This is a genomic window from Asaia krungthepensis NRIC 0535, assembly GCF_025995175.1.
Lineage (GTDB): Bacteria > Pseudomonadota > Alphaproteobacteria > Acetobacterales > Acetobacteraceae > Asaia > Asaia krungthepensis.
Map to the genome: position 1 here is coordinate 1 of NZ_BAPV01000043.1, position 115,343 is coordinate 115,343.

A 115,343-nucleotide genomic window follows, 5' to 3' on the forward strand; every position below is an offset into this window, starting at 1 on the left:
CTGCCCGTCCGTCAGCCAATACAGGTCTCTCATCTTCAGTCTCCTTGAGGGAGCCTGAATCATATCATGCCGCTTAAATCAATGGGTCCTGAGCCTAAGCCGCCCCCGGAGATTCATCAGAAACCTGCTTCTCTAGCATAGCTGACCAAGGCGATCGCAACGCCAGCCCGCGTCTCTCTCAATATTGCGATATACAGTAGGCGCGCCAAACGGCGGCATCTCGCTTTCATTCCATCAAGCCCTGAACAAAATCTGCAAATTGCCTTGCCTTTGCGGTCGTCATTCTCCCCGTAGGGAAGACAGCCCAAAGGTCGATATCAGGCAAAGACCACGCCGGAAGCAGGCGCGTTACGGCGCCGCTCTCCAGTTCAGGGGCAAACATCCAGTCCGAGGTGATGGTCAGGCCCATATCAGCGAGTATGGCTGCCCGCAGGCCTTCGGCAGCGCTGACCCTGAGACGCCCCGCAACGGACACCGAGACGGCCGAGCCATCCCTGTGAAATGACCAGACATTGGGGAGCTGACTGTAAACGATCGCGTTGTGATCAGCCAGATCGGCAGGAACCAACGGCATGCCCGCACGCGCCAGATAGGCCGGTGTGGCGAGCACCGAACGTTTTCCTGTCGCCAGCTTGCGTGCGACCGCCGAGGAGTCGGCCAAAGCCCCCATACGCAACGAGATATCGACCCCCTCGGCCACGAGATCGATCATCCGGTCATCAAGCAGAATATCCACATCGAGCTGCGGATGCGCATCGAGAAATGCCGGTAGCCGCGGTATGATGTGCAATCGTGCAAATGTCGTCGCCGCCGATACACGCAAACGCCCGGACAGACCGCTCCCCGCACCACGCGCGGCCAGCTCCGCTTCGTCGGCTTCCTGAAGCGCATTGCGTGCGCGTTCATAATATGCCTGCCCTGCTTCGGTGGGTGTAAGGCCATGAGTGGAGCGTATGAGCAGGCTGACCTGCAGCCTCGCTTCGAGCTGTGCCACGATTTTCGACACAGCGGGCTGACCAACATGAAGCTGCCGTGCCGCTGCTGAGAATGAACCCGTTTCGACCACACGTACGAACGTGGTCATCGCCTGATATCGGTCCATCCTATTCCTCCCGGGAATGATGCTTATCGCATTGAGCCATCTGCCATGCCCAGTGAAACAGAGGCAAACCAGACCTGCAACCCGGTCAGCGTCGGGGAAAGATGGAGCAGGCTTCAGGATGATCGTTCATTTCACCAACGCCGTATCAACACGACCGGTGTCGCATTTCATCTCGGCCTATCAGCTCACGGGTGACCTGCCACAAGCCATGGTCGCCGCCCTCCTCCCGGCGCTCTCCGCTCTCCTTGCAAAACCTGATGGAGGAACCGCTCATGATTGAGGTCTACGCTTTCGCGACGCCCAACAGCGTCAAGGTCACCATCGCGCTGGAAGAGCTCGATCTCGCCTATAGGCTACACGGCATCAATATCCGGCAAGGCGAACAGGGTACCACGGCCTTTACGACGCTTAATCCCAACCAGAAGGTTCCGGTACTGGTCGATCACGACGCGAGGGATGAGAAGCTCGTCCTCACAGAGTCTGCAGCCATACTCGTGTACCTGGCTGAAAAAACCGGCCGACTTCTCCCTGCAACCGGGGCCGAACGGGCGCGCGTTTTCGAGCAGCTTTTCTTTCACGCCTCTGCCCTGAGCCCCGCCTTCGGCCAATCGGGTTTCTTCCAGCGTTTCGCCAGCGAGAAACTGCCTCTCGCGATCGAGCGCTTCGACAAAGAGGCAAAACGCGTCCTGCATGTGCTCGACACCTTGCTGGCGCACCGGGATTTCGTGGCAGGCGATCATTTTACTATCGCCGATATTGCCCATTTCGGTTGGCTCTGGCGGCGCAGTTTTCCCGGCCTCACCCTCGATGACACCCCTTATATCGCCCGCTGGTACGAGCGGATTGCGGCCAGACCTGGCGTTCAGCGCGGTATCGCCCGGGTTGAGACGCTCGCCGCCCCAAACTGATCCTTTGCTGATCGCTCTGAGGTTATTCCCATGAACAAACTCTTCACGCCCTTCAATGCCGGGGCGCTGTCGCTCGGCCACAGAATCGTCATGGCACCCCTCACGCGCATGCGGTCGGACCATACTGGCAAGGCCAATGCCCTCATGGCGCTGTATTACAGCCAGCGCAGCTCACCCGGCGGTCTTATCATCTCAGAGGCAACTCCCGTTGCGCTCGAAGGATACGGCTATGCCGGCGCGCCGGGCATCTATGACGACTCCCAGATAGACGGGTGGCGCAAGGTGACCGAAGCCGTTCATGCACGCGGTGCGAAAATTATCATGCAGTTGTGGCACGTTGGGCGACAGTCGCATCCTGATCTGCAGCCAGGTGGTGCAGCCCCGGTCGCGCCCTCTGCTATCCAGGCGGAAGGCGACGCCTACACGCTCGGTGGCCCTGCCCCGTTTTCCATGCCGCGTGCCCTTTCGCTGAAGGAAATTCCTGCGGTGATCGAGCAGTTCAGGGAAGGTGCCGCAAGGGCAAAGCAGGCAGGTTTTGATGGCGTGGAAATTCATGGCGCCAATGGCTATCTGCCAGACCAATTCCTGCAGGACGGTACCAACCACCGCACCGATGAGTATGGTGGCCCGATCGAGAACCGCGCTCGCTTTCTGTTGGAAGTGACCCAGGCAGTCATATCCGTCTGGGGGGCAGACCGCGTGGGTGTTCGCCTGAGCCCAAGTGGCACCTACGGCTCGATGTCAGACAGCAACCCCCAAGAAACCTTCGGTTATGTGGCGGAGCAGCTGGACAGGCTCGGCATCGCCTATCTGCATGTGGTTGAACCCCGCATCAAGGGCACGGAACTCATCGCCGAAAGCGAGCCCGTGGCCGCGCGTAATCTGCGTGAGAGATTTCAGGGCACGCTGATCGCGGCAGGTGGGTTCGACAAAAACAGTGCCGCAGCCGTGCTCGCATCCGGTGATGCCGATGCCGTCGCCTTCGGCCGGCATTTCATCAGCAATCCCGATCTGCCTCAGCGCCTGCGCGAGGACCTTGCTTTGACAGATTACGACCGCTCGACCTTCTACGGCGGCGATGCTCGTGGCTACACCGATTATCCCTTCTTCGACGCTTCGACAGCAGAGCGATAACCACCGCGGTTATTCCACCAGGGAATGACCATTAGTCGCCCCTGCCATCATCCCCCAGGTACGGCGACCTCCTATCGTCAGATCCGTCACCAGATTTCAAGGAAACGAACCCATGACACTTCAGGCAAAGCTCGACGCCTTCAAGACCGATTTCGAAGCCGGAAAGCCCCCCTATAACGTTCCGCATAGCGTCATCGAAACCATGCACCGTGCCACCGCCGAGCTGGTTGCGTCCGGCGCTGCGGAAAAAGCCCTCAAAGCCGGAGACAAGGCACCCGTTTTTACGCTGAACGACCCCGAGGGTGACCCTGTCTCTTCTGCTGATCTTCTGGCCAAGGGGCCTTTGGTCATCAGCTTTTATCGCGGTGTGTGGTGCCCTTACTGCAACATGGAATTGCAGGCCCTCGAAGCGGCACTTCCCTCATTTCGTGAGCTTGGCGCCCATCTGATCGCGATCTCCCCGCAAACTGCGGTGAACAGCCGAAAATCAGTCCGCCAGAATGAACTGCAATTTCCGATCCTGTCTGACACACATAATGACGTTGCCGCGCAGTTTGGCCTTCGCTTCACCCTGCCTGATTATCTGATTGAGCTTTACAAGAATCTCAAGAACGATCTGCCCGGTTTCAATGGTGACGACAGCTGGACGCTGCCTATGCCTGGCCGCTTCGTCATTGGTCAGGACGGCGTCATTCTCTATGCCGAGGTCAACCCGGATTATACGCGTCGCCCGGAACCTGCCGACATGCTTCCTGCCCTGCGCCACGCGACCCAGTCGGCCGACTGATCGCTCCATCCATACCGCCCCGGCTCGCGCAGGGGCGGAGTTTTTCACTGAGGATACGGAGAGAGATATGCGCTCCAATGACATGGGCAGTAGCTTCACACGCCATTTGATGGGTTACGAACAATCCGCCAAGCTCATCGCGGCATCACAGTCAGGAACTTTCGGCGCAGCCATAGCCGGGTATGCAGTCGATCATGTTTTCGAGGACATCTGGACACGTGAAGGGCTCGATCAGGCGCGTCGAAGTCTCATCACCATGACCGTCATGGTTGCGCTGCGCCAGCCCCACGAATTCGGCCTCCATATGGGTTTTGCGCTCGATCACGGTATGAAGCTGAAGGAAATAGAGGAGGCTCTGATACAGATGCTCCCTTATGTCGGCTTCCCCGCCATTTCCGGTGTCATGCCTGTCGCTGCGAAGATCATTGCTGAGCGTGGACTCGACAAAAGCGAAGAGTATGAAGGCCATCGCGGTCTGCTCTGAGTCCTCACCCAAGTACTGTACCCTGCCGGTAGAACGGGCCTCGTCTCGCGCTCCCGATGACATCCAGCCTGCGGCGTTCACGAACCTCTCTGCGCCCCTCTCGCGCTTCGTGAGTACTTCACGGCAATCTGCCTTCGAAAAGGAACAGTTATGACGAAACTGCATCGAAAAACGGCCCTTGTGACCGGAGGAAGCAGCGGGCTCGGGCTTGCCATCGCAACGCGTTTCATCGCTGAAGGCGCATTTGTCTATATCACCGGTCGGCGACAGGCCGAGCTTGAGCGGGCTGTAGCGGCATTGGGCAGTCAGGCCGCCTCTATACAGGCAGATGTCAGTCTTTCCGGCGATATCGAACGCATGGTGGAAAGGATACGGCGTGAACGTGGGGCTATCGATATCCTGGTCGCCAATGCCGGTATCGTTCTGCCTCAAACACTCGAACAGGCAACACAAGCCAATTACGATCGGACGTTCGATATCAACGTGAAAGGCCTGTATTTCACGATCAGCAAGGCACTTGGCCTGTTGCGGTCTGGCAGCTCAGTCATCCTTGTCTCATCCATCGCTGCCAATAAGGGTGTGCCTGGCTATGGCACATACAGCGCAAGCAAGGCTGCAATACGCAGCCTGTCCAGAACCTGGACGGCCGAACTGGTCGAACGCGGCATACGGATCAATACCCTCAGCCCCGGGCCGTTCGACACACCAATCATGGACAGTCAGGCCGATACGCCGGAAGGTGCCGAAGCCGTCAAGCGTCAATGGGCTGCAGCCGTGCCCATGAAGCGATTGGGGCGGCCAGAGGAACTTGCTGCGGCCGCGCTCTTTCTGGCTTCTGATGAAAGCAGTTATGTTGCAGGCATTGACCTCATTGTCGACGGAGGAGCGGCCGCGGTCTAGGGCTCCGTGATCACCACAGGATTGCGATCACCAGTACGGTGGAGCGTCAGCAGGACCCGCCCATACTGCCAATCAGACTGACATGGTTTCGCAAGGGTGAGCTATCATGATCCGTTTTTATTTCCATCCCACGCCCAACCCGGCGAAAATCGCCCTCACGCTCGAGGAAACCGGTTTGCCCTACGAGGCCATACCGGTCGATACCCGCAAGGGTGATCAGCATGACCCGGCGTTTCTCGCGATCAACCCCAATGGCAAGGTGCCTGCCATTATCGACACCAAAGGTCCTGCGGGCCCGGCAACACGCGTGTTCGATTCCAATGCAATATTGATCTATCTTGCTGAAAAAACCGGGCAATATCTCGGAACCCCCGCGGACCGGCCTGAATTGCTGTCATGGTTGATGTTTATCGCATCCGGGCTTGGGCCTTTTTCCGGTCAGGCCGTGCATTTTCAGCATGCAGCGCCCGCCGGGCTGGACTACGCCGTCAATCGGTACAGGCGCGAGGTCGAACGACATTACACAGTTCTCGACCAGCACCTCACGGACCGCCGTTACATCGTGGGTGATACTTTCACGATTGCCGATATGTCTGCCTGGGGCTGGCTGGAGCGTGCGCCCCGTGTGCTCAAGGAAGATTATCCGCTCGAGCGCTGGCCTGCACTTGCTCGCTTCATGCACGACATCAATGCCCGCCCGGCCGTGTCGCGCGTACAGGCGCTCATGAAGAGGCACGCATTCAAGACAGATATGGACGATCAGGCACAACGAGCCCTCTTCCCATCCAATTTCCCTATCCACAATCGGGAGCAGCGCTCATGACCGCTTCGGAAAACTATACACCGCCCAGCGTCTGGACATGGGACAAACAGAATGGCGGCAAATTTGCCAGCACCAATCGCCCTGTCGCCGGGCCGACGCATGAAAAGAACCTCCCCGTAGGGCATCACCCGCTCCAGCTGTACTCACTGGGTACGCCCAATGGGGTAAAGGTGACGATCATGTTGGAGGAACTCCTGGCCCTGGGACATGAGGGGGCGGAATATGATGCCTGGCTGATCAATATAGGGGATGGCGATCAGTTCGGATCGGGCTTTACAGCCATCAACCCGAATTCCAAGATCCCGGCGCTGGTCGACCAAAGCGGGGGCACTCCCCTGCCCGTCTTCGAATCAGGATCGATCCTGCTTTATCTCGCCGAGAAATTCGCGGCATTTTTGCCTCGGGATGTTCCATCGCGTACGGCCTGTCTGAACTGGCTTTTCTGGCAGGTCGGCAGCGCACCCTATCTCGGCGGCGGCTTTGGCCATTTCTATGCCTACGCCCCTGAGAAGATCGAATATGCAATCAACCGGTTTGCCATGGAGACCAAACGCCAGCTGGACGTTCTCGACCGGCAGCTTGCCAGGCATAAATATATAGCAGGCGACACCTATACAATCGCCGATATGGCGATCTTTCCCTGGTATGGCGGCCTTGTTGAAGGCTGGCTCTATAATGATGCTGCACAGTTTCTGAGCGTTCAGGAGTATTCCCATGTGCAGGCGTGGTCAGCCCGGTTGCTCGAACGCCCTGCTGTCCAGCGGGGCCGAATGGTGAACAGGCTCTCAGGCCCGCTCTCTTTCCAGCTTCGCGAACGCCATGACAGCTCGGATTTCGAGCTTAGAACGCAGGACAAATTGCCGAAAGACAGCGCGATCTGATCGCTTCCACCCCGCCGCATCGGGCGATGCACCCCGCATCGCCCGGAACTACCAGCGTATCAGCCACGGCAATACCAGACGCGTGCTGCAGGCCACCAGCGCACAGGCCAATGAATACCAGACGACGAGATAAAGCGGGTCATCAAAGGGGCAGGCAAGAGCAAAGACGAGCGCACCAAAAGCCGCGCCGGCAATGCCAGTGACCCACGCCGTTCCGCGCACATCAACCGGTGCGCCGCGGCGCACGATAACACCCAGCGCGAGGACAGCCGGCAGAGCTAGCTCTACGATCTTGCGTGCACAGACCATGCCGTGCGCCGGATCAAGCCTGAGCCATAAAACCTCTGGCCCAGCCTGAAGCGCATCCACAAGCCAGCCAAGGGCAAAAAGAACAAGAGCGGTCACGCCCAGCCAACGCAGCCCCTGCCGGGGCGAACGCGTTGGATCGAGCGAGACCAGCGCCGAAGCGCCGCCCAGCCCGACGATCAGCAGCAGCCCGATTGCCTTCCACCAGAAGCTCATCATGTGCATGGCATGGGGCATGTCAGGGCGCATCAGGCCAAACCCGAGCACTGCACCAATCTCGACCCCGGCGAGAACCGCGAGGGTCAAGGCATCGCGCCAGGGCGAGCGCCTCCGGACGGGGCGAAGATCGGTTACAAACTGCTCGATCAGGGGATCATTCACCATCATTGCCTCCCATCACCAGAGTGCTCATACGACTCAACCCACGATGGATATTGACCTTCACCAGCGTCGCGGATTGCCCTGTGCGACGTGCTGCCTCCTCTATGCTCAAACCCTGCAACTTCACCAACCTGATCGCTTCTGCTGGCCCCGGCTTCAACTGCGCCAGAAGCTTTTCCAGTGCATGAGCCGTGGTCACCTGTTCCTCGTGATCGCCCACAGCCACCGTCTCATCAAGCAGGGTCGTTTGTGTACGTCTCGCGGCCCGGAGGCGATCAATCCATTTGTAACGCGCAATGGCCGCAATCCACGGGCCGAATTTCTGGGAAGGATCGAAGGTGTGACGCTTCTCATGCACCGCCATAAGGGTGTCCTGCACGGCGTCATCGACCATTGAGGGCGGCAGGCGTTTGAGGAAAAAACGGCGCAACCATGCCTGCGCCTCGCCCAGGACCAGGCGATAAGCCTGTGCATCTCCTGCTTGCGCGGCCTCCATCCAACGGCTCCAATCCGCTTCTGTCAAAAATCTGCTGCCTTCATGCGTGATCGGAGATCATTTCCTACCGCTATCATTTGACATACGTAAAGACCCAGGCGCCGTAGAAAGTGCGAGGACTGGCTCTGTCCGCCAGCTTGCCGGAAAGCTGGCACGCAGTGCGTCCAGCCGCGGGGCATCATAGGTCTCGATGTAGATATTATGCGGATAACGCGCGGCAAAATTCTGATGCTCTCTTTCCGCCCCGGTAAACGCCTTGTCAGGCTGAACATGCGTTGCGATGGGCTGGGCAAAGATATGGGCGGCATCAAGCTGCGCGATATAGGCCTCTGCCTCGCGCGCCTGTTGCGCTGTGCGCGTGAAGATGACGGATCGGTATTGCGGCCCCGTATCGGGGAATTGCTGGTCGATCTGCGTCGGGTCCAGTGCCACGGTGAAGAATATCCGCATCAGCGTGCCAAAGCTGACGAGGGTGGGATCATACTCAACCTCAACCGATTCCGCATGACCGGTATCGCCTTCGCTGACGCGTTCATACTGGGCCGTGTCACGCGCACCGCCGTCATATCCGGCTCGGGTGGCTGTGACGCCTCGCACATGCTGGAATATGCTCTGCACCCCCCAGAAACACCCTCCCGCAAAAACGACGCTGGATGGGGTCATCCCCGGACGGGAATCATCGGGGGGGGCCGTCATCTGCCCGATGGGTTTGTCGTTACCGGTCTTTGCCACGATAACGGGCTCAGGCAGGGTCGGATAGGCAGACGCCCTTGAGGTAGCCTCGTGCAGAATTCCATAAAGGCTGAATGTGGCGAGCGCGACGCCAAGCACGTTTTTTCTGATCATCATGCGAACTTTCAGACTGGCCTGAAGGTAAGGGCTGCGCCGTTCATGCAGTAGCGCAATCCGGTCGGTTGGGGACCGTCATCAAAGACATGGCCAAGATGACCACCGCATGTCGCGCACCGTACCTCCGTGCGCTCCATGCCAAGACTGTCATCCCCACGCTCCTGAACAGCATGGGGCAGCGCTGCCGTGAAACTTGGCCAGCCTGTCCCGCTTTCGAACTTGCTGCGTGAGTCAAATGCCGGCGTTGCGCAGCCTGCGCAGGCAAACCGCCCCTGTCGGTGTTCGTTCAGGAGCGGGCTGGACCAGGGTGCCTCTGTGCCAGCCTCGCGCAGAATCTCGAATTGCTCCGGTGTGAGCAGGCGCCGCCATTCAGCAGCACTATGCGTCACGGGATAAGGTTCTGCGCCCCAGGCGCGGCCCGACAGAGCCAGACAGACTGAAGCAAGGCAGAATTGTCGACGCGATGTCATGAACTTCGCCCTTTTGCTGAATTTCACACCATCCTTCGTGCTGCACCGCGCAGAGGTTACGGGCAGTCACACCGTTTTTTTTTCAGCCCGTGCTGTAACTTTTAGGGGCCTGCGCACGAAGGAAGCTCTGCCAGCCTCCAGAAGACTCAGGGAACGAACTGCCATGTCACGATCGCGACGCGCGCCCGCACCGATCATACGCCTCACCCATTGGGCAGGCGCGCTTGCCATGCTCGTCATGATCGGTAGTGGCTGGCAGATCTACAACGCCTCCCCTATCCTGCCTTTCGAATTCCCCGCTGCCATCACTCTTGGAGGCTGGCTTGGCGGCGGCATTGCCTGGCATTTTGCTGCCATGTGGGTGCTGATGGGGGCGGGGCTGGTTTACGTTGTGTATGGCGCCGCTAGCGGGCATTTTCGCAACGACCTGCGCCCCGCAGGACCGCGATCTGTGGTGAGGGATATTGGGCAGGCCCTGCGCCTGAAGCTCTCCCACAAGGCCGGGCACTACAACGCCGTGCAACGTGCGCTCTACACGGGCGTGCTTGTGGTGGCTGTGCTGACGGTCACGACGGGCCTTTCGATCTGGAAGCCCGTGCAACTTGGATGGCTGACCTGGTTGTTCGGAGGCTACGACATTGCCCGGTGCATCCATTTTGCCATGATGAGCCTGATTGTGGGCTTTCTTCTACTTCATGTCGCGCTTGCCCTGATGGTGCCTGCCACCTTGTGGGGCATGGTGTTCGGGCGACGCATGCCAGATAGCGACAAGGAGAGCGCATCATGAGCCCGCCGAAAATCGACCGCGCCGGTGTCGCGCCTGAGTTGCGCAAGCTCGAACGCAGGCTCTTCCTGCGGAACAGTCTTTCGCTTGGTGGGCTTTCCCTGCTGTCAGGCTGCGCACTGGACGATAATGCGTCGGTGGAACACGCCCTCAGCCTGATGTCACGTTTCACCGACCGGGTGCAGGCGCTTCTTTTCAGCCGTCAGCGCCTCGCAAGGGAATTTGACCCGTCACGCATCACACATCCCTTTCCATTCAATGCCTATTATGACGAGAGCGACGTAAGGCTCGTCGAGACTTCATCCTGGCGGCTGGAGGTGAGCGGGCTTGTTTCAGACAAGAGCCCCTGGTCGGTCGCCCGGTTTCGTACCCTGCCGCAGAAAAGGCAGATCACGCGACATATCTGCGTGGAGGGGTGGAGCGCTATCGGAGATTGGTCGGGGGTTCCGCTCTCTGTATTCCTGCAACATGTCGGGGCCGATCTGCGGGCAAAATATGTGAACTTCCGCTGTTTTGATGATTACAGCACGAGTATCGACATGGCGACGGCACTTCATCCGCAGACAATCATGGCGCTGGATTTCGGCGGGAACCCTCTCCCACCCGCCTATGGCGCCCCGATGAAGATCCGCATCCCTACAAAACTCGGCTATAAAAACCCGAAATATCTCGCCTCCATCGAGGTTACGAATCATTTCCCGGGCGGATATTGGGAAGACCAGGGATATGACTGGTTCGGCGGTTCATAAAAAAGCACACAGGCATGTAACCTGCGGCAAAGCTGAGGCGAAAGAAAAGATATCGGAAGCTGGCGCGTCCATTTTCCGATCCTTTGAACCGATCCAGGAATGTAATCATGTCTTTTCGTACACTCGCACTTGCCTGTGCCTTTTCTTCGACAATGCTGCTGGGAGCCCCTGCCTTCGCTCAGGACACCATGTCACAAGGGACGATGTCGCAGGGCGCTATGGCACATGACAGCATGTCCCACGGTGACATGTCCTCCGACAGCATGAAGAAGCATGCCATGACGAAGGACGAAATGGCGCCCCACGGGTTGTCGAAGCAGTCCATGAGCAAGCATGGCAGCATGATGAAGTCAGAGGGTATGGAAAAGAAGAACAAAATGGGCAGTGCGATGAAACACGACCCGATGGAACATGACGCGATGAGCAATGACTCGAAAGGCGCCATGGCAAAGCCGAACTGAGGGCCTTACGCCTGTGGTCAAAAGCCACAGGTCGACCCTTCCGGGGCGTAATCGGGCTCTGATCCTAGCGAAATGTCAAACAGCGTCGGGGCGACGGTAGGCTAAGATCATGTCAGATAGCGTTCGCATTCGCTGCGGATAAGCTGTGTCCCACGGGAGGATATGGGCGATTATCCTGTCATATGTGCGCGCAAAGCATCAATAAATACCCGGACCTTGGAGGAGAGGCTCCGATGCGCTGCGTAGACGGCATGTACCTCCACCGTTTCCGCTTCATAGTCGGGGAGTAGTCTCACAAGCCTCCTCTTCTCGAGTGAGGGGTTTGCCGAGAAGGCAGGCAAACGTCCTACCCCTCCCCCGCTTTCAAGAACCACCTGCAGGACGGCGGGCTCCGGGATGACGGATCGAACTGCGACGGGTATGCGATGCTCGCACCCCGCGCTATCTTTGAAACGCCAGATCGACGGTTGATCGGTCCACCCAAGCAACTCGTGATCGGCCAGGTCCTGCGGCGTTTGGGGCGTACCCCTTTCTGAGAGATGGGCCGGGCTGGCACAGGGCCATAATTCGATCCTGCCCAGTTTGCTGGCGATCAGGTCGGAGTCGGGCATGGCCCCTATCCGGATTGCCACGTCGACATCCTCCTTCGCCAGATCGACGATCCGGTTCTCGGCCTCAAGATGAACGCGCAGATCAGGGTAGTCTCGCAGAAAATGCGGCAGCATCGGCGCCACCAGCCCGATTGCGAACGTCGTTGCCGCGCTGATCTTCAGAACGCCTCGAGGTTGCCCCGTCACTCCATCGAGGGCCGCGGTAGCCTCATTCAGATCGTCCATGACGCGTCTAGCATGGATCAAGAGTATGCGCCCGGCCTCGGTCAGTCTGAGGGCATGCGCGCCGCGTTCGAACAGTTTCGCCCCGATTTCCCTCTCCAGACGGAACAGAGCCCGGCTGAGCGAAGATTTAGGCGTTCCCGTGACGCGCGAGGCCGCACTGAGGCTCATGGTCTCTGCGATGCGCAGAAAGCTCCCGAGATCATCTGAGTTCATGGGCTCGTGTTCCATATATGGAACAAGACGTCTACGATGACGCAGCTGCCCTGTCCAACGGGAACGGCTTATCGTGCCCCTTCAGTAAGGGGGCCGAGATGTCAAAACCAGTCATTCTGATTACGGGCGCGACCGGACAACAAGGCGGAGCCACGATCCGAGAGATGCAACGTCGAGGGCATTGGCACATGCGCGCGCTCGTCCGGAGCCCGCAGACGCCAAAAGCAGTCGCTCTGGCAAAGCACGGGGTTGAGCTCGCCCATGGTGATCTGGACGATGAACATTCCCTGCGATTGGCGCTTGACGGGGCAGAAGGCGTTTTATCTGTCCAGTCGCCCATGAAGATCGGTCCAGCCGGTGAGGAGCGACAGGGGAAAACGCTCGCCAGCCTCGCCAAGAAGAGTGGCGTGCGGCACTTCGTGCAGTGCTCCGCAGGCGGGGTTGAGCGACGGAGCGGCGTTCCCCATTTCGAGAGCAAATGGGCGATTGAGCAGCACATTGCGTCACTGAACTTGCCGGCTACGGTTCTGCGTCCAGCGGCCTTTATGGAAAACTTTTCGAGCCTGATCTTTCGGATCACTATGCTGTCCATGATGAAGACCTATCTGGGGCCGGATCAGGCCATGCAGCTTGTCTCGGTGCAGGATGTCGCCTGGTTCGCTGCAGAGGCGTTCGAGAAACCCGATGAGTACCTTGGTCGGGCCATGGAGCTTGCAGGCGATAGTGTGACGTGCCGCTCCGCAGCGTCGTCTCTCAGGCGGACAGGTATCCGCCCTGCCCGCGGCTTTACGATCCCCTCTGTCATGCGAGCGCGCCTGCCCAAAGACTTTCGTCTGATGTTCGAGTGGATCGCCCGAGACGGGTTCAAGGCTGATGTCTCCGTTCTGCGGCGTGAGAACCCGGCATTATTGACTGTCGAGGACTGGGCAAAGCAACGCGCAAAGGCTAGCCGTCGACGCCTCTCATAGTCTGATGATCGGGTCAGGTCGGGCGACAATGCGCAGCGAGATGAGGTTGCAGATTAGCAAGAATTGGTGGGCTTACTTGAGCTTTTTCTCTCCGTTCTTCCTTTTTACGAAGGTGGATTTGGTCGGCGCAAAATATCGAATCATGGCCTTATCGTGCAGGTAGGCTCGGAGGAATTTTAAGCACGCGATTTCGTCAGCAGAACCAGACAGTTTTGCCTATCGGTTTTTTTAAGGGTAGCCCTCTGGTTCAGGTCGCGTGCCGCAAGAATTTTCCGTCAAACAGTGGATGTCGGTCCCGAAACGATAAGCGCAGTTGCTCTCAAGACCTGCCCTCGAAATCAATGATACACGTTCGAGACAATCCTCTGCATCTGTGAGGCGGAAGGATGATCGTACATTTAATCCGACTCTCCTTGAGGGCGGCACAGAGTGGATGCGTTGAGCGAGCAGTCCTGTGAGGGATATGATCCACGCTTCTTACACCAGATTGCAGAGTTCCTGCCGCTATCATCGACCGCATCGGCAGGATTGTATGGACAGCAGTCTGATTACTTTTTAGCGCGTGTATTCAAAAACTGGATGCTTTCGCGAATTCGGCCGCGGGTCTCAGTCCTCGCGAGGCGCAGCCCGCCCGCGCTTGATCCCCGCGCGATGGGATTTGCCATCCATCCGGCGCGCGCGGGCCGCTCGCCCCGGGCGCGTGGGAACCCGGAACGCCTGACGGTGGGCGGCTTCGCGGATCATTGTGATCAGACGTTCGATTGCGTCCTCGCGATTGCGGATCTGCGTGCGGAAGCGCCTGGCAGTGATGACGACCATGCCATCTCGCGTCGCCCGGCTCCCAGCAATTTCCAGCAATCGCAGGCGCACCCGTTCAGGCAGGGACGCGGAACGCGCGGCATCGAAACGTAGCTGCGCTGCGGTCGCAACCTTGTTGACGCTCTGGCCGCCGGGCCCCGACGCCAGAATATAGCTGATCTCAAGTTCATTGTCGGCAAGAGACAGGCCGGGGAGAATGGGGATTGCCATGAACCGCCCCATAACATATCGCACCGCGAAATACCCGCCTTTGCTGCGCGCGAAACCTTCATTGCCCCCTTGGCATGGGCATAGGAAACGGCCCCGCAGCCAGCTTGTCACGGTAGCCGCAAGGGTCATGAGACGCTTCTCAAGCGCGGTGGCATGCTTGCAAGGCTATCGCTCTAAGAGAAAAGCGGGGCTTCCCCATTTCAACGCCGGATCGGAACGGCGGTCGGAGACAGCTGCTGACATCCTGCACCACCCACTGGGTACCCTACTGAGGCATCTGGACCTGCGTGCCACGCTACCCGACCCGCTGCGCCTGACTTCACCGAGCATAAGCGTTGAAGCCACGGCGCACCTGCGAGAAGACGACAGCGAGTTGCCTCAACAAATCATCTGGCCGGATAACGCTCGGCGCTTACCCAGCCACGTATACCGAGCGTGCTTCTACTCTAAGGAGCTATACCTCATGCATGAATGGTCTTTTCAGCAAGCTACCGAGCGGAGGCCTATTCCCTTGAAGTAGGCCCCGGTTCGGTACGGCCTGTACTTGAACTCGCTACCGGGTCGAACGTTTCTGGCCTTACGCAAAAGGAGCTCTCGGTATGGACCGGAATTTAAACCGCGCGATACGAAACTTGGGCAGGATGCTGGTCAGGTTCATGCACGAGCTTCTCGGCTCGCGCTTTTGAAAACGTGAGCAGTCTACCGTCAGGGTATCGTCGCGGCCCATCCAGACATTCGTATGTAATCGGGACGATGACGGTGTGGGGCTCTGGGCGATGTTTCCTCCAGACGCGCCTGTTCACACCAGTGTCGTACTGTGAAAACCCGCCGCAGGTGTGGTGGCTCAAGCTAGACCGAGATCAAAACCCTATCATCGCATGGGAACCGCATCTGCAGGCTGCGAGAAACTGTGTGATGGCCCAACGAGGTGGGTCGTAGGCGCGTTTGCGCCCTTGTCGGGCTCATTCTGAGAGCGACACGTAACCTCAGGTCCATCCTCTAGGCTTCAGCGATGGATAAACATGCATGTAATTCATGTTTAAATAAGATCAAATCATTTGTGTTCATGATGTTGGTTCTTCGATAAGGATGCCTCGCTCGCACCGCGCGGCGGCAAAAATTTCGTGGCGCGGAATACAGGATCCAGCAGGGGTACCCGCCCATCATGTCCAGAGATTTCAGTTTCACGATAAAGACGCTCCGTTTCGATGAGGATTATGCCCCAACTTCGGGCACGCGTCTGACAACGAATTTTGCCAATCTCGCCCGTGGCGAGGCCCGTCAGAGCAATTTGCGCGCCGCCCTGAGCATGATCGATCGACGATTCAACGATCTCGCGTGCTGGGATAATCCGGAGGGGCATCGATACGCGGTTGAGCTCGATATCGTCTCGATCGAGCTGGATATCGTGGGCGCGGGAGAGAGCTTCCCGGCAATCGAACTTCTCAAAACCACGATCAACGACCGCACCACAGCCAGACGCCTTGAGGGCATCGTTGGCAATAATTTCTCGTCCTATGTGCGCGACTATGATTTCAGCGTTCTCCTGCCGGAACATAACCGTGGCCGTGACGGGTTCTCCGTGCCTGACGATTTCGGCGTGCTCCATGGCCAGATTTTCCAGGCCTTCATCGCCTCCGATACCTATAGGAACCACTTCTCGAAGCGACCTGTCATCTGTCTGAGCGTGTCGGAGAACAAGATATATACGCGCACAGCCAATCAGCACCCGGTCCTGGGTGTGGAATACACACCCAATGAGACCTCTTTAACGGAAAGCTATTTCGGAAAGATGGGCATGCAGGTGCGCTATTTCATGCCGTCAGGATGCGTCGCACCCCTCGCATTCTACTTTTTCGGCGATCTGCTGAACGATTATACGCCACTCGAACTCATCAGCACCATCAGCACGATGGAGACATTCCAGCGCATCTATCGTCCGGAAATCTACAACGCGAATTCCGCTGCCGCTGGGCGCTACAAACCAAGCCTGCGCCAGAGCGACTACTCGAATACCCGCGTTGTCTATGACCGCGAGGAGCGCACGCGCCTTGCTGTCGAGCAGGGCCAATTTGCAGCTGAGCACTTCATTGCGCCGCATCAGGACCTTCTCAAGCGGTGGTCGACCCGAAACGCTGCCTGACCCTGTACCTGAAAGACCGAAAGCAAGATCACATGACCAAGCTCCTCCCCACGGCCACCGCTGGCAGCCTGCCTAAACCCTCCTGGCTCGCCGAACCCGAAAAACTATGGTCCCCCTGGAAGATGGAGGGAGAAGCTCTCGTGGAGGCAAAGCAGGATGCCTTGCGCGTCTCTCTGCTCGAGCAGCAGGTCGCCGGCGTCGATATCGTGAGCGATGGCGAGCAGACACGACAGCATTTTGTCACAACTTTCATCGAACACCTTGCCGGTGTCGATTTCGCGAAGCGCGAGACGGTCACGATCCGCAACCGGTATGAGGCGAGTGTCCCGACCGTCGTGAGTGCCGTGTCGCGCGAAAAGCCGGTTTTCGTCGAGGACGCCAAATTTCTGCGCCAGCAGACCAAGGCGCCGATCAAATGGGCCCTCCCCGGGCCAATGACCATGATCGATACGCTGTACGACGCCCATTACAAGAGTCGTGAGAAACTGGCTTGGGAGTTTGCGGCGATCCTCAATGCCGAGGCAAAGGAGCTGGAACAGGCGGGCGTGGATATCATCCAGTTCGACGAACCCGCGTTCAACGTATTTTTCGATGAAGTCAATGACTGGGGCATCGCGACGCTGGAACGCGCGATCGAAGGGCTGAAATGCCAGACGGCGGTCCATATCTGCTACGGCTATGGTATCAAGGCCAATACCGACTGGAAAAAGACGCTTGGCCGCGAATGGCGCCAGTACGAGCGTACCTTCCCAAAGCTCCAGGCTTCCAATATCGATCTCGTATCGCTGGAATGTCAGAACTCGCATGTGCCGATGGAATTGATCGAGCTCCTGCGCGGGAAGAAGGTCATGGTCGGGGCCATTGACGTTGCCAGCAACCGCATCGAAACACCCGAAGAGGTTGCCGCCACGTTGCGCAAGGCTCTGCAATACGTCGACGCAGAAAATCTCTGCCCATGTACCAATTGCGGCATGGCCCCGCTCTCGCGCAATGTGGCCAGAGGCAAGCTGCAGGCGCTCGCTGCTGGCGCAGAGATCGTCCGCAAGGAACTGGTCTGCGCCTGACGCGTCCCGATCGGGAAGGAACCTTGTGTGGCAGCCCTCATGACTGCGGGATCCGTACTGTCACACCGCGCGCCGGCCCCGTCTCCGGCAGGGCTCGTGATGCGGTCCTTTGGAGCTTCTCCTGTCCGGTTGTCAGCCCGCTCGTTCCACAGAGCCAGGTGATCTACGGAAATGTTGCGGGCGGTTCTCGATTGGGGCGCCGGTTGGGACAATCCGCCCTGTCGGCGAGGGCCAAGCAGTGGTGAGAGGGACCTTGATTGCAGTCTTCATCCGTTCCCTCACACGCCGTGGCAGCTATGAGGAGGCGAGCGTCCTGTCTTGAGAGGCCATGCTGCGCAAGAGTGGTCACGGTAAGAATGACGGCCTAAGAAACGAGCGCTCATGTCCTGTATTTCGCGGGTCATCCTGACAACACTCTGAAAAGACCGTTCCGGGAAAATGAAGGAGTACCGCTACTCGTGGGAGCAGATACCACCCTTGCCACAGAAAAGGGTGAGCCGGTCCTAGCAAAAGTTCGTTTCAACCTCACGGATCACGAGTATGCGCTGCGGCATAACCCCGGAATCCTGCCGTTCCCGCATCATGCTTAGATCTCTGGTCGCGTTGCTGCCTGACGTACGCCGTGAGTACGGTTGATAATGGCGCTCAGGGGACATGAAAACTGTGAGAAAGCGATGAAGCCACGAAACATCGGGAAACAGGCCGCACGCAACCTCCTGCACGGCTACTCGATAGAGGTCATGCCGCGCGCCATGGCGGGAAACGGAACGGCGGCACGCGGCTTCGAGGCAGTTTTGCCAGAGGGGCTCGATGCGATGATCCCCCATCTTTCGACGACCGACGATGAATCACGTCTTGCAACGGCACAAAAACTGCACAGTCTCGGCATCAATCCTGTGCCCCATTTTGCGGCACGTCGCGTTTCCTCCACTAAGGAGATCACGGTGGCTCTGCATCACCTGGTCACCCAAACACAGATCGATGCCTGTTTTGTCATAGCCGGTGATCCGGCTTTGGTCTCAGGCCCCTTCCAAAACAGCCTTTCTTTGATTGGCACCGGCGTGTTCGAGCGGGCCGGTATCCGGAAACTCGCGATCGGCGGCTATCCGGAAGGCCACAGACACATGACAGCCGCAGAGGCCTGGCAGTCGCTCGAAGCAAAATGCCGGGATATCACTGAGCGGGGCATGTCACCCGAGATCATCACACAGTTCTGCTTCGACTCTCGGGCGGTTCTGACGTGGCTTGCGGCTCTCAGAGAACGCGGCATTACTTGCCCCGTTCGCGTGGGCGTCCCCGGACCGGCCACGATAGGCTCTCTGATACGCTTCGCCGCAGCCTGCGGCGTCGAAGCTTCGACCTCTGTGCTCGCGCAGTACGGAATTGCCATGGGCAAGCTTCTCGGGACAACAGGACCGGACAGGCTGATCGATGATCTGGCAGAGGGGCTTGGCAGCGCGCACGGTGCCGTCAGCCTGCACTTTCATCCATTCGGCGGGATAGAGTGTCTGATGAAATGGCTCGGCCATTATCAATAACGCCCGAGGGTTCGCCCTGGGTGCGACCCCAAGAGGGAAAAGCTCAGCATTCAGAAGTACCCGTCAGCGGGAGCTCGACCGCCTTCTTCTCGACGCTCTGGTGGGTATAGTGCGTTGTCCGCTCTCCCTCGCGACATACATGAGGTTCAAGCGTTGCTTCGCCCTTATGCTTCGGCGCGTTTTCGAGGGTTTTTGTGCGATGCCCTTTGCCCACCACCTGCTTACCGTTTTCCATCTCCTACGCTTCGACCCTCACTAGAATACCTGCCGCGCTCTCCTCTCGCGTCATCGCCAAGTGGACATTGAGTTCTACGCGGGGGGATTCCTGCCTCTGAGCATTGTCATCAAGAGCACTTTCATGCTGTTCTGAAAACGAAATGATAAACGGATCCGACCCGTACGCGAGATACTTGGCTCCCTTGTCGGTCCGCCTGTTTGTTTCCCGGTTTGGACTTAGCGACGGCCGCGCCCTGCTCCGCACCTTCGCTATCTACGCAGCGCGGGAGTTCAAAACGTCACTATTAACGGATGGGCGGCATGCAATGCCCAATGAAAGTGCTGCTGCATGATTGATACCGCATCACGCCGGTCCAGGGCGCATCCTGCGGGCCTGTATTTCATCGCCGCTGCCCAGGGTGCCTGGTATTTCTCCCGCTACAGCACTCAGGCGATCCTGGTGCTCTATCTTGCTCACGTCGTTTATACCGCGCCCGCGGAGGCTGCCTTTCCCGGGGTCAATGTCCTGCGGCACCTGCTGTCATGGGAGGCCCAGACCAGCAATCCGCAGGCTTTGGCCTCAACCACGATCGGGTTGCTGGCACTGTGCATGATCCCCACCCAGATTCTCGGCGGCTTTTTATCCGACCGTTATCTCGGTCGGCGTCGGGGCGCGTTAACAGGCCTTGTTTTCCTGACTCTCGCGCCTGTTTTCTGGTCATTCGGCACGAGCTTCATTCTCGCCCTTCCCTGCTTCGTCCTCGGTCTCTCGCTCGCCGTGAACCTGTTTGCCCAGGTGGGAGATCTGTACAGCGACGACGATCCTCGCCGTCCCGACGCCTATCAGCTCATGTCGCTGGTGCAGGAAGCGGCAGTCATCATAGGCCCGACCTTTTGCGGTTGGCTGGCTGCGCGCTATGGCTGGCATTACGGGTTTGCTGCGGCAGGCAGCGTCATGCTGACGGGAACGGTCATCTATTTTCTGGGGTGGCGCCATTTGCCCTCGCCCACCGCGACTTCTCCTCAAGCAGGAGGGCGTGTTTCCGCAGGGACGCAAGTCAGGGCATACCTTCTCCATACCATGCTCAGGATCGGGGGGCGTATTGCTCTCCTGATCCCCATGCTCGCCATGATTTTTGTCTGTAACGAGCAAATTTATGACACCTATCTCATCTGGGGCGAGCAGCATTATGATCGCCATCTCTTCGGCTGGGTGTTCCCGGCAAGCTGGCTCATGTCGCTCGACGCGGGAGTCAGCTTCATCACCCAGATCATGGCGATTGCGTTTTGGCGCTTCTACACGAAACGTCGCGGCGCCCCGAGTGAATGGGGCCAGATTGTCAGTTTTGGCGTGCTCGGACTGCTGGCGCCGCTCGTCTTGGCTTATGCCTCTGTGCTGCATACAGGATACGGGCAAATCGGCATGCCATGGGGGCTGATCTTTCACTTCATCAACGATCTGGCCATGGCGACGATCATGCCGATCAGCCTGGCCCTTTTCATCCGGATGGCACCCGACAGCGCCAAGAGCATGGCCGCAGCCGCCTATGCGCTGGTAGGGCGTCTTGCGGACATCATGGCAGGGCAGATAGGCCAAAATCTGCCGGGGTGGGGATCGACGCGTTTCTGGCTGCTCCACACTGCGATCATGGCTGCTGGCGTTGCCCTGCTCATCATCGCCCGACCGCTCTACGCGGCAAAACGCGAAATTTCGTAGCAAGATCGTATGAATTAGGCCTGGAACCGTATGATCAGAGCACGTTACGTCAAAACGACGATACCAGTCTTGCGTGCGGTCCCAGCCCGCGGGGTCACGCCAGCACTGCCAGGCGACTTCTCGAGCACAAATTGGCTTCGAATGGTGAGGCGCTTCAACAACGGCGTCGACCATACACCGTGACCCATGCAGAATGTGTCAGGCATCAGGCGGGTATCGTCATTGCAGGACGGTCTCTGCATCGACCAGTTCGACATCGCGCATCTGACTCAGATAGGCTTCATCATAGGCTTTGTGCGACGCGCCGACGATAACCAGAAGACGCATCCCCGGTTTACGAGCCAGTACTTCGCGCATATTGGCGACCATCCGCAGGTTGCGCGTCTCCCAATAACCCACATAGTGGCGCCCATAGCCCTCGGGTGAAGGGTCCTTCAGCGCCGCGCCCCAGTCAGACTGATAGGCGATCTTCCCATAATCCGGCCGGTTATACGCACGATAGACATTGAGCAATCCGTCGGGCGTATCGAGCGCAGCGTACAACTTCTTGTCTTGGTCCATGCGCACTCTCGTTGCCGGATTATCCCAGGCATGTTGAAGCGCAGCCCCATAGGCTTTGTCATCCATAGGGATCACGAGGTCCCGCTGGTCGTCGATACTCCATAATCGCTCCAGCCCTTCTCGTGCCGCAAGACGGGCTGCGAGCAGTCCGGTCTCATTCCTGCGCGAGGCAAGGCCATTCAACTGGCTGACGAGCGCTTGGGTAAGGCCGTCCAGCGCAACCTGCTCGTTGCGAGGTAGTTGAAACCACTGCACAAGCGCCGAGCCAGGCTCCCCTGCCGCAAGAAAAAGCAGTGCAAGATGACGTCGCTGGGATGCATTAGGCTCGCGCGGCCACGAAGCCAGAACACGATCTATCGCTCGTGTCGCCGCGATCACATCGAGCCCTGCGGCCTTCCCTGCAAGGACCGGGTCAGGACAGTAATGCGCCACGGCATCGGCCTGGCGCTCCAATTCGTGACGCATCGCCTCGCAAAGAAGACCGGGACTGGTCTCGGTAGCGATCGCGTCAGGATGCCAGTGCGCGAGCCGCGTTAACAGAGGCTCCAGCATCTCCGGATGGAAGGATTGAGGCAAGGTGGAGAGATGCGGCGACCCGAGGACAAGGACCTGACCCGGCATGCCCAAGGGGCGGTCCGTCATGGCACCGGGATGAAAAGCTGGGATGTAGGGCTCGGCGTTGCAGGGCCTGTTCGAGGCGGCGAGTACCGCCAAGCTAATCAACGCAAACTTGAAACACTGCGCTGGATTACCTTTGAAAACCGCCGAGGCGTCCTTCACCGCTATCGCAGTCTGGCTGCAACGTTTGTCGCTGTCGGAGACAACCGACCGAACGACCGAGCTTGAATCCCCGCGTGCAGCCTTGAAAGCTGTCAACTTGCCGCACAGCCTCATCCCGATACGAGGGCCCAGCTTGTCAGGAGCAGCCCGGCGAGCGAAACCATGAAAACAAGCGTCCGGACCACTGGTACACCGGCGGCATAAAGCGGCAGGTAGAGGATGCGAGCGGCAAGATAGATATAGCCTCCCCACTCGGTCTTCCATCCCTGATGACCGGCTACGAGCGCGCCAAGCATGGCGGTCACGAAAAGGGGCAATGTCTCAAAGAGGTTCGACTGAGCCCGTGAGAGGCGCGCTGGAAACGGAGCGAGGGGCGGCATCTCGCCGTCGCGCGCGCCCATGTTCCACTTCGTACCGTATTGCCGCGTCTTGGCGGCTCCTGCCCAGAAGATGTTGATGAGGGCAAGAAGGATTAAACCTGCGAGAACATAGAATTCCGGGTGCATCGCTTACCTCAGGATGAGTGAAATCGGCCAGTCCGTGCCGGGTTGCTGCGATCATTCGCCATGGCGTAACGTCGCAACGGGCGGGTCGTATGGCCAGGCGTCATCGATTTTCCAACGCGACATCAATTCAGGCGCGACCGAAACTTACGGGCCATCGTCATCACCCCGGTTCGATCCGCAACCGAAAACAGGTCCTTGCATTCACCCTATGCCTCGATCAAGGCCGTACGCAAGAACTGCGTGACCGTGCCCCTCGGGTGCCCGGAGAGTCCTCTCCAACGTCAAGGATCGCGCGTCGACCCCTCATCCGCCAGTCTCGCCCCTTTTGCGCGTCACATTAGGCGCTCAGGTGAGGCTGGCCGGAAAGGCGCCTTCCCCAAAGCTCTCATGCGGAAGCCCCTTTTCCCACGAGAGCATGGCTCATATTTTTTGCATGCGGTTGTCGCGCTCATGGAGCGGCTTTGACCAGGCCCATCTCGCTCAAGAGCGTGAGATTGTCCTCCAGATGCCAGTTATCCGTGATCCTTCCCTTCACGATCTTCAGAAGGTCCGTCGCAATGAAATGGACGGGCTGGCCGTGGCCAGGATGTCCATTCATCGTGCCGGTAAAATGCCCATCGAAATGCATATGCACCGTCACATAGGGCCCAGCGACGATCATATGGGTTACCGTGACCTGCAGATCGGGAATAGCTCCGAGAAACTGACGGGCGGCAAGGGCCGGGCCTCGTGGCCCTGCGACACGTCCCGGCGGGGGCGTGTGGTCCACGAAATCATGGGCAATGGCGCGGTCCAGAATCGCCTGATCTCCGGTATTCCAGAAATCGTAGAACGCGCGGGCGGCCTCGAGCGTAGCGCTCGCAGTTATCGGATCCTGCGCAGCAGGGGTTTCAATACCGCCAATCTTTGCCGGAGTGCCGGGAGGCGCTGCCATGACGACCGGGACGGTCATGACGAGCGCAAATGCCATGAGAAAACAGCGCATGATCAGCCAATCGCCCCGCCACCATCGACCCGCACCGACGAACCGGTGGCAAAGCCATTGCTCATGAGAAAGATGATCGCCTGGGCGATATCCTGTGCAGTACCGATACGGCGCGCCGGCAATTGGGCCGATACTCTCTCAAACATGCCGTGACGCTTCGCCTCGTCCATCGCCTGCCACAGGGGCGTGTCGATAAGCCCCGGCGAGACCGTGTTGACGCGCGCAGGCGCAAGCTCGAGAGCGAGGCCGCGCGCAAGCCCCTCAAGTGCCGCATTGATCCCGCCCTGCAGAACCGATGACGCGGAGGGACGTACGCTCAGAAAACCCGATACGAATGTGAGACTGCCTTTTTCGGCCAGTTTCGCCGCTCTTGCCACGTGATAGGCGCCCCAGAACTTGCTCTCAACGGCGCTGCGCGCCTGATCGAGCGGCAAATCACGTACTGGGCCGCCGGGCGTCTGGGCTGCGGAGACCACAACGTGATCCCATTCCTCCTGACCCGTAAAAAATTTTTCCACGGCCCCAGCGTCCCTCGTGTCCAGAACGGCCGACCCGGCCTGCCCCTCAAGCGTTTCCATTGCAGATGCGAGCCGCGTCGCGCTTCGGGAGGCAATCGTGACACGAGCCCCAAGTGCCTGCGCCGAGAGGGCGGTTGCGAGACCGATCCCCGAGCTGCCGCCGACTATCAGAACGCGAGCGCCCTTCAGGGCATGAGCATCGTTCGTATTGGTGGTCATTATGTAATCTCCTGCTGATCTGCCAGGTCAGGCCAGGGGGCCTGGAAGTCCTGTTTCGAGGGGGGAGCCACGCTGAAGCACCGGGGTCTGGCCGGTGGTCGCGAGGGCATGACGGGCGATATCGTCCTTGCGGGCAAACCAGACACCCGGCTTGCTTCGCGCATAGGTGAGGAAGCGATCGAGCGCCCGCACACGGCCTGCATGACCGGAAATGCGGTCATGCAGACTGACCACCATCATGCGTCGACGTGTTGCGCCCTCTTCGTAGAGCTGGTCGAACTCATCCCTGAGAGCCTGCTCGTACGCGCTCGGGTTCCATCCCTGGAACGGGAAGGACACAATGTCATTCATATGAAACGTGTAGGGAACAGTGACGAAGTCACGTCCGCGCACGGGGATAATGAAGGGCTCGTCATGACTTGGCTCGTCGATGTGATAGACGAAGCCCAGATCCTGGAGCGTCTCCAGAATATGAACGGAATTACGCATCCAGTAGGCGTTCCAGCCTACGGGTTGTTGCCCGGTGATCCGGTGAATGGTCTCGACGCTGCTGGCGATGAAACGCTTTTCCTGATCGGGTGGCAGGAGATACGAGTTCTGCCAACTCCGGCCATGCGCTGCAGCTTCATGCCCACGCCTGACAATCTCCCGGGCGAGGTCGGGCGCGTTCTTGACGGCATCGCCGATCATGAATGCGCTGAGCTTGATCCCGTGCCGGTCCATGAGGTCCAGAAGCCGCGGAATGCCCTCGTAATGGCCATAGGCAAAAAAGGCGTTTGTCGGGAGGTCAGGCACGCCTGCGGCCACCGCCTCTGGAATGACGCCACCAGCGCCCGAAATCGGCTGCCCACCGCCCTCGTACATGAGTGACAGGCTGATCGCGAGACGCGCATCGCCCGGCCAAAACGCTTTCTCACCATCTGCGGCCCGAGCGGGGCTTGCCGATGTGCTTGACGCCGCAAAGGCTGCGCCGGCAGCTACGCCGCCTGCCATCATCAGCCCGCGGCGCGAGAGCATGGGTGTGGCAGGCATGTGCGATACTGGGTGAAACTCAGCCATGCTATCTCCTCTCTCTGGCTCTACGGTAAATTTGTATTTTCCGATCTAAGAGGAGTAGCGACCGAAGGAGAGAATGATATTCTCCATCGGGGAGATAATGATGATCGACGATCTTAATGACCTGCGTCTCTTCACCAGGATTGCCCTTCACGGCAGTATCACCGCAGCCGCACGTGATATGGGGCTCGCGATCAATGTCGCGAGCAAGAGACTGGCGGCCCTCGAGAGGCGTCTCGGGGTCTCCCTGCTCCTGCGCACCACCAGACGTTCAACGCTGACCGAGGAAGGACTGCTCCTGCTCGAACGCGCACGTGGCATCCTTGACGAGGTCGATGAAATCGAGGCCCGGTTTGCAGAACGGCATCATGAACCGAGAGGGTTACTGCGCATCGGCGCGCCCGCGGCTTTGGGCAGACGCGTCATTGCACCGCTCTGCGCCGAGTTGATGACACGTTGGCCAGGGTTGCGGCTCGACCTGTTGCTGAGCGACCGGATCAGTCTACTGGTAGATGAATCGCTCGATGTGGTGATCCGGATTGGAGCCATGGCCGATTCAAGCCTCATGATACGCAAGCTGACCGATAGCCGTCGCATCATTGCCGCCTCTCCCGCTTATCTGGAACGCTGCGGGATACCTACTACTCCCGAGGCTATTGCCGGGCATGAAGTTCTGCGTTTCGGCAATCTGAAGAGCTGGGATCTTGCGGGTCCGCATGGGCGGAAGATCAAGCTGTGTCCTGATGGTCGCCTTTACACCGACAGCGGCGATGTGGCGCATGACTGGGCACGCCTTGGCCTCGGCCTCGTCTTCAAGTCCGAAATCGATATCGCGCAGGATCTCGCAGACGGCACGCTTGTTCGGGTGCTTCCTGATTGGGAGGGCGAACCGGCTCCTGTCTCAGCAATCTATCCCGCCGGGCGTCATGTGCCCCATCGTCTGCGCGTCTTCCTCGATAGGGTCATCGAGCGGCTTCGCACCGGTAGTGCAACGAAGTGAAAGCGTAACGTCGTGCGTCGGCAAGAAAAACATGCATAGCGCCGGGCATCGGCCTGGGGGTTTCTCCGTCCAGCGGTCGATCGTCGTATCTCCGGGGCCGGTCCCCCGGTCGGAGAGGTGCCCGCTGAAGGGAACGCCCGATGATTATCGGCGTCCCTGCGGTGAAGATGAGCCGGGTCTTCGACGACCCGTGTCCCACTTGCGTTGACGGGCATCATGACTGGTGTATTTCCCCGAATTATGCCTCAAAGTTGCTGATGAGCGCTTTGACACGCTCGAGATCGTTCTCGGTGGCAGGGTTGTAGATTACGAGGCCGAGGTCCGGGCGCCCCTCGACAGAGAACCCGGAATATTCAAGTTCGATAAGCCCGAGAGTGGGATGCATGAGGCGCTTCGTCCCCTCACCATTGACCTGAACGTCGTTTTCACCCCACAGAGTGGCAAATTCGGCGCTTCGGGTACTCAATTCCCTGACGAGCTCATCGATCTCGTTCGAGGCTCCGGCGCGCACGGCATCGGCCCTGAACGCAGCGACGACGGATCTTGCAAGACTTTGCCAGTCCATCTGCATATCCCGTATGTGCGGCGTGCAGAAAACGATCTTGAGGATATTCCTCTGATCTGCCGGCAACTGGCTGTAATCGGTCAGCACGGCAGACGCAGCACGATTCCACGCAACGACGTCCCAGAGAGGGGTTTTGACGATAGCCGGACTGTGATGGAGCGCGTCGAGCACACGCTGCAACCGGGGCGTGATGCCCTGCGCGCCTTGATATCGGGTCTCGGGAGGATGACCGAGCGCCAGCATGAAAAGATGCTCGCGTTCGGGGTCCGTCAGTAGCATCCCCTTGGCCAGACGATGCAGAACATCTTGAGACGGCGCCCCACCTCGCCCCTGTTCCAGCCATGTGTACCAGGTTGGGCTGATATTGGCGCATTGAGCCACCTCCTCACGGCGCAGTCCCGGTGTGCGGCGACGCGACGCGGAAAATCCGAACGCCGCAGGATCGAGACGCGCGCGTTTATCCCGCAGATAGACGCCAAGCTTGTTCTGCTGAGGAGATGAACCTGTCATGATCTATACTACGATAAAGTCACTACTATAACACCATCAGATATCGGCGCACGGTGAGGAAACAACAAGCGCAGGATTTCCACCATGAAAGTCTTTCTCACAGGGGCCAACGGGTTCATCGGATCAAGGCTGGTCACGACCTTGCTGGCGGCTGGCCATGACGTGCTCGGGCTGACCCGAAGCGATGCGGGTGCCCTTCGCCTGAGGGCAAGCGGAGCCGAACCCTATCATGGAACAATCGAGGACACCGATGGCCTCACAGAGGCTGCTGCGCGCTGCGATGCGGTGATTCACACGGCATTCGACCATGATTTCTCCCGCTATGTCGAGAATTGCCGCAAGGACGAACGCGTGATCCGAGCCCTTTATGAGACGTATGAGGGCTCCCGCAAACCTATAATTATCACCTCCACAACCCTTTTCGGCGAGCCCGTACCTGGCGCTCTCGCAGATGAGGATGTTTTCAATCCTGAGCACGCCAATCCTCGCGTGATCTCGGAAAGTGCCATTCAGGACGGGATAGCGCGTGGTTGTAATATATCCGTGGTCCGGCTTGCCCAGATTCACGACACGCACAAGCAGGGGCTCGTCACGTTTCTGATCGATCTGGCACGCAGAACCGGGGTCTCAGCGTATGTTGGAGAAGGCGTAAACCGCTGGTGCGCAGCCCATCTGGATGACACAGCGAACCTCTATCGGTTGGCGCTCGAGGAAGCCAGCGCTGGGGCCCGTTACCACGCGAGCGCAGAAGAAGGGGTTACATTGCGCGAAATAGCGGAAGCCATCGGGCGAAAGCTGGATCTACCTGTGAAGCAACTGACGGATCAGGAGGCGCCGCCTCATTTCGGTTGGCTCGTCCCGTTCGTGTCGAAAGACATGATTGCCTCAAGCGCTAAAACCCGGTCACGTCTGCTCTGGCAACCAGAAGGCCCGACGTTACTGGAAGATCTGCGAAGGCATGATCAGGGCGGTATGGCTTCTCATTTATGCTGAGCAGCCTCAAGCGTCATGGTTGGAAAGGTCACGGGTGCGCGTTGGGTGAGGAGTTCCTATCAAGGCTTACCGAGGGGATACCCGGGTTTTTCTGGAGTTGTAGAGGTCTCGGAGGCGCTAACTGTTAAGCTCAGGACTCCTAACCAGAATACGACGATAGCGGCGAGGCAGATGGCTGAGAAGAAGACGGCCGGACATCTGTCGCAGGGTGTGGCGATACGCCTCCAGTCCTTGAGCCGGCCGAACACAATCTCGATATGATTGCGGTGCCGGTATTTGCGCCTATCGCAGCTCGCGGGCGTCGTGCGGGATTGCCGGCCCGGAATGCAGAATTTGATCCCGTTATCCTCCAACCCGTCCCTGAACCAGTCGGCATCAAAGCCGCGATCAGCCAAGAGCCACCTTGCGGCGGGCAGATCATCCACAAGAGCAGCGGCCCCGGTGTGATCGCGGAGCTGGCCTGCCGTCATGAAGATCCTGATCGGGCGGCCATTTCTGCCTGTCACCGCGTGCAGCTTCGTGTTCATGCCGCCTTTGGTCCGCCCGATCAGGCGGCCTGGGCCCCCTTTTTTTCCGCAGGCTCGAGGCCGTACTGTGTGCCTTCAGGTAGGTCGCGCCCATCATGATCGTCTGATGGTCCGCCCTGCCAGCCGCTAGGCGGTCTATCAGGCAGACAAAAATCCCCGCAGCGCTTTCATTCCCTACAGCGATTGTAGAGCGTCTTATTCGGCCCATATTCCCGCGGAGCATCCCGCCAGCGCAGCCCATTGCGGTTCCCCGCTCAAAGTAAGCCGGTCATCAACCCGCAGTCTGCCATGACTCCTTGGGAAAAATGGCTCCAGATGCGCCACCTGCTCGTCCGTCAGCCATTCTAGGTCGCTCATCTCCAGTCTCTTTGAAGAGACTGAATCAGATATATCTACCCAAATCAATGGATCCTGAGCCTGAGGGGGCTTCTGATCCAGCTTTGATGAGGCGCTGGAGGATAGTATACGGGATCGCGCGAAAAAACGGGCGGGTAGCAGGCCCTCTAAAGACCACTATATAAGCATAAATACGGTACCCTAGCGTAATGCCTTGGCGAAATGCAGCCCGCATAGGCCTCTCTATAATTTTCGCAAGAGTTGCGAGGCAGCGAGTAAGAGTGTTCCAAGAGCCTGTTTGGAAACTCACGGATGGGCATTTCTGCGTGTGAGATTGGCGCCCATGGCGAAGAGGATCATGGCCTGTGAGACGTCGATACGACGCTCATAGTCACGCACGAGACGTCGCCAGCGGGTCATCCAGCCAAAGGTCCGCTCCACGACCCATCGATGGGGCAGTATCTTGAAGCCCTTCGCTCCATCCCGGCGTCGGATGACTTCGACGACGAAGTGCAGATAAGCCGCCTTGTCCATCAGCTGGAGCCGGTCGTAAGCCCCGTCGGCGAACAGGTGCTTCACCCAGGGCCAGCGCTTGCGGATCGCGTCCAGGATCATCTGCGCGCCCGCGCTGTCGGAGATGTCGGCCGGGGTCAGATTGACCATCAGCAGACGTCCGTCTGTATCCACGGCAATATGCCGCTTGCGCCCGACGACCTTCTTGCCGGCGTCATAACCTCTTGTTTGCGCATGCGGTGCCTTGATGCTCTGGCTGTCGATCACCCCAGCGGTCGGGCTCGTCTCGCGACCTGACCTCTCCCGATCGAGCATCAGTTCGACGTCATGAATAGTCTGAAACAGAAACCGCCGGGCCAACTCTCGAAACCAGCCATAGACCGTGCGTCAGTGGCCGGGATGGATCGGCAACATCCGCCAGCCACAGCCCGAGCGGACCAGGTAGCGCACCGCGTTGATCACCTCGCGAAATTCGATCTCGCGTGGACGGCCCATGCGCCCCGGTTCGGGCATCAGCGGCGCGATCCGCTCCCATTCCTCGTCCGTCATGTCCGACGGATAGCGCTTTGTCTTGCGGGCAATCCCGGCCATTCGGGCCCTCTGCTCTGGTGTCCACATCCAGAGCTTGAATCACATCTGCTCCAACTTCCTAAACAGGCTCTATGACGCGTAGTGCAGGCCACAAGATCACTGTACGTCTATTGACGACGCCCCATACCTGGATCCTGAAACGCGCTGCACGCCCGCCTCGGACGGGGCGAAATTCGTGCCATTGGCTAGCATTCGTGCAAACGTGTCAAAAAGTACCACGTTCCCTTGATGGATCGCTTGGATACCAAACTGCTTACTGTGCATGATTGTGACCGATGAGCCCGTCACTCTTCCTCCATCAGCGACGATCCCCGTCGCGCCACTCCCATCGATGGTGCAGTGACTAACATCGACGAAACCGTATTGCGCATTGACACCGATATAATAGCCAAAGATCTTGGTGCCGCCCAGATTTACTGAGGAGAAGCCGGATATCAAGGCTCCGGGGCCTCGACCCAATGGCTTACTAATGGTCATGTTTTGGGCCCAGGCCGCTCCTCCGGAGAGCGCCAACACGCCGGCTTCAAGAGTCTTCTCTGAGGTTGATCCGTCTATATACAATGTTCCGCCGCGTTCGGCATCGAAACTTGACCCTAATATAGCAGCCTTGGGATCAGTATAATCCGAAGCCCCTGAGGCATGACACTTCAAGCATACAATCGTACCACCACCTCGCGCCATAGCGTTGACATCGCCCGCATCATGAAGAAATACCCCGTTCCCGTTCGGAACATCTATGAAACCGTTGTTATCTGCCACAATGCTATAATAAAAATTGCGAATTACGATACTTTTACCAAGTACGACGACGCCACCACCATATGCACCCACGCCCGCTCCGTAGGACTGCGGGTTCCACAGATGACGTCCTGCAAGATCTGTTGACGCCATGGCGCCCGAGCCATCTGCCGGCTGGGTAATCGTGACGCCAGTGATCAATCCGAAGATACCGCCGCTCGTCGCCAGGAACGCTGTGAGATTTTTGCCTTTTGTATTTGTAAAGTTGAGCACAACCCGTGTCGGGTCGTCCTGGTTCCCGACGATATGTACGCGGGAAGTAGCTGCGTCGCTCGTCACAAAATTATGGTTTAAATTATATGACCCATCGCCAATCTTAACCTCGACATGATTATTGCCGTACATCATATGCGCTTGTAGGACTGCAGCATTATAAGCAGAAGTAGGCTCAGTGTAGTCACATCCGACACGACAAACACTTATCACCCGGGAGTAGACTGCCTGATAACCTATTAGTGAGGGATCTTTTTTTATCGCGGCAAGCGCAGGGGGCACCGTTCGATCGATATAGGAGCGGCCGGGTGTATCATCGATACCAGATAGAATACTCCTATGACCAGCGTGCTCGTCACCACCCCACGCCGTTTTCACGAGCATTAAAGGAAGGATAAAACAGAGTTGCTTCACATAACCCATTTTCGAACACGCCTTCGGTTTACCGCGTCGCTGAATGACAGGATCTTATGACCCATGTGACGACACATGCGTCGGTTCGTCCTGACAAATGTGACAGTCCAAATTCTGGACATAGTGCCTTCGAAAACACCATGCCCTATCACTTCTATCACGACATCGCTTGACCTTACTAAGTCCCTCACTCGCCTGGTCGTTGATCTTTTCTTATTTGCACCTTTTCTGAGATGGAAATTGTGTCCTAAACCCTGTCAGAACAGGTTGAACTTGCGGGCCAAGGGAAGAGTCTCAGCGGGCTGAATGCCGATAGCCTCGCCGTCGATGCGGACCTCGTAAGTTTTGGGGTCTACCGTGACTTTTGGCGTTGCATCGTTCAGTTTCATATCGGCCTTGCCGATACCCCGGCACTTGCGCACGGCCTCGATACGCTTGCCCAGACCGTAGGACAGCACGCCCTGTTCGGTCATCGACGCCTCGCTGACGAACAGGATCGAGGTTCCCGCCGTTCCCTTGGCCTTGGCGGCGAACATCGGGCGCATAATAACGGGCTGAGGCGTCGGGATCGATGCGTTGGCATCCCCAATCTGCGCAAAGGCAATGAAGCCGCTCTTGAGAACCAGCTCAGGCCGTGTTCCGAAAAAGGCCGGGCTCCACAGGACAAGATCGGCAATCTTGCCTTTCTCAACAGAGCCGATCAGATGACCCATCCCGTGGGCGATTGCGCCGTTGATCGTATACTTCGCCACGTAACGCTTGATACGGAAATTGTCGTTGCGCGCGGAATCCTCAGGTAGCTTGCCGCGCTGGCGCTTCATTTGATCGGCAATCTGCCAGGTACGGGTGATCACCTCTCCCGCACGGCCCATCGCCTGGCTGTCAGACGTCATCATGGAGATGGCGCCGATGTCGTGCATCACACCCTCAGCCGCTATGGTGTTCGGACGGATCCGGCTTGCAGCAAAAGCGACGTCTTCGGGGATATGCTTGTCGAGGTGATGGCAGACCATGAGCATGTCGAGATGCTCTGCCACGGTATTGACCGTGTAAGGATTGGTCGGGCTGGTCGAACTTGTCAGGATATTGGGTTCGCCACAGACACGCATCAGATCGGGGGCATGGCCACCCCCCGCGCCTTCAGCGTGGTAGGTGTGGATTGTGCGTCCGGCGAATGCCTTGATCGAGTCCTCGACAGTGCAGCTTTCATTGATCGTGTCTGTGTGAATCGTGACCTGCACATCGTAGTGATCGGCCATGGACAGGCAGGTATCGATGGCGCTTGGCGTCGTGCCCCAGTCTTCGTGAAGCTTCAGCCCCCCTGCCCCGGCAAGGATCTGCTCCTTCATACCGTCGGGTTTCGATGAGTTGCCACGACCTGTAAACACCAGATTGACGGGGATATCGTCCGTCGCCTGCATCATCAGCTTGAGGTAGGCAGGGTTGGGAGTACAGGTGGTCGCAAGGGAGCCTGTGGCCGGTCCTGTTCCACCACCGACCAGGGTCGTGATCCCGCTCGAAGCCGCGGTGAAGGGCTGGTCGGGGCAGATATAGTGGAAATGCGTATCCACACCTCCGGCGGTCAGGATCTTGCCCTCGCCTGAAATGACCTCCGTGTTTACTCCGATGATCAGATCGGGATCGACCCCCGTCATGACATCCGGATTGCCAGCCTTGCCTATCCCGGCAATCCGGCCGTTCTTGATACCCACATCGGCTTTCACAATCCCGGTATAGTCGATGACGACAGTGTTGGTGATGACGCAATCCAGGGCTCGGCTTGAATCGACGCCGGTCATCTGCCCCATGCCGTCGCGGATGACCTTGCCCGCGCCGAACATGCATTCATCGCCATAGCTGATGAAGTCTTTTTCGATCTCGGCGTAGAGGCACGTGTCGCCCAGACGGATACGGTCACCCGTGGTGGGGCCGAACAGGGCAGCATAATCGGCGCGCGTGATTTGATAGGCCATTGGAGAGCTCCCTGTTTCAGGTGTTGTTTGCGAAGGCGCGGGCGTCGATCCGCTCAAGCGTCGAGCGTCGATTGGCCGCACCGACCTGCCCGTCTGCCAGGGCATTGCCTCCGCGAATGACACGATTGCCTGCAATATCGATTAGTGTGACGGTTTTGGTCTCGCCCGGCTCGAAGCGTATTGCCGCACCAGCGGGCACATCCAGGCGCTTGCCGTAGGCAGCATCGCGATCGAACTGCAGTCGTGGATTGGCCTCGACGAAATGGAAATGGCTGCCGATCTGGATGGGGCGCAAATCCGTATTGGTCACGGCGATTTCGATGGTCGGGCGGCCTTCATTGAGCGTCAGAACACCCTCCTCGGCCTCGACCATACCGGAAACATCTTCACCCCCCTCGCCGAAAAGCGCAGAATCCGGCAGCGGAAGGAAGCTGCCAAACAGGGCCAGAGCGAGATCGCCCTCTGAGCGGGTGATGGGCGACTGGACGGCAACCAGCTTCGTTCCGTCCGGGAAGGTTCCCTCGATATGCACCTGTCCGACAAGATCGGCGACGCCGGGCTGAACCTCGCGCTTGCCGAGGATAGTGCCCCCCATGGTCATGAGTTCTGCCACAGAATGCCGTCCGTCGCGGATCAACTCCAGCAGAACGGTCGAAATCAGGGCGACCGCTTCGGGGTAGTTCAGTCTGAGCCCGCGCGCCAATCGGCGCTGAGCGAGGAGCCCGGTTGTTACCAGAGTGAGTTTATCGACCTCATATGGCGCGAGATGCATGGTGCTGCCCTTTCGTCCCTGCCGGTTCGTGACCGCGTTGTTCCCTCTAGGATTAGGGAAAACCGTCACAAACCGGGCTACGCATTTCTACGTAGCGAGACAGTCGAGCGAAGCCCGTGGTGGTTCAGATAGCCACGTAGCGCCGGACCTCTTCGGCTTCGAGTGTCTCTGCGTCACCGGACACGACCACGCGCCCGCGATCGAGCACCACAATCTGCTGCGCGAGTTCGAAGGCGAAATCGAAATACTGCTCCACGAGCAGGATCGCCATATCGCCCCGCCGGCGCAGGGCGTCGATCACCCTGCCGATATCCTTGATGATGCTGGGTTGAATACCCTCGGTAGGCTCATCCAGCACCAGAAGACGGGGCTTGATGACGAGTGCGCGCGCAATTGCAAGCTGCTGTTGCTGACCGCCCGAGAGATCGCCGCCACGCCGTGTCATCATCTTTCCCAGCACTGGAAAGAGATCGAAAATCTCCTCCGGCAGGCGTCTTTCGCCGCGTGGCAGCAAGGCAAGCCCGGTTTCAAGGTTTTCACGTACTGTCATGAGCGGGAAGATCTCCCGTCCCTGTGGAACGGTCGCAATTCCCCGTCGTGCCCGCTCATAGGCAGGCAGCGCGGTGATGTCCTCGCCCTCCCAGGTGATGCAACCGGAGGAGACCGCATGCATGCCGGTCACGGCGCGCAGGGTGCTCGTCTTGCCCACGCCGTTGCGCCCCAACAGACAGGTGACCGATCCGGGCTCGGCCTTGAGCGAGACACCGCGCAGGGCGATCGCAGCACCATAATGCAATTCGATCTGATCGACATTCAGCATGACTGATCCCTCACCGTCCAAGATAGACTTCAATGACGCGCGGATCATTGCTGACCGTATCGAGCGGCCCTTCCGCCAGAACCGCGCCTTCGTGAAGCACCGTCACGGTCACATCCAGCGCCCGCACGAAATCCATGTCATGCTCCACCACCACAACGCTGCGCGTACGATTGATCTCGCGCAGCAACCCGGCGGTTTCGGCGGTCTCTGCATCGGTCATACCGGCGACAGGCTCGTCCACAAGCAGCAGATCGGGCTCCTGTGCCAGCAGCATGCCGATCTCGAGCCATTGCTTCTGGCCGTGACTGAGCCCACCCGCAGCGCGCGTACTTTCGGCACCGAGGCGGATGGTGGCGAGAAGCCCTTCGATACGCCGGATCTCATCGGGGGTTAGCCGGGCGAAAAGCAGCCTGTGCGGGCGTCGGAGGCCCTTGAGGGCGAGCAGAAGATTATCCCAGACGCTCAGGGCCTCGAACACGGTCGGTTTCTGGAACTTGCGTCCGATCCCCAGTTCGGCAATGGCAGGTTCGTCCAGACGGGTCAGGTCATGACCCCGAAAGGTGACGCTCCCCGTATCAGGACGGGTCTTGCCGGTGATGATATCCATCATTGTCGTTTTGCCAGCGCCATTAGGGCCGACGATCGCGCGCATTTCACCCGGTGCAAGGGTGAGCGAGAGGCCGTTGATGGCCCTGAACCCATCGAAGCTGACGGAAACATCCCGCAAATCGAGAAGAGCGGCGGTCGTCATGCATTCGATCCTTCAGGATTGGTGATTTCAGGCGTTACCTCCTCGTCGCGCTTGCGCGGCACATGGCGCAAAAGCCCCATGACGCCATTCGGCAGGAAAAGTGTGGTGGCGAGAAACAGCGCGCCCAGCCCGTAGAGCCAGAATTCGGGCAGGATGGCGGTGAAGAGGGTCTTGCCGAAATTGACCAGAACTGCCCCGATCACAGCGCCCGTCAGCGTGCCACGTCCCCCGACCGCTACCCAGATCACGGCCTCGATCGAGTTGGCCGGAGCGAACTCGCCCGGATTGACGATCCCGATCTGAAGCACGTAGAGCGCGCCACCCAGTGCTGCTATGAGGGCCGAGACGATCCAGACCACAAGCTTGACCTGCTCCGGGCGATAGCCAAGAAAGCGCGTGCGCGATTCAGTGTCGCGCACCGCCACCAGAACCCGGCCGTAGCGTCCTCCCATCAGAGCGCGTGCACCCATCAACACGGCGCCGAGAATCACGCCGGTCAGCGCCAGAAGCACGGCCCGCGTGCTTGGCGCGGTGAGGTCGAAACCCAGCACATCCTTGAATCCGGTCAAACCGTTATTGCCGCCGAAGCCAAGCCCGTTCTGGAAGAAAGCGAGCATCAGCGCATAGGTCAGCGCCTGGGTGATGATCGAGAGATACACCCCTGAGACTCGCGAGCGGAAGGCGAGCCAGCCGAACAGCCCCGCCAGCACAGCCGGGACACCCAGCATGAGCACCACGCCAACCAGAAAATGGTCCGATCCCCACCAATACCAGGGGAGGCGATGCCAGGAGAGGAACACCATGAAATCGGGCAGGTCCGCATTGCCATAGACCCCGCGTGCGCCGATGGCGCGCGTCAGGTACATGCCCATGCCGTAGGCCCCGAGGGCGAAGAACGCAGCGTGGCCGAGGGTGAGAATACCCGCAAAACCCCACACCAGATCGACCGCAAGGGCAAGCAGGGCATAGGAGAGATATTTTCCGCAAAGCGTCACGACGAAAGGTGAGACGCTCAATGCGCTGCCCTGGGGCAGCAGGCTGGCCAGCGCCAGAACGAGGGCGAGCACGACGACGAGGAGCGCCGTCCAGCGCGCGCTGCGGAAGCTGAAATGGGTGCTCATGATTCGATCCCCCGACCGCGCATCGGGAACATGCCGCGCGGATGGCGCTGAATGAACAGGATGACGAGGACCAGCAGCAGGATCTTGCCCGAGACCGCACCGATCAGCGGTTCGAGGCCCTTGCCGCCAAGTCCGAGTGCGAGCGCCGCCGCCAGACTGCCCCAGAGATTGCCAACCCCGCCGAAGACGACGACGAGAAAGCTGTCGATGATATAACCCTGCCCGAGATTGGGGCTGACATTATCAATCTGACTGACCGCGACACCGGCCAGACCGGCAATGCCCGAGCCCAGACCGAAAGTCAGCGCGTCGATACGCGCCGTGCGGATCCCCATCAGGGCGGCCATGCGTCGGTTCTGGGTGACGGCACGCATATGCAGTCCGAGCGGGGTGCGTCGAAGCACCAGCATCAGGGCGGCCATGACAGCTATCGCGAACAGGAAGATGGCGAGGCGCACCGTGGTGATTTCAAGCCCGCCCAGTGCGAAGGCACCCCCGAGCCAGCCCGGTGTGGTGACGGCCACATTACTCGGTCCGAAAACGGAGCGCACAGCCTGCTGCAGGATGAGTGAAACGCCCCAGCTTGCGAGGAGCGTCTCGAGCGGTCGCCCGTACAGGAAGCGGATCACGCCGCGCTCGATCAGGATACCCAGCCCGCCGCTGACGACGAAGGCAGCGGGCAGAGCGAGAATCAGACTGAACGGCGAGAGCGCCGGGATATAAGAGGCAATCAGACGCTCGACGACGAAGGTGGTATAGGCGCCCACCATCATCAACTCACCATGGGCCATGTTGATGACGCCCATCACCCCGAAGGTGATGGCGAGCCCCATGGCCGAGAGCAGCAGGACGGAGCTCAGGCTCACCCCGTAGAACAGATCCTGGGCGTAACTCCAGAGCCTGAGCCGGAAGTCGATGGAGGCAACGGCTTTCTTTGCGGCTTCGCGCGTTTGTGGCGCCAGAGCCTCAAGGGCTGCGGCCCGCGTCAGCAGCGACCTCGCGCCCAGTCCGCCTGTTTTCTTTATGGCGGAGACGGCGGTAAGCTGCTCGTTCAGGGCGACGGGCGGTGCGCCAGGGCTCAGCAGGATAGCCGCGCGCGCAGCCTCGAATTCCGAGCGCAGGGATTTGTTGGCCGGGTCGGCGCTGGCGTGATCCAGGGCGGGCAGCATCGAGGCATCGGGATGGGTGAGCATGCGCGACAGGGCGTCGTGCTTCTCGGCCCGGCTGCCCTGCGCCAGAAGGAGTTCGGCCCGCGCCGTGGCGAGAACCAGACGCACGCGGTTATTGACACGAACCGGATGGAGGGAGGCGGGGTCGATGTCCGCATTCTGCTGGCCCGTACGTGCATCGACCAGACCCGTTCCTGCATGGATGTACACGCCCTCTGATCCGGCCATGAGCTTATGGGCGCCAAGTGCCTGCAGTGTCGCGAGGGCCTTGTCATCGCCGGATCGGCCGAGCGCCTCGATCCCGGCGATGATAGCGTCGAAATGCGGGGAGGCCAGCTGGGCGTAGGGATCGGGTGTTGCCTCCTGAGCCCCGGCGGGGGCACAAGGCGAGCCGAGGACCAGCGCGAGGCACAGGGTGAAAGCGAGACCTGCCTTACGCATGACGCGATCCGAGGCAGGCCTTTTTCTGGGTGTCGTAATTCCCGCAATTGATGGGAGCGGTCCAGTCGCCTGTCAGATGCGCGGTTTCCGGCACATAAGGCGACCAGGCCTGGCCCGGCACCTCGTGGGGCGTCTGCCACACCACATTGAACTGCCCGTCATCCTGGATCTCGCCAATATAGACCGGCTTGGTGATGTGATGATTGGGCAGGACCTGCGCGATCCCACCTGTGAGGTTGGGCTGGCGCAGCCCCACCATGGCGGCAATGACCTTGTCATGATCGGTCGTGCCCGCCTTTTCCACGGCCTGCACCCAGAGATTGAATCCGATGTAATGGGCTTCCATCGGGTCGTTAGTCGTCCGTTTCGGGTTCCTGGTGAATTTATGCCAGTCAGCGATGAACGCCTTGTTGGCGGGCGTATCGATGCTCTCGAAGTAATTCCAGGCCGCAAGCTGCCCGACCAGGGGCTTGGTATCCATGCCTGCCAGCTCCTCCTCACCGACGCTGAAGGCCATGACCGGAATATCGGTGGCAGTGATGCCCTGGGCCCCAAGCTCCTTGTAAAAGGGCACATTGGCATCGCCATTGATGGTCGAGATGACAGCGGTCTTCTTTCCGGCTGAACCGAAGGCCTTGACCTGCGAAACGATGGTCTGCCAGTCGGACTGACCGAAGGGCGTGTAATTCACCATGATATCGGAATCCGCCACGCCCTTGGATTTGAGATAGGCCTGCAGGATCTGATTCGTGGTACGCGGATAGACGTAGTCCGTCCCGATCAGGGCAAAGCGCCTGGCGCCGCCGCCATCCTCGCTCATGAGATAATCGACCGCCGGAATGGCCTGCTGATTGGGGGCCGCTCCCGTGTAGAACACGTTGCGGCTGCATTCCTGCCCCTCATATTGCACGGGATAGAACAGGATGCCGTTCAGCTCCTCGAAGACAGGCAGTACCGATTTGCGTGAGACGCTGGTCCAGCAGCCGAAGACCGAGGCCACCTTGTCCACACTCAGAAGCTGACGGGCCTTTTCGGCAAAAAGCGGCCAGTTAGAGGCGGGATCGACCACCACGGGCTCGATGGGACGCCCCAGCAGCCCGCCCTTGCGATTCTGGATATCCACCAGCATCAGCATGACATCCTTGAGCGTCGCTTCGCTGATTGCGAGTGTGCCTGAAAGCGAGTGCAGAATGCCGATCTTGATGGGCTCGCCCGAAGGCGCGGCGGCACGCGCGCGGCCGGTTCCGGCCAGCATCGCAGCAGAAGCGGCGAGGGTGAAACGGGCAAAGGCGCGGCGTGAGACGGGCGGGAGGGAGGTCATGGCGATCGGGTTCCTTCTCGGAGAATGCCCGATTTGGTCCCGAAACCATGGTTCCAGCCTATACGCAGTCTTGCGTATCGCCGCTATGTATCCCGCGTTGTCTAGTCGATGGTGGAATGAAAATGCCGCAACACACCAGTCTGCGTGGTCATGCAAGCCGCCTGCGTATCGTACGCACGCGGCGCGACTACAATGTGTGGGTTGCCGACCAGTCGACCGAGGATTTCGCGCTCAGGTTCACGGCAACAACGGCGCGCGCCGCGACGCCGTGGCGGGCTGCACTGGCTGCGCTCGGCTCCATCTCCTTCATGGCGCTGGAGGCCATAGGGGCAACACTTACCCTCGCTTTTGGCTTCGGGAATGTCGCGCTCGCTGTCTGTCTTGTCTGCGCGGTCATTTTTCTGGTCAGTCTGCCGATCACGGTTGCAGCGTCACGCAGTGGCCTCGACATCGATCTTCTCACCCGCGGGACGGGGTTTGGATATATCGGATCGACGCTGACTTCCCTGATCTATGCAAGCTTCACGTTCATCTTCTTCGGCATCGAGACGGCAATCCTCGCCGCAATGCTGTCACGCATCGACTCCCTCCCCCCCTGGCTCACCAATATCATCGCGGCTCTGATCGTGATCCCGCTTGCCACCGGCGGCTTCAAAGTCATCGCCCGGTTTCAGGTCCTCACAGCGCCTCTCTGGCTCGCGCTCAATACCATACCCTTGATCGCCGTTCTGGCGGTGCATCCTGACTGGGCAGGTGAATGGACAGGATTCACAGGACTGGGCGATCGTACCGGGCTGAACCTTCTCTCGGTCGGAAGTGCAGCCTCTGTGATGATGGTTCTGATCTGCCAGAGTGCAGAACAGGTCGATTTTCTTCGTTTTCTCCCTGAGCGAAACGAGGCAAACCGCCTTGCCTGGTGGCTCTCGGCGCTGATCGGAGGGCCGGGCTGGGTGATCCTCGATGCCGTGAAGATCATGGCAGGGTCATTTCTTGTCTGGGTAGCCCTGCATCTCGGTCTTTCCCCTCAGGAAGCGGCACAACCTCAGGCCATGTACAGGCTCGCCTGGGAGACGCTTCTTTCGCCTCCCTTAGCCATCATGGCGACGCTGCTCCTGATCGTGATCGCGCAGACACGGATCAATTTGACCAATGCCTATGCCGGGTCGCTCGCCTGGTCCAATTTCTTCTCGCGGCTGACCCATAGTCATCCGGGACGCGTCTTCTATATCTTCTTCACGATCGGTCTGGCCCTTGTCCTGCTTGAGGCGGGCATCGTCAGCACCATAGAGACGGGGCTCGTTCTCTATGCAGTGCTTGCTACCTCGTGGATGGGTGCGATCGTGAGCGACCTTGTCCTGTGCAAGCCGCTTGGGTTCAGCCCGAAATCCATAGAATTCAGGCGCGCCATGCTGCCAGACCTGAACGTTGTCGGCCTCGGAGCGATGGTGGCAGGAGCCTTGGTGGGCCTGCTTGCCCAGGGCGGCGTGCTCGGTGACATTCCGCAGGCCTTTGCGCCGTTCCTGTCCCTCCTTGTCTCTATCGCTCTGGCGCCCCCCCTCGCATTCATCACGGGGGGCAGGACCTATCTGGCGCGCCGTCCGCCCCGTGCGACAACGGCCGATCCCCATCGCGCGATACACTGTGTTCAGTGCGAAAGACATTACGAAGCCCCCGACATGGCATTCTGCCCGGCTTATGGGGGCATGATCTGTTCTCTCTGTTGCTCTCTCGACGCGAGATGTCATGACCGGTGCAAGCCGCCCGCGACACGACTCATCCAGCAGCTTTCCCGGCCATTACGACTGCTGCCGAGAGTGATATCCCGATGGGTTAAACATCCTGTAGGTCAGTTCCTAGCGATCTTTCTCATCGTGCTGACCTGCGCGATGTTCATCTCGATATCAGAGTTTTCTAGGCTGCATCCCTATCTGCTGCTCTGCATCGTATCGGCCATCGGGTCACTTATGGTCGTGTTGGCCCGGCAGAGCCAGCAGATCGCCACAACCGAGACGGAGCGACAAACCCATCTGCTCCTGAATGAAATCTCGGCCCATAAGCGCACAGACGCAGCCTTGATCCGGGCACGCGAGAAAGCCGAGGCGGCGAGCCATGCCAAGACGCGTTTCCTGAGCGGGATCAGCCATGAAATCAGGGCTCCCCTCAATACGATCATGGGGTACGCTCAGATACTCGAAGCCGATGAGCGCATGCCTCTTGATCGGCTCAATGCCTTGCGCACTATACGTGAGAGCGGCGATCATATGACGGCACTCCTGACCGGGCTTCTCGACATCTCGCGCATTGAGGCAGGTCGCATCGAGATCTACCGGGACCGGATCCCGTTCTTGGCTTTTCTTGACTCCGTAGTGCAGATGGTGCGCCCCCAGGCAGCCGCAAAAGGGCTGGACTTCATTTACCGGCCCGGCATGCTCCCGAAGATGGTGAACGGGGATGCGCATCGTCTCCGACAGATACTACTCAACCTGCTGTCGAACGCGATCAAGTTCACGCCCAGCGGTACGGTGCAGTTTCGCGTCAACTGGCGGAGCCAGATCGCGGAATTCCTCGTCGAGGATACCGGACCGGGTATTGCCCCGCGGCATCACGAGCGCATATTCGAGCCTTTCGAGCGCGCTGCGGGAGATTCCATCCCGGGCACGGGGCTCGGTCTGACGATCACCCGCCTTCTTACCGACGTACTTGGGGGGGAACTGACATTCACCTCATCCGAAGACGCACAGGATCACGGGACACGGTTCCGGGTCCGGCTTTTTCTTTCCGATCGGGAGGAGAGCGCGCCACAACGTCTGATGCAACTCCCTATTGCCTATCACGGCCCTGCACGTCGGGTTTTGGTGGTCGATGATAATCCGGGCCATCGGGGTCTGCTCCGCGACATGCTGGCCCCGCGCGGCTTCACGGTCGAGACCTCTGAGGACGCCCGGCAATGCCTGGATATGCTTTCCAGCTTCAACCCCGAGCTGCTGCTTCTGGATCTTTCCATGCCAGGGATGAATGGGCGTGAACTGGCTCTGCACATACGCGAGACCGGCAGCAATGCTGTCCCGATCATCTTCATCACAGGGAATATGACCGAACTCGCCGCACAGCGTGTTGCCTCGCTGGAGGATTGCCCCGTGCTCGGAAAGCCAGTCGATTTCGTTCTGTTGTTCGAGGCCATGGGGCGGCTTCTCGGCCTCGAATGGACATTGCGCGGCAACTCTGCCCTCGCCGCAGAAATCGACACATCATCTCCCGCTCTGGCGGAAAATACGGCCTTCGAGGGCAGCAAAGCGCCGGTTTCAGAGCATCTCCCAGATACGACGCTCTCCGCTGAAGACCGGCAGAGACTATCTGGTTTCGTTCAGCGCGGCGATCTGCGCGGCTTTCGCGCCGCTCTTGAGGATATCGCTACGGCCCATCCGGCGCTCGAGAACACGCTCTCTCCGATGCGGCAAGCGGCAGCGAGCTACCGACTGCAGGATCTTGCGGCTCTGGTAAAGGGAGATCAGCCATGAACGCCGACCGACCTGTCATTCTTGTCATCGATGACGACCCTGCCGCCCTCGGGATGATGGATGTGGCGCTCGATGCTGCCGGGTTCACTGTGCTTCTGGCGCAATCAGGGCAGGCAGGTTTCGCGATCATGGAACATACGCGACCTGATCTGGCCCTGGTCGATGCCATGATGCCGGGCATGAATGGCTGGGAGGTCTGCGCGCGGATGGCGTCAGACCCTGAATTGTCGATCGTGCCTGTCATATTCATGACGGGTCTGAGCGAGATCGAGCATGTCTTGCGGGCTTTCGAGGTCGGCGCCCAGGATTACGTCACAAAGCCTTTCGCAGTGGATGAGGTGCTGGCGCGTATCCGTGTGCGCGTTGCCGCTAGCCAGCGGGTGCGCGCAGCACATGCGGCACTCGACCGCGCAGGACGTTTCCTTTTCGGGCTGGATATCGAGCGGGGCCATATTGCCTGGAGCACGCCTCAGGCTGCAGAGCTCCTGAATCGCTTGCCCGCTGATCTCATCGGAGAACTGGTCATCCCTGCCCAAGAAGGGCTCGATCCAGGATCTTTGCTTGGACACTGGCTGATCGGGGAAACACCGCACAAGGTTCTGTATGTCGGACGCGAAGGCCCTGAGGTCGCAGTTTTCAAGATCGCGGCGGTACCAGCGGCCCCGGAAATTATCCTGCAGCGCGAACTTGGCCTCAGTGCGCGCGAAGCCGAAGTCCTTCTTTGGATCAGCCGGGGTAAATCCAGCCGCGACATTGCTGATATACTGGGCGTCAGCTCAAGAACCATCGATAAGCATACTGAGCAGATATATAACAAGGCAGGTCTCAGCGGCAGAGCCGCCGCCGCGTCGACCGCATCACGTCTGCTTCGGGAAGCAGACTAGGCAGCGCGCGGTTCCGGAACGCTGCTTCCTCAGCTTGATCTGGTAGCCGAATTGTGTTCCTGAAATGGCTCATGAGCATCTCAGCGTTACCTTTCGGCGGATAAACCTTCCATGCCCAGACCGATCCTGACGCCACAGCAGCGCGATGTCTGCAACCGCGCGCCAGATGCAGCAGATGACATCACATTGGGTTATGTGAAGGGTGATCTCTGGCAATCACGAGGGTCAGTCTGGCGCGCGGAAGAAACCGGCCCCGGCGAAGCAGTATGGCGATTGATCGCCCAGGCGGACCACCCTCGATCCCTCAGGGATGACGCCGACAGCAACCTTGCCGCGGCCTGGGGAAGCCAGCAGATCATTTCCGGCTATGCAGGTCCCTTGATGGACGTGGCCTTCGAGCAGGACGCGAAGCTCAGCTTCGTCACGATCCGGATCGATGAGCATGGCGCCCTCTGCAAGGATGGCGCGGATCTATTCATCGCAGGACATGGAAAGCGGTTGAGCGTTACCCGTCTGTACGATCAGAGTGGACATGGCGCCCATGCTGTCGCGCAGGGATACGACCCTGCAACACAGGCGCTCGATCGCTCGCGATGCCCGGAAATCGGCTCACGGTTTATTGGGGATGTCCCTGTGATCTCATGGACCGGGGAGCCTCGTCTGGCCCAGGGTATGCAGTTTACCCTGCCCCAGCAGCTCGATGCAACAAAGGCGACAGTGCTGTTCGAAGGTGCATTCTCCGCGGCTAACACCGCGAGGCCAGAAGGCAACTCGTTACTCTGGCTCGATGCAGCCTCGGGAAACAGCATTGCCTGGTCTGTTGGCGGCCATGACTGCGGCGGCGGCATTCGCTTCTCGGACCCCAACTTGACGGGCGAGGAGGCACGCCGGAGCCTGGTCCCGGATGTTGGACCATCCTTGCTGACACTTCGTCCGACCGAACAGGGCATCGCGGTCATGGATGGCACCGGTCAGCTGACAACACAGATCTCTCTGTCCTCGTGCACGCAGCGCAGTCTGAAGGCTATAACGGGCGGTGCAATCGGGGGGAACCGGAGAAACGGTGGTTGCAGCGCTGCTCTCCAGATGCGTGGCCTTAAGATTTTCACTCGGACCATGGATGATCCGGATGTGGCCAGCGCCATGGTCCAGGCCATTTCGGATCTCGGTATCTTCCCGCAGCGACGGGAACGCCTTGATTGCATTGGATCGAGCACGACCCAGGGTTTTGGTGCGGAGGATGGCTGGAGCTGGCCACAAATTCTGGCTCAGAAACTTCCCTCTCATCTCTCTATACACAACTGGGGTGTACCAGGTGCCACAGCTCAGGACTGCCTGACGAACACGCTCAACGCCATTGTCGCCGACCAGCGACGCTTTCGTTCGGCTCTGGGCATCACGTGGCTGGGGAACAACGATATCGGCAAGGGTCACAGTATCGACCAGATCGTTGCGAACAATATCGCTATTCACAGACAGCTCAAGCGCGCAGGATACCGGCGCCTTTTCATGATCGCGCAGTATAATGAAACCCTGCGCGCTGCCATGAAACGTGCGGCCGACAACCGAGAGATCATTGCCGATATGGTAATCGATCCCTGGTCCGAAGGACCGTTATCGGACCGGGGGGATCGCTCGCTTTTCTACGACGGCACCCACCTCACGAGGAAAGCAAATCAGCTTCTCGCCGCAGCGATCTCGACAGCAATATCGTCGTTCCTTTGAGCCAGACGAGAAAGGGCGGCATCTCCGGATGACATTCCCCCACCCGCACGGGCGGGAGGAATGCCGGAGAGTCGGCGCTGTGCCTGTCTGAAGGAGCCTCTCAGGGAGTGCCGCCTGCATCGATCGAAAGCAGAAGCCCTGCCTTAACCGGCGCATTGCGAACGGGCTGGATGGTGACCTTCTCGCCCATCTGGGCAAACCATCCCGTGAACAGCCCCGCAAAGACTGAGGCAAACCAATAACCCGACGGGCTTCCCAGTGACCCTACCCGCGGCACATCGGTAAGCCTGATCTGGAAGAGTCGTCTCTCCTGGTCAAGCACGAGTTCGGCAGTCCCCCACCCGATCAGAGCGAGGGCCGCGTTACACTCAAGTTCGAAGCATTCTGTTGTCTTGCACTCCGGGAGTGGCAGGCGCGCAGCCATGCGGCTGCCGACGCTATACAGCAACGCATTACTCTCGTCTTCACCGGCCTGGTGATCCAGTTCGGTTGCGAGAGCGTGGATAAAAATAGTGTATTCAGGCGAGATCATTTCGTCCCCAGAAAGCTGTATTTGGCAGCGACAAAAGCTCTGACTTCGTTCCAAGGCCCTGCGCGTTGATAATCCGCGTTGAGGCTGAGTTTGAGATTTGGCGTCATGCGATAATCGATGGCACCATAGACACCGCCCGTCAGACCATTGGCGGAGTTTCCGTCCTGATAGGCATAAAGCGGCGCCACATTCGCGAGCAATGCCTGGCTATCAGAATTATTGGGAAATGTTTCGGACCGACTGGAATGGTAGGTCTGGTAACCCGCGCGACCGATCACGCGCCAGTCAATCTGCTTGTACGTTCCGGCGTAAGTGACCGGAAAGGTGAAGGCCAGGAAGTTCTGCGGCGAGAAATAGCCACCATTGCCAAAGCTGAAAGCATATTCGTTGCGATCATACCCGAACCAGGTGAGATCCATTCCGATATGGACGTTTTGCTTGCCCTGCTCCCAGATTTTCGTCTGGCCCCCTGCCCCCGCCTCATAGCCGGTGTTGCTGCGCGTGTTGCGCCCTGTGAGATAGGAGCCACCGCCGCGTACGTAGAAGGAGGCATTGGCGTCGCCATAGGCAAGCTGAGCGAAAATGCGGTTCCGCACGACGCCACCCCATGTCGCACCGGATGCGTCACGCAAACCGGAGTAGGACACGAGTGAATCCTGCACCGAACGGCGCTCGGCCCCGATCGACAGGATCGTGTTCCGGGCGATCTTGGGATCGAAGCGTACCCCACCCAGCATATTCGTGACGGCAAATCCCAATGGTGAGGTGCCGGCATCGAGGGCAAGCCAGTTCCAGTCATAGCGTGCCGCGAGTGCAACACCGGTTGCGTTGAAGGAGCTGCTCTGATTGAGCGCCCCTCCCTCCACTGTCGTGAGCGGGTTGTAGCCGATATTGCGCGGCCCATTCACATCGCCGCTGTTATACGAGCGACTGCTGATGAAGGTCGGTGTCGCGGAAAGCTGGATATGCCCCCCCCCTACCGGCACCCTGCCCGTCACCTCTGTGGTGACGTTGTTCAGACCATTGAGTCCTGAGCCGGACCGACTATCGATACCGGGCGAGATATTGACCGAGGCCGCCATGGCATCACTGATCTGCTTGAGCTCGTCATCCATTTGCACGATCAGGGGATCCGTCTCGTTGCTGGCCAGTGTCAGATCTTCCGACGCGAACGGATTGGCCCTGCTCATCGCAGATCCCCGGTTCGGGGCGATCTGCTCCACGCGCAGCAGACGCGCCTGAGCGAGTTCGCGCACCGCCGCGCGAATATTTCCTCGCGCCCGATCAAGCTGGGCAGCCGCGTACCAGCTGCGCGGATCCGTAGGGGCCATGGCATTCATCTGCTGAAGATAACCGCTGGCCTCGGCGTAACGGTGCATGGCGATCGTCGTCTGGATCAGGGCGAGACGCGCATCGAGATCGGTCGGATCGTGCTGAACCGCTCGGAGATTGATCTGGTAGGCCTGAGCATACTGCCCCCCTGCATTATAAAGACGGGCCAGAGCCAGATTGGCAGCGACGGGCGGATTGGCTCGGTCGAGCGCAGGCGCCAGGGCCTCATAAGCCCGTGCGCGATTCCCCTTCTCATTGAAATGATCCGAGGTCGCGACGGCCAGAGCCGTATCGATCTGGCTGAGCTCGTTGGACTGCTCCGGGGTGAGATCGACACCCTTGAGCGATGCCGATAGGCGGCGTGCGCGCTCCAAGTCACGCATGTGCAGAAATGAACCCGCATAGGCCAGACGCTGCGAAGGTGTCAGGCGCCCCCCGGCATGGGCAATCTGGATATCGAGGAGCTGGGAGGCGCCTGCCACATCGCCCCGGTCGTAAAGCGCGTTGGCAGCCGCCTGCCCCAGGCTCCCGTCAGGATCGCCAAGGTCAAGGAGATGGGCAAAGTAGAACCGGGCAGAATCCCGGTCAGTGGGAGCATTGGCCAGTTCCTGCCTGAATGCAGCCTTGCGCAGGACGGCGCGCAGTTCCGGCGTCATGGCGCGCTCCGGAACCAGACCACGTAGCCTCGAGACCGTCTCATCGTCGCCAGTCTGCGCAGCGTAGTAGAGTGCCGCCTCCAGCCCCGGCAGGTCGCGGGGTGAAGCAGTCTCCATGAGGGGTGCCATGACCTGGTTCGCATCACTGCGCCGGTTTTCGTTCAGCAATGCCTGCGCGTAGTGCAGGCGTGACCAGGGCGAGAGGGCGTTGTCCTGATCGGCCTTTTGCAGGATCGCCAGGCGGTCGGTCTGGGTCGGCGCAAGGCTGGCCTGGTTGTCGTAGATCATCGCCTTGAGCTGAGGATTGGGGACCGGGCTCTGCGACAATACCGCATTAGCCTCGCCATACTGACGATCCTCGATCAGCGCCCGCACGAGGCGTTCACGATAGGAGACGCTCCGTGGCTCGCTGGTCAGGAGCGAGCGATAGATGGCAATTGCCTCATCGCGCCTCCCGGTTCGCTCGAGAATATCGGCACGCATCGCCTTCAGCCAGGTCTGACCGGGAGAACGAGCGATGAGCGGATTGATCAGGGCCAATGTCTCGGCATAGCGCTCATGAGCGAACAGATAATTGGCGCGCGCATAGGTATCATTCATCACGGCACCGCTGGCCGCCGCCCGCCACCGGTCTGCCGAGGCCGGATCGGCCTGCATGGCGCGATCAAGATAGGTCCGTGCCTCGGCATCGCGCTTCTGACGCAACAGGGTGACACCGAGCCCGCCGAGCGTGTCCGCATCGTTGGGCGCGAGGGTGAGGGCCTGCCTGAAAGACACGATCGCCCCCTGCAGATTATTGCTCCGCAGAGCATCCCAGCCTTTCTGGCGCTCAATCTCAAAGGGCTTAAGCGTCCCGCCTAGCGCCCTTCCTCTCAAGGCCTGGATATCCTTGTCCTCTGGATGAGATGCCAGATAGGAGGTGATGACAGGGTCCGACGCCGCAGTCGCGGGAAGCCATAGAACGGATTGACGGGTGGTGCTGCTGATCTGCTGCCGCTGTGATTCAGTGAGGCCGGGCATCTTGCCGAGCGCCTCAAGTCTCTGGATGCCCGAGACGCGGGTCTTCTCATCCCAGACGAGCGACTGGGCATAGGCGATCTGGTATTCCACATTATCGGGCGAGCCGGAAACCAGCTTTGCCAGACCCTGCTGCGCCTTTCCGCGTTGGTCGGGAACGCCCGCAAGTGTGCGGTAATACTCCAGGGCATAGAGCGAAGGCGGTCTGTCCGGAAACGCCTTGATATAGGCTGCGGCGGCCTGCGCCGTCGCGCCCCTTCTGGCGAGAGCCCGGGCGTTTTCGATGTCTGCGCCGGGTGCCGAGCGCGCCTGCAGATCCATATCGAGCAGGCGGCCCGCGTCGGGATCGTTGCTATGGTCGCGAATTTGCTTGAGCAGACGATGCGCGGTTGCGATATCGCCTTCCTGCAGGCTCATCTGCCCTTCCAGGACCAGCACATCCGGATCGCTCGGCGCGAGCTGTTTGGCCTGGTTCAGCGCAATGCGGGCATCATCGATACGCCCATGCTCAAACCAGTAACGCGCGCGCTTGATCACACCCGGCAGGATGCGGCTCGTATCCGAGGACTGCAAACCGGGGGACGTGACGGTCGCGGGTCCGTCGGCGAATGCCTGACCGGGCAGGATGCTAGCGTAAATCGCGGTGCGCAGGGCAGCGCGGCACAATTTGCGTCGATTATCGGTCACGATGGATTTCCTGAGCGCGCCGTCTGGCGTGAGAAGTCAGAACACGGAAAAGGATGAGCACACCCAGCCCGACACCGAAAACGGCCAGCAATATGACCCGGAAAGGATGATCGCCCAGATAAAGGTCAGGCCAGAACCAGAATGGAAGGGACCCGACCGCATAGGTCGGAAGGTTGCGGGTCGCGAGGATATGACTGGCGTTGATGAGCGTCAGGTCACCCTGAATCATGGGCTGGGTCTTGGGATCACGCATGGTCTGCACCAGACGTTCGAGCCCCTGCGGATTCTCGCTCAGCATCAGCAGCATGGTTGCGCTTGATGAAAATGGAGAACGGCGCTCGATCAGCGCACCGCCATCGCCCATCGACGTGGCAGCACTCAGGGACTGGAGCGTGCTCTCGCGACCGTCTTCCGTGCTATTGCTCAGGGCACGGGTCAACAATCTGAACGGCTCAAGGACAGAGGATCGGGTGTAGTTCAGCGTCGTCCCGGTAAAGCTGTAAGGCGTCCCGCGCAGAAAACGCTCGACCGCAGGGGAACTGACATTGGTGTCCATGACGATCAGGTTGCGTGTCTCGGTGTCGGTCACCGCGTCAGCATGAAGAACGGTCAGACCTGAAACCGGGAAATGGGTGGAGGCTCCGATCATGCCCATCAGATCGAGGAAGGCGGTCTCAGTGCCCTCGGAATGGCTGGCGGGCAGGACGACCGCCGTGTCGGAAAGATCGGCCATGCGGGTAAATGGGAAGCCCGAGTTCGCGAAATAGGCGAGATTCGGAAGCTGGGTATAGTGATAGGCCCTCGTAAGGTCGATGGTGGAATCAGGGTCGATGCTCATGCGCAGGTCCTGCGTCATGCCGCTGCAGTCGCGTCGCCCGATGGGACGGCTCTCGAGATAGAAGCCAAGCGTGTTTGCACCATAAATCGCCCAAGGCGGAATCGAGACATGAGCTGTCTGAGCCTTGGACGCATCTGGCCACAAGCGACGGAGCCAGTTCGGAAGATCGGAGGGCGGGTCGAGAGACACACTCTTGAGGTAGATACCATTCACACTCACGTCGACGTGTGAACGCCTGCGGTCGATCTCGGTACCAAGCGGGCCGCGCACTGTAAAATGCATGCTCAAAGGATGATCGCGCCAGGTATAGATGTCCGGCGTGGTGCGGAATGGCACCGAGATCGTGCCCGGAACGTAGCCGTAACCCTGAAGGCTCGAGAGCGCCACGAGATCGCCAATGCGGATCGGCTGGCTGCGTGTCACGAAACCGGGCGCGTCATAAGGTTTGCGTGGTTCGATTGATACGGTCGGTGTCAGGATACGCGATTCATGGGGGAAGCCTTTGCTGCCAAAGGCAACCGAGCGGGCAGCGGCCAGAACCTCCTCATCCGTGCGACCGGTGACGACAAGCACCGCGCCGAAGGCATCATTCGTATTGACGGTCTCCAACACCGTCGGGCCCGTGATCTGGGCCTGCCCCCCGAGATACTGGCCGATTGCCGAAGCGGGACCGACGACGACCGCCCCCCCTGAGGGTGGGAGCTGAGACATTACCGGGAAACTCGCTCCGCGGTAATCGCTCAGTGACCCGAACCACGAGGCCAGTACTGCAGAGGCCTCGAGCGTACGAGGCGAGCTCTGCCTCATGAGCACGAAGGGAACACGGGCCGGCGTAAGAACGGCCTCGTTGAAGAATGGCGCCGGGAGTGCGGCCAGATCCCTCGAGGGTGGCAGCGGCGCCGACGTAATCGAGAGGCTCGATTGACCGAGGATCTTGGCCCAGAGGAGCGGACTTGTCTGATCCCCGCAGCTGAGCGTGTACTGACCAGCAAAATGGAATGTCAGAACGTTGTGTTCACGAAAGAACAGCGGATTGACCGTGAAGGACAATGGCCCGAACTGAGGTTTGCTCTTATCGGGATGGATGACGCCGATGAACTGATCATTGAGGAAGATCGTCACACCGCTACCGGCTGGCAACATGTCCGGGGACAGGGATCCATGCAGGGTGAGTGTGGCGGCCGTCACAACCTCCGAGGCCGGGACGCCGAAATTCAGGCCCTGAATCGGGATCCATGGCGTCATGATCAGCGTGTCGGCGCTGCCGAGCTGCGTGAAGCTCCACGATGTGGTGCGGGCGTTCTCGAGTTCTTCTCTCGCAGGGGCAACCGGTTCGGAAGGGTTGTTGTCGGTGAGCGACGCGGGAGGGATAATTGCCGCGGAAGCACCGCTCTGTGTTGGGCTGGTTGGAGCTGCCTGCGGTAGCGCCGATGCCGATGCGGCAGGCGCGGGCTGCGAGGGCACAGCGGAGGCGGGAAGAGCCCCAGCGCTGCCCGGAAGGGGGAGGTCCGCCGGCATCTGCTGCGCGCGTGCTTCCGGGGCGATGCTCCAAAGGCCAATACCTGCCACCAGAACGCGTAACAGACCCGATTTCGGGCGAACAATGACTGCGGTTTTGGGGGGGACGGCCTGCGTCACCCGAGGCTTGAGAGCAACACCTCTCTTCTGCTTGCGAAACGTTGCGGGTTTGAACAAGTCGATGATGCTGCGAAAAATGAGCAGGATGGAGCGAGGGAGGCTGTCAGGCTTGTAATCGGCCCATGATGACCATGCGTCGAGACGCCCGAAGATGACGCGCACAATCTGTGCCTCCTGGATGATGGTTGTGGCGGCCCAGCTGAGGGCGAGGCTACCCGAGTTCGTGGCACGGATGACTTTGGCTGGCAGGGCGTATGTTTCAGCCATGTCGGGGACGAGCACATTGATGAGGCTGCCTGACGGCAAAGCCTCGACCGGAGCTGAACCATGCAACATGCAGCCACCATACGACATGTTCTCGCTCGTATACTGGAACATACGGCCATCAGCGGTACGAACCGTCACGGGGATCACCATATCGACGCGCGGACTATGACGGATCTGCATTGACTCGCGCCCAATCGATATGGCGGCCAGCACGATGACAATACTGATGGTGACCCACAGGATATTCATCATCAGAGCGTTCGAGACGATATAGTCGTTGTGGTTATGCGCGAGACGAAAGATCCCGACGCCGAGACCGATCAACAAGACAACCGCAATATATACATTCGGATAGACGGCGCTCCAGTCCAGATAGGAACGATCGAGCAGCCCCCCCTTCTCGGTCACGTTGAACTTGCCGCGACGCGGAAAGATCAGGGTCATGACGCTCACCCGGGCGAGGAACGGGGCAAGCGTTGTCTCGTAGACTTCACTCCAGAGCGAGTAGCGCCAGTTCCTGTTGGTGCGCGCAGATGTGAGAACGCTATGGACGAGGTGCGGAAGCGCATAGATGGCGATTGCAAATGGCGAAGCGTCAATCAGGGTCTGATTGAAAAGGAGGTAAGCCATCGGCGCGGTGAGGAAGATGAGACGCGGAATGGCAAAGAGAAAGCTGGCAATAGCCGCGAAATAGCACAGCCTTTGCGCAAAATTCAGCCCAGGCCCGGAAAGCGGATTATCCAGTCTCAGGATCTGCAACATGCCACGCGCCCAGCGCATACGCTGCCCCACATGCAGGATCAGACGCTCGGTAGACAGACCCGCGGCGAGCGGCTTGGCGAGATAGGCCGTCGACCAGCCAAGGCGCTGCAGCTTGAGCGCGGTGTGCATATCTTCCGTAACGGTTTCAACAGCGACACCGCCAATTTCCTGCAAGGCTGCGCGCCGGATGACGGCGCAGGACCCGCAGAAAAATGTGGCGTTCCAGAAGTCGTTTCCGTCCTGAATCAATCCGTAAAAAAGATTGCCTTCGGGTGGAACAACGGCCCCGTGGGAAAAATTGCGCTGGAACGGGTCCGGTGAATAGAAGTGATGCGGCGTCTGGATCAGTGCCAGACGCGGCTTGGTCATGAAAGGGCCGACCGTTTCCTGCAGAAAACTGCGTTTCGCGATATGATCGCAGTCGAAGATCGCGATAAGCTCGCCTTTCGTCATCTGCATCGCGTGATTGAGATTTCCAGCCTTGGCATGATTATGCTCTGATCGCGCGATATAACCGGCGCCACAGGATTCCGCGAACTCGCGGAATTCCTCACGATGCCCGTCATCCAGCAGATAGACATTGATCCGGTCGCTCGGCCAATCAATCCCCATGGCTGCAAGCACCGTTTGCCGAACGATACGCAGTTCCTCGTTATAGGTCGGGATATAGATGTCTACCGAAGGCCAGATCGACACGTCTTTGGGCATTGGAGCGACTTCGCGGCCCAGCGGATGCAAGGACTGGAAATAGCTCAATATGAGCATGACGAATGCGTAGATTTCCGCCAGCACGAGAACCGTTCCGAGAACGGATTGCGTCCAGGAACTGAAATTCAGCGTTTCCGTAAGGCGCCAACTTAGGTAGCGCAAAGACACGATGATAGAGAGGCCTTTGAGCACGAGCGTCGCTCTGGGGCCGCTATGCCGATTGATCAGGAAAAACAGACCAATACCGACGAAACAGACAATCGTCTGACCGGCCAGATTGAGATGAACGAAAGCGGCGATAACCATGCAGAACACGGCCACGACAACGAGGCTAGTGCGGATCGCTGCGCGCGTCCGTGAATGGGCCGCATCATCGATCCAGGTGTCGAGGATCGATATGCCGCGTCTGACGTGCTTCATCTGTCCCCTCGCCTCAATGCAGGCTGTTAATCGTCTGGACTAGCCTTGAGCCGACCTGTTCGAGATCGGCCGCAGCGCGGGAATACGGGGCATAATGTTGAACAAGTTTCTGGCTGGCGAAGGCCTCGCCCACGTGTTCGTCACGGCAGATCGTTCCCAGATGCATGGGCCCGAAGCGACGCAGAATTTGCGGCATAGCCATCGAACTGACACGGCTGAGCGGGTCGAAGCGGTTGACGATGATACGATGCGCGAAGCGTGCCGCCTCACGCTCCTCAATTCCATAGCAACTGGCAGAGTGTATTTCAGGAACCAGCGAAATGCAGGACGCTTCCGCCGTCATGACTGAGATCACGAGGTCTGCGTAGGGAAGAATTGATGAAAAGGCGATTGAATAACCCGGGGAGGTATCGACGATCACGACAGTATCCGCCTGTTTCGCAAGGGCGGCAATTTCCGACACGATCAGGCTGGGATCGTCCCTGATCACCTGTTCGAAGGCGGCCTGGGCGTGAAGGGGCTGAGACCCGTGCGGATAGAGGTAGATATCATTCGATGTATGAATCGCCGCGCCGGCCCAGGATTGTCGTGAAGCAATACAGGCGGAGAGACCGTAACGGTGCGACATAGGCACACCGAAGTGAAGCCTCAGCGCATTTTGAGGATCGAGGTCTATCGCGATCACCCGCGAGGCCCCTGCCCTGCGGATCTCATCGGCCAGATGGGCCGTAACCATTGTCTTTCCGACACCGCCCTTGGGGGACGCAACACAGATCAATGTCATCTTACTTTTTCTTGTTCCAGTCTGGTGCAGAAAGGGCGCAGCTCAACGACGGAAAATTCCATGGAGCCGCCTTTGGACCTCGGGCTTGGCAATCGGGGCCGCGCGGAGACGGGCTAGAAGCTCGGAGACTGGGAGTGCGCGCCATGCCTCATCGGTTTCCCCGGCCATCGCTTGAGGCGTCACTGTCACGCCGTCATCGGCTTGTTTTTGCACGAACACGCGTGATGTCGGGGTAGTTTCAGGTATCTCAGCGCGTGATGGTCTCGTTGGCGCAGAGGCCATGAAATCAGGTGATGCTGGACGCTGAGCGCCGAGGTTCAGCATACCAGCCTGGCGGGCATCAGGTACCTGCGCTCCGAAATGAACTGAACCAGCAGGAGCGTTGACCGAAGGTGCCACGGGGGGCGCAGGGGTTGGCGCGCTGGCGACTGGAACGGACATATGGGCTGGCGTGGCGACCGACGTGTCTGCCATTCGAGGTTGCGCGCCTGCTCCCGCCTCATCAGGTGCGATACGACCAGACTTCGCTTCTCCTGAAGAAGGGTCAATCCGCACACCTGAGACGGCCTGTACGTGCGCTTGAGTGGCACGCGTGTCCTCCCCCTCATCAGGCGTCACAAGGGGGGGCGCTATGCGTGACAGCGCATTGAAATCATGGAACCCCTCCTGCTCAGGAAGAGGAGGCTGATCGCCGAAGGATTCCTGCAGGATTTTGAAACTATCGGGCATCATACCAACTCCATCGACGCAATCCTGGCCAGCAAGGTCAGTGATGCGGAATAATAATCATCGCTCTCGGCCAACCCTGGCAGATCAGGCAGCGCGTCGGCGCCATTGAGAGCAAGCAGGTAAACGGCCCGGAATCCTGGGGGCGCATTGTAGGCAGATCGCTCCCCGGTCATCAGATCTATCCACCCCGGCAGGGCCGTCATCGAGTAGTTCTGGCTGACCGCGTATAGGGACTGCTTCAGGCTCGCCGGCATGACCTTCCCCCATTTGAAGTAAAGGGGGATACGAATAGCGTCATAGGAAAACCGGGGCGCAAAGCTCGCAGCGGGATAGATACGCTCCGACTTGCGATCGATTGCGAGCCAGTCGGGCGGCAAACCCCAGAGCCCGAAGCGACTTGCAAGGAGAAGCTGCTGCCCATGATCCATCACAGTCTTCCACGGTCCAGACGGGTCTAGGGAGGCTGCACGACCGAGAGCAGGCATCAGATAATAGGACAGGTTGACGATCGCCGCTTTGGGTCTGTCAAAACCCTTCATACCAGGCAGCAACACAAGACGGCTCCCGATCTTGCGTACGCATTTTTCGCCGAGGTCCCGGATGATCGCCTTTGCCTGGTCGAGATAGGCTTCTACACGCCATAGCAAGGCGCCGCGACGGAGCGCCCACGCGATCATGAGATCCCCATCGCTCGCATTATTCGTGTCAGGCACGTGCGGAGCATTGGGAGACCAGCGCCAGCTATGCAGATTCCCATCGCGATGCTTCAGATTATTCCGGGTCCACTCCAGAATTTTGTCGAAAGCTGTGCGGTCGTTGAATGTCGAGGCAAAGAAAAGACCGTAACCCTGACCTTCAGAGTGCGAAACATCATGATTGCCCGTATCGACGATGCGACCGTCGGGCTTCATGAAACGTTTTTTGTACAATTCCCAGTCTGGATCACCCAATCCCTGGGTCTGCGCGAGCGCCACACCATGGAGACCAAGCGTTCCCGCTACAGAAAGCGTATTACGGCAAAATTGTCGTCTGACAATTGAACGAAACATTAACGATCTTTCGACATCGCGCAGCATTGAATCCATGGTCTGGAAACAGACTGTGCTATTTTCGAGCACATGCCGTCAATAGTCTACCAAAAACGTTAACAATCATCGTTAATCCTGGAAATTTCCAAAACTTCCAGAAAAATTTAACGTCTTCATTCCTCGTTTTCAGTCTCGACGAAAAAGAATAGTCGTTCCCTTTGCATTTTCACAATTTTGATCACGAAACAGAGTGGGATCACTCGGAAATTCTTTAGCCTGTGCGGACCATAGTCTCCGAGGCGGGAATGCATACGCTACGGTTACGCCCGATTTGGTTCCTGGACTTCGGTATCACTCGCATTTATGTGAATTTTTCCCCAGGCACGCTCATCACACCCCGTTCCAACCCGTTACTTGTGTGCAACACCAAGGTCCAATTCAGCCTCCCGTTTGTGTAATGCGAAAGTTGGTCAGCCGTGATTGCGGTTTCAGAGGACTGCCGGAAGACGATTTCGTGAACCAACAGACGGGGAGGCCTGATAGTTCATAGTGAACTGCCGGGCCTTGCCTGGACTGATGCGGCTGATCGACCCGGGGTCGTGCTAATCGCTGGTGAGGGCCTCGCCTCGACTAACATCCGGATAACAAACTACTCCTCGGCAATACGCGCCCAACGGCGCCTAGAAGATGCTTGATTATTTTACAGCGCCCGAAATCATGCAGACTGCGTCGCAAGAGCGAAGACGCACGCGATGGCCCAATCCCAAGGGCGAAAGGCGTGGTACCGTTGATGCGTCCATCCAGCACCGATGGCAACGCTTGAAGGCGGAGCAGACACGCCCGTGCATGGCTGAGCGCTCAACCCGTCATCAGTCAGTTCGCTTCTCGCTAAGGGCGCTCGGGTATACATGCAGTAGTCTATGCATCAGGCAGAGCGTGTTCCCTTATGAGTTATGAGACGCTTCTGATGCCGACAGTGTGGTCCGCCGGAAAGACATGAGACTCCGGAGTGCGCAGGTTTCCTGCCGCGTTACTGCCTCACTGCTTTCAGGATCAAAGACACGCAGGGTCAGTTGTGTGGGTGAGCGCATTCCGAAACACGAATGAACGGGTGTGTGCTCAGGTCGGCAGAACCGTGCCTCACAACTCTGAAGCGGCTCTCCAATGATGAAGACAGCTCGCGGCGCCCGGCGACGTTTAAGCCAGATGACGCCGTAGAGTCTGAATAGGGAATTCCAGACGATATATCGTCCCCGCCTCCGACGAAATATCGAGTTTTGCCCCGAGTTGACGCGCGAACCCCCGAACCAGTTGCAGTCCTATGCCCTCCCGCTTGTCCTCGTTTGTGTCACCCTGAAAAGCGAGCCCTACCCCGTCATCCTCAATGCTGAGGACCGCCATATCGCCCTGACGTGCCAATCTGATGCGCACAGTGCCGCTCCTTTCGTCGGGAAAGGCATACCGAAGGGCGTTGGTGACAATTTCAGTGACGATGAGCGACAGGGGAACAGCTTGGTCAGGTGTTACCGGCAGGCTCTGCAGATCAAGCGAAAGGCTGATGCGAGACCCGTTCAGTCGGCTATTTGCAGTGAAGATCTGGCTGGCCAGTTCCTCGAGGAAGGCGCGGATATCGAGGCTCGACAAGCCGCCCTCAGGATAAAGGTAACGATGGAGGGTCGCCAACGTCCTGACCCGGTCCCGCACGAGGTGGAATTCCTGCCGTGCTTCGGGAAGCTTGATTCTGTTCGCCTGCAGGTTCAGCAGCGATGCCACGATCTGCAGGTTATTTTTGACGCGGTGGTGAATTTCGCGAATGAGCACGTCCTGCTGCTTGGTAGCGCGTTGCAGTCGCGCCTCATGACGATCGAGACGCTTCGTTGCCCGGCTGAAAGCCCTCTCCATCTGCCTGATCTCGAATGGAAGCGCATGCGGGAGATCGGGTTGGAACGTGCCGTGACGCCGCCAGTCAGCTACACTGGCAGCCAGTTTTTCCAGCGGCTCAACAAGATAGCGTTGTGCCGCGAGGGCCACGAGCAAAAGCTCGACGACCAGAATGAGTACGATGAGCATTACTCGGGCGAGGAAGAGCTGGAGGGCGCGGGCTTCGGCAGGGCTACGTACTGAAACGGCAACAATGCTCGTCGGACCGTATCCCGGGATCAGAGTGTAGTAGACGCTGCCTACTCGGAAATGATCCTGTACCCGCGCCGTCTTCATGTCGGCCTCGAGACGGTCCAGGGCCTCTTTTACCCAGGGCGACGAAACCAGTTGTCTGGGAGTGAGCGGTAGAGGTACGCCAGAGCCGGAGTATAACCAGAGATCCGTCTCACCACTCTGTGAATCGCTAGGAGGCCGGGCATATTGTCGGTTGGCCACAAGTTCCTCGTTGATAAGTGGCCGATACGCAACCAACATTCCTGGAACTATCGCGCCGGAGCGGTCGACATACTCTAGCTTGATATGTGATCGCACCAGCGGGACCGCGTCCGCTAGAAACACCGCGCCACCCCCGTCACCCTGCAATTTACTGAGGCCGTCTGGAGCGACATCGCTATCGAATCGTGCCAAAGGAAGCAGATCACGCTGGCACGGGTTGCCGTCGCGTTCACTTCCAAGGCTTGAGGCGACCACCTTGCCGTTGTCATTAATCAGCTCAAGTGAACAATAATGCTGCTGGCTGATTGACTGCACGAGCTGGAACGCGCGCGGCGCAATCTCCTCATGCAAAGTGATCTGTGAGAGCGTTTCCAAGGCACCCTGAGCACGACCAAGATCGGCTGCAATTTCATGCCGGGCGCTGATTGCGTCTGCCCTTGTACGATCGAAGCTGTTGTCCGATGTCGCCTGGTACGTGTGCCATGCCAAAACGCCAGCCACGCACGCCAGAGGCAGAGAAGTGCAGATAATGAGGGTCATGACACGTGAGCCAACAGTGTCAAAGAGGCCCGACCGTCGCCTGATCTTTATAATGGCAGACAACCTCAATGCTCGCAGCTGCTCATATGGGACCCTGCCCGTACCACTAGCCTCATTCCTAGCCCGGACGCCTATTTCTGCTCGCTGCGATCATCCTCAATGAGCCGCAACAGCTCTTCAGGGATCGGCTCATTTGCGACGTCGTCAAAGAGCTGGTGCAAGCCACGCTTGAGCCAGATATCGAAGGGGTTCTCCGCTTCGCCCGGTGACATGGTCTGGCGGGGCTTCTCGGGCACGCCGTCCTCTCCCCCAGTCATGTTCTCACCTCAACGAAAGAAACCAACCCATGCAATCTTAACAATGGGCCGGCGAACGAGTTGCACTAACGAATTTTAATCAACTCATTTTGAAAGAAAAGAAAGATGCAATCACAAAGAAGGGGAACGAGCCACGCTCATTCCCCTCCCATGTATGCAAAGATGTCGCATCGGACGATCAGAGATCCGCGAAGCGTGGCATAGCTCAGAACGAAAACAGATCGTCGGACTTCAGACCCTTGCGGCGGCGATCGTCGAGGGTGGAACGCAGAGCCGCAACCTTGATCCGAAGCTTGTCGTTCGCAGGCAGGTCCCCGGTCATCCAGGCCTCCAACTGGCGGCGCGCACGGAACACACGGCTTTTTGCCGTACCCACCGCGCATCCGGTTGCTTCTGCCAGGGCTTCGTAGCTCATGCCCTGTACGACAACCATGACCAAGGCTTCACGCTGATCCGCCGGAAGGCGCGAGAGGGCAAGGGAGAGGTCCTTGAGGGCAAGACTATCTTCGTGGGTCGCATTGCTTGCGAAGGAGGAAGCGGGCACATCCTCGATGTCCGTCGTCTCGCGGCGCTTGCGCAGGTCGGAGATGAAACGGTTACGCAGAATACGATGCATCCAGGCAGAGAAATTCGTGCCGGGGATGAAGCTGTCCTGAGCGGCCAGGGCGTTGCAGACCGCATCCTGAACCAGATCTTCTGCGGCGGAACGGTTGCGGGTCAGCGAGAGAGCCTGAACACGCAGTTTGGGAAGGATCTGGATAACTTGGTCATGGAAGCTGGTCATGCGAAAATCCTCTTCGCTCGGTGCTTTTCATGTGAGGAATGAACGGCATTCCAGATCGGTTGCATCGCCTCGCAATTTTCTAAATTTTTTTCTCGCGGCCTGAAAGCGTCCGGATGCGTCACCTTCAGCTCTCCGTCATGGGCGTAGACGGAACGCTCGAGGCCAGCTCTGCCAGCTTGGCGCGGGCTCGGGAAACACGCGCCTTCATTGTTCCGACCGGACAGTCACAGATCGCTGCCGCCTCCTCATAACTGAGCTCCTGAGCGCCAACCAGGATGAGAGCTTCACGAAGCACTTGCGGAAGTCTCCAAAGGAGTACAGAGAGATCGAGCACATGATCCTGAAGGGCGGCGCCCCTGTCAGACATCTCGTCGCTCTCCCGCGAGATACCGGAGAGAATTTCGGTTTCCTTCGCTTTTCTGCGACGCTGCTCCAGGAAAACATTCCTCAGGATGGTGAAGAGCCAGGCCTTGATGTTGGTCCCCTCCTGGAACTGGTGACGCGCGCCGAGCGCACGAAGAACAGTATCCTGCACGAGATCATCCGCTGCGGCCACGTCACGCGTAAGGTACCGCGCAAAGCCGCGCAGATCGCCAAGATGGACGGCAATTCCCTTGCGCACGGGGTCAGCCGCAGCCCCCTCAAGCTTTCCGCTCTCCTGATTGTGCGGGCTCAGTGCCCCTGCTCCCCACCGTCGCTCAAAGCATTCCTCTTTGCTGCTCTCTGAAAAAGTGCCATCCTGACGCAACAGAACGCGTTTTGTTCGCACATCTTTCCGGAGCTTCGTTAATCAATGGTCGATGCAGAGCGCCAAGACCTGATGCAAGCCTTGCCCTTTGCACGCCGTTTTGCAAGGGCTCTTGAAGGCAGCCAGAAACAGGGCGACCAGCTTGTCGCTCTGGCGATCAAGGATATGATGACCCGCAAGGGAGGGCATGATCTGGGAGTCAGGTACCGGCTCTACCGCTCCATCATCACCTGTTTCGGGATGGAAAGCGAGAGCCTCCACGCCTCGTCTTCTCTTACTTTGACACAGCGTTACGTCCTTCTGCTGACCTCGCTTGAGGAAGTGCCCCTGAGCGCGGTCGCGCTCATTCTCGATCGGTCGGAGGCGGATATCCTCGCCGACATCTCGAAGGCCAATGACGGATTGCGATCTGTTGCCGAGACCAGCGTGCTCATTATCGAGGATGAGCCGATCATCGCCATGGATATCCAGGACGTCGTTCAGCAATGCGGTCACCGTATCGCAGGAGTGGCCTATACCGAGGCTGATGCCGTGAGGATCGCCAAAGAGACGCGACCCGGGCTCATTCTGGCCGATATCAACCTCGGTGGCGGTGGCGACGGCATGCACGCGGTCGGGCGTATCATGAAAGATCATCAGGCACCGGTGATTTTTGTCACCGCGTATCCTGAGCGCCTCCTCACGGGAGAGCAGGAGGAACCCTCCTTCATCATCACGAAGCCCTTCGAACCGACAACGCTGGCCATTACCACCTATCAGGCCGTGACGGGCGGGCTCAAAGCGATCTGACTTGCATCACCGGGGCCTGTGCGACACATAGGGGCATGGCCGCACCGATCCTTCATCTCCGTGATATTGTTTATACTCTGGGCGGACGCCCTCTGCTCGACGGAGCCGAAATCGGCGTCGCACCAGGCGAGAAGCTCTGCCTCGTGGGCCGCAATGGCTCCGGGAAATCAACGCTTCTGCGCATCGCAGCCGGTGAGATCACACCCGATTCAGGGCAGTGCTTCGTGCAACCCGGCATCAAGGTCGTGTATCTGCCGCAGGAGCCGGACCTCAGCGCTTATCCAACAAGCTATGACTACGTGGCTCAGGATCTGCAGCCGGACGAGGATTATCTGGCCAGGAGCATGCTGGCCGAGCTGGGTCTGACTGGCGAGGAAAGCACGGCGACACTCTCGGGCGGTGAAGCCAGGCGCTGTGCGCTCGCTCGCGCTCTTGCAGCACGACCGGACCTGCTTCTGCTGGACGAACCGACGAACCATCTCGATCTGCCGACCATCACCTGGCTTGAGCGGGAGCTCGCTGCGATGCGATCGGCCATGATCGTGATCAGCCATGATCGTCGCCTCCTCGAGACGCTTTCCCGCGCGGTGGTCTGGCTCGAGCAGGGGGTCACGCGCCGTCTCGATCAAGGCTTCGCGCGCTTTGAGGACTGGCGGGAAGAGGTTCTCGCGCTCGAGGAACTGGCCGCGCACAAGCTCGACAGGGAGATTGCGCGCGAAGAAGACTGGATGCGCTACGGCGTGACAGCTCGGCGTAAACGCAACGTGCGCCGCGTCGCAGAGCTTGCGGCTCTGCGGTCTCGCCGCAAGGACATCGCCAGCCAGTTTCGTGGCGCTCTGAAACTGACCGTGTCGGAGGCACAAAGCACAGGCAAGCTGACAACGGTTGCCGAGGGTGTCACGAAAGGATTTGGCGAGCGTATCGTGGTACGCGACCTCGACCTCCGTGTGCTCAAAGGCGATCGACTGGGCATCGTGGGCGCGAACGGCATGGGCAAGACAACCTTGCTGCGCCTCCTGACCGGAGAGGACATGCCGGATGAAGGGCGCGTGCAGATCGGTCCGTCCACCTCTCTCGTCACACTCGATCAGCGTCGTGCAAGCCTCGATCCAGACATGACGCTCTCGGATACGATGACGGGCGGCAGTGGAGACATGGTGCAGGTTGGCACAGAGAAACGTCATGTGATTGGATACATGAAGGACTTTCTGTTCCGACCGGAACAGGCCCGCACGCCAGTGGGCGTCCTCTCTGGCGGTGAGCGCGGCAGACTTGCCCTCGCCTGCGCTCTCGCCCAGCCGTCCAATCTTCTCGTTCTCGATGAACCGACCAATGACCTCGATCTCGAGACGCTCGACCTGCTGCAGGAGATGCTGGACGACTATCCCGGCACCGTTCTTCTGGTCAGCCATGATCGTGACTTTCTCGACCGCGTCGCCACATCGGTCCTTGTCGCCCAGGGTGATGGCCGCTGGATCGAATATGCCGGCGGTTACAGCGATATGCTCGCTCAGTCTGGCGGCACGGCCCCCGCCGAGCGCAGCGCGACACAGTCCGAGCTGAAAGAAAAAAATAGCGCAAGAACAGAGAGAACGAGCAAAAAGCTCAGCTACAAGGACAAGCTGGCTTTGGAGAAACTTCCGGCTGAAATGGATCGGCTCGAGAAGCTGATCATCTCTCTGCGCGATACTCTCTCCGACCCATCGCTCTATACCAAGGACCCGAAAAAGTTTGCGACCACGAGCGAAGCGCTCACCCGGTCGGAAGCCGCTCTCACCACGGCGGAAGAGGAGTGGCTGGTGTTGGAGATGAAGAAGGAAGAAATCGAAAGCGGCGCATAAGAGGATCTGCTCCGGCGCCCTTGCAAGCGCCAGAACGCCTGGCTGCTCAATGCTCGCCGATCAGTCCAGACAACTCCATCCGTGCGCGGGTGTCGTCCATACTGGCTTTCACCCTTATGGCCGCATCGAGCGCCCTGATTCCTGCTTCCGCATCCACAAGAATGGGCGCTCCGTCCAGGCAGGAAGCAGCGAAAGCGTCGTGCTCGGCTGCGAGGCAATCGCAATCCTTCCAACGGAGCGCTTCACGTCGGAAGCCACCTGTACCCGGCAGCGGCATACCGCGCTTACGGCCAATCATCGTCAGCTCCTGCTGCACGAAGTCAGCCGACAGGTAGCCCTCCTCTGAAAAGACGCGCATCTTGCGCTCGGTCTTGAGCGAGATGCGACTGGCGGAGATCGACGCGACGCAGCCATTGGCGAAGCGCACGCGCGCATTCGAGATATCCTCATGATCGCTGGAAACTGCAACGCCTACTGCGTCGATGGAGTCTATCGGTGAGTCTACCAGCGACAGAACGAGATCGAGGTCATGGATCATCAGATCAAGTATGACCGATACATCCGTGCCGCGTGGCTTGAATGGCGCAATACGCGTCGCCTCGATATAAAGCGGTTTGCCGATACGCTCCGAGATTGCCTTGTGCTCGGAGGAGTAGCGCAGCAGATGCCCCACCTGCAGTACACAACCGTTCTCACTCGCGAGGGCGGCGAGTGCCTGCGCCTCCTCCAGTGTTGCCGCTATCGGCTTTTCGATAAGCACATGTTTTCCGGCCTTGAGACATGCGGCAGCGACAGGAAAATGATGCTCGGCGGGAGCCGCAACGATCACCGCATCAACCAGGGCGATCAACGCCTCGAGGCTGGCGGTAACGGCGCACCCTGCCTCTCCGGCCACAAGCTCTGCTCGTGCCGGATCGGGGTCGAAAAGCGCGACGAGCTGTTCACGACCGCAGTCACGCGCCTTGAGAGCGTGAAACCGGCCGAAATGTCCGGCTCCGACAATTCCGACCTTCAACATGTGTTTTCCTGGCTCACGGGCGTCTGAAATCATGAAATTTGGTGTAGCAGGGCCAAGAGGGAGGTTGCAACGCGCTGCGCCACCCGGCATCTTCCCGCAGCCTGACCGCCCTGCGGTAGCTTTTGATCTCCGGTCGTTACAAGAAGGACGCCGCTCCGCTCGATGATGTACTATAGTCGGCCTACCATGCTGGGAGTTCTCGGGGTCTGTTTCCTCGGCCTCCTGCTCTGCCTGCCCAATTTCATGCGTGCACCCTCGGCCAAACTGCCCTGGCATCAGATCCATCTCGGTCTTGATCTGCGGGGTGGGTCCTACCTGCTCCTACGACTCGATCAGCAAAGCCTTGTCGATGACAGGCTTCAGGGGCTGGAAGATCAGGTAAAGCAGGTCCTCATCGAGAAGAACCTCGGCTATCGCGACTTCCGCAAGGATTCCGCCTCACGCGTACTCAGCTTCCTGCCACGCGATGCCGGTGAAGGTCAGGCGAGTCTGGCCGCCCTTTCTCCCCTCACTGGCAACGGCGGTGATGTCGAAGCGGCTCTCGATCAGGGTCGCATCACGCTGACGCTCAACGAGGCCGCCCTCAAGCAGCGCGCGCGCGAAGCAGTAAGCCAGTCGATTGAGATCGTGCGTCGTCGTATCGACGGAACCGGCGCGGTCGACCCGGAGATCACGCGCCAAGGCGATGACCGCATCGTCGTCGAGTTGCCAGGCATCAGCGATCCCGAGCACATCAAGCGTCTTCTGGGTACCACGGCGAAGATGACCTTCCGTCTCCTCGCCAATGGCGCGGGAGGCAGTGTGGCACCGCCGGGCGCAACGATGATGCCCGATATCAGCGAGAACAATGTCCTCCTGCCCGTAATGGATCATGTCGAGGTCGATGGCGCTGCTCTGACCAATGCCGGCGCAACCATCGATCAGAAAACCGGTGAGTGGGCCGTCAGCTTCTCGTTCAATCGCGCGGGCGCTCGCGCCTTTGCTCAGACGACCACCCAGAATGTCGGTCGGCGCTTTGCCATTGTGCTCGATAACAAGGTGATCGAGGCGCCGGTCATCAATGAGCCCATCACTCAGGGCAATGGTCAGATCACGGGTCGTTTCTCGGCCCAGGCCGCAACCGACCTGGCTCTGATGCTGCGCGCCGGCGCTCTGCCCGCTCCCCTGGCCGTGATCGAGCAACGCTCTATCGGTCCCTCCCTTGGCGCCGATTCAATCCGCGCCGGTGCCATCAGCCTTGGCGTCGGGTTTATTCTGGTCATCCTGTTCATGGCCCTCTTCTACGGGCGTTTCGGCCTCTACGCGAATGTCGCGCTGCTGGCGAACCTCGTGCTGATGACGGCCATTCTCTCGCTGTTCGAGGCAACGCTGACCCTGCCCGGCATGGCCGGTATGCTGCTCACGCTCGGTATGGCGGTGGATGCCAACATCCTGATCAACGAGCGCATCCGCGAGGAAGTCGGTCGCGGGCGCACGGCACTCGCTGCGATGCAGGCCGGTTTCGAGCGCGCCTCATCCACGATCATCGACAGTAATGCGACGGCGTTCCTGGCCCATGTCATGCTGTTTGTGTTCGGCACGGGCCCTGTCCGTGGCTTTGCCCTGACGATCACGATCGGTATTGTGACCACGCTCTTCACAACGCTGCTGCTCTCGCGCCTGCTCATGGTGCGCTGGTACGCCCTCACCCGTCCCACTGAACTGCCGGTCTGAAGCGATGCTCTCACGTCCCCTTTTCCGCTTCGTCCGTGAAGACAAGCATATCCCGTTCATGCGCGGCCGTTTCGCCGGGCTCGCGACCTCCGCCATCCTTTCTGCATTGTCGGTCGTCCTGTTCTTCGTCCCCGGTCTCAAGCTCGGGCTCGATTTCCATGGCGGCATCGTGGTCGAGGCGCAGACCCAGGGCCCTGCAGATTTTGACAGGTTACGGCAGGCCTTGGCGGCACATGGCGTCTCCGCTGCCGGGTTGCAGAAATTCGGCAGTGATCGTGACGTTCTGATCCAGCTCGACACGCCGCCGGCAGGACCGAATCAGGAAGCAGCAACGCAGAATCTGGTCGATACCGTGCGTCACGCTGTTGTCGAGGCTCAGCCAGGAACCCAGGTTCTGCGCGCCGATGCCGTAGGGGCGTCGGTTTCGAGCGAATTGTTCCGCAATGGCCTGCTGGCACTTGGGCTCAGCCTCGCCATGATCCTGGTCTATATCTGGGTGCGCTTCGAATGGGAGTTCGCGGTCAGCGCGGTCATCACGCTCGTTCTCGACCTGACCAAGACCGTAGGATTCCTGGCTGTCACGCGCTTCCAGTTCGACCTCGTGATGGTCGCGGCCATTCTGACCATTCTGGGCTATTCCACGAATGACAAGGTCGTTGTCTATGACCGCGTGCGCGAGAACCTGCGTAAATACCGCACCATGCCGCTGCGCGAACTACTTGACCTGTCCATCAACGAGACACTGAATCGTACGCTGGGCACATCCATGACAGTGTTCCTCGCAGCACTCCCCCTCGCAATCTTCGGCGGCCACAGCCTCTCAGGCTTCGCCACCGTCATGCTGTTTGGTATCGTGGTCGGCACATCCTCCTCGATCTTTATCGCTGCACCCCTACTGCTTCTGATGGGAGAGAAGCGTCTGCGCCGGAGCAAGTCAGCCTGACGCGCTGCCCGACATCGCAATTCCACAAAAAGGGCGCCTCATCGGGCGCCTTTTTTTTACCGTGAGACGTAGCGGCCCCTTATCCTGTACGGACGGAAACAGACTTAGGGGCGTTGCGCATCCTGTTGCGCAGGCGCAGCTGGAGGCTGGGCTACCGGCGTTGAATAGCTGAGAATTTGCAGGATTCCCTCGTCCGCCGCGCGGTAATGATCCTCGGTTGGCGAGAGGGCAGCCTGTTTGATGGCGATCCACGTATTGTGATCGATCGCGATCAGCTTCGCGATTTCAGCCCGCGTTGCCTGATGCTGCAGGATCTTCGTGATCAGCCCATGCTCAGCCATGCCATTGGCAATAGCATAGCTGGTCAGCATGACACTCGGCGAGCGGTTGCTCATCATGCGATCCCCTCCCTGTCCGGCGCAGGCCGTGATGGAGAGCGAAACTATCAGGGCAAGGGGAGCGGTATAACGGCGCATGGGGAGATCATGCGCCGAACGGGCGCGCGCGCCAAGTCAGGCAGCGCGCGACCCGGGAAGTGGGCTCAGCCCGCATCCCTGGCAATCAGATCACGAATTTCGGTCAACAGGACCTCGCTCTTGGTCGGAGCCGGGGGCGCGGCCGGTGCAGCCTCCTGCTTGCGCTGAAAGCGCGACACCAACTTGATCAGCCAGAACACGGCGAAGGCCACGATCAGAAACTGGATCACGACATTCAGGAATACACCGATATTGATCGTGACTGCGCCCGCTTTCTGCGCCTCGGCAAGCGTGGGCAGAACAGGTCCCTTGAGGGTGACGAAGATGTTCGAGAAATCGATACCACCCGTCAGCAGACCGATCCCCGGTGTCAGGATATCCTTGACCAGACTTGTCACGATCGAGGTGAAGGCTGCACCGATGATGATACCGACAGCCATGTCGATAACGTTGCCGCGCATGATGAACTTCTGGAATTCCGCGACCCAGCCCGGTGTATGCAGCTTTGATCTGAGATCGGACATCGATAGACTACTCCTGTGTTGTTATCCGGTCATGGCCAGCCTCGCTGGGCACCTTGAGTGGGTGTCAGCGCGCCCTGCTGGCTCAGAATGTGGGCTAAAGGTGAAGGGATCGATAGAAAAAACACAGCGCTGCCAAAAGTTTCTGCGTTTTTGTCGTTCCCCTGACCGTTTCTTTCCGTTATAGCCCCGCCATCCGCTCCGGTCGGCATCGGAGCATTTCAACGAGGACATCCCCATGAAATCCGGCATTCATCCCGATTATCACGAGATCACCATCATCATGACCGATGGGACCGAGTTCAAGACGAACTCCTGCTATGGCAAGGCTGGCGACACGCTGCGTCTCGACGTTGATCCCAAGTCGCATCCCGCCTGGACGGGCGTCCAGCGTATGCTCGACACGGGGGGCCAGGTTGCCAAGTTCAACAAGCGCTTTGCCGGAATCGGGGCACGCGCCGCCAAGAAGTAATCCAGGCGCTCCTTCCCGGGCAGGCTCTTGTCCTGCCCGGAAAAGATCCCACATGCAGGAAGCCTCAACGCCCAGCAGGGGTTGCGGCATAACCCTCATGCAGTCGCGCCGGCCGATGAGGAGGCGCACTGATGGATCTGCCTTGAAGGAGGTTCACACTATGTCCTACGATTTTGCACCGCTTCTACGTTCCGCCATCGGCTTCGACCGTCTGGCGCGCCTCGTTGACGATGCCGTGTCCAATGCGCCCGCCCATGCGAGCTACCCTCCCTACAACATCGAAAAAGCGGCCGATGACGTCTATCGCGTCACCATGGCTCTGGCCGGTTTCGGCCCTGAGGATGTTGAGATCTTCCTCGCTGACAATCAGCTTATCATCAAAGGCAGCGTGCCTCGGCACGAGCGTACAGGCGAACTGCTCCACCGGGGTATCGCGACGCGTGCATTCGAGCGTCGCTTCGCCTTGGCTGACCACATCGAAATTGCGGGTGCCGAGCTGATCAACGGGCTCCTTACCATCACGGTACGTCAGGTCACGCCCGAGGCTCTCAAGCCCCGCCGCATTCCGATCTCGCTTGGCCGCGCACCTGCGCCGGAAGTTCATCAGAACCAGGCCGTCAGTCACGCGGCCTGAGACGTCGAGCGCTGGAGGGAGACGTCAGGGGGCCCATATTTTTGGTCGATCTTTGACGGAGGGGCTTGACCCCTCCACGCTCCACAGACCATACCAACGCTAACTTTGCAGTGCATCCAGCAGGTGCCGCGCGAAAGGCCCCGGCACTCCCGGAGCTGGACATTTGAATCGGTGCCTGCTGGAGCGTTGCTCCTCACGCAGGATAGACCGAGATGACCTTGCCGCTTATGCCGAAAGCCACCGCAGTATGGCTGATCGACAAAACCGCCCTCACCTTCACGCAGATCGCGGAATTCTGCGGCATGCATCCGCTAGAAGTGCAGGCCATTGCCGATGGTGAAGTGGCAGCGGGCATCAATGGTTATGACCCGGTCAAGAACAATCAGCTGACTCAGGAACAGATCACGCGTTGCGAAGGCAACCCCGATTTGCGTCTCAAGCTTTCGGCCAAGGCCAACCCGGTGGCACGCCGCGCCAAGGGCGCCCGCTACACGCCAATCGCGCGCCGCAATGATCGCCCGGATGCCATCGCTTTCGTGCTGCGCCAGTTTCCCCAGCTTTCGGAACTTCAGATCATCAAGCTGCTCGGAACGACCAAGGACACCATCGCCAAGGTCCGCGATCGCCAGCATTGGAACAGCGCCAACATCAAGCCGCGTGACCCTGTCATTCTCGGGCTGTGCAGCCAGACCGATCTGAACGCCGCCGTACAATCCGCCAATGAGCGCCTTGCCCGCGAGGGCCACACTGTACCGGTTGTCGCGGAAATGTCAGACTTCGGTGACAGCCAGGACTAAGAAGAGATGGCACCGGCGGCTGACCCTGTTGTAAGATTCATGGGTCAGAGCCTGACAGTCTAGCGGAAAGAACCCGATGCTTGTTGATGTTGACCATGAAGTCATGCTCCGCCGTCTCCATGAGCTCCGTAGCGAGCATCGCGATCTCGACACGGTAATCGACCGCCTGGTGCAGCACCCTCTCAATCAATTGCAGCTGCAACGCCTCAAAAAGCGGAAACTTCTTCTCAAAGATGAGATCAACTTCATCGAGAACCGCCTTATACCGGATGATATTGCCTGAATGAGCGAAGAACTCGATCTCTACCGTCAGACGACGGAAGCGGCCCAGACACCGCGTATCGGCATCATCATGGGGAGCCAGTCCGACTGGTCCACCATGAATTTCGCCGCCGAGAAACTGGCTGAGCTCGACATCAGTTTCGAGACACGTATCGTCTCGGCGCATCGTACCCCGGATCGTCTGGCAGATTATGCGCGTTCGGCACGCAGCCGCGGCCTGCAGGTCATCATCGCCGGCGCGGGCGGTGCGGCCCATCTTCCCGGCATGGTCTCGGCTTGGACCACACTTCCCGTGCTGGGCGTGCCAGTGGAATCCCATGCGCTCAAGGGAATGGACTCCCTCCTGTCCATTGTCCAGATGCCGGGTGGCGTCCCCGTGGGGACGCTGGCTATCGGCAAGGCCGGTGCGATCAACGCGGCTCTTCTCGCAGCGTCCATCCTCTCGCTGCAGGATGAGGGCGTGCAGGCACGGCTGGACACATGGCGCGCCATGCAGACGGCCTCGGTTGCCGACACCCCGGAATCATGACGTCATCCTCCCTTCCCCGAGGCGCAACAATCGGGATTATCGGTGGCGGCCAGCTCGGGCGCATGTCCGCGATGGCAGCCGCCCGCCTCGGGTATCATGTGCATATCCTGAGCGCCGAGGCCGAGCCACCGGCACAGGACACGGCCGGTCAGGTCACGGTCGGCGCCTATGATGACGAGACCGTTCTTCGTCGCTTCGCCGAGAGTGTGGCGGCCATTACCTTCGAGTTCGAGAACGTCTCGGCGCAGGGGCTTGAACTCCTCGCGTCGCTTTGCCCTGTGCATCCGGCAGGCCGTGTTCTGGCCATCAGCCAGGATCGCATTCTGGAAAAGAGCTTTCTGGGCGATCATGATATCCCGGTAGCAAATTGGGTGTCGGTGCCTGAGCGCGAGGCCCTGCCGGAAGCTGCCTCTGAGCTCGGCTTCCCTTTCATTCTGAAGACGACGCGCTTTGGTTATGACGGCAAGGGTCAGTTCCGCATTGCCGATCAGGAGGCCCTCGATGCGGTCGCGCCGGAACTGCCGTATCCGCTGATAGCGGAGGGCTTCGTCGACTTTGAGCGTGAGCTCAGCGTGATGGTGGCCCGCAACGAAGCGGGTGATGTCCGGTGCTTCAGCACGACCGAAAACCAACATCGGGACGGCATCCTCGACTACAGTCTCGCTCCTGCCCGCATACCGGTTGCCCTCTCTGAGGAAGCCCAGCGTCTCGCCACCCATATCGCGACGACCATCGGTCTGATCGGGATCATGGGGGTCGAGATGTTCGTCTCGGCTCAGGGCACTCTGCTCGTCAATGAAATCGCTCCACGCCCGCATAATTCGGGTCACTGGACCATGGATGCCTGTCTGATCGACCAGTTCGAGATGCATATCCGCGCGGTTGCGGGGCTACCATTGCCCGATCCGTTCCGTCACAGTGACGCAGCCATGAAGAATCTGATCGGCTTCGAGGGTATGGCCTTGTGTGATTCCATTCTCGAGCAGCCCGGTCTCGCCCTGCATCTCTACGGGAAGCACGAGACCCGCGAGGGCCGGAAGATGGGCCACGTCAACGCTCTTTTTCCTCTTGGAGCACTACCGGGCCCCTATGGCATCGCCGCGCGTTTCGACGAGACTCTGCAAGCGGGTCTAGAGATCACGCAGGAGCCCTAGATCGCGAAAGCTCACATATGCGCCATTGCCGATAATGAAATGATCGGCAATGCGTACATCGATGAGGGCCGCAGCCCTCTGGGCGTCGAGCGTCATGGCGATATCCGCCTCCGATGGGGTGGGATCGCCGCTCGGATGATTATGAACAAGGATGATGCTCCTTGCCCCCAGTTCCATAGCACGGCGTGCAACTTCGCGTGGATAGACAGGGGTGTAATTGACGGTTCCGCGCGTTTGCGCCTCGTCTGCAAGAAGCCGGTTACGCTCGTCGAGAAACAGGATACGGAATTGCTCGACAGGCTCACGCGCCAGTCTCGAGATCAGATAATCGACCATCAGCTTGCGATTGGTGAAGATATCCTCCCTCCCCATCCGCGCGCGGCTGACCCGTATCGCAGCTTCCTGCACGAGACGAATGGCTACCCGGATCTGCGGGCCGAGATGCAGGATACCGCTGAGCGAGCGGTCTTCCGTGGCGAAGATTGCTGCAAGCGACCCAAACCGTATGAGGAATGCATCGACGAGAATTTGCGCCTCCTCCCCCGCGACACCCAAGGCTTCGGTGAAGAGCCGGAGCAGGACTTCATCGGAAAGCACCTGGCCTTGCCCCGCAACAAGGGCACGCGGTGGAATCTCGACCCAGTTGGATGCGGCCGGGTCTTGATCCCGGGCGCTCGCCTCGGTGTCGTCTTTACCTGAACCGGAATTGTTATTTACTTCTTTCAACAGCGCCCTGCCACTTTGTACCGAGAGACTTATGTCAGAATTTCACGCATATACGAGTGATCATGCGATTTTATTCGATCTTGACGGCACCATAATCGACTCTCGCATTGGCATCATTTCAACCCTCCACAGGGTCATCGCTGCGCTAGGCCACAAGCCTGATGATTTGATCGACCTGACATGGGTGGTCGGCCCTCCTCTGGCAGAACTCATGGCCGAGGTCATCGGCGCCTATGGCGACGATCGCGTCGCGCAGGCAGTCTCGCTCTATCGTGGCTTCTATGACGAAAGCGGGCGTTTTCAGACGCCTGTCTTTCCGCACATGGCCGATTTGCTCGGAAACCTCGCCCGATCTCCCATCCGGCTTTTCACCGCCACCTCCAAACCTGCCTCCCTGGCGCGCGAAATCCTCGTCACTCACGGGCTGGAGGGGTGCTTCGACCGCATCCATGGTGCGGCCGATGACGACAGCGGGGGAGAAAAGCCCGAAATGCTCGCCCGCATCATGGCTGAGGAGGGGCTGCAGGCGAACAAGACTTTGATGATCGGCGATCGGCGTTTCGATATTTCCGGTGCGCATGCGAACAAGCTGCGAGGCCTTGGAGTCCTCTGGGGCTATGGGGGCGAAAAGGAACTGACGGAGGAAGGCGCGGATATTCTTGTGCCAACCCCGGCCGATCTCCCGTCAGCCATTCTGGGCCAGTTCGACGCCCTGTCGCGCCACTGAGGGCCGCACCCGTTCGATCCACCGGATCTTCGAGGGGAGGGTTTCAGAACAGCCCCTTCTGTCTGAGGCTCAGTGGCGCGCGTCTGTCCGACACCACGACCACGTCATGCAGGCGCATTGACAGCCTTGGCGTCTCACCTTCCAGACGACGCGCGAACAGGCGGAGTGGGGCCGCGGCGCTATTGAGGCCGGAAAGGGTTTTCTGAATCCCGATCAGCGCCACGGCCTGCAAGGCAAGGGCGCGCCTGAAAATAGGCGCGGTCGAGGCAAAATCGTCGACGGGTTCGTCGGCCAGAAGCCGGTTCCGGTTATCGAGATAGAGCAGACGGAACTGACCGGGCACCGCGCTTGTCATGGCCGCCGAAAGATAGGCACAGAGTTGATCCCAACTCCCGAGGATCGGCCTCAGTCGTTCTTCCGCAAGCGCCAGACGCTCTGCAACGACAGGCGGGAATTTGACAAGCAGCAAGGCCTGATCGGTCACCCCTGCCGCACGCAACTCCGGCCCGGGGGCCGCGAATACCGCGGCGAGCGAGCCGAAGCGATGCAGTAATGCCTTGGCCAATGGCTTCGTGTCCCGCCTGGGAATGCTGTAATAAAGCAGCATCTCCAGCACTTCGTAATCCGCGAGACCCTCGGCACCGTTACTCAGCACCCGGTGACGCATACGCATGCGGTGCCCCTGCGGCCCGGTCCCGCGCAGCAGGTTCTTTTCATCGGTTGGAAATGAGGGTTTGGCCATGAGGCCATTACATTCTATATCGGGCGGGTGACGCAATCCCTGATCTCACCCTCCTCCCCCGAGTATCTCGACCGGCTGAACCCGGAGCAGCGTGAAGCCATCGAGACCACTGAAGGGCCGCTTCTGATCCTGGCCGGCGCCGGCACGGGCAAGACCCGTGTGCTGACGACACGCTTCGCTCATATCCTGCTTGAAGGGCGCGCCCGGCCCTATCAGATCCTGGCCGTGACCTTCACCAACAAGGCAGCGCGTGAAATGCGCGAGCGTGTGGGGGCCCTGCTCGGTGAGACGGCTGAAGGACTTTGGCTCGGCACCTTCCATGCCCTTTGCGCGCGCATGCTGCGTCGGCACGCAGAGTATGTGGGTTTGACCACGGGGTTCACCATTCTCGATACGGATGATCAGATCAGACTGACCCGTCAGATCATGGAGCCCTATCGCCTGGACACCAAGCGCTGGCCGCCTCAGGCCCTGCTCGGCATTTTCCAGCGCTGGAAGGACAGAGGCCTCACCCCGGAGCAGGTGACGGCAGCCGAGGACACGGATTTCGCAGGTGGTCAGGCGCGCAAGCTGTATGCCGCCTATCAGGACCGGCTCAAGGCCGTGAATGCCTGTGACTTCGGCGATCTGATGCTGCACACGCTCGAGATCCTCCGGACCCAGCCCGACGTACTGGCCCAGTATCACCGGCTCTTTCGCTATATCCTGGTCGATGAGTATCAGGACACAAACACCATCCAGTATCTCTGGCTCCGCCTTCTTGCCAAGCGCGATCATGGACCGTCCAATATCGCCTGCGTGGGCGATGACGACCAGTCGATCTATTCCTGGCGCGGCGCCGAGATCGAGAACATCCTGCGCTTCGAGAAGGACTTCCCGGGTGCAAAGGTCGTGCGTCTGGAGCGTAATTACCGTTCGACAGCCCAGATCCTCGCCGCAGCTTCAGGGCTGATCGCTCATAATTCCGGTCGGCTGGGCAAGACATTACGTCCGGGTCGTGACGATGCCCAGGGTGAAAAAGTCCAGATCATCAGTGTCTGGGATTCAGACGAGGAAGCCCGACTGACCGCAGGGGCAATCGAAAGACTGCGCAGCGACGGTCACCCCCTGTCGCAGATTGCGATCCTGATGCGGGCCGGGTTCCAGACCCGCCCGTTTGAAGAACGTTTCCTGACGCTCGGCCTGCCCTATCGCGTGGTCGGTGGGTTACGTTTTTACGAACGCGCCGAGATACGGGATGCCATGGCCTATATGCGGGTTCTGGCACAGCCCGCAGATGACCTCGCTTTCGAGCGGATTATCAATGTACCCAAGCGCGGCGTCGGCGCGGCGGGCCTGCAGAAACTGCATCATGAGGCGCGCCTCATCAACGCACCTCTGAGCGCTGGGGTGTCCCACGCGCTGGAAACGGGACAGGTCAAAGGCAAAGGCCGCGAGGCTCTGGCAGGATTGATGGAGGCTTTCGAGCGCGCGCGGGCGACGCGCGAAAGCGAGGGTCATGTGGTCGCGACCGAGCAATTGCTCGAAGAGAGTGGCTATCTGCAGATGTGGCGTGACGACAAGACCCCTGAGGCGCCGGGACGACTGGACAATATCAAGGAGTTGCTTCGCGCCATTGGCGATTTCGGTACGCTTGAAGGCTTTCTGGAGCACGTCGCTCTGGTGACGGAAACGGAGGACCAGGCCAGCGCGGACACGGTCAGCCTCATGACGCTCCATGGTGCCAAAGGCCTCGAATTCGACACGGTGTTCCTGCCCGGCTGGGAGGAGGGCGTTTTCCCCTCCCAGCGCAGCCTCGATGAGGGGGGGCTCAAAAGCCTCGAGGAAGAGCGCCGCCTTGCCTATGTCGGTATTACCCGCGCGCGCAAACGCGCTGTGATTCTTCATGCGGCGCGCCGTCGCATCTATGCGAACTGGCAGGACTCCATGCCCAGCCGCTTCATCGATGAAATCCCTGCCGAAACCGTGGAGCATAGCGGCCAGGCGATGCAGGAACGTCGGCAGCTCGCCGCGCAGAATGCCTCACTTTTTGCCACCGGACCCGTTTCGAGCACACGCGCTGGTGGTATGGCGGGGCCCCGCCCCGGCTATTCGGGCGGCTATACGCGACCGACGCCGCGCGTCACCGATGTTCTGCCCGATGCCTCACACGGAATTGGTCCGGGAGCCCACGTGTTTCATCAGAAATTCGGCTATGGCACGGTGCTGGCCGTCGAATCCGACAGGCTGCACATCAACTTTGAGAAAGCAGGCGAAAAACGCATCATGGCGCATTTTGTGGAACAGGTCTCGTGAGCGCATCCAGACGACATGCCTCGGCGCTCGAAACCATTTCCGTCACCGTTGCCGATGAGGCGGTGCCGCTTTTCGAGCAGGCCTTCCTGACCGTCTGTACGACAGTCGGCATTTTCGAGGCCAATGAGGATCAGAACATCTGGCGCGTTGAAGGCGTCAAGGATGTCGGTCACGCCGAGGATGAACTCGCCCGCGCCCTGACCCTTGCCCGCCTGATGACAGGCGTCGATGCCGAACTCATTCGCGAGCGCACAGAAGCCGAAGGCTGGCTGGCACGCACCTATGAGGCTTTTCCCCAGCAGGATGTCGGGCGCCGCTTCGCCATTCGTGGCACGCATCTTGCCCCCGGTCACAAGCGCGACCGCCTGACAATCACGCTCGATGCCGGGATCGCCTTCGGATCGGGAGAGCACGGGTCCACACGAGGCTGTCTGCGCGCACTCGAAGACATGGCGTGGCGCAAGCCTGCGCGTATCCTCGATATGGGGTGTGGCTCCGGTATTCTGGCCATGGCAGCCGCCATGCTCTTTCACAAACGCATTCTGGCGGTGGATATCGAGCCCTGGTCGGTTCGGGTGGCTGCCAGCAATGCAAGGCTGAACGGGATCGGCCCATTGATCGATGCCCGCCTGGGCAATGGCTGGCTGACCCCCGAGGTGCGCGCGAAGGCGCCCTATGACCTTGTCTTTGCCAATATCCTGGCCCGCCCGCTCTGCAAGATGGCGAAATCGCTGGGCACCCATCTGGCACCCGGTGGCACGGTCATTCTGGCCGGATTGCTCACGACACAGGCACGCATGGTCATGGCCGCCCACAGGCGTCAGGGCCTTGTGCTCGAAAAGCAGTATTATGAGGGCGAGTGGTCCACGCTTGTCTTACGCCGTCGTGATTGAGCTGCGTGCCGCTACCGAGGCCGATCTGCCTGCCATCCTGCGGATCACCAATGAGGCGATCGCGACCTCCGAGGCGATCTGGGCGACCTCGCCGAGGACTCTGGAGGAGCGTCGCCAATGGATGAGCGAACGGCAGGCTGCCGGATTTCCGGTGACCGTCGCGGTCGATGGTGAGACCGTCCTCGGCTTTGCCTCTTACGGTCCTTTCCGTGCCTATGAGGGCTATGCGAAAACCGTTGAGCATTCGATCTACGTCTCGCCCGACGCCCAGCGTCGCGGCATTGGAAGGCTCCTGCTCGATGCGATGGTCACGCATGCCGAGAAGGCAGGGATGCATGTCCTGGTCGGGGCCATCACGGCCAGTAACGCGGCTTCCATCGCCCTGCACCGGGCAGCGGGTTTTGGCGAAAGCACGCCTCTGCCCCAGATGGGCCGGAAATTCGGACGCTGGCTCGACCTCATCTTCATGTACCGGCTTTTCGACACCCCGTGACAAGCGGGACGCACTGAGAAAGATCAAGCGATGAGCATCATCCCCCTCGCCAAACGTCAGGCTCTTGTGCGACAGGAGCTTGATTCCAGCCACGTGGATGGGTTCCTCCTGCCGCGTGGTGACGAGTTTCTGGGCGAATATGTCGCCCCTTATGCCGAGCGCCTGGCCTGGCTGACCGGTTTCACCGGCAGCGCAGGCATGGCGATCCTGCTTCGTGACAAGGCCGCCGTGTTCTCAGATGGCCGCTATACCAGCCAGCTCCGCGATCAGGTCGATTCCGCGCAATGGTCCCTGCTCCACCTCATCAAGGAGCCTCCCGCAACCTGGCTGGCGGAGAATGCACAGGGTCTGAGGATCGGTTACGACCCTAAACTCGTCGGTGAGGCGCAACTGAACGCGTTGACCTCATCGGGTCATGAATTTGTACCCCTCGAGCGCAACCCGATCGATGCTGTCTGGGTGGACCAGCCCGCATCGCCCGAAACGGAGATGCGATACCAGGATGAGGCCTTCAGCGGCGAAGGCAGTCTGTCGAAGCGACGCAAGATAGGTGGCGCCCTGCGCAAGGCAGGTCAGGAAGCGATGCTCGTCTGCGACCCGACTTCCCTGGCCTGGCTGCTCAATATCCGCGGCGACGATGTCCCGCACACACCGGTCATTCTGGCCTTCGGCATCCTGCATCATGACGCATCGCTGGAAGTCTTCATCGACATCACGCGGGTCAGCCCTGACGCGGCCATTTCGTTCCGTAACGTCTCGGTTCTCCCGCCCCATGAATTACCGGATCGTCTGGCTGCCCTTTCCGGGCAGGTCGTGCGTTTCGACCCGGCCCAGACAGGACTCTGGTTCATCCAGAAACTTTCCGATGCGGGCGCAACGCTCGTACGGGGGGCCGATCTCTGTGCCCTGCCCCGCGCCTGCAAGAACCCCGTCGAGCAGGAGGGCGCGCGCAAGGTCCATCTGACCGATTCCGCGTCTCTTTGTCGGTTCCTGCGCTTCGTCTCCGATAATGGCACAGGGCTGCGCGAGACCGAGCTTGCCGAGATCCTCGACGGATATCGCGGGGCGGCGCCCGATTATCATGGCGAGAGCTTCCCGGCGATCTCTGCTGTCGGGCCTAATGCCGCCCTTCCCCATTATCGTGCCCTGCCCGGCGCTGATCGCGTCCTCGAGCCCAATCAGGTCTATCTCATCGATAGTGGTGGGCAATATGACGCCGGGACGACCGACGTCACCCGCACTCTCTGGAACGGACCGGACTCACCGCCTGACGAAATCTGCGAGGCGTTCACGCGCGTTCTCAAGGGCAATATTGCGCTCGCACGGGCGCGTTTCCCTGAAGGGACGACCGGTCATCGTCTCGACTCCCTGGCGCGCTACGCCCTGTGGCAGGCCGGGCTCGATTACGACCACGGCACGGGTCATGGCATTGGCAGCTACCTGTCGGTGCATGAAGGACCGCAGAACATCAGTTCCGTCGCGCGGCCCATCGCACTCGAGGCAGGAATGATCCTGTCGGACGAACCCGGGTACTATCTGCCCGGGGCCTATGGGATCAGGCTGGAAAACCTGCTCCTGGTCAAACCGGCCACCATTGAGTCGCGCACGCCGTTTCTGGAGTTCGAAGTCCTCGGCTACGCGCCATTCGACCGCACGCTGATCATGGCATCGTTACTGGAACCCGACGAGCTCCGCTGGCTCAATGCCTATCATCAGGATACGTTCACGCGCATCGGGCCGCTTCTGGACCACAAGGACCGGAGCTGGCTTGCACAAGCCTGTGCCCCGATTGTGCACTGACACCCGTTCACGAACTGACAAAGGAATGACCAATGGCTGATCACATGATCCCCGCGACCCTTATCGAAGGCGACGGTATCGGGCCCGAGATCACGGCATCGGTTGTCGAGATTCTGGCGAAAGTCGGCGCGCCCTTCGCATGGGATCATCAGTCGGGCGGTCTGGGCGCAATCGAGAAATTCGGCGCACCCCTGCCGCAGCCCACACTCGACAGCATTCGCAAGAACGGCCTCGCCCTCAAGGGCCCGCTCACCACGCCCGTGGGTGCAGGGTTCAAATCCGTCAATGTGACGATGCGCCAGGAATTCGGTCTCTATGCCAATCTGCGCCCCACGCGCACCGTGGTGCCGGGTGGGCGGTTCGACAAGGTCGACCTGGTAGTGGTGCGCGAGAACATTGAGGGCCTGTACGCCGCGATGGAGCATTACCTGCCCGTCGGCGATGATCCGAAGGGCCTGGCCTATGGTGCCGGGTTCAACTCGCGCAGCGAATGCGCGCGCATTGTGCGCTTTGCCTTTGACTACGCCGTTGCCAATGGCCGCAAGAAGGTCACGCTGGTTCACAAGGCCAATATCCTGAAGATCTTTAGCGGCATCTTCCTTGAGGAAGGCCGCAAGATCGCCAAGGAATATGAAGGCCGCGTTGCCTGTGACGAGCGCATCGTCGATGCCTGCGCCATGCAGCTCGTGACCGATCCCTGGCAGTATGATGTGATCGTCACCACCAACCTGTTCGGCGACATCCTGTCCGATCTCACGGCCGGGCTCGTCGGTGGGCTGGGCATGGCACCCGGTGCGAATATCGGTCCCGATGCTGCAATCTTCGAGGCCGTGCACGGCTCGGCGCCGGATATTGCGGGCAAGGGCGTTGCCAACCCGCTGGCCATGCTGATGGCTGCAAGCATGATGCTGGCCCATGTAGGACGTCAGGATCTATCCACACGGGTCGATAATGCGATCGACCGCGTGATCCGCGTAGATGGCGTGCGCACCCGTGACCTTGGGGGTGAGACGGGCACCGCCGAACTCACACGCGCGCTTCTCGCGGCGTTATAAGCTCTTTTCGAAGCGTAGCGGGCTCACGTGGTGAGACCGCTACGCTAGTTATACCAGCGAGACGATCAATTTTCATGACGCCCCGCGCTGGAACAAGTGTCGCCCCGCAAGCCGTGGCAGGCGCATGCATATTTTTCTCACAAAAAGTTTGCGCGCGGCGTCAGCTCCAGCATCGCATCGAGCACTGTCGACCACTGGTCGACCATTGTAATCAGGCCAGTGCGCGCCCTCATGTAGAGATACACCTTGGTTTTTCTTGATGTAGATCAAGGTAAAGAATATTTCTCAAATAAATCCTAAAGTAATCGAGATTTATTGATCGAGAAGACAGGAAGCCTTCCCGCTGGGACAGCGTTGTTTCTTCGTATTCGCGTCTGCACCATGCCCTGCACGACGCAAGGAACAAGAAACGGTCTCATCAGAAGGATCCGGACCATGGCCCATATTGCTCTCGCCGATCACACCGATAGCTTTTTTATCCCCTGCGTCACCCTTATCGGCCCGGGCTGCGCCCGCCAGGCCGGCGATCGCGCAAAGGCCCTAGGCGCGAAGAAGGCGCTAATCGTGACAGATGCCGGGCTCCGGAAGATGGGGGTTGCCGATATCATTGCGGGTTACCTGATGGAGGATGGCCTTGAAACGGTCATCTTCGACGGAGCCGAACCCAATCCGACCGATGTGAATGTCCATGACGGAGTCAGGATCTACCAGGAAAAGGGATGCGATTTCATCGTGTCACTGGGTGGCGGATCCGCGCATGACTGCGCAAAAGGGGTGGGACTTGTGACAGCCGGCGGTGGCAATATCCGTGATTACGAGGGGGTTGATAAATCCCGGGTGCCCATGACGCCGCTTATCGCGATCAACACCACTGCAGGAACGGCATCCGAGATGACGCGATTCTGCATCATCACCAATTCCAAGACCCATGTGAAAATGGCCATTGTCGATTGGCGGTGCACCCCTCTGATCGCCATCGACGATCCGAGCCTGATGGTTGCCATGCCTCCTGCCCTGACGGCGGCCACGGGGATGGACGCCCTCACGCACGCAATCGAAGCCTATGTCTCGACTGCGGCGACCCCGATCACCGATGCCTGCGCTGAAAAGGCGATCAGTCTGATCGCCGAGTTCCTGCCCAAGGCCGTGGGTCACGGTGAGAACATGGAGGCACGCGTGGCCATGTGCTATGCGCAATATCTGGCGGGCATGGCCTTCAATAATGCCTCGCTCGGTTACGTACACGCCATGGCCCATCAGTTGGGCGGATTCTACAATCTTCCTCATGGCGTGTGTAATGCGGTCCTTCTTCCGCATGTCTGCAGGTTCAATCTGATCGCTGCGGCCGATCGTTACGCACGCGTCGCGCGTCTGCTTGGCGTTCCGACAGAACTGATGAGCCGCGACGAGGCCGCCGAAGCCGCAATCGATGCGATTGTGCAGATGGCGCGCTCGGTCGGCATTCCCGCCGGGTTGAGCCAGCTTGGCGTGAAGGCTGAAGACCACAAGACCATGGCGGAAAACGCCCAGAAAGACGCCTGCATGCTGACCAATCCGCGCAAGGCAACGCTCACCCAGATCGTAGGCGTCTTCGAAGCTGCCATGTGATGTCCAGCAGCTCTCGATCCGAAAGCAAGTTTCGAGGGCCGCAATGTTTTCGTTCGACGACAGGGGCTCCCCTACGCCCCTGGCCCGTCACGGCGCTTTGAATTTCGCCAAACCCCGGTTGATCCTCTGTCGCCCTTTCGGCAAGTTTCCTAACTCTCAGGTCCAAGACCGCCTCAACGCATCTCTACGATGTAACGGGGAGCTTTTTTCAGGCTACTCCCCTGGTCATGAGTTCAAGAACGGCCTCAATCTGTCCGACCGCAAGATCGAGCTTCTTGTCGCGCTGTAGCACCGCGAGACCATGAACGAGACTCCAACTTCCCAGCGACGCCAGAGGATCGGGGCGGCCCCGCAGAGTCTCGATGCGGCGTGACAGAACCGCATATCCGCCGCCGAGCTCTGAGGGTACCACGCCGGTTTTCTCCTCGGAAAACATCAGGGCGAAAAGGGCAGGATTGTCGCGTGCGAAGAGCACATACGCGACCCCCTGGGCAATCAGGCTCGCGCGCCCTTCCTGCGTTTTATCCGCTTCCTCCAGGACAAGACGCAACTTCTCGAAGCCATTGATAACCACCGCCCCGAGCAGCGCTGCCTTGTCTGGGAAATGACGATAAGGCGCCATCGGAGAAACGCCCGCGCGCTTGGCGATGTCGCGCAGGCTCGGGTCATGATCGCCGTTCTCGAGGCATTCTGTGGCAATTTCAAGCAGGCGCTCTTTGAGGTCGATTTTTCTTGTCATTCTTGTTTACACTGTATACATAACTCTCACGTTTACACTGTAATCTTGAGAGGCGGGCGATGCAAACCCATAACCGCGTGACTGTCGATCTTGCTGCGTACCCGGACCTGACGGTCATACTGCTGGGACTCGAAATCACCTCACCCCGTGCCCTTCTCTCGCTTGGGCGGATTGGCCGAGGTCTGGCCGAGCTCGCGAACAAAGCACCCGACGGACTGCTCCACCATCAGAAGCTTAGCCGCGGCTGGCGCCAGCCAGGATTCATCCAGTACTGGCGTGATTTCGAGAGTTTGGAACGTTTCACACGCACCAACCCTCACGCGGCGTGGTGGCGTCATTTCATGGCAAAGCATCGCGGTTGCGGCTTCTGGCATGAAACATACTCCGCCCGTCGTGGCTTCGAAGCCATCTATGTGGATATGCCCTCTCCTCTCGGGTTTAGCGCATTCGCCCCGAATATCACGCCGACAGGCCCATTCGCCTCGAGCCGCAAGCGCCTGGGCAGGAACGGGAAGGTCAGCCAGACAGATGCGGACGCGGCGCTCATGCCGGAAGCAACCTGAGCCTTCGATGGAGGTTTTGCCTTTTCTGAGATGAGGACCATCCCATGAGCGACGGCCAGAATGCCAACTTCTGCATTGAGGGGGACCTTCCTGCTGCTGATGCAGAGGGAAAGGATTATTTCCGGATCAATGGCACAATCACTGCCCTGCGCACCACACAGGGGGCATGGCGCCTCGTTCCACTTTCGAGACGTCTCGCCATTCTTCGCCGGTTTCGCCGGAGGCTGTGGAAGGCGGTACCGGAGCTTCTCGGTCTGATCCCCGATCACGCAGCGCTCGACGTGCTGACGGCAGAGGTTCTGCCTCTGATTGCGGCATCGCGTTTTCTCACCCGAGAGGCGCGAGAGATCCTGAGCACGCGATCGTTGTCCCTGCTTCAACGGCCATTATGGCTTTTCGGGGTGAGCAGTAAGGTCAAACGAGTCCCCCTTGGGGTCGTGCTCATTCTGGCACCCGGCAACTACCCCCTGATGCTGGCTGGCGTGCAGGCGCTTCAGGCCATCATCGCGGGAAACGTCGTGGCGCTCAAACCCGCGCCGGGACGAACCGCTCTTCTTGCCCGATTTGTCTCCCTGCTCGAAGAAGCGGGGTTGCCGCGAGGCGTGATCCGACTGATTGACGAGGAGGCAGGTCCTGCAGCGTCAGCGGCGGCGGTCGACCTGATTGTCCTCACCGGCTCGGCGCGCACGGGCAGGGCTGTTGCCCAGGCAGCGGCGCAGCGTATGACGCCTACCATCATGGAACTCTCCGGATCGGACCCGGTATTCGTGCTCCCTACCGCCTCGCTTGCGATCGTTGCCCGAGCGCTCCATTTCGGTCTGACACTCAAATCGGGTCATACCTGTATCGCCCCGCGCCGTGTCTTCGTGCCGCGTACCCTGATCCCGGCGCTCAGGGCGGAGATGGACACTGTGTTTGGCGGGCCCCTCACGCCGCTCAGATCGTCCCAGATCGATGCCGTCGAGGAGCTTGCGCAGCGTGTGCGTGACGCAGGCGGCAGCACCACCCGTTACATGGCGGCCACGATCTTCTTCTTAGAGCCGGCACAGGCAAAACTTGCCGATCTCGACCTCTTCGCGCCGTGGCTCGCCATCATCGGCGTCGACTCTGTCGCGCAGGCTATCGCGCTCGAGCGTGACAGCGTGCATGCATTAGGCGCGAGTATCTTCGGGGATGAGCGGGAGGCACTGACCGTCGCAAGGTCGATTGCGGCTGGGACGATCTGCATCAATGACGTCATCGTCCCGAGTGCAGACCCACGCCTCCCCTTTGGCGGCGCTCGCAGCAGCGGTTGGGGTGTGACCCGGGGGCGCGAGGGCTTGCTTTCGATGACGCGACCAGTCTCCGTGAGCGTGCGACGACGTGCCGCCTTGCATCTTCTCCCGTGGGTCCGAGCGCGGCATCGGAAATAAGTTTCTGGCGGCGGAACTGGAGCGATCACGCACCGTTGATCATTTAACGCGAGGTTTCACGAAAACGGTCCGAGCTTCACGATAAGCCTAATCGTACGGCCGTATCGATTACCGAAATTTACCGTTTCTTTATTCAGAACATGCCTCAATGCGCTGCATGGAATCAGGATTCTTCCCCTCATGGCTACTTCTGTCTTTTCGAAACGTCAACGACTGGATGGCTCGCTCGCTTCTCGCAATATCGCCGTAATCGGCGCTGGCCCGGGTGGGTTGGCCTCCGCCATGCTCCTGGCCCATGCAGGGGCCAACGTAACCCTTTACGAGAAAGGGGATCGTGTCGGAGGCCGATCATCTGCCATTGAAATGGAAGGCTTCCGCTTCGATACGGGCCCAACCTTTTTCCTGTACCCGCAGATCATCCGTGAGATCTTCGACCGGTGCGGGTTCGATTTTGACGCGATGGTCAAACTAGACCGGCTCCAGCATCTCTACGATCTTGTTTTTGAAGGCGGGCCAAAGCTCGCGCTCACTACGGACCCCGAAGGTCTGGAGCGAGAGATAAGCAAAATTTCGCCGCGGGATGCCAAACAGGTCAGGCGCTTTCTGAACGACAACAAGGGCAAGTTCGAGCGTTTTATCGCTCCTTTGCAGAGGCCGTTCAATTCCGTTTTCGACCTTTTCAAGCCCGATATGCTACGAGCGCTTCCCGTGCTGTCCCCATTTTCGTCCATAGACAAGGATCTGTCCCGCTACTTCGAAGATCCGCGTACGCGCCTAGCCTTCTCTTTCCAGAGCAAATATCTTGGCATGTCGCCCTATCGTTGCCCGTCGCTTTTCACGATCCTGAGCTTCATGGAGCATGAGTTCGGGATCTTCCACCCCAGGGGCGGTACCGAAGCCGTCATGAAGGCGATGGCGGAAGCCGCAACTTCGATGGGTGTGCGCATCAAGCTCAACACACCCGTTCAAGCCGTCTCCACGAAAGATGGAAAAGCCCAAGGGGTGGAGACATCGGAAGGTTTTGTACCTGTCGACGCAGTTGTGGTGAATGGCGACTTTGCGCGAACCATATCCAAGCTTCTCCCGAACAAATCCCGTGCCAAGTGGAATGACGAGACGATCGCAACCAAAAAATTCTCATGCTCGACATTCATGATGTATCTGGGCCTCAGAGGAACGATGCCCGAAAAAGCGCATCACACGATTTTTCTTTCCAGCGACTACGAGAACAACTTTGCCGAGATCGAGGACGGCAAACAGCTTTCCTCCCGTGCCTCACTTTATATCCAGAATGCCTGCGTGACCGATCCCGGACAGGCGCCTGAAGGGTGCACCGCCCTTTACGTGTTGATGCCGGTCGGCAATCTGCGTGCTGACGGACTCGAATGGGATGATACAGCCACTGCGATGGCGAGACAGATCGTTTTTCAGCGTCTCCGCGATGCCGGGTTCGGCGATATCGAAGAGCGCATTATGGTCGAGAAGACCATTACCCCGCTTCAATGGCAGGAAGAGCATGATGTTCATCGAGGGGCAGTCTTCAATCTAGCCCACTCCCTGGGGCAGATGCTCCACCGTCGCCCTCATAACCGCTTTGAAGATGTCGACGGCGTCTACCTTGCGGGCGGTGGCACTCATCCCGGTAGCGGCCTCCCTGTCATCTTCGAAGGAGCCCGGATCAGCACAGACATGTTGATCGCCGACCTGGCGCGGGCCCCGGCAGCCCAGCCTGACCTCCATCCCCCAAGCCTCACGCTTATCCCCGAGTGCACGAGCAGCCGCGCCTGATCCGGAGAAGAACAGATATGCTTTCACATACTGAGCGTGCCCCTGTCGTCATCATTGGCGCCGGGCTCGGCGGCTTGGCTGCGGCCTGCGTGCTGAGCGCGCGCGGACACCGGGTCGTGGTTTGCGAGGCCAATGAGTGGACAGGAGGCAAGGCTGCCGAGCTGAACCAGGATGGGTTCCGCTTCGATATGGGGCCGACCATCCTCACCCTCCCCTCCGTCTTGCGGAGAATCATCGGTGAAACCGGGCACCGTCTTGAAGACAGGCTCGATCTGCGCCGCCTGGATCCGCAATGGCGATGCTTCTTCGACAACGCGGCGCCGATCGACCTCGTCGAGGATGTGGCTGTGATGGCGTCGAAACTCGAAACGCTTCATCCGGGCGACGGCAAGGGGTACGAGGATCTTCTGGCCGTGAGCGAGCGTCTGCATGACATTTCGCGACGCTTCGTTTTCTGGAAATCGGTCGGTGGTCTTCGCGATACCATGGATCTGGGTGAGACGTTCAACCCGGCCACGATGCGCGATGTCCTGGCTCTGAGGATGCATTCCACGCTGGGGAGGGAAATACGCAAGCGCATTGGCAATACTCAGGCGGTCCAGATTTTCGACCATTTCACCCAATATGTCGGCTCCAACCCGCTGGAAGCCCCGGCGGTGCTCACGGGTATCGCCCATATGCAGGTCGATGAGGGTATATGGTACCCGATTGGCGGCACCCGCGCCGTCCCGGTAGCCCTCCGCAAGCTCGCCGAGGAAAGAGGCGTGGTGTTCCGCACCGGATGCCGCATCCGGCGTATCGTTCACGATGCTACGCACGTCTCAGGTGTAGAGACCGAGGATGGCGAGATAATCACGGCCTCGGCGGTAGTTTCCAACATGGATACAGTAAGAACCATGCAGGAACTCATTGATCGAAAGCGCGCGCCCCGGGCATTCCGCCAATTCAGACGACAGTGGAAATCGCGCGAACCGGCTTGCTCCGGGGTCGTGCTCTATCTCGGCCTGAACAAGGCCTATGACCATCTGGCCCATCACAACTTCGTATTCTCTCGCAATGCCGAGGAGGAGTTCGAGGCGATCTATCACCAGGGTCGCCCAGCGCCTGACCCCACCTGTTATCTGGCGGCCCCGGCACGCACAGAGCCGGAAACCGCGCCGGAAGGGGGAGAAGCACTCTATGTTCTGGTCCATACACCCTATCTACGCCCCGGACAGAACTGGGCGGAGATGTTCCCCGGTTACCGCAAGGTCATTCTGGACAAGTTGAAGAACGCGGGGGGTATGCCGGATATCGAAGAGCGCATCGTGTCAGAACACCATCTGACGCCCATCGACATCCATCAACGGTACTCCCCTCAGGCTGGAGCCATTTACGGGCTTGCGAGCCATGGGCGTCTCTCAGGGGGTTTCAAGCCGGCCAATCGCTCAGCGGAACTCAAAGGTCTCTATATGGCTGGGGGCAGCGCGCATCCGGGCCCCGGTATGCCCATGGCCCTGATGTCGGGATGGATCGCCGCGGATTGCCTGGACCGCGATATAGCCGCCCCTGTGTCGGCCAGACTTGACCGTGCAGGCTGACCGGGAGCGGTTTGGCGGTCGCTCGCCATTTCTCGCCTACTGGGTCAGCCGGGCGCTGACGATGCGCGCCGCACGGCATTTTTCGTCCATCCGGTGGTCAGGGGAGCGCCCCTCCCCGCACCCGGGACAGGGAGTGATTTTCTATACCAACCATCCGTCATGGTGGGATCCCGCGCTTTTTGCTCTGATCCAGTCCCGATTTTTTCCTGATCGACCCGGCTTTGGCCCGATTGATGCCGCGGCTCTCGCAAGATATCCGTTGCTGGGCAAGGCTGGATTCCTGCCTGTCAATCCGCGCTCACTGTCATCGATCCGTGACATGATCAGGTCATGCCGCGCGATACTGTCTGCTGGTGGGATATTCTGGATCACGGCGCAGGGTGAGTTTACCGACACACGACGGCGTCCAGTCAGTCTTCGGCCAGGGATTGCCCATCTCGCCCTTGATTCAGCCGACGCGATGATCGTCCCGGTAGCCCTTGATTACTGTTACGGTACGGAGGCACGCGCGGAAGCCTTCATCCGGTTTGGCAAACCGCTCAGTCGCGCCGAACTTGGGGCCACACGTCCGGAAGTTCACCATCGTCTCGAGACAGAGCTTGAAGCGACGCTCGAGGCGTTGAGCCATGACGTCGCACATAGACGATTGGATCAGTTCAAAACTCTGGCCAAAGGGCGCGCGGGTATGGGGGGGCTCTACGCCGTTCTGCAAAGAATAGTCGCCATGATGAAGGGGCAGGAATATGAGCCACGTCACGCCCGTCGCTGATAAGCGGGGCATGCGTCACCGGGAATACGCTGTATTCGGCCTTTCCATGCTCCCCTTCGCCATAGCGGTGCTCAATCTGCGTGCCATCGGCCGCGCGCCGGCTGCGCTTGGACGCGCCACGCAGAGTGTCTCTGTCCTGATCCCTGCGCGTAATGAGGGCGCGCAGATCACGGAGGCGCTGAATGCCGTTTTGGCAAATGGCCGAGCCGTGAAGGAGGTCATTGTTCTCGATGACAAGTCGAGCGATGACACGGCAGAGCGTGTGCGTGCTTTCCCCGACCCACGTGTGACGCTGGTTGAGGGAAGCGACCTCCCTCAGGGCTGGTGCGGCAAGAACCATGCCTGCGCGCAGCTGGCGGCGGTAGCATCCTCCCCGTGGATGCTGTTTATCGATGCCGATGTTCGCTTGGCCGCTGATGCTGTCTCCCGCCTCCTCGGCGCTTCGCCGGGGGCCGACTTCATCAGTGGCGTGCCGCGCCAGGAAACCCGCTCCTTTTTCGAGTGGCTCCTCCTCCCATTTATCGACGTGCTTCTATTTGGCTACCTGCCTCTTGCTCTCGATAAGGGGCGGGCAAGCGCCCTTGCCGCGGCATGCGGGCAATTGGTCTTCGTCCGGCGTGACGCTTATCAGGCGGTAGGTGGACACGGCGCTGTTCACGACAGACTGCATGATGGTCTTGCCCTCTCGCGCGCCATGCGCAAGCGCGGCTTTGCGACCAGACTTGTCGACGCCACCGATCTGGCAAGCTGCCGCATGTATCGCAATGGCGGCGAAGTCTATGCGGGCCTCATCAAGAACGCAACCGAGGGGCTTGCCGGACCTGTTGCGCTCCCGATCTGGACATTGTTGCTCGCTGGGGGGCACATTCTCCCGTTTCTGATGCGTGCCTCGCCTCTGGTTTGGGCGTCGCGCGCGGCCAGTATCGGTTTGCGGGGTCTCGTCGCTGCCCGCTGTCATCAGGGTTGGCGCACCGTCGCACTCAGCCCGCTCGGCACGTTTCTTCTTCTCTTTATCCAGTTTCATGCCCGCTTCAGGCATTTGCTGGGTCGTCCCGTCACGTGGAAAGGTCGCCACTATGAAACCTGAACTGCCATTGCTCGTGGCGCTACTGCTCCCTCTGACACCGGCGGCGGCGATTGCAGGTCCTGTCCAAGCGGTGATCGAGAATGTGCCGGATGACACCGGCACGATACGCGTCGCGATCTGCCACGAGGATGAGTTTCTCAAGCCAAGCTGCGCGTTTCATGGCGAGATCCGCTCCACATCCCCCCGGGTCACGGTCAGCTTCCCCGATATTCCCGAAGGAACCTATGCCGTTCAGGCTTTTCAGGACCGCAATGCGAACGCGAAGCTCGACCGTTCCTTCATCGGCATCCCGAAAGAACCGATCGGGTTCTCTCGCAATCCAACAGTCCGCTTTGGACCGCCAAGCTTCGAAGAGTGCGCTGTGCATCTGACCGCTGCGGGCGGGACAATTGGCGTCACGCTGATCACGCGCTGATTGAATCGGTCGTATCGCTCGAAGGGAAGGTAAGGGAAGAATCACGGGGTTCACCAGCTCGACCCCCTTACGATAAGCCTGGAGGTATGGGCCGCTATAATTTGTCCACCCGGTTCGAGGCATCCGTTATGAGGTAACGGGACGCCCTTCTTTCGGCTCAGGGCTCAAGGCGCTCGGTCCGACGTGGATGTCTAGGCAATCTACGCGTCCTGCGGCGATAATCAGTTCTCTCGCTCGGATTGTTTCAGGCCAAAAAAGAAATTGAGACTGATTGCTCCGCATTCACAGATCAACGTCGAAGAGAAAGGCGGGGGAATCAGTAAGATAGCCGTTCCCCCTCTCGCAGTGGCGACGTATCGCCACAATGCAGAGGAATCCTGACCCCGGACATGGAGCAGAAGCAGTGAGCGAAAGATACTCCAAGGGAGACTTATCCCCGGCGAAACAACTGCGGGTCGTTTTCCCTCTCCTGCCGTGATGCAGGAGAGGGAAGCGTGCAATCAGAACGAGCGATTGACCTGCATGAACACGTAACGGCCGATCATTGCGCTGGAATAGATGGCATTGGCCGTGTTTGTCGCGGTGTCGAACACGAAAGGCGGCCTCTTGTCGAGGATGTTGTTCACACCAGCCTCGAAGTTCCACTTGTTCCAACGGTAATTCACCGTCACGTCATGGGTGAAGATGCCCGGCGTGCGCCATTGCCCTGCGGTCTGGCGTGTCAGATCCTCAGACATGTCGTTCCACACCATACCGCCCGTGTAGTGCAGCATATAGGTGAAGGCGAACGCGTTATGCTGCCACGTCGCGGTGGTGTAATTCGACACGCGAGGAATGCCGTTGGGCATGCCGACCGCCGATGAGCCCTGGAAGAACAGGCGACCAGCGTAATTGTACCAGCTTCCGCCCGGCTCGTTCTGCTGCAGATAGGAAACGATCTGCTGCAGGTTGTTGCTCAGCGTGATCGAGTTCTCACGATTGATGCGGATACGATAATCCAGATCGAAATCGATGCCCGATGTCTTCAGCCCGCCGAGATTGTCATAGAGCGTGCTGACATAGTTGATCTGCTGGTTCGACGAACGCGTGATGTCGGAGCAGTATTGCGGCGCTGAACCCGTATAGCAGGAATCGAGCACGTATTGTGCCGAAACCGCGCTGATGGCGTTCTTGATCGTGTAGTGCCAGTACTCCACAGAGGCCGAAAGGTTCGGAATCCAGCGCGGAGTGATGACTGTGCCGACCGTATAGGTGCGACCCGTTTCGGGACGCAGATTGCCGTTGCCGCCGCTGATGGCCGGAACCTGACCGGAATTGGCCACTTCGAATGTTGCAGGATTGATGCCCTGCTTCATGCAGTTGGCAATGACGGTCGGATTGCTGGCGCCGGAGCACGGATCATTCGCTGCGGCATAGCCAAGCGACTGACCCTGATAGAGTTCATACACATTAGGCTGACGATAGGATGTACCGAGCGTTGCGCGGAAACGGATGTCGCGGATGGGCGCCCAGTTGATGCCCACTTTCCAGTTCTGTGTGTTGCCGAAGGTGTTGTAATGCGACCAGCGGCCCTGCGCGTCGATTGTCAGATCCTTCGCCAGGAATGCATCGCGCAGCAGCGGCAGCTTGGCCTCACCATAAATCTCGGTCGCATTGAACCCGCCGCCCGTGTAGGACTGGGTGTTGCCGGTCGTGTCACCATTCACCGCGAGCGGATCGGGCGCGTAGCTGAGCTGTTCGCTGCGATGCTCAAGACCGAATGCCAGACCCAGATCGCCACCATGCTCATACGGCATGCGCACAACCTTGTCGTTGTTCACACGCAGATTGAAGTCACGGATCATGTATTGCGAATGATCGTGCTGATTGAATTTGGCGTATGAAGCGCCCTGTTGCGACATGGGCGCAAACGGGTTCTGCAACGAGCATCCCGCTGCGGCCTGGCAGACAGTCGGATCATAGGTGACGGCGCTGGACGCATCGGTCGGGTCAAGCTGGCGAATGCCGTATTCCTGAAGGATATGACGGTAATTGCCCATATTGTTGGTATCGTAACGCGCCTGGCTCACGCCATAACCCATTGACGCGTCATAATACCAGTTATGGGTAATCAGGCCGTTCATGCCGCCCGTGATCTGCAGGTTATCCGTCGCATATTCCTGACGGCGATCACCGAGATCCGTGTAGCGCTTCTGGACGACCGTATCGACGCCGAACGGGTTGTAAGGCGCATTGGCCGGCAAAGTCAGCGGGTTGGAAAGCTGCGAGGGGTAAATCGAGCCAGCCACCGGCGAAGGCGCCAGCGAAGCCGCTGCCGTCTTGTGGGCGTATCGAACATTTGCATAGAGATTGAAATGCTCATTGAACTTGTAATGGGCATCGCCGGACAGCACCGAGTTCTGCACGTAATTCGTGAGGCTCTGGTTATTGCCGTAATTATAGCGATTTGCTGCCGTATAGCGCGAGAACGTGCTGCCATCGCCATTCGAGATCAGTCCGGCGCCCGGACCGCTGAGGACGCGCGTATTCGAGGTATAGCCTGAGCCGTAGATGGGCGGCACACCAGGGTCGTTTGAGGCCTGAACCAGACGCGACCAGTCGCGGTCACGCTGCATCACGGGGCCCTGCGTCAGGTACTGCCCGGCCAGAGTGATGTTGCCCTTGTCATGGTCGAAATTCCAGCCCTTGAAGCCGGAGATCAGACCTGTGCGGGAGTCCCCCTGATCGGTGATGCCGCCACGGATGGTCATGCCCCCTGTGGTCAGGTCATGGCGCAGCTTGATGTTGACCACACCCGAAACAGCATCGGCGCCGTACAGCTCGGAACCACCGTCCTTGAGGATTTCAACACTTGCAATCTGCTCGATGGGGATCGTGTTCAGATCGACGCAGGCGGCGCCGGGGTCCTGCGCCACGCGCTTGCCATCGATCAGGACAAGGACACGCTTCGAGCTGAGATTGCGGATATCCGTGCAGGAAACGCCGCCAAAGCCATTGGTCTGGGTGTTGGAAGCGCCCGAGTTGCCGATTGATGGCAGACGCTGCAGGTAATCGCCCAGCGTGGTTGCGGCGGTCTGCTGGATCTGCTTGGCCGTGACGATCTGGACCGGGTTTGCGTTCTGGTTGTTCGAGCTGCGCAGCATCGACCCCGTCACGACAATGCTCTCGCTTCCCCCTTCACTCACCCCGCTGGTCAACACGCGGGCGCGCGCGGCAGGCTTCGCGGCGGGCGCTGCCGTCGGGACTGCGGCGCGGCTGCCATCGGCCGCAACGTTCTGTTGACGTACCGGCATCGGCTTGGCCGCAGTGCTTTTATGACTGGCATGCTTGTGAACCTGCGTTGCAGCCATCGCAGCCGGAACCCCGCACCAGGACGAGGTCAGGACGGTGGCACCGAGAATCCTGGCAAGGATCGAATGGCACTTCATGAAGCGGATCACCCAAAAGTAAGCAAGAGAGACACAATGTTTCGGTTCTGTGTCGTTGCAGAACTAGCAGGCTACGCGCAAGCACCTTTGATTACAGATCGGTTGGAATGAGTCATATTGCGGACGTTATGTTGTCTTCCTGCAACATTCCTTAACATCGCCCTAACACAGACTCACACAGAGCCAGGATATATATCCTCCGCGCGATATTTTATGATTTTATATGCTGATTAGGAACGTATTTAGGTAATATTATTACATAGCCAGTGGTCACCTGCCTTTCCGCTCGCGACACCCACACGCGCAAGGAGCTGTACTGGAGGGCACATGTCCAGTTTTGATCGCACGGCGCACATTCGCGGGCTTACGCATCCAGAGCATTGGACAGTGCCTATCGTTGAATTCGAGCATCATGATACGCAGGATACGAATGTCCCAGCCCGGAAGACGCCTGTCGCGCCATAGCCCGGCGGGACGTGCGATCAGTGCTCGGTGCGGGCGGAGCGCCAGCGGTTCAGAAGCAGGGAATTCGATACAACCGAGACCGAACTGAGAGCCATTGCCCCCCCGGCGAGAGCTGGATTGAGCAACCCGCAAGCAGCGAGAGGAATGGCTGCAATGTTGTACCCGAAGGCGAAACAAAGGTTCTGCCTGATCTTGGAGACTGTCGCGCGGGATAGAGACAGGGCATCCAGAATAGCCCGAAGATCGGCGCTCATGAGAACCAGATCGGCCGTCTCCAGAGCAGCAGCCGAACCTGAGCCGATCGCGATGCTGATATCCGCCGAGGCAAGCGCAGGCGCGTCATTGATGCCATCGCCCGCCATGCCAATGACCCGGCCCGGCCCACGCAGTTTTTCTATTGCGGCAACCTTGCCTTCAGGGCGAAGCGCCGCTTCGAGTTGAGTAATCCCGGCGCGCGAGGCCACAGCACGGGCGCTCGAAACCGTATCGCCGGTCAGCATGATCGTCTCAATCCCCTGCATCGCGAGGGATCTCATGACCGAGGGAGCCTCCGGGCGCAGCGCATCCGAAAGCGACAGCACGCCGAGATAATGCTCCCCCCGGGATACGAGGATTTCGGTCATGCCCGCCTCACCTTTGGGCACCTGGTCACAATCGACGCCGTTCTCCGTCAGATAATCCCGTGTGCCGAGCCGGTAGATGTTCCTCCCTGACCGAGCCTCGATGCCTTTGCCAGGAACAGCGCGGAAATGATCCAGCGCGAGATCCATGCCCAGATTTTCGTCCCGCGCCTGACGCAGGATTGCCCTGGCGAGGGGATGTTCCGAATTGATCTCCAGCGCGGCGGCCGTGGCGAGCAGGGCATCACGCGAGATACTGGCGCTGGGAACGATATTCTCGATCCGGGGCTCACCCGTGGTGATCGTCCCGGTCTTGTCGAGCGCCAGAATGTCGAGGCGATGCAGGCGCTCGAGCGCCTCGGCATTGCGGAACAGGATGCCCGCCGAGGCTGCTTTGCCGGTTCCGACCATCAAGGCGGTCGGGGTGGCGAGACCTAGGGAACAGGGGCAAGCGATGACGAGAACCGAGATCGCCGAGACAAGTGCCCAGCTTGCATCGCCCCTGACTGCCCAGCCAATCAGGAACGTCGCCAGAGCAATGGCGATGATCGCGGGCACGAAAACGGCAGAGACCTGATCTGCCAGTCTCTGGATCGGTGCTTTGGACCCTTGGGCGCGGGATACGAGCGCGACGATCCGGGCAAGTGCCGTGTCACTCCCCAGGGAAGTGGCGCGCGCGCGCAGGACACCCGTCGTATTCAGCGTTCCGGCAAATATGGTATCGCCGGTTTTCCGCAATACTGGGCTCGCCTCTCCGGTGAGCATGGATTCATCGATCTCGGTCTCCCCCTCCGTCACCTCGCCGTCGACGGGAATGGACTCGCCCGGTCTGACCAAGAACAGGTCGCCAATGCGTAATGTGGCCACCGGCCGGGATACGATACTATCGCCCTCAATGCGGTTGGCGGTCTCTGGCTTGAGGGTGAGAAGAGCTTCGAGCCTTGCCGCAGCCTTGTGACGGGCACGCTCCTCCATCAGCCGCCCGAGCGACACGAGCAGAATGACGAAGGCGCTGGCTTCGAAATATACGGGGAGACGGAGCCCGGAAAAAGTGACGATCAGGCTGAAACCATAGGCAATGCTGGTACCAAGGCATACCAGCACATTCATATTGGCCGATCGCGAGCGCAGGGCATGCCAGGCACTGCGATAGAAGACACGCGCCGAGTACAGCTGCACGACTGTTGCGCAAACCGCCTGGAGCCATAAAGGCACGAGATGATGCGCCCCGAAAGCCATGGCGATCATGCCGACGAGAAACGGCAAGCAGAACAGCGCCGTCAGGAGGAGGTCTGTATAGGCTCTTCCCTGCCCTGGTTTATCAGGGGACGCGGCACTCTCAGCTGGAAGTGTCGCCCCGAAACCCGCTTTGTCGATCGCTGCCATGAGACCCGCGGGATCGGTCATGCCCTCGATATACTGGATATGGGCCTGTTCGCTGGCCAGGTTCACCGCGGCACTCACGCCTGGCAGCCGATTGAGCAGTTTTTCGAGCCGCGCGGAGCATGCGGCGCAACTCATGCCGGAGATATTCAGGATCAGATCTGCGCGCGCGATACCGAAGCCGGTCTTTTCGACAAGCTTTTCAAGACTGGAAAGATCGGGCGCCCCCTCTCCCCGCGTGATCACGGCGCGCGAGGACGCAAAGTTGACGCTGGCAGAGACACCAGCCTGTCGGTTGAGTTGCTTCTCAAGCCGTGCTGCACAGGCTGCACAACTCATGCCGGTGATCTCGAGATCCAAAGATCGCAGTGTCATGTATCCAGACTCTAATTCTCGTGCCGCACGGGGATGGATACTGCATCCCGTAGCGCGGCGCTCGTCACTCCACCCAGCGGTTGATAGCGATGCCGCTAATGCCCGATCGATCGTTGCTAATGCAATGGCTCAGCCACGCACCACATCGAAGCCTGTTTCCTCGATAACAGTCTCGACGGCACTGCGCGGAAGGGCAACATCGCTGGTTGTAACACGAACGGCTCCTGTCTCGTGGCTTGCAGTTACCGCAGTCAAACCGGGAATTTCGCCCAGAGATTTCTCGAGACGGCTCGAACAACCGCTGCAGGACATGCCATCGACCTTGAATTCCATCGTGTTGACCATTTGAGATCTCCTGTTTGACGCTGATGATGAACTAGGTAGGGACGATACAGGTTGCAATCAACTCGCGGCGCTGCGTAGGATATTGTACTCTTCCCAGTTTGAGGACCCATGGCCCGGCTTCGCCGTTCATTACTGACCGTCCTGTTCGTGACGTGCCTGATTGCATTGCGTGGGTTCCTGCCCGGGCAGGCGAGCGCGCATCCTCATGGTCATCAGGGATGCGCGACGATGGGGGAGACAGGATGCATGGATCGCCCCGCGTCACCTGCTCATGGAAGTGGTCATACGCATGATTGCGGCACGTGCATGGTTTCCCAGACCTGCCTGTCGGGCCTGGCCCTACCGCACAGCATTTATCTTGCCCCGCGCCCGCGCATGATGGTTGCCGCCTATGCCTCGCCTTACGCCGTCTTCCTGACCGGACAGCAGGCTCCCCCCGATCTACGGCCTCCAAGAGGATCGCTGAACTTCTGATACGTCGCCCTTCGCGTAGTCTGTTCTGACTCCACGGGATCGGGCTCTCCGTTTCAAATCTGTTCAGGATACCTTTCATGACCATGCTCTCTCGCCGTGGTGCGGGACTGTCGAGGCGTCGCTTCGTGACCGGTTGCGCCGGCATCGGTGTGCTGCCCGCCCTCCCGGCCCACGCGGCTCCCGGGTCGCCCGGCCCGTCAGACATCCCGCCCGTGGCAGTATCAAGAATCAGGCTCGATATCGACACGCGTCCTTGGACGGTTGGTGACCGGACCGGACACGCCTTCGCTGTCAATGGCAGCGCCCCTGCCCCCACTCTTCGGTGGCGTGAAGGCGATACCGTGGAGATCGAGGTCATGAATCATCTTGACGAGCCAACATCGATTCACTGGCATGGTATACGTCTGCCTGCCGCCATGGATGGCGTACCCGGGATCAGTTTTGCAGGGATTCCGGCGCGGTCCTCTTTCACTTATCGCTTCTCGCTTCGCCAGTCCGGCACATATTGGTACCACAGTCATTCCGGCATGCAGGAGGCGCAGGGGCTCTTCGGCGCCCTGGTGATCGACCCGGCCACGTCTGATCCAAGACGCTTCGAGCGCGACTACGTCATGGTGTTATCGGACTGGAGCGATGTCGCACCCCATGACATCGTGAGCAATCTGAAGCAGCAGGACGATTACTATAATTTCCGCCAGCGCACGCTGGTCTCATTGTTTCACGATGCCCGCAAGCAGGGTCTGAATAAGGCCGTGACGAACCGGCTGATGTGGTCGCGCATGCGCATGTCCGCAACCGACATCTCCGACGTCAGCGGGGTCATCTACTCCTATCTGATCAACGGCCAGACGCCCGACGCCAATTGGACCGGTGTGTTCACGCCCGGCGAACGTGTCCGGCTGCGTATCATCAATGCCTCCGCAATGACGCTCTTCGACTTCCGCATTCCCGGCCTGAGTTTTTCGGTAGTGGCGGCAGATGGGCAGGATGTCGAGCCGGTGAAGATCGATGAATTCCGCATCGGTCCTGCCGAGACTTACGACCTGATCGTGCAGCCAACCGACGAACGCGCCTGGACCATTTTCATCCAGTCCGAAGACCGCACCGGCTATGCGCGCGGCACGCTGGCACCGCGGATCGGGATGACGGGACCTGTGCCCCCCATGGATCCGCGCCCGGTGAGGACCATGGTGGACATGGGAATGGGACGCACGATGCCGGGCGGTAAAACCATGAGCGGCATGAGCGGCATGAGCGGCATGAGCGGCATGAGCGGCATGAGCGGCATGAGCGGCATGAGCGGCATGGAACACCCCGCGGATACGGCGTCAAGCACCCAAGCCCCCCCCGCCCAACAGCCCCCCATCGTGAAAGACGATCCAGGCCCGCCACCCCGCAATGTAGAAAACCAGAATGTCGCGATGCACCCTGTCAACCGTCTGAACGAAGCCGGTGACGGTCTGGAAGATAATGGACGACGCGTTCTAAGCTACGCCATGCTGCGCGGTCTCACTCCCGCGCCGGATCAGAGACCGCCAAGCCGCGAAATCATTTTGCATCTGACCGGGAACATGCAGCGCTACATCTGGGGCTTCGATGCCAAGAAGTTCTCCGAAGCGCCACCAATCATGCTTCGCCTGAATGAGCGGGTAAGGATAACGCTGATCAACGATACCATGATGGAGCACCCGATCCATCTGCATGGCTTCTGGAGCGAACTGGAGAACGGTCAGGGGAGCCATCGTCCCAACAAGCATACAATCATTTCCCAGCCGGGATCGACCCTCAGCTATCTGGTTACCGCCGATACACCGGGCATGTGGGCGCTGCATTGCCACCTTATCTATCACATGCATCTGGGGATGTTCCGTACGGTGGTGGTGTCATGAGGCGCATTTTCACAAGCATGGTCATCACCGGGCTCTTCACCGGCTACGCCGCATCTGGCTCGGCCGCCCCGGCGACGGAGGCCTCATCGGTCGCCGCGCCAATGCCGAGCTACATTGACGGTGTCATGCCCGTCATGGACCAGGGCATATGGGTGCATGGCCTGCTCAATCAATTCGAGGGCAGACTGGCCGGCGCAGAGTCGAGTTTTCGCTGGGATGGCGAGGCCTGGGTCGGTGGTGACTACAACCGCCTGTGGCTTCGCTCGGAGGGAACGGTTACCAAAGGCCGTATGGATGATGGCGACCAGGAGCTCCTCTACAGCCGCTCGATCTCAACCTATTTCGACGTACAGGGCGGCGTACGCGTTGATCTCGATAGCGGACCAACACGGACCTGGGGCGCATTCGGACTGCAGGGGCTTGCGCTTTACCAGTTCGAGGTCCAGGCCACAGCTTATGTGAGCGATCAGGGACGTTTTGCGGGGCGGTTCGAGGGATCCTATGACATCGCCATTACCAACCGTCTGATCCTGCAACCCCAGGTCGAACTGAACATTTATTCCAAGGCCGATATGGCACGAGGGAGCGGTGCCGGTTTTTCGGATATCGATACGGGGCTTCGGTTGCGCTACGAGATATGGCGCAAATTCGCTCCCTATATCGCTCTGACCTATGACGGCTACTTCGATCAGGCACGGCGCTTTGCGCGTCAGCGTGATGAAGCGGCAGGCCGTGCAAGGCTCAGCTTCGGTATCAGGAGCTGGTTCTAGCGAAACTTCCCCCGCGCGGATTTCGCAAGGGGCTGATTCATGGAGGACGACGCACTCAGGGTGTCCGGGGAAAGGAGGAAATCACAGCCTCCTGCACCTCGGAGGTATCTGTCTGCGAAATCGGGCAACATGGCGCTGACAGCTGGTTTGCGCGGTCCGATCACGCGTCTGTGTGGCGGCAAAACAACACTGGCTCGACCCATATCGTGAGTTTTGATGCGAACGCGTCAAGATGCTTGTCATGATATGAAATATTGATAGGGAGTGCCTGCGGTTCCCAACACCGCTTCCTGTCACAGCAACGAGTTCGTGCCATCATGCCTGTTTCGAAGACCGGGACGTTCCTCTCCCTCTGGGCCGCAGGCACCATTCTGGGAAGCTGCTTCCTCGTCTCGCAGGCCGCTGCACAAAGCCAGAGTCAGAAAGCCAGCCCCAGCGATCAGACGACCGCCACGCTCGACCCGATGCTGAAGGAAACCGCAACGCAGAATCACGCTGGCAAGGGAGCGGATAACCCGCCCAACCTTTACGGCAGCCCCTATGATCGTACCCAGCCTTCCCTCGGCACGGTGCGCCATCCGATAGTCCCGGTTCCGGGCGATGAGGCCCTGTTTCCCGCGAGCTTTTCCGACTGGCTGAAGCAACCCACCATGACGGGTGACTGGGGCGGTCTGCGCACGCGGTTGCAGAACATGGGCATCACGCCCCAGGGACATTATCTTCAGGATAGTGCGGGTAACCCGACCGGTGGACGCGCGCAAACCGTGCGCTATGCGCATGAAGTAGCGATCGGTGCCGACGTCAATCTCGCCCAGTTGACCGGCCATAATTACGGTATGTTCCACGTGCTTCTGACCGAACGTGCGGGTCTGGGCATCGGCCAGCAGCTCCCGGCACTGAACAGCCCGCAGGAAATCTTCGGGTCTGGCGAAACGATCCGCTTCACACGCCTCTCATGGGAGATGCAGTGGAACCGTTACGCCGATACCGAAATCGGCTGGATCAATACCGAAAACGATTTCGGCCAGTCGACCATGCATTGGGGCATGAATCTTTACTGCCAGTTCGAATCAAACGCGATCTGCGGTATGCCCCAGGCACTGGCAAGCAACTCCGGCTACGGATACTATCCAACGGCGCATCCAGGAGCATTCCTGAAGCTCTTCCCGTTCGGAGACGAACGCATGCTGGTCTCGGCCGGTATCTATAACGTCGACCCGACAATTTCGAACACGGGATATGCCTGGAAGATGTGGCTGCACGGCTCGACCGGGGCCTATCTCCCCTTCCAGCTGGGCTGGCATTTTGGTGGCACGGACAGCAAGGGCCGCCTGCCGACCAATGTGAAGATCGGCGGCTACTGGGATACGTCCGAGGTCAAGAACGTTTACGCACAGCTTGCCGGGTTCGAGCTTCCGACCAGCGTGCTGGGCAATCTGCCCATCGACAAGGTGCGTGGGCGTTACGGCGGCTGGTTCATGGCCGACCAGATGCTGCAGCGCGACAAAAGCGACCCGACGCGTTCGACGGTGGCTTTCATGTCCTTCACCTGGGGTGACCCGCGTACGGCAATCGCACCGTACTTCATCACCTGGGGTGTTGTGCGCAAGGGCACGTTCTGGAACCGCCCGAACGACACGATCAGCATCGGCGGCAAATTCAACTTCGTGAACCCGAAGCTCGGAGCCTATGTCGGTGCCCTTCAGTCCGTGCAGACCCAAGATACCGGGTTGCTCAAGCCGAGCGGCGAGCATTCGGGCGAAATCAACTATGGCTGGCGCCCTGCCCCGTGGCTGACGATCCGGCCCGGTTTACAGTATATCTGGCATCCTGGCGGGACCAATCGCTACAAGAACGCCCTCCTGATCGATCTGGAGACTGGGGTCAGCTTCTGATTGGATGCAGAAGCCGTCTCTGCTCTTCATACAGCCACGCCCCTCTCCGGAGGGGCGTTTTGCGTTTGTAGATGGTGGAGATATTTCGAATTCCGAGCCCATCCGGGGTCACGTCCTGCCGGGCCGATACGAAGGCTCCGACTCACTGTACGCCCGGTAGTTGTTTCATAAAACTATCATCTTATATTTGTATCTTCCTGTTGCTGGCGCAGATAGAACGAGCCGTCATCTCGATCTATAGAGGTCAAACAATGCGTCTTACCCGAATTTTCGGTGCTCTTTCTCTCTCCCTGGCCCTGTCCTGCGGTGTCTCTCATGCCGCGACCATCACCGGTGCCGGGTCGAGCTTCGCTGCGCCGATCTATGGTGCCTGGGGCGAGACTGCACAGAAGGCCATCGGCACGTCCATCAATTATCAAAGCGTCGGTTCGGGCGCAGGTCAGAACCAGGCAATCGCCCGCACGGTCGATTTCGGCGCCTCCGACAAGCCGATGGAAGCCGCCAAGCTGGACAGCAACAAGCTTTACCAGTTCCCGACCGTGATGGGCGGTATCGTGGTGATCGTGAATGTGCCCGGCATCGCCCCCGGCATGCTGAAGCTCGATGGCCCGACCATCGCAGGTCTGTATGACGGCACGATCTCAACGTGGAATGACCCGCGCATCGCGGCGCTGAACCCGGGCCTGAAGCTGCCTGACTCAGACGTTGCGCCGATCCATCGCGCCGATGCCTCGGGCACCAGCTTTGTCTTCACCTCGTACCTCTCGAAGGTGTCGGCTGGCTGGAAGCAGAAATTCGGTGCAGGCACCTCCATCGCCTGGGCTGGTGGTGCAGGCGCGCGTGGCAATGACGGTGTGGCTGCCGGAGTCAAGGAATCTGAAGGTGGCATCGGCTATGTCGAATATGCCTATGCCAGCCGCAATCACCTGAACATGGCTCAGCTGCGTGATCACGACGGTGCATTCATCAAGCCCGATGCCGCCTCGTTCGCAGCTTCTGCCTCCCATGCCGACTGGGCGCATGCCGATCGCTTTGCAGTCGATCTGCTCGACATCGCCGGTGCCAATGCATGGCCGATCATGAGCGCCACCTTCGTTCTGGTTCCGACCGATCCGAAGGATGCAGCGCAGGGCAAGGCTGTGAAGGATTTCTTCAGCTACGCGCTGAAGAACGGCAACCCGGACGCTGTCAAGCTGGACTATGTACCGCTGCCGCAATCGGTCAAGGACGCTGTTCTGAGCGGCTGGACCAAGAACTGATTACGACTGGACGCTCTGGCACGCTGCCATAGGGTTCGAGGGGAGTGCGCAACAGCGCCTCCCCTTTTGTTTTCCGCCCACTGACGAACATAGTATACCCGGCGCACGCTCGGATGACTTGAACAGGATCGCCGGAAGCGCCGCTCCAATGACCCGACGTCCTGACGCGTCGGTCTTCGATGGCGCAAGACTGGGTATGCCTCTGGGTTAGGTGTGGACGTCTCCCTCAGGCAGGCTTCCTTCCTTGTATGGCCCTTCCTTTGCCTCTCGCTTTGATCGGCGTCTATGGCCCCCGGCGCTTGGTCGATACATGGAAGCGCGGCGTAGGCCGAGCGTCACAGTGTTCCTGCGAGTTTCAATACAGCGCGGGATCGGCCTGTCGCAGTCCGCACGACGCGCCCACTCGCCCAATCGCTCCCAGCACGGCGAAACGCGTCCATCGCATTCCGCCCTCACAGCGTCACATTACCCGTTCAAAAACAAACATCATCGCGTTACTTGGAATGGCGCCAAAAATATGAATATTGATCTAGATCAAAGTATCGATACCGTGATAATGATGGATTAATTCAAATATTGAAATTCGTTTCGTAGGGGCGCACTTTCCTTGTGTCGCTTGGATCACCCGCACATCAAGGGCCCTGAAGAGCCAGATGAGGCGGGCTCCGGCGACACCGACAGGAAGGGGAGATCGCACAATGAGATGGTGGGGTCCATTACATCAGCACTACGCCATGACAGATCTTGAATCGCTGGCGATCAGTCTGGGAATAACGATTTTTCTGGTCAGCGTCGTAACGTTGAGCGTCAGAACGCTTCATCGGAAACGCCTGCATTGGCAACTCACCCATAGGGAACACTCCTGAGGCTGGGCGCCATTCCCGCCCGACCGATGTCTCCCGAGGCAGCAAGGGCGTTTTGCCCGCCCCAGCGGTGCTGTGGAGAACGCGCTATCTGATCAGGGGGCGCAGCCCCCTGACGAAGGCAGCTAGCCCGAGCAGAAGCAGCAACAACGCCATCCACGGCAAGCTGCCGATCGAGGCATGCGTCAGAAGCGCGCCGCCGAGCAATCCCCCTGTTGAGACAGCGAGATTCCAGGCGGTGGTCGCCATGGCCTGCGCGACATCGATAAGCCGCCCGCTCACCTGTGCCATCGCACTCTGGGTGAGAGCGGCAAAGCCGCCAGTGGTCAGACCCCAGCAGATGATGGCAGGCAATACCAGGGAGATGTGAGCCAGCCCCAGAGCCAACGCCATGGCAGCCACCGCGAACAGCGCGATGCTCAGCGATGTCAGGCGCGACAGGTGATGGTCAATCAAAATACCCGTGGCAAACAGGCCGACAACAGAACCTGCACCGAACAACAGCAGCAGCGCATCGACGCGCTGGGACAGACCGGACGGTCCCAGCAGCGGCTCGATATACACGTAAAGCAGGCTATGCGCTGCAACGAAGCTGAAGATCAGCGTAAGATTGGCCGCAACCCCGGGCAGCCTGAGCGTGGGGATGATCGCGAAACGCCCTTCCTGGTCGCTTCCTGGTGCATCGGGGAGGATCATGATCGCCCAGATAGTCAGCATAGCATTCAACATAGCAAGCGCACCGAATGTCCCGCGCCAGCCGATCACTTGACCCAGGAGGGCGCTCAGCGGTGCGCCGAGAACCATGGCCAGTGTCACGCCTGAGCCTGCAAGGGCAATCGCCCGTCCGCGCTGCGCGGGTGGTGCCAGACGTGTGGCATAGCCCGCAAACATGGCCCATACCAGACCGCCGAAGCACCCGGCGAGAAAGCGGATCATGAGTGCCAAGGGAAAGTCACTGACAAGCGCGTTGGCGGCATTGACCAGCGTGAAGCCGATGAGCCCGAAGAGCAGAAGTTTTTTACGACGCATACGGTGAGTAAAGGCAGCCGAAGGAAGCGCTGCCGCGAGCGCACCGAAGGCAAAGGCCGTGATGAACTGCCCCCCGACGGCCTGAGACACGCCAAGACCCGCCGAGATGGATGAGAGCAATCCCGCTGGCATGATTTCGGTCAAGAGTGTCACGAACGCCGCCATGGCCAGTATCAGCATCGCATGGACCGGCATGGGCGTTACTTTGTCCGGAGGACGACGGTCCGACACGGGATTCATCTCTTCGCTGATTTTGGCTGGAGCGACAGTTTCACCAGATATTTTGACATCGAGCATGGGCGGGGCGTAGCCCATCGAGGCCTCCGCGCCAAGACAAACGCGCTGGCGGAGACCCGGGCTGATGGCTCGGTCCTGTTCCACCCTCCTCCGGCCCCGGGACCGGAGGAGGCGTGTCCTCCCAGAAAGGCAGGATCAGAAAGCGGCGTTCAGGCTCAGGTTGAATGAGCGTCCAAGCCCCGCGAGAGGAGCGAGGATATTGGTCTGGCGAAAATCACCGAGGGATAGTCCGCCGAGGGGAAGATAGTATTTCTGGTTCAGTACGTTCTCGATGCTCGCATCCAGGGTGTATTTACGCCAGCGATAGCTCCCGCCCAGTCCAAGAAGCGCGTAGCCGGGTGTACGGGGCTCATTGCGTATCCGATCCACCGTGGATTTGCGTTTCACTAGCGTGACATCGACCCTCCCGGCCCAGTTCTGCCAGGTCTCGCGCAGGCCTATCGTGCCGTTGGTGGGCATCTGATGATAAAGACCCGTATGCGTTTCCATGTCCTGGCCGCGCACCCAGCTGAACGTGCTCACGATCTTACCCTGGCCGAAACGATCGCTGTTCCATAGTCGCGCCTGAGCATTGGCATTGATTCCATAGCTCTGGGCATAGTGATTGACGAATTGCAGTTTCGAGAGGCCGTTGCTGAATCGGGCAAGCGGGATGACGTTTATGTAACCCTCCGTGTAGGTGTAGAAGGGCTGCAACCGGAGTCGCCACCCCTCCCCCTTCGGATCATGCCATGTGATTGTCACACTTGCCGTGTTAGCAATTTCGGGCCTTAGATCAAGATTGCCGACATAACCATTGCCATCGCCGAACCAACCGATCATGCGCGTGGCCATGGTGCCCATGCCCCAGGCATAACGTTCGTAGAGATTGGGCGAGCGCGTCTTGCGCGCGTAGCCTCCCTCGATCATGAGGCTGTCCAGGGCATGATAGCGTCCGGTCGCGGTGACATCGAAATTCGTGTCCGTGCGCCCGCGTGATGCGGCGTTGAATTGTTTCGCCGCCATGATATCGGCCATCTGCATCATACCTGTCCAGGAGTACGGCGCGACCTTGCCGGTGTTCATCATGATGAGATCATTGCGCAGGCCAAGCTGCGTGAAGAAGCGGCTCGTCCATTGTGCGTTCCACTCAATGTAGTGACCCAGCCTGTTCCGATGCCCGTTATTGATGTTGTGGAACGTATTGGGCCCCATCATCATGCTTCCGATTAAGGGAGGCCACCAGTCATTGAGTCCGTTATGGTCATAGCCGCTCCCGATCTTGACGGAATGCCGTGTGGATATTGGGATCGTCAGATCAATCGCATAGCCAGCGGTTCGGGCGTCCGTGTTCATGGGCATCCCGGTGGTGGCGCTATGGCCGCCCTTGTCATTCATCATGTTCATGACATGATCGACGCGTTGCCAGAAGCCGCGGACATCGAGGGTCGCCCACTCGAATTCGCCCCGGTACTTGCCGTTGACGAAGGTGGATCGGTTATTGGTCATATCCATATACTGATTTGGGAAACCCTCATATGGGATGTCTTGCTGACCAAAGGTCAGTGCCAACAGGTGATTGTCCTTCTTCAGTCCGGCCGTCACAGCGTGATTGAACGAGAGATAGCTTGTGGAGCGCACCTGACGCCCATCACCACCCGTATGGTAATTGCTGGCATGGCTGTACGAGCCGGTATAGCGGAGGCTAAGTGTGTCATTGGCGACCGTCACTGTGCCCGAAGCGCCCGACCCGCCGCCATTGCTGCGGTAATCGCCGCGCACATGTCCTGTGATCAGGACCTTGCCCGATTTCGCAAAAAGCGGGTCCCGACGCTCGATCCTGACTGTTCCCCCCGTGCTGTCTCCACCGATACTGACTGGGGTCACACCGGCAATCGCCTCTGCCGAGGCCACGCTATCCGGGTCGATATAGGACATCGCGGGATTCATGTGATTGGGACAGGCCGAAGCGATGCGCATGCCATCGACGATCGTCGCCACACGGTCATCCGCCATCCCGTTGAGTACGGGTAGCGCAGAGACGCCTCCAGCTGAATAGAGGCTGTAACCGAGCGATCCCTTAAGTAGTGTGGCGGTATCAGCCGAATGGATGGCGGTGCGCCTTATGCCCTGGACCTGAAGATATTCTACAGGCTTGTCGTCATCGGGGGCCGGAGGGGTTTTCGATTGGCTCTCGGCGCGGGCGTCGAAGGCACAGAGCAAAGCGATAACGGAGGTGCAACCGAGCACGCGCAGCGCGCGCGTTCTGGCTCTGCCGGACGGGGGCAGGATCATGGGTCAATTCCCGGACTGGATCGTAAGCGTGATCCGTGTGCGCCTGCGACCAACCCAAGGTAGGTCACGACGCCGCACGGAAGCGTCAAATCAGATTCGGGGCAGAGGTGGCGCGTGGGAGGGAGGCAGGCACCATCTGAGATGGGGCGGAGCCCGGCAGAGCGGCAGCCTGAATCGGCGCTCAAGCGTGATGCTTGTGGCGAAAGCCAGAAACACAGAACTGCCGAGGATGAAGACGCCCAATTGGAGCAGAGGACAAAGGGCGCAGGCGGCATCATGATGATGACCCTTTTGCGCCCCGCCCGTTTTGCCAGGCATGACCATGTCGGGCATGCCTTCGCAGTCCGGCATACTCATCGCGGGAGCGATATCCACACCAATCAGACGCTCGATCTCGGCCCGGGGTGTCTCCTCAGGCGCGGCGAGAGTCTGAAGTGTCAGAGAAAGCGCGAAAGCAACGAGAACGAGACCGGCCACAGCAAGACGCAAGATGGGCCATCTCGCCCCTCTTTCATCCCGATGTTGCCTCGACGCCTGAATGGACCCGCTCCCTGTATGCCCCGCACCTGCCCGACAGGGGTTACAACCCAAGGCTTCAGGCGTCCAGAGTAATAAAAACGGACTTCATTACTCTGGAATTACAGGGCAAAAGCCTTCTCGGCCTGGCGGAACTGGATCAGAGTGCACCCGCCCCCCAACTCGCGGCCTCATGCCTCGAAAAGCGCCTGACCGATATAACCGCCTTTCCTGCGACCGGGACAGGCAAACAAGCCCCCGCCGATATGGGTGGTATACTGATTCATCATGTCGAATTTCGACATGCGCTCGAAGATGCGCGTGAACCCCGTCCTGGGGTCCTGCTGCCAGCTCATGAAAAGCAACCCAGCATCCATCTCCATGCCCTGGCGCCATGGCGGCCAACGCTCGGCCGTGAAGCTCAGGCCGTTATCATAGGAATAGGCCCGTCTGAGGATCTGGGCGCCCCCGTTCTCCTCGGGCGCAGCCAGTCTGGCGTGGGAGTTCTGTGCCGTGACAGGATTACCGTCATGATCCTTCTGGGCAAGGGTCAACGGCTCGAACTCATCGTGCCCGCCAATCGGTGCACCGCTCTGTTTTTCACGCCCCATCGTCTCTTCCTGGAAGCTGACCGGGGTTCTGTCCCAATGCTCAAGGGCGATCCGGATGATGCGCGAAACCAGATAGCTTCCACCCTGCATCCAGGGCAGGTCCGTATCCGCTGCCCAGATATAGCGACCGGCAGATTGAGGGTTCTGGCTATCGGGGTTGATGGTGCCATCCTTGAACCCCATCAGGTTGCGTGGCGTCTTGCCCTTTCCGAAACTCGGCAGAAAACCCGCCTGAGCCCAGCGCGGATCGGCCACGCCATAGGCAAGCCGCGTCAGCGCGCGTGAAGCATGAAGCGTGGTTTGCGGATCATTGGCGCAGCACTGGATGCAGAGATCACCCCCCGTACGAGCCGGAACGAGCTGATCGCCGGTAAAGCGCGGCAGATCGGCCAACGCCTCCGGTCGATGAGTATTGAGACCGTAGCGATCCTTGCCATCTTTCTGGAAAAGGCCGGGGCCGAACCCGATGGTGATCGTGAGATCACGATCCTTCAACCCGTCGATCTCGCCGGAATCCGCGAGACCATGGACCGAAACGCCGGCCATCAGCGCGTCCGCGGCCTCTGTCCAGCGCCGCAGCAATGCAACGACCTCGTCGCGTTTTGTCGTCGCGAGATCGAAGGTAATGAAATAGGCGCAGGGCTGTTGCGCTGTGATGATCCCGGGCTGATGAAGCGCCGGGCTCTCGATCGCAAAGACCTGATCGGCGCTCGCCGCCACCCCACCGGCAGCAGCGGTGGTCGCCAGGAATCCCCGCCTGCCAAGGCGAAGTCCGGAATTGGAATGTGTCATGGCTGGCTCACATTCAACGTGTTCATGTCGTCTTCGACGTAATAGAAACTCTTGCGGTCCGGCGTCATCGCCAGACCGAAGAGGTCGCCATTCCCCGGCGGCTGCTGCGCCTGATCCGCGTCGACCCACTGCGCGTAGATCTGCTTCTTGGTAGCAGGATCGATCTCGACCACCTGACCGTTGCGGCCATTGGCGACCAGAAGATGGTGGCCCGGCACCCAGATCATGGCGAGAGGCCAGTTCAACAGGCCCCCCTTGGTAATGATCCGTCCTACGGCATCATCCTTGCGAGTTACCGGATCCGTGCGCGTGAGAGCGTCATCGATCGCGGTCACCTCATTGTCGTAGCCGTCGGTGACATAGAGTGTGCCGTCATCGTCAAGCGCGAGGCCGGTCGGGCCGAACAGGAAGTTGTCTCGATCTGCGCGGGCGGAGAAGCCGCTCGCGATCACGGTCTGGCTTTCAAGTTGCGGCGGACCGCCTTCGGGAATGCTGAGTTCAAGGCGCAATACGGTCGCTTTGTGCAGGATGGGCGGGTAATGCGTCTGCGGGTCCACAACATTCGGTCCGGGAAGATCGAACCCGGTCATGGAAATGAACAGGGTCGCATTGTCTCCCTTATCGACGCTCGCAATGTCCCCCCAGGGCGCATTGATCAGAGGACCTTTCCAGGTGGTCGTGTATTTGCCATTCGCATCGAGCACGATCAGGCAGCCATCGCCCTTGGTCGTGGTCGTGCCATCCTTGCTGGGTGCACTTCCGACGATGATCCATCCTGATTTCAGGATGGCGAGGGCTGTGGTCAGCCCTACCCCGCCAGGACAGGCAGCCAGATTACGCGGCAGATTGGCGAAGAGCCGCGCATTGCCCGTCACAGGTGAGTAGGCAACAATCGTTGTGCCCGTACCCTGCAGGTTACTGATATTGTTGAAATTCGTGACGAGAACCTCGTCCTTCTTCAGCACGCCCATGTCCTGTGGGACGACCACCACGGCATAGGGATTGAGATCTCCATTGCCTGGGCTGGTCGAGGCCAGTGTCGTATGGCGATGCAACGTCTCCAGAAAGCCTTTGTTCTGGGCATGGGCGGGCAGAGAGAAGGCGACAAGGGAGCATGCGGCGAGGGCAGCATTGCGGAATTTGAAGGACATGGTTCTTCTCACAGCGCGATATTGGTACGGAACCCGAAGACGAGTTCGTCACGCAGGCGCCGGTCAGGGTGAGACGGGTTGGGAATGCCGCCCCCCGGGTTGAAAACGTACTGGAAGTCGGGCTGCCACTGCATCCAGCCCGTGAACTGGTACTGATACGTGACCTCGACATAGGTCTCGCCGCCCTGCGCGGGCGAATATGCGCCCGAATAGCGACGCACAGCGCGGTCATAATTGGCCAGGGCGCCGCTGACATGGGTGTAGCCCATGCCGATACCGAAGGTATCATCAGTGCGGTACGGAAGCGGATCGTTGAACGTCAGGCCAAAATTGAGCGAGAAATCAATGGGCACGCGATCGGTTTGCGGTGCCCCCATGGCGCGCCCGAAAATACTGATTGTCCGATTGGGATCGGTATGGCTGCGCCAGATCATCTGATCCATCACGGCATAAAAACTGAACGCCCCTCTGTGAGTCATTGCGGTGCCGTTGCTGTTGGGTGAAGCAAGGGGAATACCGCTATTGTCCCAGAACTGATCGGCGAAAGGCTCGGAATCATACCATCCGCCGATACGGTAGACATGCGAAAGCGGTTGGACCTCGTCAGGGGAGACCATCGCCCCGAGCGCCGGATAGACATATTGCAGCTCCGCAATGGCGAGCACCCCCCGATTGAGCGGGAAGCTCGTGCCGGAGGGGTTGGCCATTTGCGGGTCCCCGTCGCGATGCCGGGTGGGGCTGCCGCTATAGACACCGCCAAGAAGATAGAGGGGCGTGGCCAGCCAGTACTTTCCCCGGACGCCCAGCGCCGAAAGCGGATAGGCCGGACCACCACCGGGAAGATCCGCCGATGGAAGCATGGGCCAACCAAACATGGTGTTCGCAAATACAAGCGCGTTCGAGCTGATCATGTATTCCTGATCGAGGCTCTGCTGGCCGATCTTGATATCGAGCTTCTGCTGATCGAGGAATTTCTGGTCGAACCAGAGCTCCCAGAGGCGCGTCGCGCGATCGGCCTCAATCCCGCTCACGGTCTGAAGCGCCATGAGGTTATCGGCGCTAAAGGCGCGGCCGTGTATCTGCTCCATGCTGACATTAAAAGTACCACCATACCAGCCCATGGCACGCTGGGTGTCGACCTGGAGCACGGCCACGGTCAGTCCGTTATACCCTGCCCCGCGATGGCTCCCTCCGGTCGGATTGCCGAAAACCTCCGACGTTTCCTGAATAGCCAGCACCGCGCCGTATTTGCCGAGCTCCGGCCTGAGCCCCCACATATTGCCGAGAAGATTGGAGGTACGGCGCCAATTGGACAAAAATCCGAAAACACCTGAGGAGGCATCGTCGCTTGCTCCCGCTGCGTTGCCAAGATTGACGGGTGGCGGTACGGCGCGCGCCTCGAATGGAAGCGCAAGCCCCCCCATGCCGATGCCTAGGAACAGGGCGCGGGCCCTGAACTTCCGGGCGGTCTTACGCCGCCTTGGTCGAAGAGTGCTTGTCATAAACCTGGACTCGTTAAGAGTGAGAATCGTTCGCATGACATGGCAGCAATTTTTTGACATGATTGGTTAATTATCGCCAATATACGAAATCGTGTTTGCATATCGAAATATAGAATCGTGGACTTATAAGGATATATCTAGGTTTTCCCTTCGTTTCAGTCAGTATGTAAATATACCACGATGAATGGAAGAAATGACCTGACCAGGCTTCGCGGTACGCCACCACGGTTTTTCGATCCGGAAAAGAGGGTCAGTGCGCCTGAACCGCGCGTCCCGATCGGACCAAATGGCCAGAAATTCGTCATCACCATCGAGCTGGAATGCGCAAGACCTGACCATGTGACGAGGGTCGGGACCCAGATATCCTCTGTCGGACTGCCGAACGTCTAAGCCTGCATGGCGTCGCAAGACCCCGCAGCACTCCTCCTCGACTGATCTCTCAGTCGGAGAGCCTCATTCAGACAGCCATTTTTTGTTATAATGTATCATTTTACACAGAATGACAGACTCCCTATCCCGGGCGGGACACAAAGCCGCGCCGGACCCAAGCCATGACACGCAT

96 protein-coding genes and 2 pseudogenes (1 of these 98 running past the window's edge) are annotated in these 115,343 nt (G+C 59.5%); 51 read left to right on the top strand and 47 right to left on the bottom strand.

Translation table 11 applies throughout. The features are described 5' to 3' along the window. Positions 1–226: 226 nt before the first annotated feature. Positions 227–1,102: a LysR family transcriptional regulator gene (locus AA0535_RS11655; RefSeq protein WP_264816456.1), complete on the bottom strand. Its 876-nt coding sequence runs from the start codon at positions 1,100–1,102 to the stop codon at positions 227–229. Between the two features lie 118 nt (positions 1,103–1,220). On the opposite strand from AA0535_RS11655, the gene AA0535_RS11660 reads away from it, so the two are divergent. From AA0535_RS11660 to yghU, 8 genes are all read left to right on the top strand, one after another. Beyond that, complete coding sequence (locus AA0535_RS11660; protein ID WP_158625400.1) at positions 1,221–1,382, top strand: hypothetical protein; 162 nt, start codon at positions 1,221–1,223, stop codon at positions 1,380–1,382. Continuing rightward, positions 1,375–2,010: a glutathione S-transferase family protein gene (locus AA0535_RS11665; RefSeq protein WP_264816458.1), complete on the top strand. Its 636-nt coding sequence runs from the start codon at positions 1,375–1,377 to the stop codon at positions 2,008–2,010. Before AA0535_RS11660 ends, AA0535_RS11665 begins: the two co-directional genes overlap by 8 nt. A gap of 30 nt (positions 2,011–2,040) precedes the next feature. Next, positions 2,041–3,144: an alkene reductase gene (locus tag AA0535_RS11670; RefSeq protein WP_304500917.1), complete on the top strand. Its 1,104-nt coding sequence runs from the start codon at positions 2,041–2,043 to the stop codon at positions 3,142–3,144. Positions 3,145–3,256: 112 nt separating this feature from the next. Next, on the top strand, positions 3,257–3,931 hold the full coding sequence (locus tag AA0535_RS11675) for a peroxiredoxin-like family protein (protein ID WP_264816460.1): 675 nt from the start codon (positions 3,257–3,259) through the stop codon (positions 3,929–3,931). A 67-nt stretch (positions 3,932–3,998) separates the two neighbouring features. After that, complete coding sequence (locus tag AA0535_RS11680; protein WP_264816461.1) at positions 3,999–4,415, top strand: carboxymuconolactone decarboxylase family protein; 417 nt, start codon at positions 3,999–4,001, stop codon at positions 4,413–4,415. A gap of 150 nt (positions 4,416–4,565) precedes the next feature. Then, positions 4,566–5,315, top strand: a complete 750-nt coding sequence (locus AA0535_RS11685) for an SDR family NAD(P)-dependent oxidoreductase (RefSeq protein ID WP_264816463.1) — start codon at positions 4,566–4,568, stop codon at positions 5,313–5,315. A gap of 106 nt (positions 5,316–5,421) precedes the next feature. Further along, positions 5,422–6,138, top strand: a complete 717-nt coding sequence (locus AA0535_RS11690; protein ID WP_264816464.1) for a glutathione S-transferase family protein — start codon at positions 5,422–5,424, stop codon at positions 6,136–6,138. Continuing rightward, complete coding sequence (gene yghU, locus AA0535_RS11695) at positions 6,135–7,019, top strand: glutathione-dependent disulfide-bond oxidoreductase (protein ID WP_264816467.1); 885 nt, start codon at positions 6,135–6,137, stop codon at positions 7,017–7,019. Before AA0535_RS11690 ends, yghU begins: the two co-directional genes overlap by 4 nt. Before the next feature lie 48 nt (positions 7,020–7,067). Here yghU and AA0535_RS11700 read toward each other — a convergent pair whose 3' ends face one another. Genes AA0535_RS11700 through msrB form a run of 4 tightly spaced genes read right to left on the bottom strand, consistent with a single transcriptional unit; the run spans position 7,068 to position 9,521 of the window. Beyond that, positions 7,068–7,712 (bottom strand): DUF1109 domain-containing protein, encoded by a 645-nt coding sequence (locus tag AA0535_RS11700; protein ID WP_264816469.1) that lies wholly within the window; start codon positions 7,710–7,712, stop codon positions 7,068–7,070. Next, positions 7,699–8,229: a sigma-70 family RNA polymerase sigma factor gene (locus AA0535_RS11705; RefSeq protein WP_255424179.1), complete on the bottom strand. Its 531-nt coding sequence runs from the start codon at positions 8,227–8,229 to the stop codon at positions 7,699–7,701. Before AA0535_RS11705 ends, AA0535_RS11700 begins: the two co-directional genes overlap by 14 nt. A 30-nt stretch (positions 8,230–8,259) precedes the next feature. Continuing rightward, positions 8,260–9,051: a peptide-methionine (S)-S-oxide reductase MsrA gene (msrA, locus tag AA0535_RS11710; RefSeq protein WP_264816471.1), complete on the bottom strand. Its 792-nt coding sequence runs from the start codon at positions 9,049–9,051 to the stop codon at positions 8,260–8,262. 8 nt (positions 9,052–9,059) lie between these two features. Continuing rightward, complete coding sequence (gene msrB / locus AA0535_RS11715) at positions 9,060–9,521, bottom strand: peptide-methionine (R)-S-oxide reductase MsrB (protein WP_062164583.1); 462 nt, start codon at positions 9,519–9,521, stop codon at positions 9,060–9,062. Between the two features lie 163 nt (positions 9,522–9,684). Here msrB and AA0535_RS11720 point away from each other — a divergent pair, with 163 nt between their 5' ends. The 3 genes from AA0535_RS11720 to AA0535_RS11730 all read left to right on the top strand — a co-directional run bounded on the left by AA0535_RS11720 (position 9,685) and on the right by AA0535_RS11730 (position 11,515). Then, entirely contained in the window at positions 9,685–10,308 is a 624-nt protein-coding gene (locus tag AA0535_RS11720) for a cytochrome b/b6 domain-containing protein (RefSeq protein WP_264816474.1), read from the top strand. Beyond that, positions 10,305–11,054 carry a molybdopterin-dependent oxidoreductase gene (locus AA0535_RS11725; protein ID WP_264816477.1) on the top strand — a complete coding sequence of 250 codons (750 nt, stop codon included), beginning with the start codon at positions 10,305–10,307 and terminating at the stop codon, positions 11,052–11,054. Before AA0535_RS11720 ends, AA0535_RS11725 begins: the two co-directional genes overlap by 4 nt. A gap of 107 nt (positions 11,055–11,161) precedes the next feature. Next, positions 11,162–11,515 (top strand): pentapeptide MXKDX repeat protein, encoded by a 354-nt coding sequence (locus AA0535_RS11730; RefSeq protein WP_264816479.1) that lies wholly within the window; start codon positions 11,162–11,164, stop codon positions 11,513–11,515. 170 nt (positions 11,516–11,685) lie between these two features. Here the strand turns inward: AA0535_RS11730 and AA0535_RS11735 are convergent, their stop codons facing one another. Beyond that, entirely contained in the window at positions 11,686–12,564 is an 879-nt protein-coding gene (locus AA0535_RS11735; protein WP_264816480.1) for a LysR family transcriptional regulator, read from the bottom strand. 98 nt (positions 12,565–12,662) lie between these two features. Here AA0535_RS11735 and AA0535_RS11740 point away from each other — a divergent pair, with 98 nt between their 5' ends. Continuing rightward, complete coding sequence (locus tag AA0535_RS11740) at positions 12,663–13,532, top strand: NmrA/HSCARG family protein (RefSeq protein WP_264816482.1); 870 nt, start codon at positions 12,663–12,665, stop codon at positions 13,530–13,532. Between the two features lie 606 nt (positions 13,533–14,138). On the opposite strand, the gene arfB is transcribed toward AA0535_RS11740, so the two are convergent. After that, a complete protein-coding gene (arfB, locus tag AA0535_RS11745; protein ID WP_264816484.1) occupies positions 14,139–14,561 on the bottom strand; it encodes an alternative ribosome rescue aminoacyl-tRNA hydrolase ArfB in 423 nt (140 codons plus the stop codon). Between the two features lie 1,165 nt (positions 14,562–15,726). Between arfB and AA0535_RS11750 the strand changes: the two genes are divergently transcribed. From AA0535_RS11750 to AA0535_RS11765, 4 genes are all read left to right on the top strand, one after another. After that, on the top strand, positions 15,727–16,704 hold the full coding sequence (locus AA0535_RS11750) for a DUF1852 domain-containing protein (RefSeq protein ID WP_264816486.1): 978 nt from the start codon (positions 15,727–15,729) through the stop codon (positions 16,702–16,704). 32 nt (positions 16,705–16,736) lie between these two features. Further along, positions 16,737–17,768, top strand: a complete 1,032-nt coding sequence (locus AA0535_RS11755) for a methionine synthase (protein ID WP_264816489.1) — start codon at positions 16,737–16,739, stop codon at positions 17,766–17,768. A 674-nt stretch (positions 17,769–18,442) separates the two neighbouring features. Beyond that, positions 18,443–19,306 (top strand): methylenetetrahydrofolate reductase, encoded by an 864-nt coding sequence (locus AA0535_RS11760; protein ID WP_264816491.1) that lies wholly within the window; start codon positions 18,443–18,445, stop codon positions 19,304–19,306. Positions 19,307–19,871: 565 nt separating this feature from the next. Continuing rightward, positions 19,872–21,239, top strand: coding sequence for an MFS transporter (locus tag AA0535_RS11765; RefSeq protein ID WP_264816494.1), 1,368 nt, complete (start codon positions 19,872–19,874; stop codon positions 21,237–21,239). Positions 21,240–21,458: 219 nt separating this feature from the next. Here the strand turns inward: AA0535_RS11765 and AA0535_RS11770 are convergent, their stop codons facing one another. From AA0535_RS11770 to AA0535_RS11790, 5 genes are all read right to left on the bottom strand, one after another. Next, positions 21,459–22,514, bottom strand: coding sequence for a DUF5694 domain-containing protein (locus tag AA0535_RS11770; protein WP_264816496.1), 1,056 nt, complete (start codon positions 22,512–22,514; stop codon positions 21,459–21,461). Between the two features lie 176 nt (positions 22,515–22,690). After that, a complete protein-coding gene (locus AA0535_RS11775; protein ID WP_264816498.1) occupies positions 22,691–23,086 on the bottom strand; it encodes an MAPEG family protein in 396 nt (131 codons plus the stop codon). 448 nt (positions 23,087–23,534) lie between these two features. After that, positions 23,535–24,071: an ester cyclase gene (locus AA0535_RS11780; protein ID WP_264816500.1), complete on the bottom strand. Its 537-nt coding sequence runs from the start codon at positions 24,069–24,071 to the stop codon at positions 23,535–23,537. Between the two features lie 2 nt (positions 24,072–24,073). Continuing rightward, positions 24,074–24,808 carry an SDR family oxidoreductase gene (locus AA0535_RS11785; RefSeq protein ID WP_264816502.1) on the bottom strand — a complete coding sequence of 245 codons (735 nt, stop codon included), beginning with the start codon at positions 24,806–24,808 and terminating at the stop codon, positions 24,074–24,076. A gap of 27 nt (positions 24,809–24,835) precedes the next feature. Beyond that, positions 24,836–25,867, bottom strand: coding sequence for a polysaccharide deacetylase family protein (locus tag AA0535_RS11790; RefSeq protein ID WP_264816504.1), 1,032 nt, complete (start codon positions 25,865–25,867; stop codon positions 24,836–24,838). Positions 25,868–25,967: 100 nt separating this feature from the next. Between AA0535_RS11790 and AA0535_RS11795 the strand changes: the two genes are divergently transcribed. Then, positions 25,968–26,864 carry a LysR family transcriptional regulator gene (locus AA0535_RS11795; RefSeq protein ID WP_264816507.1) on the top strand — a complete coding sequence of 299 codons (897 nt, stop codon included), beginning with the start codon at positions 25,968–25,970 and terminating at the stop codon, positions 26,862–26,864. Positions 26,865–27,102: 238 nt separating this feature from the next. Here the strand turns inward: AA0535_RS11795 and AA0535_RS11800 are convergent, their stop codons facing one another. Continuing rightward, positions 27,103–27,939 carry a helix-turn-helix transcriptional regulator gene (locus AA0535_RS11800; protein ID WP_264816509.1) on the bottom strand — a complete coding sequence of 279 codons (837 nt, stop codon included), beginning with the start codon at positions 27,937–27,939 and terminating at the stop codon, positions 27,103–27,105. A gap of 84 nt (positions 27,940–28,023) precedes the next feature. Here AA0535_RS11800 and AA0535_RS11805 point away from each other — a divergent pair, with 84 nt between their 5' ends. Further along, the gene (locus AA0535_RS11805; RefSeq protein WP_264816511.1) at positions 28,024–28,932 is read left to right on the top strand and encodes an SDR family oxidoreductase; all 909 of its coding nucleotides are present in this window, start codon (positions 28,024–28,026) and stop codon (positions 28,930–28,932) included. Positions 28,933–29,072: 140 nt separating this feature from the next. Here AA0535_RS11805 and AA0535_RS11810 read toward each other — a convergent pair. The 10 genes and pseudogenes from AA0535_RS11810 to urtA all read right to left on the bottom strand — a co-directional run. Next, a pseudogene (locus AA0535_RS11810) lies at positions 29,073–29,816 on the bottom strand (IS5 family transposase); the annotation flags it as partial. A 285-nt stretch (positions 29,817–30,101) separates the two neighbouring features. Further along, positions 30,102–30,926: pseudogene (locus tag AA0535_RS11815) on the bottom strand (IS5 family transposase). A gap of 69 nt (positions 30,927–30,995) precedes the next feature. After that, positions 30,996–32,333 (bottom strand): hypothetical protein, encoded by a 1,338-nt coding sequence (locus AA0535_RS11820; protein ID WP_264816513.1) that lies wholly within the window; start codon positions 32,331–32,333, stop codon positions 30,996–30,998. 248 nt (positions 32,334–32,581) lie between these two features. Next, positions 32,582–34,297, bottom strand: coding sequence for an urease subunit alpha (ureC, locus tag AA0535_RS11825; protein WP_264816514.1), 1,716 nt, complete (start codon positions 34,295–34,297; stop codon positions 32,582–32,584). A gap of 16 nt (positions 34,298–34,313) precedes the next feature. Further along, positions 34,314–35,069 (bottom strand): urease subunit beta, encoded by a 756-nt coding sequence (ureB, locus tag AA0535_RS11830; RefSeq protein ID WP_264816517.1) that lies wholly within the window; start codon positions 35,067–35,069, stop codon positions 34,314–34,316. Positions 35,070–35,193: 124 nt separating this feature from the next. Beyond that, a complete protein-coding gene (urtE, locus tag AA0535_RS11835; protein ID WP_264816519.1) occupies positions 35,194–35,889 on the bottom strand; it encodes an urea ABC transporter ATP-binding subunit UrtE in 696 nt (231 codons plus the stop codon). Positions 35,890–35,899: 10 nt separating this feature from the next. Beyond that, complete coding sequence (gene urtD / locus AA0535_RS11840; protein ID WP_264816522.1) at positions 35,900–36,640, bottom strand: urea ABC transporter ATP-binding protein UrtD; 741 nt, start codon at positions 36,638–36,640, stop codon at positions 35,900–35,902. Then, positions 36,637–37,761 (bottom strand): urea ABC transporter permease subunit UrtC, encoded by a 1,125-nt coding sequence (urtC, locus tag AA0535_RS11845; protein WP_264816523.1) that lies wholly within the window; start codon positions 37,759–37,761, stop codon positions 36,637–36,639. Before urtC ends, urtD begins: the two co-directional genes overlap by 4 nt. After that, positions 37,758–39,371: an urea ABC transporter permease subunit UrtB gene (urtB, locus tag AA0535_RS11850; protein ID WP_264816525.1), complete on the bottom strand. Its 1,614-nt coding sequence runs from the start codon at positions 39,369–39,371 to the stop codon at positions 37,758–37,760. The genes urtC and urtB overlap by 4 nt, the downstream gene beginning before the upstream one ends. Next, positions 39,364–40,692, bottom strand: a complete 1,329-nt coding sequence (urtA, locus tag AA0535_RS11855; RefSeq protein WP_264816527.1) for an urea ABC transporter substrate-binding protein — start codon at positions 40,690–40,692, stop codon at positions 39,364–39,366. The genes urtB and urtA overlap by 8 nt, the downstream gene beginning before the upstream one ends. 122 nt (positions 40,693–40,814) lie before the next feature. Between urtA and AA0535_RS11860 the strand changes: the two genes are divergently transcribed. The 3 genes from AA0535_RS11860 (at position 40,815) to AA0535_RS11870 (ending at position 46,819) form a co-directional block, all read left to right on the top strand. Then, positions 40,815–44,210: a hybrid sensor histidine kinase/response regulator gene (locus AA0535_RS11860; RefSeq protein WP_264816529.1), complete on the top strand. Its 3,396-nt coding sequence runs from the start codon at positions 40,815–40,817 to the stop codon at positions 44,208–44,210. Beyond that, positions 44,207–45,094, top strand: coding sequence for a response regulator (locus AA0535_RS11865; RefSeq protein ID WP_264816531.1), 888 nt, complete (start codon positions 44,207–44,209; stop codon positions 45,092–45,094). Before AA0535_RS11860 ends, AA0535_RS11865 begins: the two co-directional genes overlap by 4 nt. 111 nt (positions 45,095–45,205) lie before the next feature. Further along, on the top strand, positions 45,206–46,819 hold the full coding sequence (locus AA0535_RS11870; protein ID WP_264816533.1) for an SGNH/GDSL hydrolase family protein: 1,614 nt from the start codon (positions 45,206–45,208) through the stop codon (positions 46,817–46,819). A gap of 100 nt (positions 46,820–46,919) precedes the next feature. Here AA0535_RS11870 and bcsD read toward each other — a convergent pair whose 3' ends face one another. The 9 genes from bcsD to AA0535_RS11915 form a co-directional block, all read right to left on the bottom strand. Continuing rightward, positions 46,920–47,351: a cellulose biosynthesis protein BcsD gene (gene bcsD / locus AA0535_RS11875; protein ID WP_264816535.1), complete on the bottom strand. Its 432-nt coding sequence runs from the start codon at positions 47,349–47,351 to the stop codon at positions 46,920–46,922. Continuing rightward, positions 47,348–51,043: a cellulose synthase subunit BcsC-related outer membrane protein gene (locus AA0535_RS11880; protein WP_264816536.1), complete on the bottom strand. Its 3,696-nt coding sequence runs from the start codon at positions 51,041–51,043 to the stop codon at positions 47,348–47,350. The genes bcsD and AA0535_RS11880 overlap by 4 nt, the downstream gene beginning before the upstream one ends. Further along, positions 51,033–55,676 (bottom strand): UDP-forming cellulose synthase catalytic subunit, encoded by a 4,644-nt coding sequence (bcsA, locus tag AA0535_RS11885; protein WP_264816538.1) that lies wholly within the window; start codon positions 55,674–55,676, stop codon positions 51,033–51,035. Before bcsA ends, AA0535_RS11880 begins: the two co-directional genes overlap by 11 nt. 13 nt (positions 55,677–55,689) lie before the next feature. Continuing rightward, a complete protein-coding gene (gene bcsQ / locus AA0535_RS11890; RefSeq protein WP_264816540.1) occupies positions 55,690–56,460 on the bottom strand; it encodes a cellulose biosynthesis protein BcsQ in 771 nt (256 codons plus the stop codon). 728 nt (positions 56,461–57,188) lie between these two features. Continuing rightward, positions 57,189–58,238, bottom strand: a complete 1,050-nt coding sequence (locus tag AA0535_RS11895) for a glycosyl hydrolase family 8 (protein WP_264816542.1) — start codon at positions 58,236–58,238, stop codon at positions 57,189–57,191. A 1,176-nt stretch (positions 58,239–59,414) separates the two neighbouring features. After that, the gene (locus AA0535_RS11900; RefSeq protein ID WP_264816545.1) at positions 59,415–60,968 is read right to left on the bottom strand and encodes a sensor histidine kinase; all 1,554 of its coding nucleotides are present in this window, start codon (positions 60,966–60,968) and stop codon (positions 59,415–59,417) included. A 296-nt stretch (positions 60,969–61,264) separates the two neighbouring features. Further along, entirely contained in the window at positions 61,265–61,405 is a 141-nt protein-coding gene (locus AA0535_RS11905; RefSeq protein ID WP_264816675.1) for a NepR family anti-sigma factor, read from the bottom strand. 250 nt (positions 61,406–61,655) lie between these two features. Then, entirely contained in the window at positions 61,656–62,234 is a 579-nt protein-coding gene (locus AA0535_RS11910) for a sigma-70 family RNA polymerase sigma factor (RefSeq protein WP_264816547.1), read from the bottom strand. A 124-nt stretch (positions 62,235–62,358) separates the two neighbouring features. Beyond that, the gene (locus AA0535_RS11915) at positions 62,359–62,856 is read right to left on the bottom strand and encodes a sigma-70 family RNA polymerase sigma factor (RefSeq protein WP_373319332.1); all 498 of its coding nucleotides are present in this window, start codon (positions 62,854–62,856) and stop codon (positions 62,359–62,361) included. Between the two features lie 171 nt (positions 62,857–63,027). Here AA0535_RS11915 and AA0535_RS11920 point away from each other — a divergent pair, with 171 nt between their 5' ends. Together AA0535_RS11920 and AA0535_RS11925 are read left to right on the top strand one after the other, a co-directional pair. Next, positions 63,028–63,771, top strand: coding sequence for a PhyR family response regulator anti-anti-sigma factor (locus tag AA0535_RS11920; RefSeq protein ID WP_264816549.1), 744 nt, complete (start codon positions 63,028–63,030; stop codon positions 63,769–63,771). Between the two features lie 35 nt (positions 63,772–63,806). Continuing rightward, a complete protein-coding gene (locus tag AA0535_RS11925) occupies positions 63,807–65,612 on the top strand; it encodes an ABC-F family ATP-binding cassette domain-containing protein (RefSeq protein WP_264816551.1) in 1,806 nt (601 codons plus the stop codon). A gap of 46 nt (positions 65,613–65,658) precedes the next feature. On the opposite strand, the gene AA0535_RS11930 is transcribed toward AA0535_RS11925, so the two are convergent. After that, complete coding sequence (locus AA0535_RS11930) at positions 65,659–66,630, bottom strand: Gfo/Idh/MocA family protein (RefSeq protein WP_264816553.1); 972 nt, start codon at positions 66,628–66,630, stop codon at positions 65,659–65,661. A 162-nt stretch (positions 66,631–66,792) separates the two neighbouring features. On the opposite strand from AA0535_RS11930, the gene secD reads away from it, so the two are divergent. Beyond that, positions 66,793–68,343: a protein translocase subunit SecD gene (gene secD, locus AA0535_RS11935; RefSeq protein ID WP_264816555.1), complete on the top strand. Its 1,551-nt coding sequence runs from the start codon at positions 66,793–66,795 to the stop codon at positions 68,341–68,343. A 4-nt stretch (positions 68,344–68,347) separates the two neighbouring features. Further along, positions 68,348–69,286 carry a protein translocase subunit SecF gene (gene secF / locus AA0535_RS11940; protein WP_264816558.1) on the top strand — a complete coding sequence of 313 codons (939 nt, stop codon included), beginning with the start codon at positions 68,348–68,350 and terminating at the stop codon, positions 69,284–69,286. A 104-nt stretch (positions 69,287–69,390) separates the two neighbouring features. Here the strand turns inward: secF and AA0535_RS11945 are convergent, their stop codons facing one another. Together AA0535_RS11945 and mscL are read right to left on the bottom strand one after the other, a co-directional pair. Next, complete coding sequence (locus AA0535_RS11945) at positions 69,391–69,762, bottom strand: hypothetical protein (protein WP_264816560.1); 372 nt, start codon at positions 69,760–69,762, stop codon at positions 69,391–69,393. Between the two features lie 65 nt (positions 69,763–69,827). Then, positions 69,828–70,286 (bottom strand): large-conductance mechanosensitive channel protein MscL, encoded by a 459-nt coding sequence (gene mscL, locus AA0535_RS11950; protein WP_264816562.1) that lies wholly within the window; start codon positions 70,284–70,286, stop codon positions 69,828–69,830. Positions 70,287–70,521: 235 nt separating this feature from the next. Here mscL and rpmE point away from each other — a divergent pair, with 235 nt between their 5' ends. From rpmE to AA0535_RS11980, 6 genes are all read left to right on the top strand, one after another. Beyond that, the gene (rpmE, locus tag AA0535_RS11955; protein ID WP_127102114.1) at positions 70,522–70,755 is read left to right on the top strand and encodes a 50S ribosomal protein L31; all 234 of its coding nucleotides are present in this window, start codon (positions 70,522–70,524) and stop codon (positions 70,753–70,755) included. 160 nt (positions 70,756–70,915) lie between these two features. Next, positions 70,916–71,389 (top strand): Hsp20 family protein, encoded by a 474-nt coding sequence (locus AA0535_RS11960; protein WP_264816565.1) that lies wholly within the window; start codon positions 70,916–70,918, stop codon positions 71,387–71,389. A 212-nt stretch (positions 71,390–71,601) separates the two neighbouring features. Next, positions 71,602–72,186 (top strand): DUF1013 domain-containing protein, encoded by a 585-nt coding sequence (locus tag AA0535_RS11965; RefSeq protein WP_264816567.1) that lies wholly within the window; start codon positions 71,602–71,604, stop codon positions 72,184–72,186. Between the two features lie 76 nt (positions 72,187–72,262). After that, entirely contained in the window at positions 72,263–72,469 is a 207-nt protein-coding gene (locus tag AA0535_RS11970; protein WP_127102111.1) for a DUF465 domain-containing protein, read from the top strand. Continuing rightward, positions 72,470–72,997 carry a 5-(carboxyamino)imidazole ribonucleotide mutase gene (purE, locus tag AA0535_RS11975; protein ID WP_264816570.1) on the top strand — a complete coding sequence of 176 codons (528 nt, stop codon included), beginning with the start codon at positions 72,470–72,472 and terminating at the stop codon, positions 72,995–72,997. Then, entirely contained in the window at positions 72,994–74,151 is a 1,158-nt protein-coding gene (locus AA0535_RS11980) for a 5-(carboxyamino)imidazole ribonucleotide synthase (RefSeq protein ID WP_264816572.1), read from the top strand. The genes purE and AA0535_RS11980 overlap by 4 nt, the downstream gene beginning before the upstream one ends. On the opposite strand, the gene AA0535_RS11985 is transcribed toward AA0535_RS11980, so the two are convergent. Continuing rightward, entirely contained in the window at positions 74,128–74,877 is a 750-nt protein-coding gene (locus tag AA0535_RS11985; RefSeq protein ID WP_264816574.1) for a JAB domain-containing protein, read from the bottom strand. The genes AA0535_RS11980 and AA0535_RS11985 overlap by 24 nt on opposite strands. 31 nt (positions 74,878–74,908) lie before the next feature. On the opposite strand from AA0535_RS11985, the gene AA0535_RS11990 reads away from it, so the two are divergent. Then, the gene (locus tag AA0535_RS11990; protein WP_264816577.1) at positions 74,909–75,604 is read left to right on the top strand and encodes an HAD hydrolase-like protein; all 696 of its coding nucleotides are present in this window, start codon (positions 74,909–74,911) and stop codon (positions 75,602–75,604) included. 43 nt (positions 75,605–75,647) lie between these two features. Here the strand turns inward: AA0535_RS11990 and AA0535_RS11995 are convergent, their stop codons facing one another. After that, positions 75,648–76,346: a JAB domain-containing protein gene (locus tag AA0535_RS11995; RefSeq protein ID WP_264816579.1), complete on the bottom strand. Its 699-nt coding sequence runs from the start codon at positions 76,344–76,346 to the stop codon at positions 75,648–75,650. A gap of 27 nt (positions 76,347–76,373) precedes the next feature. On the opposite strand from AA0535_RS11995, the gene AA0535_RS12000 reads away from it, so the two are divergent. The 6 genes from AA0535_RS12000 to mdh all read left to right on the top strand — a co-directional run bounded on the left by AA0535_RS12000 (position 76,374) and on the right by mdh (position 84,490). Beyond that, positions 76,374–78,641: an ATP-dependent helicase gene (locus AA0535_RS12000; protein ID WP_264816581.1), complete on the top strand. Its 2,268-nt coding sequence runs from the start codon at positions 76,374–76,376 to the stop codon at positions 78,639–78,641. Further along, a complete protein-coding gene (locus AA0535_RS12005) occupies positions 78,638–79,534 on the top strand; it encodes a 50S ribosomal protein L11 methyltransferase (RefSeq protein ID WP_264816583.1) in 897 nt (298 codons plus the stop codon). Before AA0535_RS12000 ends, AA0535_RS12005 begins: the two co-directional genes overlap by 4 nt. Then, the gene (locus AA0535_RS12010) at positions 79,512–80,027 is read left to right on the top strand and encodes a GNAT family N-acetyltransferase (RefSeq protein WP_264816585.1); all 516 of its coding nucleotides are present in this window, start codon (positions 79,512–79,514) and stop codon (positions 80,025–80,027) included. The genes AA0535_RS12005 and AA0535_RS12010 overlap by 23 nt, the downstream gene beginning before the upstream one ends. Before the next feature lie 30 nt (positions 80,028–80,057). Further along, on the top strand, positions 80,058–81,827 hold the full coding sequence (locus AA0535_RS12015) for an aminopeptidase P family protein (protein WP_264816587.1): 1,770 nt from the start codon (positions 80,058–80,060) through the stop codon (positions 81,825–81,827). A gap of 32 nt (positions 81,828–81,859) precedes the next feature. After that, positions 81,860–82,882 carry an isocitrate/isopropylmalate dehydrogenase family protein gene (locus AA0535_RS12020; RefSeq protein ID WP_264816589.1) on the top strand — a complete coding sequence of 341 codons (1,023 nt, stop codon included), beginning with the start codon at positions 81,860–81,862 and terminating at the stop codon, positions 82,880–82,882. A gap of 435 nt (positions 82,883–83,317) precedes the next feature. Beyond that, positions 83,318–84,490: an iron-dependent methanol dehydrogenase gene (gene mdh, locus AA0535_RS12025; protein WP_264816591.1), complete on the top strand. Its 1,173-nt coding sequence runs from the start codon at positions 83,318–83,320 to the stop codon at positions 84,488–84,490. 208 nt (positions 84,491–84,698) lie between these two features. Here mdh and AA0535_RS12030 read toward each other — a convergent pair whose 3' ends face one another. Then, positions 84,699–85,229, bottom strand: a complete 531-nt coding sequence (locus AA0535_RS12030) for a TetR/AcrR family transcriptional regulator (RefSeq protein ID WP_264816593.1) — start codon at positions 85,227–85,229, stop codon at positions 84,699–84,701. Positions 85,230–85,288: 59 nt separating this feature from the next. Here AA0535_RS12030 and AA0535_RS12035 point away from each other — a divergent pair, with 59 nt between their 5' ends. The 7 genes from AA0535_RS12035 (at position 85,289) to AA0535_RS12065 (ending at position 92,843) form a co-directional block, all read left to right on the top strand. Beyond that, the gene (locus tag AA0535_RS12035; protein ID WP_264816595.1) at positions 85,289–85,792 is read left to right on the top strand and encodes a DUF4188 domain-containing protein; all 504 of its coding nucleotides are present in this window, start codon (positions 85,289–85,291) and stop codon (positions 85,790–85,792) included. 44 nt (positions 85,793–85,836) lie between these two features. Continuing rightward, positions 85,837–87,204, top strand: a complete 1,368-nt coding sequence (locus AA0535_RS12040) for an aldehyde dehydrogenase family protein (RefSeq protein ID WP_264816597.1) — start codon at positions 85,837–85,839, stop codon at positions 87,202–87,204. A 180-nt stretch (positions 87,205–87,384) separates the two neighbouring features. Further along, on the top strand, positions 87,385–88,992 hold the full coding sequence (locus AA0535_RS12045) for a phytoene desaturase family protein (protein WP_264816599.1): 1,608 nt from the start codon (positions 87,385–87,387) through the stop codon (positions 88,990–88,992). Between the two features lie 17 nt (positions 88,993–89,009). After that, positions 89,010–90,572 carry a phytoene desaturase family protein gene (locus AA0535_RS12050; RefSeq protein ID WP_264816602.1) on the top strand — a complete coding sequence of 521 codons (1,563 nt, stop codon included), beginning with the start codon at positions 89,010–89,012 and terminating at the stop codon, positions 90,570–90,572. Then, a complete protein-coding gene (locus AA0535_RS12055; protein ID WP_264816605.1) occupies positions 90,562–91,341 on the top strand; it encodes a lysophospholipid acyltransferase family protein in 780 nt (259 codons plus the stop codon). The genes AA0535_RS12050 and AA0535_RS12055 overlap by 11 nt, the downstream gene beginning before the upstream one ends. Then, positions 91,316–92,428 carry a glycosyltransferase gene (locus tag AA0535_RS12060; RefSeq protein ID WP_264816607.1) on the top strand — a complete coding sequence of 371 codons (1,113 nt, stop codon included), beginning with the start codon at positions 91,316–91,318 and terminating at the stop codon, positions 92,426–92,428. The genes AA0535_RS12055 and AA0535_RS12060 overlap by 26 nt, the downstream gene beginning before the upstream one ends. Then, positions 92,418–92,843 carry a DUF2141 domain-containing protein gene (locus tag AA0535_RS12065; RefSeq protein ID WP_264816609.1) on the top strand — a complete coding sequence of 142 codons (426 nt, stop codon included), beginning with the start codon at positions 92,418–92,420 and terminating at the stop codon, positions 92,841–92,843. Before AA0535_RS12060 ends, AA0535_RS12065 begins: the two co-directional genes overlap by 11 nt. Positions 92,844–93,343: 500 nt before the next feature. Here AA0535_RS12065 and AA0535_RS12070 read toward each other — a convergent pair whose 3' ends face one another. From AA0535_RS12070 to AA0535_RS12080, 3 genes are all read right to left on the bottom strand, one after another. Further along, positions 93,344–96,271 carry a TonB-dependent receptor domain-containing protein gene (locus tag AA0535_RS12070; RefSeq protein WP_264816611.1) on the bottom strand — a complete coding sequence of 976 codons (2,928 nt, stop codon included), beginning with the start codon at positions 96,269–96,271 and terminating at the stop codon, positions 93,344–93,346. A gap of 482 nt (positions 96,272–96,753) precedes the next feature. Further along, the gene (locus AA0535_RS12075) at positions 96,754–99,114 is read right to left on the bottom strand and encodes a heavy metal translocating P-type ATPase (protein ID WP_264816613.1); all 2,361 of its coding nucleotides are present in this window, start codon (positions 99,112–99,114) and stop codon (positions 96,754–96,756) included. A 129-nt stretch (positions 99,115–99,243) separates the two neighbouring features. Further along, positions 99,244–99,459 (bottom strand): heavy-metal-associated domain-containing protein, encoded by a 216-nt coding sequence (locus AA0535_RS12080; RefSeq protein WP_264816615.1) that lies wholly within the window; start codon positions 99,457–99,459, stop codon positions 99,244–99,246. Positions 99,460–99,567: 108 nt separating this feature from the next. On the opposite strand from AA0535_RS12080, the gene AA0535_RS12085 reads away from it, so the two are divergent. The 5 genes from AA0535_RS12085 to pstS all read left to right on the top strand — a co-directional run bounded on the left by AA0535_RS12085 (position 99,568) and on the right by pstS (position 105,746). After that, complete coding sequence (locus tag AA0535_RS12085) at positions 99,568–99,933, top strand: hypothetical protein (RefSeq protein WP_264816617.1); 366 nt, start codon at positions 99,568–99,570, stop codon at positions 99,931–99,933. A 77-nt stretch (positions 99,934–100,010) separates the two neighbouring features. Continuing rightward, positions 100,011–101,822 (top strand): copper resistance system multicopper oxidase, encoded by a 1,812-nt coding sequence (locus tag AA0535_RS12090; RefSeq protein WP_264816619.1) that lies wholly within the window; start codon positions 100,011–100,013, stop codon positions 101,820–101,822. Further along, positions 101,819–102,592: a copper resistance protein B gene (locus tag AA0535_RS12095; protein ID WP_264816621.1), complete on the top strand. Its 774-nt coding sequence runs from the start codon at positions 101,819–101,821 to the stop codon at positions 102,590–102,592. Before AA0535_RS12090 ends, AA0535_RS12095 begins: the two co-directional genes overlap by 4 nt. A gap of 317 nt (positions 102,593–102,909) precedes the next feature. Next, positions 102,910–104,487, top strand: coding sequence for a carbohydrate porin (locus AA0535_RS12100; protein WP_264816623.1), 1,578 nt, complete (start codon positions 102,910–102,912; stop codon positions 104,485–104,487). A gap of 251 nt (positions 104,488–104,738) precedes the next feature. Continuing rightward, positions 104,739–105,746 carry a phosphate ABC transporter substrate-binding protein PstS gene (gene pstS, locus AA0535_RS12105; RefSeq protein WP_264816625.1) on the top strand — a complete coding sequence of 336 codons (1,008 nt, stop codon included), beginning with the start codon at positions 104,739–104,741 and terminating at the stop codon, positions 105,744–105,746. 950 nt (positions 105,747–106,696) lie between these two features. Here pstS and AA0535_RS12110 read toward each other — a convergent pair. From AA0535_RS12110 to AA0535_RS12135, 6 genes are all read right to left on the bottom strand, one after another. Next, on the bottom strand, positions 106,697–107,869 hold the full coding sequence (locus tag AA0535_RS12110; RefSeq protein ID WP_264816627.1) for an MFS transporter: 1,173 nt from the start codon (positions 107,867–107,869) through the stop codon (positions 106,697–106,699). A 201-nt stretch (positions 107,870–108,070) separates the two neighbouring features. Then, positions 108,071–110,209 (bottom strand): TonB-dependent receptor, encoded by a 2,139-nt coding sequence (locus AA0535_RS12115; RefSeq protein WP_264816629.1) that lies wholly within the window; start codon positions 110,207–110,209, stop codon positions 108,071–108,073. Positions 110,210–110,299: 90 nt separating this feature from the next. After that, entirely contained in the window at positions 110,300–110,698 is a 399-nt protein-coding gene (locus tag AA0535_RS12120; protein WP_264816631.1) for a permease, read from the bottom strand. A 218-nt stretch (positions 110,699–110,916) separates the two neighbouring features. Then, positions 110,917–112,128: a Dyp-type peroxidase gene (locus AA0535_RS12125; RefSeq protein WP_264816633.1), complete on the bottom strand. Its 1,212-nt coding sequence runs from the start codon at positions 112,126–112,128 to the stop codon at positions 110,917–110,919. Beyond that, a complete protein-coding gene (locus tag AA0535_RS12130) occupies positions 112,125–113,279 on the bottom strand; it encodes an NHL repeat-containing protein (RefSeq protein WP_264816636.1) in 1,155 nt (384 codons plus the stop codon). Before AA0535_RS12130 ends, AA0535_RS12125 begins: the two co-directional genes overlap by 4 nt. Positions 113,280–113,287: 8 nt before the next feature. Then, positions 113,288–114,781, bottom strand: coding sequence for a carbohydrate porin (locus tag AA0535_RS12135; protein WP_264816638.1), 1,494 nt, complete (start codon positions 114,779–114,781; stop codon positions 113,288–113,290). A gap of 551 nt (positions 114,782–115,332) precedes the next feature. Here AA0535_RS12135 and AA0535_RS12140 point away from each other — a divergent pair. Then, positions 115,333–115,343, top strand: the 5' portion of a protein-coding gene (locus AA0535_RS12140; RefSeq protein WP_264816640.1) for a TonB-dependent receptor. It continues 2,362 nt past the right edge of the window; 11 of the gene's 2,373 nt are visible here — the first part of the coding sequence; the start codon lies at positions 115,333–115,335; its stop codon lies off the right edge, out of view.

Coding starts and splice junctions, on each gene's coding strand:
- bcsQ (WP_264816540.1), bottom strand. CDS start 56,460: ATGACATTGATCTGTGTTGCGTCCCCCAAGGGCGGTGTCGGAAAGACA.
- AA0535_RS12090 (WP_264816619.1), top strand. CDS start 100,011: ATGACCATGCTCTCTCGCCGTGGTGCGGGACTGTCGAGGCGTCGCTTC.
- urtC (WP_264816523.1), bottom strand. CDS start 37,761: ATGAGCACCCATTTCAGCTTCCGCAGCGCGCGCTGGACGGCGCTCCTC.
- AA0535_RS12085 (WP_264816617.1), top strand. CDS start 99,568: ATGGCCCGGCTTCGCCGTTCATTACTGACCGTCCTGTTCGTGACGTGC.
- urtA (WP_264816527.1), bottom strand. CDS start 40,692: ATGACCTCCCTCCCGCCCGTCTCACGCCGCGCCTTTGCCCGTTTCACC.
- AA0535_RS11965 (WP_264816567.1), top strand. CDS start 71,602: ATGACCTTGCCGCTTATGCCGAAAGCCACCGCAGTATGGCTGATCGAC.
- msrA (WP_264816471.1), bottom strand. CDS start 9,051: ATGATGATCAGAAAAAACGTGCTTGGCGTCGCGCTCGCCACATTCAGC.
- yghU (WP_264816467.1), top strand. CDS start 6,135: ATGACCGCTTCGGAAAACTATACACCGCCCAGCGTCTGGACATGGGAC.
- AA0535_RS12075 (WP_264816613.1), bottom strand. CDS start 99,114: ATGACACTGCGATCTTTGGATCTCGAGATCACCGGCATGAGTTGTGCA.
- AA0535_RS11700 (WP_264816469.1), bottom strand. CDS start 7,712: ATGATGGTGAATGATCCCCTGATCGAGCAGTTTGTAACCGATCTTCGC.
- AA0535_RS11930 (WP_264816553.1), bottom strand. CDS start 66,630: ATGTTGAAGGTCGGAATTGTCGGAGCCGGACATTTCGGCCGGTTTCAC.
- AA0535_RS12035 (WP_264816595.1), top strand. CDS start 85,289: ATGCAAACCCATAACCGCGTGACTGTCGATCTTGCTGCGTACCCGGAC.
- AA0535_RS11865 (WP_264816531.1), top strand. CDS start 44,207: ATGAACGCCGACCGACCTGTCATTCTTGTCATCGATGACGACCCTGCC.
- arfB (WP_264816484.1), bottom strand. CDS start 14,561: ATGGCAATCCCCATTCTCCCCGGCCTGTCTCTTGCCGACAATGAACTT.
- AA0535_RS11730 (WP_264816479.1), top strand. CDS start 11,162: ATGTCTTTTCGTACACTCGCACTTGCCTGTGCCTTTTCTTCGACAATG.
- rpmE (WP_127102114.1), top strand. CDS start 70,522: ATGAAATCCGGCATTCATCCCGATTATCACGAGATCACCATCATCATG.
- AA0535_RS11675 (WP_264816460.1), top strand. CDS start 3,257: ATGACACTTCAGGCAAAGCTCGACGCCTTCAAGACCGATTTCGAAGCC.
- AA0535_RS11680 (WP_264816461.1), top strand. CDS start 3,999: ATGCGCTCCAATGACATGGGCAGTAGCTTCACACGCCATTTGATGGGT.
- bcsA (WP_264816538.1), bottom strand. CDS start 55,676: ATGAAGCACGTCAGACGCGGCATATCGATCCTCGACACCTGGATCGAT.
- mscL (WP_264816562.1), bottom strand. CDS start 70,286: ATGTCCGATCTCAGATCAAAGCTGCATACACCGGGCTGGGTCGCGGAA.
- AA0535_RS11925 (WP_264816551.1), top strand. CDS start 63,807: ATGGCCGCACCGATCCTTCATCTCCGTGATATTGTTTATACTCTGGGC.
- AA0535_RS11720 (WP_264816474.1), top strand. CDS start 9,685: ATGTCACGATCGCGACGCGCGCCCGCACCGATCATACGCCTCACCCAT.
- AA0535_RS11760 (WP_264816491.1), top strand. CDS start 18,443: ATGAAGCCACGAAACATCGGGAAACAGGCCGCACGCAACCTCCTGCAC.
- AA0535_RS11795 (WP_264816507.1), top strand. CDS start 25,968: ATGATCGACGATCTTAATGACCTGCGTCTCTTCACCAGGATTGCCCTT.
- AA0535_RS11685 (WP_264816463.1), top strand. CDS start 4,566: ATGACGAAACTGCATCGAAAAACGGCCCTTGTGACCGGAGGAAGCAGC.
- AA0535_RS12135 (WP_264816638.1), bottom strand. CDS start 114,781: ATGACAAGCACTCTTCGACCAAGGCGGCGTAAGACCGCCCGGAAGTTC.
- msrB (WP_062164583.1), bottom strand. CDS start 9,521: ATGACATCGCGTCGACAATTCTGCCTTGCTTCAGTCTGTCTGGCTCTG.
- urtD (WP_264816522.1), bottom strand. CDS start 36,640: ATGACGACCGCCGCTCTTCTCGATTTGCGGGATGTTTCCGTCAGCTTC.
- AA0535_RS11755 (WP_264816489.1), top strand. CDS start 16,737: ATGACCAAGCTCCTCCCCACGGCCACCGCTGGCAGCCTGCCTAAACCC.
- AA0535_RS12050 (WP_264816602.1), top strand. CDS start 89,010: ATGCTTTCACATACTGAGCGTGCCCCTGTCGTCATCATTGGCGCCGGG.
- secD (WP_264816555.1), top strand. CDS start 66,793: ATGATGTACTATAGTCGGCCTACCATGCTGGGAGTTCTCGGGGTCTGT.
- AA0535_RS11960 (WP_264816565.1), top strand. CDS start 70,916: ATGTCCTACGATTTTGCACCGCTTCTACGTTCCGCCATCGGCTTCGAC.
- AA0535_RS11945 (WP_264816560.1), bottom strand. CDS start 69,762: ATGCGCCGTTATACCGCTCCCCTTGCCCTGATAGTTTCGCTCTCCATC.
- purE (WP_264816570.1), top strand. CDS start 72,470: ATGAGCGAAGAACTCGATCTCTACCGTCAGACGACGGAAGCGGCCCAG.
- urtB (WP_264816525.1), bottom strand. CDS start 39,371: ATGCGTAAGGCAGGTCTCGCTTTCACCCTGTGCCTCGCGCTGGTCCTC.
- AA0535_RS12030 (WP_264816593.1), bottom strand. CDS start 85,229: ATGACAAGAAAAATCGACCTCAAAGAGCGCCTGCTTGAAATTGCCACA.
- AA0535_RS12065 (WP_264816609.1), top strand. CDS start 92,418: ATGAAACCTGAACTGCCATTGCTCGTGGCGCTACTGCTCCCTCTGACA.
- AA0535_RS11785 (WP_264816502.1), bottom strand. CDS start 24,808: ATGACCACCAATACGAACGATGCTCATGCCCTGAAGGGCGCTCGCGTT.
- ureC (WP_264816514.1), bottom strand. CDS start 34,297: ATGGCCTATCAAATCACGCGCGCCGATTATGCTGCCCTGTTCGGCCCC.
- AA0535_RS11805 (WP_264816511.1), top strand. CDS start 28,024: ATGAAAGTCTTTCTCACAGGGGCCAACGGGTTCATCGGATCAAGGCTG.
- AA0535_RS11990 (WP_264816577.1), top strand. CDS start 74,909: ATGTCAGAATTTCACGCATATACGAGTGATCATGCGATTTTATTCGAT.
- bcsD (WP_264816535.1), bottom strand. CDS start 47,351: ATGATCTCGCCTGAATACACTATTTTTATCCACGCTCTCGCAACCGAA.
- AA0535_RS11725 (WP_264816477.1), top strand. CDS start 10,305: ATGAGCCCGCCGAAAATCGACCGCGCCGGTGTCGCGCCTGAGTTGCGC.
- AA0535_RS12020 (WP_264816589.1), top strand. CDS start 81,860: ATGGCTGATCACATGATCCCCGCGACCCTTATCGAAGGCGACGGTATC.
- AA0535_RS11750 (WP_264816486.1), top strand. CDS start 15,727: ATGTCCAGAGATTTCAGTTTCACGATAAAGACGCTCCGTTTCGATGAG.
- AA0535_RS12095 (WP_264816621.1), top strand. CDS start 101,819: ATGAGGCGCATTTTCACAAGCATGGTCATCACCGGGCTCTTCACCGGC.
- AA0535_RS12015 (WP_264816587.1), top strand. CDS start 80,058: ATGAGCATCATCCCCCTCGCCAAACGTCAGGCTCTTGTGCGACAGGAG.
- AA0535_RS11670 (WP_304500917.1), top strand. CDS start 2,041: ATGAACAAACTCTTCACGCCCTTCAATGCCGGGGCGCTGTCGCTCGGC.
- AA0535_RS11655 (WP_264816456.1), bottom strand. CDS start 1,102: ATGGACCGATATCAGGCGATGACCACGTTCGTACGTGTGGTCGAAACG.
- AA0535_RS12115 (WP_264816629.1), bottom strand. CDS start 110,209: ATGATCCTGCCCCCGTCCGGCAGAGCCAGAACGCGCGCGCTGCGCGTG.
- AA0535_RS11735 (WP_264816480.1), bottom strand. CDS start 12,564: ATGAACTCAGATGATCTCGGGAGCTTTCTGCGCATCGCAGAGACCATG.
- AA0535_RS11920 (WP_264816549.1), top strand. CDS start 63,028: ATGGTCGATGCAGAGCGCCAAGACCTGATGCAAGCCTTGCCCTTTGCA.
- AA0535_RS12060 (WP_264816607.1), top strand. CDS start 91,316: ATGAGCCACGTCACGCCCGTCGCTGATAAGCGGGGCATGCGTCACCGG.
- ureB (WP_264816517.1), bottom strand. CDS start 35,069: ATGCATCTCGCGCCATATGAGGTCGATAAACTCACTCTGGTAACAACC.
- AA0535_RS11905 (WP_264816675.1), bottom strand. CDS start 61,405: ATGTCACCGGGCGAAGCGGAGAACCCCTTCGATATCTGGCTCAAGCGT.
- AA0535_RS11820 (WP_264816513.1), bottom strand. CDS start 32,333: ATGGGTTATGTGAAGCAACTCTGTTTTATCCTTCCTTTAATGCTCGTG.
- AA0535_RS11775 (WP_264816498.1), bottom strand. CDS start 23,086: ATGCACCCGGAATTCTATGTTCTCGCAGGTTTAATCCTTCTTGCCCTC.
- AA0535_RS11860 (WP_264816529.1), top strand. CDS start 40,815: ATGCCGCAACACACCAGTCTGCGTGGTCATGCAAGCCGCCTGCGTATC.
- AA0535_RS11660 (WP_158625400.1), top strand. CDS start 1,221: ATGATCGTTCATTTCACCAACGCCGTATCAACACGACCGGTGTCGCAT.
- mdh (WP_264816591.1), top strand. CDS start 83,318: ATGGCCCATATTGCTCTCGCCGATCACACCGATAGCTTTTTTATCCCC.
- AA0535_RS11970 (WP_127102111.1), top strand. CDS start 72,263: ATGCTTGTTGATGTTGACCATGAAGTCATGCTCCGCCGTCTCCATGAG.
- AA0535_RS11895 (WP_264816542.1), bottom strand. CDS start 58,238: ATGTTTCGTTCAATTGTCAGACGACAATTTTGCCGTAATACGCTTTCT.
- pstS (WP_264816625.1), top strand. CDS start 104,739: ATGCGTCTTACCCGAATTTTCGGTGCTCTTTCTCTCTCCCTGGCCCTG.
- AA0535_RS12125 (WP_264816633.1), bottom strand. CDS start 112,128: ATGACACATTCCAATTCCGGACTTCGCCTTGGCAGGCGGGGATTCCTG.
- AA0535_RS11980 (WP_264816572.1), top strand. CDS start 72,994: ATGACGTCATCCTCCCTTCCCCGAGGCGCAACAATCGGGATTATCGGT.
- AA0535_RS11780 (WP_264816500.1), bottom strand. CDS start 24,071: ATGCGCTGTTTTCTCATGGCATTTGCGCTCGTCATGACCGTCCCGGTC.
- AA0535_RS11995 (WP_264816579.1), bottom strand. CDS start 76,346: ATGGCCAAACCCTCATTTCCAACCGATGAAAAGAACCTGCTGCGCGGG.
- AA0535_RS12070 (WP_264816611.1), bottom strand. CDS start 96,271: ATGAAGTGCCATTCGATCCTTGCCAGGATTCTCGGTGCCACCGTCCTG.
- urtE (WP_264816519.1), bottom strand. CDS start 35,889: ATGCTGAATGTCGATCAGATCGAATTGCATTATGGTGCTGCGATCGCC.
- AA0535_RS11800 (WP_264816509.1), bottom strand. CDS start 27,939: ATGACAGGTTCATCTCCTCAGCAGAACAAGCTTGGCGTCTATCTGCGG.
- AA0535_RS11765 (WP_264816494.1), top strand. CDS start 19,872: ATGATTGATACCGCATCACGCCGGTCCAGGGCGCATCCTGCGGGCCTG.
- AA0535_RS11790 (WP_264816504.1), bottom strand. CDS start 25,867: ATGGCTGAGTTTCACCCAGTATCGCACATGCCTGCCACACCCATGCTC.
- AA0535_RS12130 (WP_264816636.1), bottom strand. CDS start 113,279: ATGTCCTTCAAATTCCGCAATGCTGCCCTCGCCGCATGCTCCCTTGTC.
- secF (WP_264816558.1), top strand. CDS start 68,348: ATGCTCTCACGTCCCCTTTTCCGCTTCGTCCGTGAAGACAAGCATATC.
- AA0535_RS12100 (WP_264816623.1), top strand. CDS start 102,910: ATGCCTGTTTCGAAGACCGGGACGTTCCTCTCCCTCTGGGCCGCAGGC.
- AA0535_RS11910 (WP_264816547.1), bottom strand. CDS start 62,234: ATGACCAGCTTCCATGACCAAGTTATCCAGATCCTTCCCAAACTGCGT.
- AA0535_RS11690 (WP_264816464.1), top strand. CDS start 5,422: ATGATCCGTTTTTATTTCCATCCCACGCCCAACCCGGCGAAAATCGCC.
- AA0535_RS12040 (WP_264816597.1), top strand. CDS start 85,837: ATGAGCGACGGCCAGAATGCCAACTTCTGCATTGAGGGGGACCTTCCT.
- AA0535_RS12045 (WP_264816599.1), top strand. CDS start 87,385: ATGGCTACTTCTGTCTTTTCGAAACGTCAACGACTGGATGGCTCGCTC.
- AA0535_RS11870 (WP_264816533.1), top strand. CDS start 45,206: ATGCCCAGACCGATCCTGACGCCACAGCAGCGCGATGTCTGCAACCGC.
- AA0535_RS11665 (WP_264816458.1), top strand. CDS start 1,375: ATGATTGAGGTCTACGCTTTCGCGACGCCCAACAGCGTCAAGGTCACC.
- AA0535_RS12080 (WP_264816615.1), bottom strand. CDS start 99,459: ATGGTCAACACGATGGAATTCAAGGTCGATGGCATGTCCTGCAGCGGT.
- AA0535_RS11740 (WP_264816482.1), top strand. CDS start 12,663: ATGTCAAAACCAGTCATTCTGATTACGGGCGCGACCGGACAACAAGGC.